The organism is Foliimonas ilicis, assembly GCF_039939195.1.
GTDB classification, from domain to species: Bacteria; Pseudomonadota; Alphaproteobacteria; order Rhizobiales; family Rhizobiaceae; genus Foliimonas; species Foliimonas ilicis.
Map to the genome: position 1 here is coordinate 650,001 of NZ_JBDUUH010000001.1, position 110,094 is coordinate 760,094.

Here is a 110,094-nt window from a genome sequence, read left to right on the forward strand (position 1 = left end):
GGGGAACTGAAACATCTAAGTACCCGTAGGAAAGGACATCAACCGAGACTCCGGAAGTAGTGGCGAGCGAACCCGGACCAGGCCAGCGGCTTTTGTGAGACAAGCGGAACCTTCTGGAAAGTAGGGCCATAGTGGGTGACAGCCCCGTACGCGCAATGCGAGCAAAAGTCCTTGAGTAAGGCGGGACACGTGAAATCCTGTCTGAACATGGGGAGACCACTCTCCAAGCCTAAGTACTCGTGCATGACCGATAGTGAACTAGTACCGTGAGGGAAAGGTGAAAAGCACCCCGACAAGGGGAGTGAAAGAGTACCTGAAACCGATTGCCTACAAACAGTAGAAGCCCAAGGTTTGTCCTGGGTGACTACGTACCTTTTGTATAATGGGTCAGCGACTTAGTGTGACGAGCAAGCTTAAACCGGTAGGTGTAGGCGCAGCGAAAGCGAGTCTGAATAGGGCGTTCAGTTCGTCGCATTAGACCCGAAACCGAGTGATCTAGCCATGAGCAGGATGAAGGTAAGGTAACACTTACTGGAGGTCCGAACCCATAACTGTTGCAATAGTTCGGGATGACTTGTGGCTAGGGGTGAAAGGCCAATCAAACTCGGAAATAGCTGGTTCTCCGCGAAATCTATTTAGGTAGAGCGTCGACCGAATACCTCGGGGGGTAGAGCACTGGATGGGCTAGGGGTCCTCACCGGATTACCAAACCTAACCAAACTCCGAATACCCGAGAGTAATAGTCGGCAGACACACGGCGGGTGCTAACGTCCGTCGTGAAAAGGGAAACAACCCTGACCAACAGCTAAGGTCCCCAAGTTATGGCTAAGTGGGAAAGGATGTGAGGATCCCAAAACAACCAGGATGTTGGCTTAGAAGCAGCCATCATTTAAAGAAAGCGTAACAGCTCACTGGTCTAAATAAGGGTCTTTGCGCCGAAAATGTACCGGGGCTAAAGCCATACACCGAAGCTTTGGGTTTGCATGTTTACATGCAAGCGGTAGCGGAGCGTTCTGTAAGCTGACGAAGCCATACCCGTGAGGGGTGGTGGAGGTATCAGAAGTGCGAATGCTGACATGAGTAACGTAAGGGGAGTGAGAGACTCCCCCGCCGAAAGTCCAAGGGTTCCTGCTTAAAGCTAATCTGAGCAGGGTTAGCCGGCCCCTAAGTCGAGGCAGAAATGCGTAGACGATGGGAACCACGTTAATATTCGTGGGCCTGTGGGTAGTGACGGATCACGTGTGTTGTCAGGTCTTATTGGATTGATCTGGCAGCGAAGTGGTTCCAGGAAATAGCTCCCACTAATAGACCGTACCCGAAACCGACACTGGTGGACTGGTAGAGTATACCAAGGCGCTTGAGAGAACTATGCTGAAGGAACTCGGCAAATTGCACGCGTAACTTCGGAAGAAGCGTGACCCATATGTACGCAAGTATATGTGGGTGGCACAGACCAGGGGGTAGCGACTGTTTATCAAAAACACAGGGCTCTGCGAAGTCGCAAGACGACGTATAGGGTCTGACGCCTGCCCGGTGCTGGAAGGTTAAGAGGAGGGGTGCAAGCTCTGAATCGAAGCCCCAGTAAACGGCGGCCGTAACTATAACGGTCCTAAGGTAGCGAAATTCCTTGTCGGGTAAGTTCCGACCTGCACGAATGGCGTAACGACTTCCCCGCTGTCTCCAGCATAGACTCAGTGAAATTGAATTCCCCGTGAAGATGCGGGGTTCCTGCGGTTAGACGGAAAGACCCCGTGCACCTTTACTATAGCTTTACATTGGCATTCGTAGTGGCATGTGTAGGATAGGTGGTAGGCTTTGAAGCCAGGGCGCCAGCCTTGGTGGAGCCACCCTTGAAATACCACCCTTATCTCTATGGATGTCTAACCGCGGCCCGTTATCCGGGTCCGGGACAATGTATGGTGGGTAGTTTGACTGGGGCGGTCGCCTCCTAAAGAGTAACGGAGGCGCGCGATGGTGGGCTCAGACCGGTCGGAAATCGGTCGTCGAGTGCAATGGCATAAGCCCGCCTGACTGCGAGACTGACAAGTCGAGCAGAGACGAAAGTCGGTCATAGTGATCCGGTGGTCCCGCGTGGAAGGGCCATCGCTCAACGGATAATAGGTACGCCGGGGATAACAGGCTGATGACCCCCAAGAGTCCATATCGACGGGGTTGTTTGGCACCTCGATGTCGACTCATCGCATCCTGGGGCTGGAGCAGGTCCCAAGGGTATGGCTGTTCGCCATTTAAAGCGGTACGTGAGTTGGGTTCAGAACGTCGTGAGACAGTTCGGTCCCTATCTGCCGTGGGTGTAGGAATATTGAAAGGATCTGTCCCTAGTACGAGAGGACCGGGATGGACGGATCTCTGGTGGACCTGTTGTGGCGCCAGCCGCATAGCAGGGTAGCTATATCCGGACGGGATAACCGCTGAAGGCATCTAAGCGGGAAACCCACCTTAAAACGAGTATTCCCTGAGAACCGTGGAAGACGACCACGTTGATAGGCCGGGTGTGGAAGTGCGGCAACGCATGAAGCTTACCGGTACTAATAGTTCGATCGGCTTGATCGTTCTCATTACTTATGTCCATCTAAAGCGCTCACGCATGAGCGGGCCTTCGGCCCTATGCTCCGCGAGGGCGCCGGACGACCGGCGACGCGCAGTCGCGCTTGCGGGCTTTGCCCGAAAGTAGCGATTAACGTCGTCAAGGCACAAACAAGACCAGCGAAAAGCTCATGAGCGGGCAGCAAACAGGATATCCCTATTCGCTACTCACTATTGGCTATTCGCTCAAAAAGCTTCTCGATAAAACATGCACTTTGCCGACCTGGTGGTTATGGCGGAGCGGCTGCACCCGATCCCATTCCGAACTCGGCCGTGAAACGCTCCAGCGCTGATGGTACTTCGTCTTAAGACGCGGGAGAGTAAGTCGCTGCCAGGTCTGCAAATTGCATGTGAAAATCTTCTCAACACAAAACAAAAGGCCCGCTCAATCGGGACCGCGGGCCGCGTAAGCGGCCCTTTGCTTTGGCAAAAACATCTGCTTTGGCAAAAAAAGGCGACACCGTCGCCCAATTCTAAAGCGGCATCGCCGCTTCTTGGTGACGCGGGGTGGAGCAGCCCGGTAGCTCGTCAGGCTCATAACCTGAAGGTCGTTGGTTCAAATCCAACCCCCGCAACCAAAACCTCTCAAAACACACCTTAATTAATACCAAAGCCCGCAACGCACGGGCTTTTTTGCGTTTGAAAGGAACGGGGATGCGATAGCGAACCTGCGCTTGCGCCGCACACGTAGCTACGTGACCGCGTGACAAAGAAAAACGTCGCGCTAATCAATTCGCGGAAGTATGAGCGTGGGCGTAGGCCTAGCACGCGCAATTGCTTCATGTACTTGGTCCTGACCATTCGATGGCTGGATCGAGGGTAATGCCAGAGCCCACAGCGCTGCGGAAAGCATCCAGAGTGCTGCTCCCAATGCAGACGCGCGGTTTCGATGCCCCAATTTATCGCCGAGCGAGAATTTCGCTCGGCATAATAGTGTTTCAGCTTTTGAAATAACGCATGACCTTGCCCGACTCCGACGGATGTAGTCGGCCTGCCGTCAGAGGCCAAGTTAGTCGCCAGCTCGTGCATATAGGTAGTGCCGTTTATCGACGGCGGGCAGCGACAGATAGCGATGAGCGGCGATTTGAAGGTACTTCCGCTTCGGTTGTGGCTGTGATCTGTTCGGAAGAGCTTTGACGTCTTCTTCGCCGGCTCACAGCCGGCTAACGTCCATCCTTGGCGTTAAAAGCCGCGATGCAGGGGAATTAATCGAGACGGATGGGGAATTGTTGGCTGCAACGCATAAAAGGGATCGTCAGGCGAGAGCGGTTCGCGGGCCGGGAGGGGGACAGGGACGTCTCCTCTTCTGAAAACGAGTCAGGCCTTTTCCGCTGGATCGGTCAATTGGCGATGAAATATCTGGTAGCGCTTCGAAAGAGCCCTCAGGCTCTTTCGATTATCTTGTATCTCGCGGGAGGGGCGGCCTCTGTAATTTCGGCACGCCTACACAGAATCTGACCTATGACGTATCTGCCGGTTCATACGAACCGGCAACGCCTTGGGATCAGACAACTAGTTCAGCGAATAACGGACGCCAAGCTTGAAATCGTGCGACGTCAGATTGTTGAAGCGGAAGCCGTCATTCGGGATGTCGAATGCAGGATCGTCATTTCTCATCGACTTGGTGCGGGCATCGCCGAGTGAGACAAAGCTGTAGCCGAGATCGACCGTCATACGGTCTGTGGCCTTGATGCCCAGACCTGCGTGAAGCGCCCAGGCGAGGTTCCATTTGGAATCATCGTCTGCATATGCGCCGCCGCCATTGATGATGTTGATATCGCGGAAGCCTGAAATCGTGTTGCGCGAGGCACCCAGACCTGCGCCGATATAGGGCGTGATACCGCTGTAGGTGCCAAGATCGGCATAAGCGTTCGCGAGGAACAGCAATTCCGATTTCTGTGCGCGGTAGTCGTTGGTCGTTGTGCCGCCGGCGGTCGTGACATAGTCGAGCGCGGTGAAGTCCGACTTGCCGCGATATTCGACCGTGATGTCGCCGCGCAGGTAATCGTTGAACTGGTAGCCGATACCGCCGCCGAAGACTGGGGCCGAGCCGAAGCCGCCCTTGTCGTGGAAGCCATATTCGATGATCGCCGGACTGTCGAAAAGATCCGTGTCGAGGTTCTTCAGGCGCTGGTTGCTCATGCCGATGTGGCCGCGCAGATACCATCCGCCATAACTCACCACTTCGACCGGAGGAGCCTCTTCCGGTGGATAATAAACATCGGCTGCAAATGCTGGCGCGGCTGCGCCTGCAAGAACCAGAGCCGCAAAGACCTTATAAGCCGTTCGCATGAATACACCCCTGCAAGTCTGACGCGCTGCGCCGTCAGGAACCAGTTAAATCCAATATGGATAATAAACTGCAAAGGTTAAAAGCCGCTTAACCCTGTTGCTTAACTATGATGGTGGGGTGAAACGGAAAAAAGCTCGCCTAGGGGCGAGCTTTTTAGCTTGTCATTTGTGTTGTTGGGCAGCCTCGAAGGGCGCACGGATCCGGCACCCGGATAATGAGTCGGACTACGCCGCGTTGCGGGCTTCCGAGATCACGCCGATGATGTCGTCTACCACCGTCTCGACCAGTTTCGGATCGTCGCCTTCGGCCATGACGCGGATGAGCGGTTCGGTGCCGGACGGGCGGATGACCAGCCGCCCGGTCTTTCCGAGCCTATTGGTGGCATCGTCGATCGCCGCCTTGACGTTTGCCGATTCGAGCGGCTTGCCGCCGTTGAAGCGCACATTCTTCAGAACCTGCGGCACCGGCTCGAACTTCTTGCAAATCTCGCTGACCGGCTTGTTCTGGCGCTTGATGCAGGCAAGAACCTGAAGTGCGGAAACAAGTCCGTCTCCGGTCGTGGAGAAGTCGGATAGCACGATATGGCCCGATTGCTCGCCGCCAATGTTGAAACCGTGGGCGCGCATGTGCTCGACGACGTAGCGGTCGCCGACTTTCGTGCGGTGAAGCGTCAGGCCTATATCGCCGAGAAAGCGTTCCAGACCGAGGTTGGACATGATGGTGGCAACAATGCCGCCGCCCGCCAACCGATCGTTCTGATGCCAGGATTCGGCAATCAGCGCCATGATCTGGTCGCCATCGACGACGGTGCCGTTTTCATCGACGATCAGCATGCGGTCGGCGTCGCCATCGAGCGCGATGCCGATGTCTGCGCGGACTTCATGGACCTTCTTGATCAGGCTGGCTGGATGGGTCGAGCCGCAATCCTGATTGATGTTGAAGCCGTTCGGCTCGACATTGATCGCAAAGACTTCCGCGCCCAGTTCCCACAAGGCGGCGGGGGCCACCTTGTAGCCGGCGCCATTGGCACAATCGATGACGATGCGCAGGCCTGATAAAGACATGGAGCGCGGCAGCGTGCGCTTGGCAAACTCGATATAGCGATCATGCACGCCATCGATGCGCTTGGCACGGCCAAGGCCATCGGAATCGGCCAGTGCCATGTCGATGTCCTGATCGAGCATGTTTTCGATGCGGGCTTCGATCTCGTCGGAAAGCTTGTAGCCGTCGGGGCCGAAAAGCTTGATGCCGTTATCGTAATACGGGTTGTGAGAGGCCGAGATCATCACGCCAATATCGGCGCGCAGCGAATGCGCGAGCATCGCAACGGCAGGCGTCGGGATGGGACCGAGCAGGAAGACGTCCATGCCTGCGGCGCAGAAGCCTGCGACCATGGCATTTTCGATCATATAGCCGGAAAGACGGGTGTCCTTGCCCAGCACGACGCGGTGACGATGGTTGCCCCGCTGGAAGGAGAGACCGGCAGCCATGCCGACCTTCATCGCAATGTCGGGGGTCATGGGGAATTTGTTGGCACGCCCACGGATGCCATCGGTTCCGAAATATCGCTTAGACATGATGCTCCAAACGTCTCCGAATTAAGTTTCGACAAACATGGCTATCTGCCACGGTTTTGCGTACTTCAGAGATCAAATTGTATGAGATTGCGTTACGAATTCCTAAAATCCGTCCTCTCGCGAGCTTTTTACAGCACTGAATTGCGTTTGTTAAGTTGTTCATTCGCATGAACATGAGGTGTAGGCGGATGGATTTTCTTGGGTTCACACGCACCAATTCAGCCCTTTGGACAATTGATTGCGCTGGTATTTGCTCACTGCTCTATTTGCGAAAACGCCGCGAGAAATCTCGCGGCGTTTGCTGTTTCGGCCTTTGATGAGGCGCGATGTCAGCCCTGCGGTTGCGGCTCCATGCCGCTTTCCGGCTCTTCGCCACCCTTCTTGGTCTTGCGCGCACCCGTTTTCGGCACGGCAGAACCGCGTGATGGAGGCGTGTCGTCGCCCATGTCGCGTGACGGCTTGCCGCCTGCGATCAACTGCTTGATCTCGTCGCCAGACAGGGTCTCGTATTCGAGCAGGCCTTCGGCTATCGCGATCCATTCCTTCTTTTTCTTGGTCAGGATCTGGCGGGCGCTGGTGTAGGCCTCGTCGATCAGGCGGCGCACTTCGGCGTCGATGATCTGCGAGGTCTCTTCCGAGATGTTCTGCGTGCGCGCGACCGAGTGACCGAGGAAGACTTCTTCCTGGTTGTCGCCATAAGCGACATGGCCGAGCTTGTCGGAGAAGCCCCAGCGCGTGACCATGGCACGTGCAAGCTTGGTTGCCTGCTCGATATCCGAGGATGCGCCAGAGGTGATGTTCTCCTTGCCGAACTTGAATTCCTCGGCAACGCGGCCACCCATCATGATCGCAAGACGCGAAATCATGTATTTGTAGCTCATCGAATAGCGGTCGCCTTCGGGAAGCTGCATGACCATGCCGAGTGCGCGGCCGCGCGGAATGATGGTCGCCTTGTGCAGCGGATCGGCGGCAGGCACGTTGAGCGCGAGAATGGCGTGACCGGCTTCGTGATAGGCGGTCAGTTCCTTCTCGGCCTGCGTCATTGCCGACGAGCGACGTTCAGCGCCCATCATGATCTTGTCCTTGGCGTCTTCGAATTCCGCCATGGTCACGAGACGCTTGTTGCGGCGTGCGGCCATAAGGGCAGATTCGTTGACGAGGTTGGCAAGATCGGCGCCGGAGAAGCCCGGTGTGCCGCGTGCGATGACCTTGAGGTCCACATTGGGCGCCAGCGGAACATTGCGGACGTGAACCTTGAGGATCTTCTCACGGCCGACGATGTCGGGGTTCGGCACGACGACCTGACGGTCGAAACGGCCTGGACGCAGCAATGCGGGATCGAGAACGTCGGGACGGTTGGTCGCGGCGATCAGGATGATGCTTTCATTTGCCTCGAAGCCGTCCATTTCGACCAGAAGCTGGTTCAGCGTCTGCTCGCGTTCGTCGTTGCCGCCGCCGAGACCGGCGCCGCGATGACGACCGACAGCGTCGATTTCGTCGATGAAGATGATGCAAGGCGAGTTCTTCTTCGCCTGTTCGAACATGTCGCGGACGCGGGATGCGCCGACACCGACGAACATTTCAACGAAATCCGAGCCGGAAATGGTGAAGAAAGGCACATTGGCTTCGCCAGCGACCGAACGCGCAAGAAGGGTCTTGCCGGTGCCGGGAGGGCCAACGAGGAGAACGCCGCGCGGTATTTTACCGCCGAGGCGCTGGAATTTTTGCGGATCGCGCAGGAATTCGACGATTTCCTCAAGGTCTTCCTTGGCTTCGTCTACACCTGCGACATCGCCAAAGGTGATGCGGCCATGCGCTTCCGTCAGCAACTTGGCTTTCGATTTTCCGAAACCCATCGCGCGGCCGGAGCCGGACTGCATCTGGCGCATGAAGAATATCCAGACGCCGAGGATGAGGATCATCGGCAGCCAGCCGAGGAGCATCGAGAAGATCGAACCCGAACCATCATTTTCAGGGCGCGCGTTGATCGTGACGTTCTTGTCTTCGAGGCGCTGTACGAGTGACGAGTCACCCGGCGAATAGGTCTGGAAGCCGGTGCTGTTGTCGACATAGGTGCCGGTGATCCGCTCGCCTGCAATCGTCACGGTCTTGATCCGCTCGGATGCGAGATCCTGAAGGAACTCGGAATAAGCGACTTCCCGGGCCGCACCGCGCTGTTGCGGAGACTGGAACAGGTTGAAAAGCGCGATCAGAAGTACGGCGATAATCGCCCAGAGCGCGAGGTTGCGATAATTCGGATTCATCGATTGTCCTGTTGGTGTCCGCAGGCAGACACATTTCACGATAAGAAGTCAGCCTAACATAGGGAGCGCGCCGGCCATTGCCAAGCAGAACTGCCAATGTCGGTTAAGCTTTCGATTCTTTGTGGCCAAGCAAAGGCGGAGTCAAAAACGCATCGGCATGCAGGATTTTGCCAAGGGCAGCAGCCGGTTCGAAATCGAAACCCGGAAGGAACTGCGCCCACGGTCCGAGAATCGGGGTGGCGAAAGCTTCCTTACCAAAGCTTTCATGCGCGCTTGTTATCGGCAAAAGCTTCAGAAACGCACCTTCACGCCAAAGGGCCGGCTCCGCTGAAAGTGCCCGCCACCCGGTGCTTCCGGGCGTTGCCGCCAATTTTCCAGCCAGTTTCCGGGCGGCAGTTTCGCCAGCCGGTGCGACGGACACGCCGGTCTCCTCATCTGCATGAAGGCGAAAACGCTCATCCCATAATTCGCCGTCTTTGAAGGTTCGAGCTGCAGGCAGGTCGCGGTTTTCGCGGAAGACATAGATGCCTGTGGCGCGGACCTCGACAACGCACCGCGACAATGTGGCGCAAAAACCTGAACGCCCCAATTCCGCTAAAACTGCGCGGCTTTTGGCTTCGTCGGGCAGATATGTCTTCCCGCCGACGACTGCGAGCAGGAGGCGGACAGCATAGAGCGCCGCGTCGGACCCGGTTTCTTCAAGAAAATCACTGTCGATGCGGAAAAGACCCGGCGTGATTTTGGCGATGTGACGGTCGATCAACGCCGCTGCCGCCTGTCCGAGCTTGTGACGTTCCTGAGCGGCGGAACTGGCGAGATGCAGCTTTTGCTGAAGATCGCTCTCGCTGGTGCGCAGAATTTGGCGCATGCGCGGGCGTTCGTAATCGTCGTTCTGATTGGTCGGGTCTTCGAACCAAGCGATATTCCGGTTGCGAAGATAGTCCCGGAGCGTTTCTCGGCGCGTCGCAAGGAGAGGCCGAAGAAGCCAGTGCCGGTTCTCCAGCAGCGTGGCCTGCGCCATTCCGGAAAGGCCGCGCCCGGCCTGACGGGCTTGCCGCATCATCACGGTTTCGGCCTGATCGTCCGCCGTATGACCTGTGAAAATCGCGCTCGCGCCGAAGGACGAAGCAGCTTCGGCCAGCAGGCCGTAGCGGGCCGCGCGGGCCGCAGCCGCAATCCCCGTCGCAGGCTTTGCGCCGCGCCAGATCATGGTTCGATGGGGGATGCCGTGGCTTTCGCAAAGCTGCGATACGGCTTGCGCTTCTGCGGCTGACCCTTCGCGGAGCGCATGATCGACCGTGACTGCGACGAGCTTCGCACGCGATTTCACGGCTTCGAGATAGTCTTTGAGAAGGAACAGAAGGGCGGTCGAGTCGCTTCCGCCCGAAACGGCAACCAAGGCAGTCGCGTCGTCGTTCAGTGCGGGCGAAAATTCATGAAAAAGGGATTGAGGATCGATCTGCGCGTGGGCAGTCGAGGCCGCGCTTGTCAGCACTTGGCGAGGGCCTGTTCCCGCTTGACGCGTTCTTTCAGGGCACCGGAAATATCGGGGTAACGCTTGCCGACTTCACCGAAGGTTGCGCAGGCAACGTCGCGCTGCTTGAGGCCGACGAGGGAGACACCGAGCTTCAACAGCATGTCAGGCGCTTTCTTGGCCTTCGGATAGTCCTTGTTCGCGGCAAGGAACACTTCCGCCGCATCGCGGTATTTCTGCTGTCCGAGCAACGATTCACCCAGCCAGAAATGCGCATCGGCGGCTTTGGCATCTTTCGGGAAACGGGCGATGTGGTCGCGGAAGCCGGCTTCGGCGGTTCCGTAGTCACCGGACAGGATGAACTGGTAGGAGTTGCGGTAGAGCTCTTCCGGGTCGTTCGTCGAGGGCAGGGCTGCAACCGTGGTGTCGTCAGAGCCATTTCCGGCTGATGGTGCATTGCCGCTCGGTGCGGAGCTGATCGCGTTGTCTTCAACGCTTCCGCTTAGGACATTGCCATCCTTGTCGACGCGGATCGTGCCGAATGTTCTTGGCGGCTCGCCAGTGCCGCGCGGCGCATCGGCGGTTGCAGCCGGACTGTCGCCGTCCGGCTGCGTTATGATGCTGTCGATGGAGCCCGGCGAAGCGGCGGAAGTGTTTCCGCCGCCACCATTGTTTGCAGAATCGTCACGCGGCGTGTCGTTGCGGGCAACCGAACGGTTGCCGCCGCCTGCATCGGATTTCTTCTGTTCGAGTTCCTGGAAGCGGAATTCGTTGTCTTCCTGAAGCTTGCGCATCTGTTCCTGCATTTGCAGGATCTGGAAGTTCAGTTCCTCGATGGTGCCGTTAAGCGACCGGATCTGTTCTTCCAGCGCGGTGATGCGCGGGTCTCCGGCTTGCGCCATCTGGACCGTGGCACCTTCTGACCGGGAACCGAAGACGCCGGGTAGACCGACGGCCGGCATAGCGGACACAAAGCCGCTGCCCGCCCGCGCAGGGTCATGGCTATCGGAATGGTCGCGGGCAAAAGCCCCGGCCCCCGAAAGCAGCAATGCGGCAAGCGTGCCGCTTAGGATTGATCGGAAATACATATGCCTCTCGCATTTTGAACAGGTTGATTTGCGCGCGATGCGCAATCACGGCTTTTATCAGGGCGATAGACTTCGGCCAAATTTTGTTTGCATGGATGGCCAAAGAAAAAAGGCGGCCCGAAAGCCGCCTTTGATCCTGACAGTGACAAATTCGATACGAATTTGACGTTCTTAGCTTCCGGCGCCGCTGAGGGCCGTCACAGCGCGACGGTTCTGCGACCAGCAGGAAATGTCGTCGCAGACAGCGACCGGACGTTCCTTGCCGTAGGAAATCGTCTTGATGCGGTTTGCGGCAACGCCACGCGACGCGAGGTAATCGCGGGCAGCGGCGGCGCGGCGTGCACCGAGCGCGATGTTGTATTCACGCGTTCCGCGTTCGTCGGCATGGCCTTCGACAACGATGGCGTAGTTGCCGTATTGGTTGAGCCACTGTGCCTGGCGCGACAGGATGCCCTGTGCGTCTGCACGAATCGACGACGAATCCGTGTCGAAGAAGATGCGGTCGCCGACATTGACGGTGAAGTCCTGTGCCGAGCCGGGCGTTGCCGAGCCGGCACCGCCGCCGAGGCCAAGATCGGCTGCGCTGTTCGGCGTCTTCTTGGAAGCGCAACCCGTCAGGGCAAGGCCCATGACAAGGGCGATGGCAATTGGGTTTGCTGCAAGTTTTGCGATACGGCGCATGCCGCCTCTCCTTCGCATTTCGAGTGATTCCGTTGATCCGACAGTAACCACGTTTGGGTTAATGCCCTTTCAAGGAACATGGTTAACATTCGGTTGCAGCCTCGCCGTCCGCGAGTCGGTTCCGAAGACACAAATTGAGATTGCTTGCGCACACTAGGCGAAAATGCGGCGTAAACGCGGCAATCTTGCGCGTGGCAATCAAATTCATGCCAAGCATCGTTTATCAGTGCAACAGAACAGTGATCTTTGGCGCTTTGCCCGGACAAATAAAAACGGCGCCGAAGCGCCGTTTTTATTGCTATTCCAGAAGAGGGGACCAGGCTGGATCCGATGCGAAGCTCGCGGTCGGTATCGCTTGCTCGTTTCGACCGGTGAGATCGATCGAGAAGAGCTTCGGCCCCGGCGAACCGGCAGCTTCACGGAAGAACATCAAGACGCGGCCATTCGGCGCCCAGGTCGGGCCTTCCTGCTGGAAGCCGGTCGAGAGAATGCGTTCGCCCGAACCATCCGTGCGCATCACGCCGATCTGGAACTGACCGCCGGACTGCTTGGTGAAGGCGATCAGATCGCCGCGCGGCGACCAGACAGGCGTCGAATAAGAGCCGCCACCAAAGGAAATACGCGTCTGGCCCGATCCGTCAGCGCCCATCACGTAGATTTGCGGCTGTCCGCCACGATCCGAGGTGAAGACGACCTTGCTGCCGTCCGGCGAATAAGAAGGCGAGGTGTCGATCGAGCTGGAATTGGTCAGGCGCGTGGTGGCGCGGCTGCGCAAATCCATCGCGAAGACGTTCGAATTGCCGTCATCGCGTAGCAGGCTCATGATGACTTTCTGGCCATCCGGCGAGAAGCGCGGCGCAAACGTCATGCCGGGGAAGTTGCCGACGAGTTCGCGCTGGCCCGTTTCGATCTGCAGCAGATAGACGCGTGGCTCGCCGCTTTCATAGGACATGTAGGTGATTTCCTGACGCGTCGGCGAGAAGCGCGGCGTCAGAACGATGGAGCGGCCATCCGAAAGGTGACGCAGATTTGCGCCGTCCTGATCCATGATCGCAAGACGCTTCTTGCGATCATTTTTCGGGCCGGATTCGTCGATGAACACGACGCGCGTATCGAAATAGCCCTTCTCACCGGTCAGGCGCTCATAGATCGCATCTGCGATGATATGGGCGACGCGGCGCGAATTGTTGCGATTCGAAAAGAACTGCTCGCCGATGAGCTGCTGTCCGGCAAACGTATCCCACAGGCGGAACTCGGCGCGCAGACGGCCATCGGCTTCCTGCGTCACGCGGCCAGTAACCAGCGCCTGCGCGTTGATGACTTTCCAGTCGTCGAAGCGGGGTGCCGCGTCAGGGTTCGAAATCTTCTCGATGAACGCGCCCTTGTCGATCGGTGCGAAGAGGCCCGAACGCTTCAGATCTGCCGCAACGATGTTTGCGATTTCGGCACCGATGCCGTCGCCCGAAAGGAAATCGGTGATGGCGATGGGCAAGGGCTCGATATTGCCCTTGTTGACATCGATCTCGACCACGGCGCGAGCAGGCAATGTCGCAACAGCGCTCATGCCCGCAACCAGCGTTCCCATGATCATGATCGTGCGGAAGAAAGTCTTCATGAAGTTCAGCCTCTCTTGTCCATGAATGCGGATGGTCAGAACATCTCGCTTGGATCGAAATTGACGATGACGTCCGCCCAGGCGTCGTATTTGTCGGCGGGGAGGTTGTAAGGCGCGCAGCGTGATACGGCGCGTCGTGCCGCTTCCGCCGCTGCCCGTTCCACGCCTGCCGAACCGCCGCCCGAAATGATTTCGGGGCTGCCTTCGAGCGCACCTGATGGGTCGAGTTTGAATTTCACCGAAACACGCAGATTCTGCGCATCAACGGCACCGGCCGGAATGTTCCAGCAACGCTGGACCTGACCGCGCAGCGCGTCCATTTCGCTCTGCGACAGCTTGGAGCCGCCGGTATTGCGTTCGCCGCCAAGCGATGCCTGTTCGGTCGAGCGCTTCGCGCCGCCGCCGGATGGCGTCTGCTTGTTGAGAAGGGCTGCGACCTCATCGGCGTCGAACTGTTTCTCATCCGACTTCGGACGGGCGGCTGCTTCCTGCGCAGGCTTTTCGGGCTGCTTGCGTTCTGACGTTTTCGCGGTCTGAGCCTTTGGCGGCTGCGGACGTGCCTGCGGTGCGGGAGCCGTCGTCGGCAACGGCGTTTCCGCCGCTTCTGCGGTTTCCTGGACGATCGCCTCGGCAACGGGATCGGGAGCCACGTCCTGCTTGGGCTGCGGCTCCGGTGTTACCTCGGTTGCTGGAACCGGCGTCGGCTCGGGTTCAGCCGGTTTCGGCGGCTCAGGCTTGTTCTCTGTGGGTTTGGGTGCTGGCGTCGGCTCAGGCGAGGGCGGCGGTGCTGCGGCTGCCTCGACTGGGCGCGGCGTCGGATCTGGCGTTGGCGCCTTGTCGGTATCGATCTTGTTGTCGCCGACATTCTGCGCGTCAGGTACGATCTCAGGACGGGTTGTTGGAACGGGGGCGGGCTTCTCGTTGACGGTCGCCTTCTTGTCGCCGATCTGAACCTGAGAGATTTCCTCGATCGGCACAATGTCGACCGGGAAGGATTCCGTTTCCGATACCTCGAAGGCGCGCGGAGCCGACAGCGTGAACATGCCGAAACCCAGCAGCGCCGCGTGCATAATTGCAGATGTTGTGAGGCCGGCCTTCATCTGGCGTTACTGGCCTTCCTGTTCCTGAAGCGTGACGAGACCAATATTACGGTAACCTGCGGCAGAAATGCGGGCCATGACCTGCATCACCGTTCCGTAATCGGCTGATTTGTCGCCACGCACGTAAATGCGTTCTTCGTAACCGGTCTGGGCAATCGCCTCGAGCTTCGGCACGACTTCGTTGATCGGGATTTCAGTTTCCTGCAAATAGACCTGACCTGCCTGATTGACCGAAATCGTGATCGGCTGCGTATCGGAATTCATGGCGTTCGCCCGCGTTTCAGGCAGGTCGATCGGCACACCCACGGTCAGCAGCGGCGCTGCCACCATGAAGATGATGAGCAGAACGAGCATGACGTCCACGAACGGCGTGACGTTGATTTCGGAGATCAGGCCGTGATGGCGCCCGCGCCTTCTATGGCCACGACCGCCTCGTCCTCCAGTTGCGCCGGCAGACATTCCCATAATCTTTTCCCTTACGCCTTCGTCACTACTTTTTCATCGATTTGGCGCGAGAGTATGGCGGAGAATTCGTCGGCGAATCCTTCCATGCGCATAGCGATCTTGCCGGCATCCGATGACAATTTGTTGTAGGCGATAACAGCCGGGATAGCGGCCAGAAGGCCGATAGCGGTTGCCAGAAGCGCTTCGGCGATACCCGGAGCGACGACGGCGAGATTGGTCGATTTCGATCCGGCGATGGCCTGGAACGAGGTCATGATGCCGACGACCGTGCCGAACAGTCCGATGAACGGACCGGCCGAGCCGATGGTCGCGAGGAAGCCGAGCTTGCCTTCAAGCCGCTCCATCTCACGCGTCAGCGCGAGGTCCATGGCCTTGTCGATACGGGTCTGGAGCGCCAGAGGCGATTTCGCGCCTTTTTCGAAACTCTTCTTCCATTCGCGCATGGCGGCAACGAAGATCGAGCCCATGCCGGTCGTCTTGCGGTCGGAAAGGGTGCGATACAGCTCTTCAAGAGACTGCCCGGACCAGAATACCTGTTCGAAGCGGTTAAGCGCTGCGCGCATGCGGTTGAAGCTCACGGCCTTGTCGACGATGATCGCCCAGGTCCATATCGATGCGCCGAGAAGGCCAAGCATGACGAGCTTGACCACCCAGCCAGCCTGCATGAAAAGCGCCCAGATCGACAAATTCGCTGCCGGTTCGGCAAGTGCGATGTTTTCCATTGTGAAACAGTCCTTAACAAGCCCCGGCCCCGCTTTGGCCGGTCGTCGCGTCATTCCAAGGTCGTCGGTTGGCCCCAAGCGCCTGCAACAGCTTGAAGATGCGCGGTTGAGGGCCTTGTCGTTGCCAAATTTGGTGAAAGGAAGGCGTGAAAAAACGCGATCCTCACCATGCTCTTAATGGACTGTTATGGTTAAGGATGGGTTGATGCGGCGAGAGAGCCGTTCGAATTCTTGCAATGCGAGCGCTATTTGCCTGTTTCAGGAATCCGCGGTTGAGCGTCCCAGCGTGTCTGCGACGAATGCGCCGCGTTCGCCTATGGGCTGCGGACTGCCGATGGTCGAATCCTTCACCGTCTGATGTTCGAGCTCGGCATTTATCTTTGCACCGACGATGACGATGATGACGGAAATCCACGTCCAGACCATGAAGCCGATAACTGCGCCGAGCGTGCCGTAGGTCGCGTTGTAATCAGCGAAATTCTCCAGATAGAAGGAGAAGCCGATGGAGGCGACAAGCCATACGATCGTTGCGATTGCCGCGCCCCAGGTCAGCCAGCGCCACTTGGCGTATTCGCGGCTGGGGCCGAAGCGGTAGAGCAGGCCAATGCCGGTAATCATGAAAACAAGAAGCACCGGCCAGCGGCTGACGCGCACCAGTAATTCGGCCCAGCTATCCAGTTGCAGAAAGGCGAGGGCCGCGGGCACGATGCCGACCGAGACAATCAGCACGATGCCGATTGCAAGCGCGCCCATCGTGAATGCGAAAGATGCGAGGTTGAGCCTGATGAAGCTGCGCTTCTCGTTTTCGCCATAGGCAACGTTCATCGCCTCAAACAAAGATTTGATACCGTTATTCGCGCTCCACAGCGCGATCAGCAGGCCGCTGATGAAACCGAGGCTGAGCGCATCTGTGCTTTGCGAGGCCAATGCCTGTAGCTGGCCGCGAATCAAATCCATGCCGCCGGAGGGCAGCATGCCGCCCAGAAAGGAGATGTGATCCGCCACGGTTCTTGGGTCGGCGACAAAGCCGTAGAGGGAAACGAAAGCCGCCAATGCGGGAAAGAGCGCCAGCAGGAGATAATAGGTCGCACCCGCTGCAATCAACATGATGCGGTCTTCGTTTATTTTCGAAACTACCCGCCAGATGACGTCGAACCAGCCGCGCGCCGGTATTTCTGCGGGTGTTTCCGCATCGCGTCCGCGTCCGTTTTCGGCTGCAAGCCGTTTCGTCTCGCCATCCGCAAATTGCAGGGCGTCCCTCTCTTCGTTCATTCCGTTTCCCTTCCTGCAAAGGTGGAAACGCCTGAAAGTAAAAGGAGTTCTGTTGCGGGTCGTAAAATTCTGATGGGATTTGTCCGTCAGGCGTTGTCTGATGGCATGAAGGCGGCAATCCATTCGCGGGGGAAACGGCGGGGCTTGCCATTCTCACCGATAATCGCGGCCTGAACTTTTGCGGAAATCAGCAATTCCTCGCCGCGTCTGATTTCCTGAGCCATGAAGATGCGCGCGCCCGAAATTTCTTCCGTTCGCGTCGTGATCGTCAAAATGTCGTCGATGCGGGCCGGTGCGCGGAAGTCGATTTCCATACGCTTGACCACCCAGACGATTTTCTCGCCATGCTTGCCGTCGGCAAGTTCGGTGTGGTGCACACCGGCAAGGCGAAGGAAATCGGAGCGGCCGCGCTCCAGAAATTCCAGATAGCGCGCATGATAGACGACGCCGGAGAAATCCGTGTCGGCATAATAGATGCGCGCGACGGTCCGGTGACCAGCCGAGGTCAGTTCACCGCTCAGCGGTGCAATAGGATTTTCGGGCGCTTCTTCCGTCATGGCACTTTCCTTTTCCGTCGCGACCTGACAGCTTTCAACCAGTCCGCGATAGCTCATTCTTCTCCGATTGCACTGTTGTTCATTATGATCAAGGTTTGGCTTTCCGTTTTCATGCTCGCATCCCTTGCCGTGCTGCCTGCGCATGCGGCGAGCTTTTCCATGAAACGAGGCCTCAATCTCGACATGTGGGTGACGTGGCCGGGCGAGCCGCAATGGAATGATCCCGGGGTGATCCTGCCCTATCCGGAATGGCGCAAATCGCTTGATGAGGACGGGTTGAAGGCATTGAAGGAAGACGGGTTCGATTTCCTGCGCATGCCGGTCGATCCAGCACCTTTTCTCTCGAACAATACGGATAATGTCCGCGAGAGGCTTTACGAAAGCGTGTTGGAATCGGCACGGCTGGTCAACAAGGCTGGCCTGAAAGTCATCGTCGATCTTCATCTGATCCATGGGGGCGGAGCGCGGGGTCCCGGCATGGCGGAGGTGATGGGCGACGAGGCGACATTCGAGCGTTATCTCGACATCGTTCGCCGCATGGGACGTACGCTTTCGCGCGAAGACCCGGCGATGCTTGCTTTTGAGCTGATGAACGAGCCGGTGGACGGTTGCGAGGCAAATGCCACGCAAAATCCCTGGCCGGAAAAACTGAAACGCCTTTATGCCGCCGCGCGCTCATCGGCCACGAAGCTGACGCTTGTGCTTTCGGGAAATTGCTATTCTTCTGCGGAAGGGCTGGCCGCGCTCGATCCGAAGGATATTCCTGACGACAATGTGATCTGGACGTTCCATTCCTACCAGCCCTTCCTGCTCACGCATCAGGGCGCGAACTGGGCGGGGGATTTCATCCGCTATGTGACCGGGCTGCCTTACCCGCCATATTCCGTTTCGCGTGCCGAACTCGATGTGGCGCTTGAAAAGATCAGGGGCAATATCCGTGCGAACGCGCCCTTTCTGCGCCGCGCCGGGATGCTCGCCTATCTCGATGAGCAGATTGCGACGATGGACACGGAAGAAAAGCTTCTGACCGTTATGGATGCGCCTTTCAAGCTGGCCGATGAATGGGCCAAAAAGAACGGAATTGCGCCCGAAAACATCTTTCTCGGTGAATTCGGCATGATCCGCCAGGAATATGGCAACCCGTTCGTTATCCCTGCGCAATCGCGCGCAGCCTACGTCAAGGATATGATCGCGCGGGCGGAAGCGCATGGATTTCCGTGGTCCATCTGGTCCTATGGCGGAGCGTTCGGCGTGGTCGATGAGTTCGACATGCGCAAGGCGGAGCCGGATGTTCTGGACGCGGTGCGCGGTTTGAGCAGATAGATCGGTTAAGAAATCGCGAGGCGCCCCCCTCTGTCCTGCCGGACATCTCCCCCACGAGTGGGGAGATTATCCCGTCATGAACGCGCGGCACCAATTGTAGACGTTGCAGAATGAAGGCGGAAAGTGGTGTCAGCCAATCTCCCCACCTGTGGGGGAGATGTCCGGCAGGACAGAGGGGGGCGCTGTCCCGCCAGCGTTTCTATCTAAAAAATGAAGGGCTCTAAACCTATTCTTCCTGAAACAGATTGGCCTGCTGTTGGGCGAGGTCGCTCGGCGCGTTGAGACCGAGGTGTTTCCAGGCATTTACGGTCAGCATACGGCCGCGGGGCGTGCGCTGAATAAAACCCTGCTGGATGAGGTAAGGCTCGATAATGTCCTCGATGGCATCGCGTGGTTCGGACAGGCCGGCAGCTATCGTTTCGATACCGACCGGCCCGCCGCCGAAATTCATCGCGATCATCGACAAATAGCGACGGTCGAGCTGGTCGAGGCCGAGCGCATCGACCTCCAGCCGCGTGAGGGCGGCGTCGGCAACGCTGCGATTGACGTTTTCAGCACCGGCAACGGTCGCGAAATCGCGCACGCGCCGCAAAAGCCTTCCGGCAATGCGGGGAGTGCCGCGTGCGCGGCGGGCAATCTCCAGCGCGCCATCGTCGCTCATCGGCAATTGCATAATGCGCGCGCCGCGCCGCACGATCAGTTCCAGTTCTGCGACCGTATAGAAGTTCAGCCGGACGGGAATGCCGAAGCGGTCGCGCAGCGGATTTGTGAGCAGTCCGAGCCGTGTTGTGGCGGCAACGAGCGTGAATTTTGACAGATCGATTTTTACCGAGCGCGCTGCCGGACCTTCACCGATGATCAGATCAAGCTGGAAATCCTCCATCGCCGGGTAAAGGATTTCCTCGACTGCCGGGCTCAAACGATGGATTTCGTCGATGAAAAGAACATCGCCTTCTTCCAGATTGGTCAAAAGTGCCGCGAGATCACCGGCTTTCGCGATGACCGGACCCGATGTCGAGCGGAAATTGACGCCGAGTTCGCGCGCCATGATCTGCGCCAGCGTCGTCTTGCCAAGGCCGGGCGGGCCGACGAACAGCACGTGGTCGAGCGCTTCACCGCGTCCTTTTGCAGCTTCGATGAAGATTTTCAGATTGGCGCGCGCGGCTGCCTGCCCGACGAATTCGTCCAGCGTCTGCGGGCGCAGCGTCGTATCCGTATCTTCGCCGCGCTTGTCCGGCGAAATGATGCGCGGGCTATTTACCAACAAGTCGTGCCTCAATCTGCCGAGCTTCCAGTTCTGACCAAGCCCATTGCCAATCTGGTTCGAAGTTCCCCCAATTGCTTTCGTAAATACTTTTCAATGTCGGACTAATTCGACGAATCTCCCGGTAGCACTCAATAAAGGCGCGGCGGGGATTATCGCAGTCTCCGAGCAGCAATTCCTTTTCATACGGGTATCGCCAATCCTCAAAATAGCGATCCATTTCGTCGGCATGGCAAGATAGAACAAATAGATTTACACCTACTTCATCAGGAAGCTTTCTAAATAACTCCGATATTTTATGCCCTCCTGAGGGCCGCCCTATGATTGAGAGAATCAGCTTTACTGCTATTTCGACAGATAGAGCGTAGCAAACAATGCGAGGAGCGCTGACGCTATGAAGTCCATAAGGGCCAAATTTCAAGTCAGGTGCACATCGCTCGCCAGTCAAAAAGAATGCCGTGGCAGTATCGAGCATACGCTGATGATCCAGCGCGCTCAACGCGCCAGTTCCTTCAAACCGAACCTTATCAGCTTGGCGGAATCGGCATCTTCGCCCGCTGTTTTCATCGCGGCGGAGACTGCGTTCGCAGCCGTGTCGCGCGAATAGCCGAGATTGACCAGTGCCGAGACGGCATCGGCAATTGGTGCAGGTGCGACGCCTTCGCCTAGCTCCTGCTTGAGGCCAATCGTGCCGCTCGCATCCCCCGCATAAGCAGGCGCCTTTGTCCGCAGTTCGGTGACGATGCGTTCGGCAACCTTCTTGCCGACGCCGGGCGCCCGGCTGACCATCGCGATGTCCTTTAGAGCGATGGCGTTGGCAAGCTCACTCGGTGCCAGCGTGGAGAGAATCGCCAGCGCCACCTTGGCACCGACGCCCTGCACATTGCTCTGCAAAAGCCTGAACCATTCGCGTTCCAGCGTGCTCTGGAAGCCATAAAGCCGGATCATGTCTTCGCGGACATAGGTTTCGATGAAAAGCGTCACCGCTTCGCCGCGACCGGGCAGGGCTGCAAGCGTGCGCGCCGAGCAGAACGCGACATAGCCGACGCCATGCACATCGACGATGCAATGGTCTTCGTCGATCTCGTCTATGGTGCCCTTGAGCTTGCCGATCATGATGCTTTCCGTTTCATGGATGCGTATCCAGCGCGATGATACTGATGTCCGGGAAGTAGCTGCGATAGCGTTTTGGGTCGCGGGTGAGAACGGCATGTTTCGAGATCGAAGCATGCGCCCCGATCAGAAAGTCCGGCAAGGTTTGTTCGCGCTTTCCGCCTCTTGCGCGATAATCGCGATGCGCCCAACCGGCGGCAAGTGCTGCGTCGAAGGGAATGTCCTCGAATTTCCAAATTGCGGAAACAAAAACGGAATTGTATCGGTCCGCCTGCAAGAACGCATGCGCAACTTCGGCCGCAATGACGACATTGAAGACCAGCTTGCCGCGGAGCAGTGACTCGCTGATCTTCTGCTTTGCCCAGGACGCCCACTGTGAATCCGGGTCGAGAATGTCGATGATTATATTGGAATCAATGATGGTTGCGCTCATCGCGGTCCCTTGTCATCGACATGATTGCATCGGATGAAAGTCCGCTGTCGCTTGAGCCTTCGACCTCATTGAACCATTCATTCAGGCTGCGGAGCAGGGCTTTTTCATGAAGCCCGTTCTCGCGGCTTTTCACCAGTTCTATTGCCCCATCCGTTCGCTCGACAAAATCCACCTCCGAGCCGGGCTCGATGCCCAGCCGGTCGCGGACTTCCTTGGGAATGGTGACCTGGCCTTTGGTGGTGACGCGCATGGTAATACCTCGTAGGTATTACTTACCCTTGCAATTGGAACAAGTCAAGAACATCGGCTTGCCAAAGCGGCAAGCCGGGACGTCACGCTCTGCCGGTGATGGGCATGGCAAATCGCGATTGCCAGCGCGTCGGCGGCGTCCGCTGTGTCGAAGACGGCTTTCGGCATCAGCACTTTCACCATCATCTGGATTTGTTTCTTGTCACCGTGACCGACGCCGATCACCGTCTTTTTCACGGCATTCGGCGTATATTCGGCAACCAGCAGTCCGGCGCGGGCAGGGACCAGCATGGCGATGCCGCGTGCTTGTCCGAGTTTCAGCGTTGCTCCGGCATCCTTGTTGACGAAGGTCGCTTCGACGGCTGCCTCATGCGGCATCTGGGCGTGCAGGACTTCGGCCAGCCCGTCATGCAACTGGCAGAGCCTTGTCGCCAATGGGGCTTTGTCGTCGGATCTAACCGTGCCTGACGCCACGAAACGCAGCGAATTGCCGAGCGTTTCGACAATACCCCAGCCCGTTTTCCGCAGGCCAGGATCGATGCCGATTATGCGAATCGCGTCTCTCATCCGGGCACTCTAACTCCAAGAGAGCTTCATGCCAGCGAATTGTGAACAAACCGGAAACGAAAGGGAGAATCAGCCGCGGGCGAAGGCGGTGTTCAGAAGCGAAATCTGGTCGGATACAGGGTTAACGTCGCGGCGGTTTTGCGCAGCACCCAGATCGCCTGTCTCGCCATAAATCTCGTCGTCCATGCGGCGGATCAGTGATTGAAGGCTGAGCGAGCGGTGAACCAGATCGAGGAAGGAGTCCGGCATTTCGCTCCAGCCGGCAGCTTCGTCATGCGCGGAGGCCGTATCGAGCCGAACCTTGGATTTTTCGGCGGCCACCTGATCGCGGGTCATTTCGCCAGAATTGGCTGCGCGCTGCAGGAGAAGCCAGGATGCGATCTGCATCAGGCGCGTCGTGAGGCGCATGGATTCGGCGGCATAGAGCGTTGCGGCAAGACGCGAAAGCTTCTTGGCATCGGCGCGGCCTGCGCCGTCGAGATATTCGGCGGCCTGTTCGACGAGGCTCATGCCTTCATTGTAGAGCGGCTTGAAGGACTGCGAGAAAATCCGGCGTTCGGCCAGCTTGACCGTTTTGGTACTCTCTGTCGAACGCTCGTTCATTCCATGCCCCTGCACGCGCTTGGCTTTATACTGTCCATCGATGGCCGATCTTCACCGCCCGCTGATCGGGTGGGGAAAATGCGCCTTGCCGTCATTGAACGCAAGTGCATGTTTAACAAAAGGTTAACGCGCCCCGGAGCGCCCGATACCTCTTGTGGATAAGGGGTAGATGGCAAAAAAAGAGCCGCGAACGCGGCTCTCGAAAGTTTAACAGGGAGGCGTCAAACGAAGTGGCTCCAACCACTCAGTAAGAATCCAGATAACTGGATATACACAGTAAACAGGCTTAGGCTTAATGAAGGGTTAACGGCGCGTAAGATTTTTTACCATATTGCGCCTAGAGGCACCCTATCCGGCGGCCAGATTCAACGTTTCTGCTTGCTTGCGGAGTGCGAATTTCTGGATCTTGCCTGTCGATGTCTTTGGGATTTCAGAAAAGATCACGGCTTTCGGACATTTGAACCGGGCGAGAAGCAATCGGCAGTGCTCGATGATTTCATCCTGCGTTGCTGTCTTGCCGGGCTTCAGCTCGACATAGGCGATCGGCACCTCGCCCCATCTCTCGTCGGGTCTGGCTACGACCGCGCAGGATGAGACGGAAGGGTGCTTGTAAAGCGCGTCTTCCACCTCGATCGATGAGATGTTCTCCCCACCCGAAATGATGATGTCCTTCGAGCGGTCCTTGAGCTGGATGTAGCCGTCAGGGTGCAGAACACCGAGATCGCCGGAGTGAAACCATCCGCCGGCCAGTGCCTCTTCGGTGGCCTTTTTGTTTTTCAGATAGCCTTTCATGACGATATTGCCGCGGAACATGACTTCCCCCAGCGTTTCGCCGTCTGCGGGCACCTTCTGCATTGTCTCCGGGTCGATCACTGCCAGATCTTCGAGTGCTGCATAGCGAACGCCCTGACGTGCCTTCTTGACCGCGCGACCGCTTCTGTCGAGTTGGTCCCAGTCCTCCTGCCATTCGTTCACGACTGCCGGTCCATATGTCTCGGTCAGGCCGTAGAGATGGTTCACGACGAAACCGGCATCCGCCATTCCCGACAGCACGGTTTCAGGGGGTGGGGCTGCCGCCGTGTTGAAGGTTACGGTTTGCGGGAAGTCGCGCTTTTCCTCGTCCTTCGCATTGACCAGCATCGACATGACGATGGGCGCCCCACAGAGATGGGTCACGCCATGGTCGGCAATCGCATCATACATCGCCTTGGCGCGCACCCAGCGCAGGCAGACATGCGTTCCGGCCTGAACGGCCAGCGTCCATGGAAAGCACCAGCCATTGCAGTGAAACATCGGCAGCGTCCAGAGATAGGACGGATGCTTGCCCATGCCCGCATGAATCGTGTTCGAGTACGCCATCAAAGCCGCACCCCGATGATGGTAGACGACGCCTTTCGGATTGCCTGTCGTGCCGGATGTGTAGTTCAGCGAAATCGCATCCCATTCATGGTCGGGCATGGACCATTGATAGTCCGGGTCGCCGGAGGCCACGAAGTCCTCATAGTCGAGCGTGCCGATCTTTTCGCCCTTGGGATAGGGTGCGTCGTCGCCGTAATCGGGATCGTCATAGTCGATCACCAGCGGCGTCACGCTCGCCTTCGCAAGCGCTTCCTTCATGACCGTCGAGAACTCACGGTCCACGATCAGCACTTTGGTTTCCGCGTGGTCAAGCTGGAAGGCGATCACGGCAGCGTCGAGACGGGTGTTGAGCGAGTGCAGGACGGCCTTGGTCATCGGCACGCCGAAATGCGCTTCGAGCATTGGCGGCGTGTTGGACAGCATGACTGTGACGGTGTCGCCCTTGCCGATGCCCTTTTTTGAAAGGGCGGATGCCAGCCGCAGCGAACGCTGCCAGAATTCCAGATAATCAATGCGGCTTTTGCCGTGGATTATCGCGGTTTGTTTGGGAAAGGTCTTTGCCGCGCGCTCCAGATAGGAAAGGGGCGTCAATGGCTGATAATTGGCCTGCGTACGATCCAGACCGTTTTCGTACATGCTCGTCACGAACTTCCCTCCGATATTGGAGGGAAGCTAGCGTTTCATCGCCCTATAGTCACGTGGCTAGTTGGTGCGAACGCGCGCCATGACAGGCATTGCGGGGGCCTGTGTCGGCTGCGTCGTTTTGGCGATGGCAGGCACCTGCGTTTTCTTGCCGCCCCAGCCGATGCGCGGAAGCCATTCGAGATAGTAGGCGAGCGCGAACTGCAGGGCGATGCCGGTCGAGATCAGCAGCGTATCGTCGAGGAAGCCGCCGGGGCTGACCACTTTGCCAACCTGCGCGACCATGGCAAGCAGCGTGCCTGCAATGAAGATCGGCAGCGAATGCTTGCCTAGAATTGCCAGCGGGTTATCGGCGCGGGTACGTGCCAGATTGGAAAGTGCCGGGATCGCCACGATCACATAGGCGATTGCCAGAACATGCAGCAGGCGCGGCGCCGAAAGGAAAGTCTTGTCGAAGCCGGTCAGCACCATAGGCAGGCCCATCGACGTATCGATGCCCCAGAAAGGCACGCGTACCCAAAGAAGCGACAGGAGCAGATAGCCGATAGCCACGCCGATCAGCAGCGGGTTCGTCGGAATCTTGCCGCCGCGGCGCACATGGACGACGCTTGCAATGCCAATCACGAAAATGAACTGCCATGAAAGCGGGTTGAGGAACCAGAAGCCATCGGTCGGATAGTTCATCGGCGCAATCTGGAATACGCCGGAAGCCAGCCACAACGCACCTGATCCAGCCACCATCAGCGACAGGCTATAGCTGCCGACAAGCAGGAACAGCGGCGTGAGGATTAACAGCACGGCATACATGGACAGAATGTTGTTGTAGCCGACCTGATGGCCAAGCGTCGCCAGACCCCAGAGGGCTTCCGGGGTATCTGCGATGATGCGCTCGATGTTGATTGCCTTCAGAAGCTCAGGACGGGCAAAATAAATCGCCGCACCGGAGAAGATCGCCAGCGTCGCCACCGTCGTCATGATGTGCGCTACGTAAAGCACGCCTGCGCGACGCCATGTCTTGAGAGCGATGAGCAGGCGATTGCCTGGCTGGAATTTCATGCCATAGGCCAAACCGACAGCCATACCGGAAATCAGCACAAAGGCTTCGGCGGAATCCGAAAAGCCAAGATTTTTGTGCGTGAGATACTCGTAAACTGTTCCAGGAACATGATTTACGAAGATCGTCAAAAGCGCGATCGCCCTGAACACGTCTATGCGCGTGTCGCGTTGGGATGCTGCATGAAAAGTCATAGGCGCAAACACTTTCCGGTACGAATGTCGATAACAATAAACAAGACGCATCCGCGAGTGCGTGCGGGTTGCAGGGTCTTAACGCCTATGTGGGAAATCAGTTCGTCCAAAACGGGGTCGAAGCGGATAACAAATTGATTCAGAACATAAATATTACAAAATTATTACAGTTTTAAAACATGTCCTGAATGCCGTCATAGAGAAGTTTCATGGCGACCAGACCCACCGTTATGTAGGTGAATGGATAAAAGATTTCAGGTCGCATGCGCCTTACCAGCCAAGCACCTGCAAGGGTTGCTAGCGGTGCTGCGGGCATCAACACGGCGGATGCTGCAAGGTTCGTCGCGTCGAACTGGCCGAGTGCGAAATAGGGAACGAGCTTCACCGCATTCGTTATCGCGAAAAATATCGCGCTGGTGCCTGTGAATACACGCGGGTCGAGCCGCAGCGGCATGGCATAGACCTGAAAAGGCGGTCCGCCGACATGGGCGACGAAGCTCGTAAAGCCGGAAATCGTGCCCCAGAACATGCCTGCCGTGCGGTTCGGCGTAGTTGCATGGCCGCGCCCGTGCCGGAACTGCTGGTAAAGCCAGCGCCCAACGAAAATGATGGCGACTGCACCGACGATGAAGCGAATCATCCCGACAGTCACGATCGCCGCCGTCAGCCAGCCGATGGCGATGCCGATCATCGCGCCGGGCAGCATGAAGGTCAGCGTCTGCTTGTGATAGACGCCGCGCCAGCTCCACAGGGACACGATATCCATCAGGACCATGATCGGCAAAAGAATCGCCGCTGCCTGCACCGGCGATATGACCAGCGCCATGAGCGGCACACCGACAAAGCCCACGCCGCCGCCGAAACCGCCTTTCGACAGGCCGACGAGAATGACGGCAGGCAGCGCTACCGCGTAAAAAGCCGGGTCCGTCAGAAGCGCATTCATGGTCTTCGTCTTTCGAGAATCAGCGACGCAATCGCGCTTGCTGCAAGACGCGGATACCAGCCAACCGCGCTTGTGGAAACACGGCTGGCTGTTCAACCGTGCCGCTTTGTTCTATGCCGCGTTTGCAGCCATGCCAAAATCCGACCAAAGTCGCGCGGCATGGGATCAAGCTCATGGATGATGAAATGACAGAAGCCGCAATTCCAAAGAGATGCCGGATCGTGCTGATCGCCCCGCAAGGCGTCGATCACAAGAATTTCGAAAAGGCTTTTCGCGAAGCCGTCGCAGGCGGCGATATCGCTTCCGTCATCCTGCCGTCTTACGATCAGGGCGATGATGCTTTTCAGGCGCTCGCCGAAAAGGTCGTGCCGATCGCACAGGAAGCGGGCATCGCGACCATCATCGCGGGCGACACCCGCATTGCAGGTCGCGTTCAGGCAGATGGCATTCATGTCGAGGCCAAGCCCGCAGAGCTGATCGAAGCGATCGAGAATTTTCAGCCGCGCATGGCAGTCGGTGCCGGTGGCGCGAAAACACGTGACGACGCGCTGGCGCTCGGTGAAGCCCGTCCCGACTATATTTTCTTCGGACGCTTCGGCTACGACAACAAGCCGGAGGCGCATTCGCGCAATCTGTCGCTTGGCACGTGGTGGGCGGAGATGATCCAGATTCCCTGCATCGTTCTTGCCGGTTCGGACCTTGCCTCGGTCGAGGCCGTTGCGGCGACGGGCGCGGAGTTCGTTGCACTTTCGAGCGCGGTTTTCGGCGAGGGTATCGATCCGCGTGAAGCGGTTGCGCGGGCAAACGCCATTCTTGACGAAACAGCGCCGAGGCTTGCGGATTGATGATGTCGGGCAGAAGCGGTGTTGGATTGCTGTTTGCGGCTGCATTGGTTTTTGCAGCGGCGACAATGGCTCATGCCGTAGAAAGCGAAGCGGAAGAGAGCGGCGGCAATTTGCCGTTTCCGGGCAGCGAGATCGATCCCGACCGTTTCGGTCCAGCACCCACAACGCCTGAAAATCTCGATCCCCAGCGGTTCGGCGGCAGGCCATCCGATGAAGCTTACGGCGCGTTCCAGCGCGGGCTTTACAAGACGGCCCTGAACCTTGCCATGCCGCGCGCCAATAATGGCGATCCGGCTGCGCAGACGCTTGTCGCGGAAATCCTTTCGCGCGGGCTGGGCACGCCGCGCAACGAGGCGGAAGCCGCGAAATGGTATGCGAAGGCCGCCGAGCAAGGCATTCCGGAAGCGCAATTCCAATATTCGCTGATGCTGCTCGATGGAAATTTCGTCAAAAGAGACGAAAACGAAGCCTATGCGCTGCTGCAGGCGTCTGCGGAGGCCGGAAATCGTCTCGCCCAGTTCAATTTCGCGCAGCTTCTCGTTCAGCGCGAGCCGGGCGAGGAGGGTTTCCGCAAGGCTGTTCCCTATTATGAACGCGCCGCCCAAACCGGCCTGGCAGACGCGCAATATGCGATGTCGCAGATCTACGCGAACGGCATTGGCGGCAAAACTCAGGATGATGCCGAGGCGCGGCGTTTCCTCGAACTCGCGGCCCGCCAGAATTACGATACCGCACAGCTCGATCTCGGCACATGGAATGTTGAAGGCCGTGGCGGCGACAAGGACGAGAAGGCCGGTTTCCGCTGGATGCGGATTGCGGCCGAAGGCGGCAATGTCGCCGCGCAGAACAGATTGGCGAAACTCTACCTGAACGGCATCGGCACCGATCCGAATTCGATCCTTGCCGCAGCCTGGTACATGGTCGCGCAACGCGCGGGTCTGCGTGACACGTCCATGGACAACTTCCTGCACGGGTTGACCGATGAGGAAGAGAAGCAGGCGGCTGACCGGGCAAATCTCATGCAGACACGCTAGGCGTCATCTGCTCGACATTTAGCCGCTCTCTTGCCTCTTTCCCCTTTTTGTGGTCTTGAAGCGCGAAATCGCCTTCGGGCCGACAACTCCATTCCGGAATCCATAATAATGGCCAAGATCAACGGCAATGAAATCCGTCCAGGCAATGTCATCGAACATGATGGCGGCCTCTGGGTGGCGGTGAAGACCAATGCGGTGAAGCCTGGCAAGGGCGGCGCCTACAATCAGGTCGAGCTCAAGAACCTCATCAACGGCACCAAGCTCAACGAGCGTTTCCGCGCTGCTGAGACCGTCGACAAGGTTCGTCTCGAGCAGAAGGATTTCTCCTTCCTGTACGAGCAGGGCGAAGCGCTGATCTTCATGGATACCGAAAGCTACGAGCAGCTCGAACTGCAGAAAGAATTCGTCGGCGACCGCGCTGCCTTTCTTCAGGACGGCATGATGGTGACCGTCGAGCTTTACGAAGAAAAGCCGATCGGCATTTCGCTGCCGGATCAGGTCACGCTGACGATCACCGAAGCCGATCCGGTCGTCAAAGGCCAGACTGCCGCGTCGTCCTACAAGCCGGCTGTTCTCGAAAACGGAATCCGCGTTCTGGTTCCGCCCTTCATCTCGTCGGGCGAGCGCATCATCGTGGACACCAACGAACTCACCTACGTCCGTCGCGCGGACTGATTTTTACCCGTTCGGAGTAATAGAGAATGGCGCGTTCGGCGATCCTCAATGTCATGGTTCAAGCCGCAATGAAGGCTGGCCGTTCGCTCGCCCGCGATTTCGGCGAAGTGCAGAATTTGCAGGTTTCGCTGAAAGGTCCGGGTGATTTCGTCACGCAGGCCGACCGCAAGGCCGAGGAAGTCCTGTTCACCGAATTGCAGCGCGGCCGTCCGGGCTACTCCTTCCTGATGGAAGAGCGCGGCGTGGTCGAAGGCGAAGACAGCCAGCATCGCTGGATCGTCGATCCACTCGACGGCACGACGAATTTCCTTCACGGCCTGCCTATTTTCTCGATCTCCATCGCGCTGGAGCGTCAGGGCCAGATCGTCGCCGGTGTCATCTACAATCCGGCGATGGACGAGCTTTACACCGCAGAACGTGGCGGCGGTGCCTTCATGAATGATCGCCGCTTGCGCGTTTCGGGCCGCACCAAGCTTTCCGATTGTGTCATCGGCACCGGTATTCCGCATCTTGGACGCGGACATCACGGCAATTACCTGGTCGAGCTGCGCAATGTCATGGCCGATACGGCGGGTGTGCGCCGTCTCGGTTCGGCAGCGCTTGATCTCGCCTATGTTGCCGCTGGCCGCATGGACGGTTTCTGGGAACAGCCCCTTTCGCCATGGGATATTGCGGCAGGCATGCTTCTGGTTCGCGAGGCTGGCGGTTTCGTTTCCGACAAGGATGGCGGGCAGAACATGTTCGATGATGGTTCCATCGTCGTCGGCAATGAAGCGATCCATCGGGCGCTTCTGAAAACGCTGAAAAGGCCGATCAGCCCGCGCAGCTAAACCTTTTCCGCACAGCCCTCGAACGCGCCTTTCAATTTCGTCATAAATCCGTTTAGGATTGGCGGCACGTTAAGTGCCGCTACGGAATCGGGACGCGCATGGCTTTGTTGAGATATTTTGGTGTCGGAAGAGCGTCGGACGTTATCGAATACGATCCGCACAAGCTTTCGAGCCCGCAGGTTTTCTTGCTGTCCATGCTGGTGTTTCTGGCCATTGTCGCGTTCATCGCGGCGATCCTGACGCGGCAGATCAGCTCGGCCTTCACCACAAATCCGGGGTTGAACGGCCTCATTCTTGGCGTGCTGGTCGTCGGCATCCTGCTTGCCTTTGCGCAGGTCATCCGTCTTTTCCGCGAAATTCGCTGGGTCAATTCCTTTCGAGCGGGCACCGATGCTGCCGATCCGATCCTGCTTGCACCGATGCGCGCGATGGTCAGCCGGTCGTCCAACGTCGCCTTCTCGACCAATTCGATGCGCTCGATCCTCGATTCCATCGCGACGCGCCTCGATGAAAGCCGCGATATTTCGCGCTATCTGATCGGCCTTCTGGTGTTTCTCGGCCTTTTGGGTACGTTTTGGGGCCTGTTGCAGACCATCGGTTCCATCGGCGAGACAATCCAGTCGCTGGACCCCGGCTCGGGCGACACGAATGCCGTTCTGGAATCGTTGAAGGCTGGCCTTGCCTCGCCGCTCGAAGGCATGGGCACGGCGTTTTCGTCCTCGCTGTTCGGCCTTGCAGGCTCTCTGGTGCTCGGCTTCCTCGACCTTCAGGCCGGTCGCGCGCAGACGCGCTTCTACACCGAGCTCGAAAACTGGCTCTCTTCCGTCACCGATCTGTCTTCCGACATTGCCATAGCTGCCCCGGCAGGCACGTCGGAATCCTCGGAAGAACTCAAGCTTCTGTCGGAGCGCATGCGCGCGCTTCAGGAGAACGGCTCGTCCAATCCGCGTGTTGCGGCGGCCATGTCGAGCTTGGCTGACGGCATTTCCGGGCTGGTGAAAAACATGCGCAATGAGCAGCAGATGATGCGCGACTGGGTCGAATCCCAGTCGGAAGAGCAGAAGAAAATGCGCGAAACGCTCGAAAAAATTGCCGATGCTCTGAAGAAGCAGGGCGCCAAATAACATGGCGCTTGGCCGTAGAAGAACAGATCGACGCATCGATTATTGGCCGGGTTTCGTCGATGCGCTTTCGACGCTTCTTCTGGCCATCATGTTTCTTCTGTCGGTCTTCGTGCTGGCGCAGTTTCTGCTCAGCCGTGAAATCAGCGGCAAGGATGAAGTGCTCAGCCGCCTGAACTCGCAGATCAACGAGCTGACGCAGTTGCTGGCGCTGGAGCGCTCGAACACGCAGGACACCGAGGATACGATTGCGAACCTTCGCGCTTCGCTTTCCGCCGTCGAGAGCGACAAGACCCGGCTGGAGCAATTGCTGTCGCAAGGGGCGGGTGCTGGCGCGCAGGCCGATGCGCGCATCGGCACGCTGAGCGGCGAACTCGACAATGAGCGTCAGGTCAGCCAGCGCGCGCTGTCGCAGGTCGAAATCCTCAACCAGCAGATCGCAGCGCTTCGCCGTCAGATCGGCGCGCTCGAAGAGGCGCTCGATGCCTCGGAATCGCGCGACCGCGAATCCAACACCAAGATCGCCGATCTCGGGCGTCGCCTGAATGTGGCGCTGGCGCAGCGCGTGCAGGAGCTGAACCGCTATCGTTCGGATTTCTTCGGACGTTTGCGTGAAATTCTCTCGGATCGCGAAAACATACGCATCGTCGGCGACCGCTTCGTGTTCCAGTCGGAAGTCCTGTTCCCGGTCGGCTCCGAGGTCATCAATGATGCGGGGCGGGTCGAGATGAAGAAGCTGGCCGATGCGATCATCGAGCTCCAGAAGGAGATTCCGCCGGAAATCAACTGGGTGCTGCGCGTCGATGGCCACACCGATGATACGCCGCTTTCCGGTTCGGGCCGCTACCGTGACAATTGGGAATTGTCGTCGGCGCGTTCGACATCGGTGGTCAAATATCTGATCGAAAACGGGGTTCCGGCAAACCGTCTGGTGGCGGCTGGCTTCGGCGAATATCAGCCGCTCGACCCGTCGAATACTCCTGAAGCGCGCAACAGAAACCGTCGTATCGAACTCAAGCTGACCGAGCGCTGATTACAGGCCTGCCAGCAAAGCGGCGAGTGCCAGCGCTGCGGGCAGCGCCTGAACGAACAGGATCTTGCGCCCGACAGTCACCGCGCCATAAAGCCCGGCAATGATCACGCAGATCAGAAAAAACATCTTGAAGTCGTTGGCGGCCTGCAACAGACCCCAGATGAGTCCGGCAGCCAGAAACCCGTTATAAAGCCCCTGATTGGCTGCCAGCGTTTTCGTCTGCGCGGCGAATTCCGGCGTCAGTTTGAACGTGCGCAGACCCGCTGGCTTGTCCCAAAGCACCATTTCCAGAACGACGATGTAGACATGAATGGCGGCGACAATGCCGATCAGTGTGTTGGAAATCACGGCGCGCCCCTCAAAGCATGTTCAGCTTTCAGAACGATCGACTGAGGCGGTTTATTTTTCAAGGACGATTTCAAATGCCTTTGAAAATTCAGCCTTATTTCGGGCGAAGCCACAGGATTTGGGCGAGATCGGCCCTGCAAAAATTATCTTTTCGTAATTTGTGAGGCGTGGCGGAGAGGCATAGTCTCACACTCACAGGCTGGGAATTGCCGGCGGTGCGGGATGCATCGCGACGCGACAAAACCGGACGGCCTGATGCCGGGAGCAGGACGCATTATGTCCGTTCCCATTCTCGGAGATGCAGGTCATGCACTCTTTCCTCGTCAAGACGGCTCTTGCCGCAGCACTCCTCTCGACCTCCCTCGGCGTGTCCTTCGCTGCCCCGCCCGACAACACCACATCGTTGCATCTCGGCGCGACTGTCGACCAGATACCGCCACCGGACAATTTGGCGACAAACTCGACCATGCCTCACCATATGAGCCAAGCGGGCACGATGCGACCGCGGCTTCAGCGGATCACCAATGAGATTGGTCGCGCCGATCATCGTATCGCCGTCGACCGTTCGCACGGTTATCTGAGCAGGGTTGAGGCGCAAAAGGTTCGACAAGAAGCAAGGATGATCGAACACAATGCGCGCGTTGCCGCAAACCATCACAGCGGACGTATTCCCAACACCAATTTCGTGAGATTGCAGGAGCGCGTTCAGGATCTGAACCACAATATTCACCGCTATGCGACCAACGCATGATCGGCTGACAACAGGACACAAATGAGAGATTTGCCGCTCCGCTTCTGCGGGGCGGCTTTTTGTATGGGCGGGTCTGGAATGCCCGGATGAGACGCGTGAAGCCATCAGCATCTCAACTTAAAGCTTGATCCTTCCGTGACTGGCGAACATTCTCGCAGCAAGTGCAGGGAGGGCATCTGATGGTGGAACAAGCAGACGCGATAGTCGTCGGCGGTGGTCTGGCTGGATTGGTCGCAGCGGCCGAGCTGGCGGATGCGGGAAAGCGCGTCATCATTCTCGATCAGGAGGGCGAGAATTCGCTGGGCGGTCAGGCCTTCTGGTCGCTTGGCGGGTTATTTTTTGTCGATAGCCCGGAGCAGCGGCGGCTGCGCATCCGCGACAGCCGCGACCTCGCCATGCAGGACTGGCTGGGCTCGGCCGCTTTCGACCGCCCGGAGGATTTCTGGCCGCGCAAGGTGGCCGAAGCATTCGTCGATTTCTCTGCGGGGGAAATGCGGCCCTGGCTTCACGCGCAGGGCATGCGCTGGTTTCCGGTCGTCGGCTGGGCCGAACGTGGCGGGTCACTGGCGACAGGTCACGGCAATTCCGTGCCGCGCTTTCACATCACATGGGGTACAGGACCCGGCGTGCTCGAACCCTTCATCCGCCGCGTGCGCGACCATGCCGGCGCGGGCAGGGTGACACTCAAATTCCGCCATCGCGTCAGCCAGATAGTGAAAACCAATGGGGCGGTCAGCGGCGTGTCCGGCGAGGTGCTTGAGCCGTCGACCGTTGAGCGGGGCGCGCAGTCCGGGCGCGAAATTGCCGGGGATTTCGCGTTCAATGCAGGTGCGGTGCTTGTCACATCGGGTGGCATCGGCGGCGATTTCGATCTGGTCCGCAAGAACTGGCCTGCCGACCGCCTCGGCCCCGCGCCGAAAACCATGGTTGCTGGGGTGCCGCATCATGTCGATGGACGCATGATCGACATTACAAAAGGTGCTGGCGGGCATGTCATCAATGCCGACCGTATGTGGCATTATACGGAAGGCCTGCGCAACTGGTCTCCGATCTGGCCGAACCATGGCATCCGCATTCTGCCGGGGCCTTCGTCGCTGTGGTTCGATGCGTTCGGCAAGCGGCTGGAAGCGCCGTGCCTGCCGGGGTTCGACACGCTCTCGACGCTGAAGCGCATCCTCTCCACTGGCCACGATTATTCGTGGTTCGTGCTGACCCAGAAGATCATCAAGAAGGAATTCGCGCTTTCAGGCTCCGAGCAGAACCCCGACTTCACTTCAAAGAGCTGGCTGGAGGTCCTGAAGAGCCGTCGCGCCAAAGGCGCGCCGCCGCCTGTCGAAGCATTTAAGGAAAAGGGCGAGGATTTCGTCGTTCGCGACAATCTGCGCGATCTTGTTGCCGGAATGAATGCGCTGACTGGCGAAAACCTCATCGATCATGATCGACTTTTCGCGGAAATCACGGCGCGGGATCGCGAAATCGACAATTCCTTTTCCAAGGATGCGCAGATCACCGCCATTCACGGCGCGCGAAACTATCTTGGCGACAGGTTGATCCGCACCGCCAAGCCGCACAAGATTCTCGACCCGGCCAACGGCCCTCTCATAGCGGTGCGGCTCAACATCCTGACCCGCAAGACGCTGGGAGGTTTGCACACCAATCTGGACGGGCAGGTGCTGGGGAGCGACGGCGAGCCCATCCCCGGCCTTTACGCAGCAGGCGAGGTCGCGGGCTTCGGCGGTGGCGGGTATCATGGCTACAACGCGCTGGAAGGCACGTTCCTCGGCGGCTGCATATTCTCAGGCCGCAATGCCGGGCGGCATGCCGCGAAGGGGTGAGCGTCAGCCTGCCTTGAACGGATTTGCGATGCGCAATTTGTCTTCGATTACCAACCCGTCATGCATGTCTTCAGACCAAAGTATTTCACAGTTTCCGCGAAGTCCGGCGGCCAGCATGAGGGAATCAAAATAGGACAGGCGATATTTTTCCGCGATAGATAACGCATCCATTTGCGTGTCTGCATCCAGCGGCAATATGGATGGGCATACGGTTCGTATCGCCGCAATTGCGGTTCGCACCTCTTCCCACGAAAAATTGAGCTTGCGGTGCGCCACATTGGCGAATTCGTTCAAGCCCTGGATGCTGACGACACAGCCGGACGCCAAGAGGCTTTCTGCGACTGCATTTCGCGGATCGGTGCTGAATGCGTAGATCAGGATATTTGTATCGAGAAGTGCAGCGCTCATCGCGCGTTGGCGTCGTCGCGGCTGAAGCTCCAACCGGCAGGCAAAGGCTTGCGCAATGCTCTCAGGCGTTCCAGTGCTTTTTCGCGGCTGCGGTCACGCTCGACGTCGAATGCGCGTTCGCCTGCAATGCGGACGTCTATCTCATCGCCCGCTTTAAGCTCCAGCGCCTCGACAATGGTTGAAGGCAACCGGATTGCGAGGCTGTTACCCCATTTCGCGACCTGCATAGCTCATCTCCGTAAATATACATTCTAAATGTATATCTTTCGGCCCGGAAAGCAAGAAGTGCTACTCTGCTGCCTGAAACGCGGTTGCGCCGTGCTCGAACTGGAGGCGGGCGAGGTTGGCGTAGATGCCGCCGCTGGCGACGAGGCTGCGATGCGTGCCTTCTTCGACGATGCGGCCTTCATCCATCACCAGAATGCGGTCAGCCTTGAGCACGGTCGCAAGACGGTGCGCGATGATAAGCGTGGTACGGCCTTCCATCAGCCCTTCGAGCGCGGTTTGCACCAGCGTCTCGCTTTCGGCGTCCAGCGCTGATGTCGCTTCGTCCAGCAAGAGGATAGGTGCATCGCGCAGGATTGCGCGGGCAATCGCCACGCGCTGGCGCTGACCGCCTGAGAGCGTCACGCCGCGTTCGCCGACGTCAGTCTCATAACCTTCCGGAAGCCGGGCAATGAACTCGTCCGCGTGGGCGGCTTCGGCTGCGGCCTTGATCTCGGCCTTGGTGGCCTCCGGCTTGCCGAAGGCTATGTTTTCGGCTGCGGTCGCGGCAAAGATCGTCACATCCTGCGGGACGATTGCGATGCGCTCGCGAACACGGTGGGGGTCGGCGTCGCGAATATCGACGCCGTCGATAAGCACCGAGCCCTGCAGAGGATCGTAATAACGCAAAAGCAGCGAAAAGACCGTGGTTTTGCCCGCACCCGATGGCCCGACGATGGCGATCGTCTCACCCGGTTTGATCGAGAAAGAGAGGTCGTTGAGCGACGGTCTGTCCGGTCTTGCTGGGTAGGAGAAGGAAACGTCGCGAAACTCTATCGCGCCCTTTGCGGTCGCGGGCAGCGGTTTCGGGTTGGCGGGCGCGGCAATCAGCGGAACTTCGGCGAGGATTTCGGTGATGCGCTCTGCGGCACCCGAAGCCTGGCTGAGTTCGCCCCAGACTTCCGACAGGGCGCCAAGCGCGCCTGCGGCAAACACCGAATAGAGCAGGAACTGGCCGAGCGTTCCCGGCGACATCGTTCCTTGCAGCACATCGCGCGAGCCGAACCAGAGCACGGCGACGACGGACGAGAAAATCGTGAATATCGCGAAAAAAGTCAGGATGGAGCGTGCGAAAACCGATGATTTTGCTGCGATAAACGCTGTTTCGACCGCATTCGCGAAGGTTTTCGTGACAAAATTCTCGTTCGTGAAGGCCTGCAGCGTGCGGATTGCGCCGATCTGCTCGCTGGCATAGGCGGTGGCATTTGCCAGCGTATCCTGTGCCTGTCGCGACTTGCGGCGCACCGAACGTCCGAATGCCACCAGCGGCAGGACGATAATCGGGATGGCGGCCAGAACCAGCGAGGAGAGCTTCGGGCTGGTCACGACCATCATGGTAACTGCGCCGAGGCCGAGAATGATGTTGCGAAGCGCGACCGAGGCTGTTGCGCCGACCGCGGATTTTATCTGTGTGGTATCTGCGGTCAGCCGCGAGATGATTTCGCCGGTCTGCGCCGTGTCGAAGAATTGCGCGGAAAGTCTTGTGACATGGGCGAAGAGGTCGCGGCGAATGTCGGAAACCACGCGTTCGCCAAGCGTGATGACGAAATAATAGCGTCCGGCGGAGGCCAGCGCGAGCAGGCCAGCGATGACGACCAACATGCCGAAATATTGCGCGATAAAGGTAGAATCGGCGCTCGAAAAGCCATGGTCGATCATCCGGCGCACGGCGATCGGCAGCGTCAGGGTCATCATTGCGGCGAGGATAAGCGACGCAATCGCGCCTGCGACCAGCCCGCGATAGCGGCCAAGATAAGGGGCCAAACGCCGCAGCGGTTTGAGCGAACGCCTGCGTTCGTCCTCCTCTCGCCTGCTTTTATCAGCCATTTTGCGCTTTTCCTTGCTTCGAGCGCCTTTGAACGGCGCGCGCGGCCTTGTGATTCAATTTCGGCTGATGTATAGGCTCGCCGACCGTTTTAGAAGCCGTGGCTTTTCAATAGCTGCGGCTTCGAGTTTTCAAAGGGGGCGCATCGACGCAGGGCCTATGGCCAGCGAGAAGCGCCACGAGAACCAGGAACACCGCCATGAAGACCGATATCCATCCAGATTACCACACGATCAAGGTCGTCATGACCGACGGCAGCGAATACACTACCCGTTCGACCTGGGGCAAGGAAGGCGATACGATGAACCTCGATATCGACCCGCGCACCCATCCGGCATGGACCGGCGGCCAGCAGACCCTGCTCGACCGCGGTGGCCGTCTGTCCAAGTTCAAGAAGCGCTACGAAGGCCTCGGCATCTAAGCCGATCTTTCATGGAATTCGAAAAACCCGCCCTTGTGGCGGGTTTTTTTATTCTGCTTCCAGCTCGCGCAGCGCCATGCGCGTGTAGGTCTCGACCAGCCGGTCGCCCTCGTCTCGCGGAACGGATACGGCAAGGCGCATCGTCGCTTCGCCTAGCTGCATGACCAGAAAGGCCTTGGCGCCGAGTACCGCGCTGTCGGCGGAAGGCCGCAGCCGCTGCAAGACACTCGCCAGCAATTCGCCGTTGATCCTGCTTTGCGCGAGTTCGACGGCGCGTAAATTCCTGTCGGCCTGCATGCCCGACCAGACATCGCGCATCACCGGTTCGCTCAAAAACATGCCGTAGTAGATTTTTATGAGTTCAGCGAAGGCTTCGTGGAAATCTTCCAGAGTCGTCACGTTTTCCAGCCCCTCCGCAATGCAGGTGCGGCTCTCGGCGTGAATGCGCTCGGCAAGTGCCGTGACGATCGCGCCCTTGTCCGGGAAATATTGATAGAGCGAGCCGATCGAAATGCCGGCCTTCTGTGCCACGTCGCTCATGCGCAGCGCGTCGCTGCCCTGCTCGCCGATCAGTTCCGTCGAAACCGCCAATATGCGCTCCACACGCTCGCGGCTGCGCTTCTGCGTCGGCTCGCGGCGCGCTGTGGTTGGAACTTCATAATCCGCGCTCTGTTCCATGCAGTTTCGAATCCTTTGGTCTCTTGACTCCTAAAATACGAGGGTTTATCACATTTGCAAACGTGAGGATTGCTCACATTATGGAGGAAGTGATGAAAACTCAGAATTTCAGCAGTCCTGTTCTGGTTATCGGCGGCACGGGTAAGGTTGGCCGGCGTATTGCAGAGCAATTGAAAGCGCGCGGTATCGCCGTCAAAATCGGCGCGCGGTCGGCCACGCCGTCCTTCGATTGGGAGAACCGAAATACGTGGAGCGCGGCACTCGACGGCGTGACCGCTGCCTATATCAGCTACTATCCCGATCTGGCCGTTCCCGGCGCCGCGGAGCAGATTGCGGCGTTTGCGGAATTGGCGGTGAAGAAGGGCGTGCGCCGCCTGGTTCTTCTTTCCGGGCGCGGCGAGGAGGGCGCCGAGCGCGCCGAGGAGGCACTCAAACATTCCGGTGCGGATTGGACGATCGTGAGGGCCGCTTGGTTTTTCCAGAATTTCTCCGAGAATTTTCTGATCGAGCCGGTTCTGGCAGGCGAGGTAGCCTTGCCGGTTGGGCAGATTCTGGAGCCTTTCATTGATGCGGATGACGTTGCAGCCGTCGCGGTTGCGGCGCTGACCGAGGACGGGCATGTCGGTCAGCTTTACGAGGTGACCGGACCGCGTCTGATGCGATTTGCCGATGCTATCGCGGAAATTTCAAGCGCGGCTGGCCGCGAGATCGCTTTTCACGAAATATCGATTGGCGATTTCGAGGCCGCGCTTCGCACTGACGGTCTTGATGACGGACTCATCGCGTTGCTGAAAGAGCTGTTCGAAGTGCTTCTCGATGGCCGAAACGCGCATCTGACGAATGGTGTGGAGCGCGCTCTTGGCCGTCCGCCGCGAGACTTCGCCGATTATGCACGAGAAACGGCCGCAAGCGGCGTATGGTACGCTGATCCGGCTTTGAGCAAGCAAGGATAGAAACCATGCCAGCCATGATCCTTACGTCCCTGGTCTTCGCCGCCGCGTTGGGCAGCGGCCTTCTGGCCGGGCTGTTCTTCATATTCTCGAATACGATCATGTCGGCCCTCGCCAGGCTCCCGGCAGCGCAAGGCATGGCCGCCATGCAATCGATCAATGTAACGATCCTGAACCCGCTTTTCCTCGCGGTATTCATGGGCACGTCGCTGCTGTGCCTCGTGCTGGTTGCGGCAGTGCTGCTGGGCTGGGCGGGGCCGAATTGGGGTTTTGTGGCGGCCGGTGGGTTGCTGCTGCTTGTCGGCATGTTCGGGGTCACGATGTTCTTCAACGTACCGATGAACGAGGCACTGGTCGCCGCGACGGCAGACAGCGCCGGTACGACGCTCTGGGCGGATTATCTGAGCAGATGGACAATGTGGAACCATGTGCGCACGATTGCGTCTCTGGGGGCGCTGGCTGCGTTTATGGCGGCGCTGATGCGGTGATGGGGGTGGGTTTGTGTGTCCTTCGAGGCTCGCTTTGCTCGCACCTCAGGATGAGGGAAATAGCGGATTTCAGAGACTAAACTTTTGAAGTTGTGCGTTCATCACCCCAACCTCCCTCATCCTGAGGTGCGAGCAAAGCGAGCCTCGAAGGACGCACCTGAATGTGCGTCAATCCTCGGAAGTCTTGCGATCCGAATGCCCAAGGTCACGACTTGGATCAATGACATCGCGCACGCGCTGTTTCAGGATTTTTGCCTCGGGGAAGCCGCCATCGCGTTTGCGTTCCCAGATCAGCACATCGTCGCAGCTTATCTCAAAGATGCCGCCAGTGCCGGGCACCAGCGCTACCTCGCCCAGTTCCGTCCCGAAGGTGGAAAGCAGTTCCTGCGCCATCCAGCCTGCCCGCAACAGCCACATGCATTGGGTGCAATAGGTTATCTTGATGCGGGGCAGGGCGGATTTCTGGCTCATGCGGCGGAAAGCTTGGCCAGCGTTTCGTCATCGACTTCGAAATTGGCGTAAACGTTCTGCACGTCGTCGTCGTCTTCGAGCGTGCCGACGAGTTTCATCAGCGACTGCGCGCGTTCTTCATCGACCGGCACGTTGTTCTGCGGCTTCCAGATCGTCTTGACCGATTCGGCTTCGCCAAGGGCTGCTTCCAGAGCCTTGGAAACGTCGCCGATATTCTCGAATGCGCAGATGATCGTGTGGCCGTCCTCGTCGGACTGCACATCGTCGGCACCTGCTTCGATGGCTGCTTCCATGATCGCTTCGGCGTCGCCCTTGGCTGCCGGATAGACGATCTCGCCGACGCGGTCGAACATGAAGGCGACCGAGCCGGTTTCGCCCATCGCGCCGCCAGCCTTGGTGAAGGCTGCGCGCACATTCGATGCCGAACGGTTGCGGTTGTCGGTCAGCGCTTCGACGATGACGGCAACGCCGCCGGGGCCGTAACCCTCGTAGCGCACTTCCTCGTAATTGTCGGCGTCGCCGCCAGACGCCTTGCTGATGGCGCGTTGGATGTTGTCCTTCGGCATCGACTCGGCCTTGGCGTTCTGGATTGCCAGACGCAGGCGCGCGTTCATCGACGGGTCGGGAAGACCGGATTTTGCGGCGACGGTGATTTCACGCGCCAGCTTGGAGAATATCTTGGACCGCACCGCATCCTGACGGCCCTTGCGGTGCATGATGTTCTTGAACTGTGAATGGCCTGCCATGGCACCCCTGTCTGTAATTTCGAGGGCGCGATGGCGAAAGCCAGGGACCGGGTCCGGTCGCGCCGCACTCTGTTGAATGACGCGGCTTATAAACCAAGTCGGGCGTGATCGTCCAGAAGCGGGCGCTATCGCCTGCTCGCGAAAATTTGACTCCGCCGCGGCTCCGTTGCGGCCATAGTGGCGGCGGGGAGCTTCCTGTCCTGCCGGAGACCGCGCATGCCCGCCTGCCGATTTGCCGCCATACTGCTTGCCTTGCTGTTTTTTGTGCCTGCTGCCAATGCACAGGCTGAAAACGATCCGGTGCCGAGCCGCTGCCTGGCGATGGCGCAGACATTGCCGAACGTCACTTATGCGAGCTTTGCCCTGCCCGAAGCGATACCGGTTCAGGCAACCGCTGAAGGCGACGTCACCATCACCTATGCTGGACATTCGACCTATGTCATCGAGACGCCGGGCGGCGTGCGTGTTGCCACGGATTTCAGCGGTTTCTACGGCGCGGACCCGCTGCCGCGCGTCGTCACCATGAACAAGGCGCATCGCACGCATTTTACGGATACGCCGGATACGCGCATCGAGCATGTGCTGCGCGGCTGGAACCCGGAGGGCGGACCGGCGCGCCATGCGGTGGTGGTCGATGATGTTTATATCCGCAATGTGCCGACCGACATTCGCCGCTTTGGCGAGTTGGAGGCGGATGGCAATTCGATCTTCATTTTTGAGGTTGCCGGATTGTGCATCGGCCATCTCGGACATCTGCATCATCGGTTGGAAGACGCGCATTATGGCGCAATCGGCAGGCTGGACGTCGTCATGGTGCCGATCGATGGCGGCATGACACAATCGCTCGCCTCGATGAGCGAAATCGCGACCCGGCTTTATTCCTCGGTGATCCTGCCGATGCATCGCCATGCGACGCCGATGAACGAATTCCTGCGCAATATGGGTGAGGGCTTTGCGGTGGACCGCCGCAATTCGCGGAGTTTGGAAATTTCGCTGCGATCACTGCCGCGCAGACCGACGATCGTCATTCTCGATGGAGTCTAAGTCTCCATATCCGATTTGAGTGCATCGATGATGCTGAGTGCGTGGGTGGCGTATTGACTGATCCAGCGGTCGTGAATCTGCTTGATCGGCATCGCGTTCAGATGGTTCCAGCGCTCGCGGCCTTCGCGGCGCACGACCAACAGATCGGCTTCTTCCAGAACCTTTAGATGCTGCATCACCGTGCAGCGGTCCATCTCCGGGAATATCTCGCAAAGCGCGCCGGTGGTTTTCGGCCCATCTTTCAACTGATCCAGCATCGAGCGTCGCCGCGGATGGGCGAGCGCCTTGAAAACATTGTCCTCTTTCGTCTGTGTTGACATGTTATATTTTTATAACATAATGGTGGAATACACAATGAGGAGCTGTGGATATGTCTATCGGATTTCAGGTTTCCGGGCGCATCGGCAAGCCGGTCGCGGAGGTTTTCGACGCTGTGGTCAACCCAACCAAGCTGAGCGGCTATTTCACCACGCTCGGCGGCGCCAGCGCACCGCTGGTGAAGGGTACGACGGTGACATGGTGGAAAACCGTACCGGTGGAGGTGGATGAGGTGGTGCCGGAAAAGCGGATCGTGCTTCGCTGGGATGCTCAGGAAGATGAGGGAAAACCCGGCTACAAGACACGGATCGAAATGAAGTTCGAGCCGCTGGAGGATGGCGGAACATTCGTCACCATCGCGGAGGCCGGCTGGAAAGAAGACGCAAACGGCCGCAAGCAATCTTACAATAATTGCGAAGGCTGGGCGATGATGCTTTCAGCCATGAAGGCCTATGTCGAATATGGCATCAATCTGCGCGAGGGGTTCTATCCGAGCGAGATGAAAGGTTCGCTGCCGACCAGCGCGGAACGCAAGTGATGGAGGCCTCTTCAAAACTAAAGGGCGGCATCAATATCGCCATGAAAGTGCCGCCACATCAATATCAGGCGACAATCGCCTTTTACCGCGATGTCGTCGGCCTGAAGCCTTTCGAGGAAAAAGCGCCCTTCATCGGCTTCGAACTGGGACCGAACCGGTTGTGGATCGACGAAGCACCGGGCATGAGCCAGGCTGAAGTCTGGCTGGAACTTTTCAGCGAGAATTTCGACGGCGCGGCAAGCCATCTTGCCGAAGCGGGCGTCGTGCGTTGCGACGCGATCGAAGCGCTGCCGGAGGGCTTCAAGGGTGGCTGGATCGTCAATCCAGCCAACATCGTTCACATGGTGCGGGAGCCGGACGCCTGGTGAGGCGTCTACGGTTTATCGGTCAGAGCTCGCCCGATTTTCGGTTTTTTTTCCGCGCCATCATGTTGAGGCCTTCGACCAGAGCCGAGAAGCCCATAGCGGCGTAGATGTAGCCCTTCGGCACATGGTAGCCCATGCCGTCGGCGATCAGGGTCATGCCGATCATCAGCAGGAAGCCCAGAGCCAGCATGACGATGGTCGGGTTGTCTGCGATGAATTTCGCCAGCGGATCGGCAGCCAGCAGCATCACGGTGACGGCCGCAATGACGGCGATGTACATGATGACGATCTCGTCGGTCATGCCGACTGCGGTGATGATCGAATCGACCGAGAACACCAGATCGAGCAGCAGAATCTGGAAGATCGCTGCGCCCATCGTAAGCTGCACCGTCTTGCTGATAGCGTCTTCCTTGCTATCGATCGGATCGACCGTGTGGTGGATTTCCTTGGTCGCCTTCCAGACGAGGAAGAGACCGCCGGCGATCAGGATAATGTCGCGCCACGAGAAACCATGGTCGAACAGCGTGAAAATGGGCGTGGTGAGCTGGACGATGAAGGAAATAGTCGCCAGCAGAACAAGCCGCATGATGAGCGCGGCACTGATGCCGAGCTTTCTGGCCTTGGACTGATATTCCTTGGGCAGCTTGTTCGTCAGAATGGAAATGAAGATCAGATTGTCGATGCCGAGCACGATTTCCATGACGACAAGGGTGATTAAGGCCACCCAGGCCGTCGGCTCGTATACGAATGCGAAGTAAGGCGCTAGAAATTCGACTATAGGCATTCGTTCAGGCTCGCTCACGGGTCTGATTGCTGTGTCGCGCACAAATGGGAACGCCCAAAGCCTTGTACAATGGGTGCGCTCTCAATTTGTGGCTTTTTTTTGGAAAAATATTATTTCCAGAAGGAAGGAACTGTTTCCTCAAGCCGCGGGCCGATGCGCAAAGGCGCGAATTTTTCGGCAAGACCCGTCCTGTCGGAAATGTCGATACCTACGCCGCAGATGGTCGCGGGGCCGTTGGCGGCCTCGAAACGACCCTTTGGTACTTTCGACAGGAAACGGTTGAGCGGCTCTTCCTTCTCCATGCCGAGCGAGGAATCATAGTCGCCGCACATGCCAGCATCCGAAATATAGGCGGTGCCGCCGTTCAGGATCTGATGGTCGGCGGTGGGCTGATGTGTGTGCGTGCCGACGACGAGGCTGGCGCGCCCGTCAACGAAATGCGCGAAACACATCTTCTCGCTGGTCGCCTCGGCATGAAAGTCGATGACAACGGCGTCCGCCTGTTCCCCCAGCGGGCAGGCGGCGAGTTCGCGCTCTCCGGCCTGAAACGGATCGTCGAGTTCGGGATGCATGAAGACGCGGCCCATGATGTTGGACACCAATATGCGCGCGCCATTCTTGGCGATGTAGACGCCCGATCCACGCCCCGGCGTGCCTTTCGGGAAGTTTGCAGGCCGCAGGAAGCGGTCTTCGCGGGCAGCGAAGACAAGCGCCTCGCGCTGGTCCCAGACGTGATTGCCGGTGGTGACGACATCAGCGCCCGCATTCAGCGTCTGGCGGAAAATATCTTCGGTGATGCCGAAGCCGCCAGCCGCGTTCTCGCCATTGACGATGACGAAATCGAGCCGGAAATCCGAGATTAAACCGGGCAATTTATCCCATACCGCCGTGCGGCCGGATTTGCCCACCATGTCGCCTAGAAAAAGAAGCCTCATAAAATGCTCTTACAGGGCCGTACCGAAGCTGCGCAAGCCGCTTTCGGTCAGGATTTCAGGGATAATGACGTCGTGCCATTCATCCGGCACCACCGGGATCTCCTGACAATCGAAGGCAATGCCGATCAATCGCGGTGGCGTGCCGTTATCGGTGAGCCGCGCAATCGCCCGGTCGTAATAGCCGCCGCCATAACCGATGCGGTGGCCGCGCCGGTCGAAAGCGGCGAGCGGAACGAGCATGACGGTCGGGTCGAGAATGGCGGCGTCTTCGCCGGGACCGATCGTGCCGAAACCCATATCGACGAGCGGTGCGCCGCGAACCAGTTCACGAAAGACGATGGTTTCCTTGTCGATGATCGCGGGCAGGCAAAGCCGTGCGCCATTTTCGCCAAGGGCAGCCATGAGCGGCCGCAAATCGACCTCCGAGCGCATCGGCCAGAAGCCGGAAACCGTGACGCCGGGCTCGATCGCGAGTGTCTCGGCGCGGTCGGCCATGCCGAGCGAGGCTTCCATGCGCCATTGCACCGGCAGTGCGTCTCGCCGCGCCAGCGCTTCCGCTCGGTACTGCTTTTTCAGGATTTTCGGTTCCATGAATTCCGTCTTATGCGCAACGCGCGCCAAATGCCATATTCCTGCGATGTGTCATGGCACAGGTCGCGGAAGTGTTTTCATAGTGGCAATGCGCGGTGAAGTGACGATCCACACAACCGGTGGAGAGAGCGATCCCGGGAACCTACAAAGTAGGTGGGCGCCGTGTAAGAAAACCCACGGGTCTTCCCAGTGACAGCTCCCTAAGGATCGTTAAGGCCCCGGGGAAAATGTTCTCCTGCCGAGAGGCACAGACCGTCACCCACAGATATAGAGTGCGCAGTGCCTTCGCGCCAGAGAGATACGGTGTTTGGTTGGGCGATGCTGAAGATTTCTTGGAGCGGAGCCTCGAAGGACGCACAACAGACGGCCCTTGCCCCCTTTAAGCCCCGCACCTACTGTCGCTGCCGATGAAACCGGAGTTTGCAATGCGCTTTGAAGGAACGGCGGCCTATGTCGCCGACAAGGATCTGATGACGGCGGTGAATGCGGCGATTGCCTTGGAGCGGCCGCTGCTGGTGAAGGGGGAGCCGGGTACCGGCAAGACCGAACTGGCGCGGCAGGTGGCATCTGCGCTTGGTCTCGATCTGATCGAATGGCATGTGAAATCGACGACGCGCGCGCAGCAGGGGCTTTACGAATATGACGCCGTTTCGCGCCTGCGTGACAGCCAGCTTGGCGATGCGCGGTTCAACGACATCTCGAATTACATCAAGCGTGGCAAATTGTGGGAGGCGTTTGCGGCCGGCCGCAAGGTGGTTCTCCTGATCGACGAGATCGACAAGGCGGATATCGAATTCCCGAACGATCTTTTGCAGGAACTCGATCGCAATGAGTTCTTCGTCTACGAAACCGGCCAGACGATCCGCGCGGAAATTCGCCCGATCGTCATCATCACCTCGAACAATGAGAAGGAACTGCCGGACGCATTTCTGCGCCGCTGCTTCTTCCACTATATCCGCTTCCCCGATGTCGAAACCCTGACCAGGATCGTCGAGGTTCACTATCCGGGCATCAAGCAGAACCTCGTACGCGCGGCGCTGACGCAGTTTTACGAAATCCGCGACGTTGCGGGGTTGAAGAAGAAGCCGTCTACATCGGAGGCGTTGGACTGGATCAGGCTGCTGGTGGCGGACGATATCGATCCTGCCGATCTGCGTGCCGATCCGAAAAACGCACTGCCGAAACTGCACGGTGCTTTGTTGAAAAACGAGCAGGACGTGCATCTTTTCGAGCGGCTGGCGTTCATGGCGAGGCGGCAGGGGTAGCAGTTCCCCCTCTCCGTCTCGGCTTCGCCGAGCCACCTCTCCCCCATTTCATGGGGGCGAGGAACCCAAGTTCTGTAGGGTTGCGGCCTCGATGGGTTCCAAGTTCCTCGCCCCGCGTGCGGGGAGAGGTGGCTCGGCGAAGCCGAGACGGAGAGGGGCTATTAAGCGCGGACAACGTTTTTCCAGCTCTGGACCGTTGGTGGCAGCTTCATACTCGGGCAGGCTCGCTCTGAACAATGAAGATCGAAAGCGATAACCATGACCGACCTGATCATCCGCCCCCTCGAACAGTCCGATCACGCCGAATGGCGCAGGCTCTGGACCGCCTATCTCACCTTCTACGAGGCGAGCGTGAGCGAGGAGGTTTATGCCACGACCTGGAAGCGGTTGTTCACCGAAGGTGAGTTCGAGCCGAAGGGTTTCATCGCGTTGCTCGACGGCAAGGCGGTCGGTCTCGTCCATTACCTGTATCACCGCTCCTGCTGGTCGCTGGTGAACAATTGCTATCTGCAGGATCTGTTTGCCGACCGTGAAATTCGCGGCAAGGGCGTGGGTGCGGCACTCATCGAAGCGGTGAGGCAAGAGGCGGGCAAGATCGGCGTGACGAATGTCTACTGGATGACGCACGAGACGAACGATGTTGCCCGCAAGCTCTATGACCGCGTTGCGCGGCGTACCGGCTTTATTGAGTACGACCTGCTGTAGCGACGACGGAGCTGCCGCGATACGTCTTGGCATCCAGCCAGCGGTGCCATTCGTTCTCGTTGCCGTGGAAGACGTTCAGGTCGATCTTGCCCGACACGCCATGTGACAGGCCTGTGCCGGAATATTGCCAGAACACCCATTCCCTGCCGGGATAAACCTTGGACGGGTGTTCGGCCACGGCGCGCAGCCAGAACGGATAGTCGAGGAACGCGCCCCGCAGATTGTCGCGGTAGAAGTCGGGTGCGGTGTAGATGACAGGACGCTGGCCGTAATGACGCTCCAGCTTGTCCATGAAGACCTGCATCTTTTCGCGTATCTTGGCGGGCGACAGGCGGCGCTGGCACTTCGACTCGCCATTATATTCGACGTCGATGACCGGCGGCAGGGCGCCTTCGACCCTGGGCACGTTGCGAATGAACCAGTCGGCCTGCTCTCCGGCGGTGCGGCACCAGTAGAAGAAGTGATAGGCGCCGCGTTTCAGACCGGCCTCGTGCGCGTCGCGCCAGTTCTTTCTGAACATCGGGTCGAGATGGTCGCCGCCATCGGTGGCCTTGATGTAGACGAAATTCGCGCCCTGCGCGCGCAGTTTGGTCCAGTCGATGTTGGCCTGCCAACGCGAGACATCCACGCCATGAACCGCATGATTGCGGGGCGACCTCGCCTTGCCGAAATTGATCGGCTTCGCATCGCGGAAATTATGGGCGTAAACCCTGCTGCGGGTACGTGCGGGGTTGGACGGCACGACCAGCGCGGCCTGCTGCAGTTCGGGCGCCGGCATGGCAAGCGTGCGGGATTCTTTTGCAAGTGCCATTGCTGCGGGCGGCTGCGGGGCAGGGGCTGCCAAGGCATGCGCGGGCAAGGATGCAGTCTGCGCGATAATGTCGCCGACGCTTGCAGGCGGAACGGGCCGCGCCACGGAACTCGTCATCTCTTGCGACGGAGACAGAACTTCGCTGACGCCGGTGCTGGACGTGCAGCCGGTCAAAGCCACGCAGGCAAGCAATATCGCTGAAAAACCCGACAAACGCATAGGCAACCCGCACACAAAAAACAAAAGTGCCGACCAGAAAAACACCGTCGGACCCCACCGCTTTTAATTGCTAACGATAAATTACCAAGAAAAGCTGAATCCTCCTGTTTACCTTACCGGTCGAAATTGCAGCCGCCCCGCGGGCTTGCCTGTCGGGCCGAGGCGAAGCAAAGTGTGCGCCATGTTCATTCCGTTTTTCCTCGAGCTCAAAGCCGCAAAAATTCCCGTCTCGTTGCGGGAATATCTTTCGTTGCTCGAAGGGCTGGAAGCGGGGCTGGTCGATTATGACGTTGAGGGTTTTTATTACCTCGCCCGCGCGGCTTTGGTGAAGGACGAGCGGCATATCGATCGCTTCGATCAGGTGTTTTCGCATGCCTTCAAGGGCGTGGAGGCGGTATCGGGCGAGGGCGGCATCGATGTCGCGAACCTGCCTGAAGAATGGCTGCGGCGGCTGGCCGAAAAGCATTTGAGCGACGAGGAGAAAAAGCTGGTCGAGGCGCTTGGCGGCTTCGAAAAGCTCATGGAGACGCTGAAACAGCGGATGGAAGAGCAGAAGGGGCGTCATCAGGGCGGCTCGAAATGGATCGGCACGGCAGGCACTTCGCCCTTCGGCGCCTATGGCTACAATCCCGAAGGCGTGCGGATCGGGCAGGAGACCAGTCGCCATCGCCGCGCGGTGAAAGTGTGGGACAAGCGGGAGTTCCGCAATTTCGACGATTCCGTCGAGCTTGGTACGCGCAACATCAAGGTCGCGCTAAAGCGCCTGCGCCGCTGGGTGCGCGAGGGCGCAGAAGACGAACTCGACCTGCCGGGTACCATTCACGCCACCGCCGAACATGGCTATCTCGACGTGAAGACGCGGCCGGAACGGCGCAATGCGGTGAAGCTTCTGATGTTCTTCGATGTCGGTGGCTCGATGGATGATCACATCAAGGTGGTCGAAGAATTGTTCTCGGCAGCGCGAACGGAGTTCCGGCAGCTTGAATATTTCTACTTCCACAATTGCCTTTACGAAGGCGTCTGGAAGGACAATCGCCGCCGCCACTCGGAGGTTATCCCGACGCTCGACGTGCTTCACAAATACGGGCAGGACTACAAGGTCATCTTCGTCGGCGACGCTTCGATGAGCCCCTACGAGATCATCCATGCGGGAGGGTCGGTCGAGCACTGGAACCCGGAGCCGGGGGCTTTGTGGTTGCAGCGTGCACTTGCGCAATGGCCGAATGCGGCATGGATCAATCCGGTGATCCAGAAGCACTGGGGCTACACGCATTCGATTGCGCTGATCGAAAAGATATTTGCGGAGCGCATGTTTCCATTGACGCTGGCGGGGCTTGAGGCGGCGACGAAGGAACTTTCGAGGAAGCATTGAGATGGTGCGTCCTTCGAGGCTCGTTTCACTCGCACCTCAGGATGAGGGAGGTAGTGATTTTCAGGAGTTAAACTTCTGAGATTTCGCTTCAAAACAACCCACTTCCCTCATCCTGAGGTGCGAGCGTAAGCGAGCCTCGAAGGACGCACCAAAGCGCTAACGCTTCTCATGCTGAGCTTGTCGAAGCACGCAGGACACATTTCACCATCGCCACGCCCGCTTTCGCGTCTGGCCATTGTCAAAGAACCGGGAAGCGGGGCGCTTGGCCGTGCCTTCCTAGTGTAAGTAATTATGTGGCGCGACGTCCGCACCCCGCCGGTGTCTGCTACCCAGTCGGTCGGGCACAATGTTTCCTGCATTCAATAGTGCAGGCAAACATCGCGGTTTCTCCGCACGCTTTGGGATGTTTCATCGGCAGGGTTTGTCACTTCCTGCCATGAACGCATCTTCGACGCGCCGACCTGTCGGATGCCCTCGGAACTCACGACTACCGCAGCCGCAAGTGGGAGGTCACCGCTGTCTGAACCGATACCCGGTGCGCACCGGCTTCCCGCTCAGACAGTGGGGGAATGATAGGAGCGTGGAAAAGGGGGTGAATAAAAAACATGAAATTGGTGGTTTTTATTCACGCGGCAAGCGGCATTGCCGTGCGTGCTTCAACAGGCTCAGCATGAGGGAGGTGGGCTCAGGATAAGGGAGGTTGGGGCATGACATTTATGATGGCGTCATCCAGGATAGCCATTTTCCGCTTCGCTCCAAACGGCTTCCGGGATGACGCGGTCTTAATGTCGTTGCAAAGGTGCGAACGCGGTGAGCCTCGAAGGACGCACTTGGTTGGAGTGGCTTTCGGCCTTACATTAGGATGAAACAAGATTTGGACTGGAGACGGCCTCATGGACACCCACACTTTTCCCGTTACCCGTACCGATGCCGAGTGGCGCGAGCGTCTGTCGGCGGAGCAATATGCGGTCATGCGCGGGCATGGCACGGAGCGTCCGGGTAGCTGTGCGCTGCTTTACGAAAAGCGCCCGGGCACGTTTACGTGTGCTGGCTGCGACCAGCCATTGTTCGAATCGACGCTGAAATTCGAAAGCGGCACCGGTTGGCCGAGCTTTAACGATCCGGTGGAAGGCTCAGTCGAAACGACCGTCGACCGTAGCTACGGAATGGTGCGCACGGAATGTCATTGCGCGACCTGCGGGAGCCATTTGGGACACGTCTTCGAAGACGGCCCGCCGCCGACGGGCCTGCGCTATTGCATCAATGGCGTGGCGTTGAATTTCGAGCCTGCTTGAGGAGAGCGGTTCAGTTTTATATAGAACCGCTGGCGGGACAGCGCCCCCTCTGTCCTGCCGGACATCTCCCCCACAAGTGGGGAGATTACCTTGCCATTTAAAGCGCGGCACCAATTGCTGACGTTGCAGAATGAAGAGACAGAGCGTTGTGTCAGCCAATCTCCCCACCTGTGGGGGTGAGGAATGGTCCGCGGAGCGGACGAAAAGCCAACGATTTGGCTTTTCGAATGACGAACGCCCGGAGCCATAGCGAAGGGCAGGGTCCAAAAGGACAGAGGGGCGCGCCTCGTGATTCCATCTAAGTAGGAACCGCCCTGGGCAGGGTCATCCCTGAATAATGTGACGCGAAGCGGAGCATAGCCCGCTTCGCTACGCTTCAGCAGGCTTCCGGAATGACGCTGATGTTCAATCGGCCTTGCGCTTGGGCTTTTTGGGCTTCGCACCATCCGGTTTTGCGAATTTCGGCTTGCCGGGCTTTTTTGCCCAAGGCTTGGAATCCGGCCGATCGGAGCCGCGGTGTTCAGCGGCTGCGGGCTTCTTTGCGAAATCTTCTCTAGGGGCGCGGCTTTCGAATTTCTTGGCCGGGTATGGAGCTTTCTGGCTGAGATCGGGCATGCCTTCCAGACGCGTTACGCGAATCTGGTTTTCGAGCATTTTCTTAGGGCCGATGGCAGCCATGAACTGATCGGCGGTGCCTGCAGCGATTTCAACGAATGTCGCTTCCTGCTGCATCTTGATCGCGCCGATTTCGCGCTTGGTGATCTGGCCGGCGCGGCAAAGCATAGGCAGCAGCCAACGCGGCTCGGCGTTCTGTTTGCGCCCGACCGAGAGAGAGAACCAGACGCTGTCGCCGAACTCGTCGCGCGGATGGTTCTTGCGCGGCTCAGGTGCCGAAGCTGCGACTTCGATGAGGTCTTCCGGCGCTGACCGACCGGCGCGTGCCTGGCGCACGAAGGCGGCGGCGATCTGTTCCGGGCCATGCTGCGACAGCAATTCCTGAACGAATGCGCGCTCATCGTCACTCAACGGTTCGGTCAACGATGTGTCGGCCAGAATGCGTTCGTCGTCGCGGCGCGTTACTTCGTCGGCGGAAGGCGGGCGCGCCCAGGTAGCATCGATTCGCGCGCTTTGCAGCAGGCGCTCCGTGCGCCGGCGTCCGCTGTGCGGGACGACCAGAACGCTGACGCCCTTGCGGCCCGCACGGCCCGTACGTCCGCTTCTGTGAAGCAGGGTTTCCGGGTTGGTCGGCAGATCGGCATGGATGACGAGTTCGAGATTGGGCAGATCGATGCCGCGTGCAGCGACGTCGGTGGCGATACAGACGCGGGCGCGCCCGTCGCGCATCGACTGAAGCGCGTGGCTGCGCTCGTTCTGGCTCAGCTCGCCGGAAAGGGCGACGACGGTGAAGCCGCGATTGTTGAAGCGCGCGGTCATGTGGTTGACGGCAGCACGCGTGTTGCAGAACACGATGGCGTTCTTGGCTTCATAGAAGCGAAGGACGTTGATGATGGCGTTTTCGCGATCGCTGCCGGCAACGGTCAAGGCGCGATATTCGATATCGACATGCTGCTTCTGTTCGGCAGAGGTGCTGATGCGCACGGCGTCGCGCTGGTAGTTTTTCGCGAGATTGGCGATGGTGCGCGGCACTGTCGCAGAAAACATCAGCGTGCGGCGCTCTGCCGGTGCTGCGTCCAGAATGAATTCGAGATCTTCGCGGAAGCCGAGGTCGAGCATTTCGTCGGCCTCGTCGAGCACGACGGCGCGCAGCGACGACATATCGAGCGCATGGCGGGTGATGTGGTCGCGAAGACGGCCGGGCGTGCCGACGACGATCTGCGCGCCGCGCTCGAGCGTGCGGCGCTCGCTGCGCATATCCATGCCGCCGACGCAGGATGCGATGATCGCGCCGGTCGGTTCAAAAAGCCATTCCAGCTCGCGCTTCACCTGCAAGGCCAGTTCGCGCGTGGGTGCTACGGCCAGCGCCAGCGGCGCACCGGCTTGCTTGAAGCGGGCTTCGGAGCCGAGCAAGGTGGGCGCCAATGCGATGCCGAAGGCAACTGTTTTGCCGGAGCCTGTCTGTGCAGACACCAGGAGGTCCGAATCCCGCGTTTCGGGATCGAGCATGGCCTTTTGGACCGGCGTCAGGTCTGAATAGCCGCGCTTGTTCAACGCCTCGCGCAGGGCCGGGTGGATGGCTTCTAACTCTGTCATCGTGATCTTTCGAAACTGTGTTCGTGCAGCCGTCCGGGCCGTACATCATGCAGGCGCATGTCGCGCCAAAGCGCCGACGGGCCATTCCATTTGGGCCTGTCGTACGTTGCTCCGACGCATTTGTATAGTGAGTGTATGCCGCAGCCTTAGCTTTAGCGCACCTGAAAACGCATAGATAGCGGCTTTTGGCGTCAAATAATCGACCGGCCCTGCCGTCTGGGTGCCGAGGGCCGGTCCTGATGTTCAGTGAGCGAATGCCTTGCGGCGCTGCCAATGCGTGAACAGCCAGTCGAGTGTGAGCATCACGATCAATGATACGCCGACCAGCGGAAACAGGATGCCGCCGACGATGAGAATGGCGATCAGGCCTCTGAATACGCGTTTGTCCGAGGGAAGCGGAGGCACGCCCAGCGAACCTGCAGGCCGTCTTTTCCACCACATCATGCCCGCCGATACCGCAAGGAGAACGATGGCCATGCACACGACAAGCAGGAATAGCTGATTTGCCAGCCCGAACTGCTGTCCGAGATGAACGTTGATGCCGAATTCCAGCCATTTGCCGAGCGGGCCATAATCCGCGTAGGACATATCGATCAGCGGCTTGCCGCTATATTGGTCGAGATGGACCACACGCTGCTGCGACAAATCATCTGGATAGACGGAGCCGGTGAATACGCCGTTCGGTGTGGCGGGGATGTTGACGGCATAGCCTCTGTGCAGGCCCATATTGTCGAATGTAGCGACCGCCGCATCGAGACCGATCGGCTCGCTTCCGGCATGGGCGTGGTGCGATTCTGGAACCTGCGCCTGCTCGAGCGACCAGCTTGTCGGGGCGATATGGTTCAGATGCTCATCCGACATCGGAACGGCGACACGCACGCCTGCCGGGTATCCGAAATTGTTGCCGTTTGCCCATTCATTGACCTTCCCGCCCCATATGTTGGACCAGGGCATACCGGTGATGGCGAGGAAAACGATGAAGAAGCCGACGAAGGCACCCGTCACGGCATGGGTGTCTCTCCAGAAGACGCGGCGTTTCGGAGTGCCGCGCACTGAAACGACACCGCCGGTCTGGCGGCGCGGCCACCAGAGATAAATGCCGGTTCCAACGAGTAGGATCGACCATCCGGCGGCTATCTCGATGAAGCTGCGCGCGACCGTTCCGAAATACTTCAGGCTGTGCAGATAGCGGACAGTCCACATCACCGTTCCGCGATCGCTCAGGGAACCGAGCACTTCGCCGGAATAAGGATCGAGATAGACGGCGAGGCGTTCGCCGGCTTCGGTTCTGACCGTAACTTCCGTGGACACATTGGGCGTGGCCGGGTCGGTGTATTTGACCGCCGTTCCTGGATATTGCGCAAGGGCGGCTGCGACCAGTGCGGAGGGCTGCTGTTTTCCTATTCCTTCCTGAACCTCGACCGTCTTCAAATCTGCGTGGATCAGCGCGTCGATCTCGTTGTGAAAGAGATAAAGCGCCCCGGTGACTGCGAGGATGATGAGGAATGGAAGCACCAGAAGACCGGCATAAAAATGCCATCGCCAGACGGCGCGGTAAATGTCGGACGAAGCTGTCTGCGTGCGTGACAGATCGCCCGGCTGTTCGTGGACGGTAGCTGACATTGTGGTTTCTCCGGCAGGTTTTTCGAACCTGCGAAATGCAATTGATTTTCGTGAACAGCGCCTGATGCGAATTGCAATGTGGCCGCGACTTGCGTGCGGACACGATGAGTTCAGCAGATAGCGGAAGGCGCGATAAGCGGAATGCCGGTCAGGCTGTCAGCGGCGGAGCCCGCGGATTGCCCGGCTTGTGTTCGACGGCCGGGAGATGATCGACGGGCTGACGGTTGGCGGCTGCTTCCGTGACAATGGGAGCATGGAACGTCTGCACCGTTTCATCGGGCGGCGTGCCGAGCGCCTGCGTGAACATGCTGCATCCGATGACGCAGCAATTCGGCATCTTCGCCTGATCGCCCGCATCAGTGCCGGATTGATCGACGCTGGTGATGCATAGCGGATTGCCGAATGCATCGAGCATTGCGCGTTCGGACTGAGCGCCGAGCGCGAGAGCACCTGTCACCGATTGAAGGACGAGCAGATAGGCTGCGGCAAGCGCCACCCAAAAGCTCAATCGCTTCTTTCGAAAATTCACGAATATAATTCCCCTCGGAAAATGCTCATTATCAGCTTCCGAGCCGAACGAAAATCAGGAAATCGAACCCTGCGACATTCCGGGTATGGCTGCGAGATGAATGAAATAAAGATATAACGATTTCCTTATGTGACTTGACTGCTCCGCATGCAAAGGGCATGTTGCTTGCATCGTGGTTCTCTGGAATTCGCATCCGGAGCTAAGAGGGAATACGGTTCGACGCCTTTTGGTGTTTATGCCGAAGCTGCCCCCGCAACTGTATGTGGTGAGTTTCTGTTCAATCAGGCCACTGGAACGCGAATGTTCCGGGAAGGCAGAACGGAGACGGTGACCCGCAAGCCAGGAGACCTGCCGCGATAGATAACGTCCACGGGCGGGGTGTCCCGGTGTGCCGCTTTCGCGAAACGGTGCCTTCCGTTCGTATCGCGATCGTGACCGCCAGTGCCTTGCCCATATCAATCGGGGTAAGGAAAATGACCATCACCACCGCAAATCTCGGATTTCCGCGCATAGGCGCGCGGCGTGAACTCAAATTCGCGCTCGAAAGCTATTGGGCCGGAAAATCCGATGAGGCTGCATTGCAGGCAGTTGCAAAGGCACTGCGCGCGAAAAACTGGAAAACACAGCAGGAGAAGGGAATAGAAGTCATCCCTTCCAATGATTTCTCTCTCTATGACCATGTGCTGGACACTGCGGTCATGGTTGGGGCCATTCCGTCCGCCTATGGCTGGAAAAATGGGCCGGTCGACCTGGACACCTATTTCGCGATGGCGCGCGGAAGCGAGGGTAGAGGTCATGCCGCTTGCGGTCATGCCGAACATGGTCGAGGCGCACCGGCTCTCGAAATGACCAAATGGTTCGATACGAATTATCATTACATGGTTCCGGAATTGCATGCCGGTCAGACCTTCGAGCTGACCGCCAATCGGCCGCTGGAGGCGTTTCTGGAGGCGAAAGCGTTGGGCATCGTCACCCGTCCGGTGATCCTTGGACCCGTGACGTTTCTCAAACTCGGCAAGGCGACGACGGAAGATTTCGAACCGCTGTCGCTGCTGGACCGGCTGCTGCCCGTCTATGCGCGAATCCTTGCCGAACTGCGTGCCGCCGGGGTCGAATGGGTGCAGATCGATGAACCCTGTCTCGTCCTCGATCTCGATGATGCAGAACGCAAAGCGCTGGTTCATGCCTATACGGCGCTGGGCGCTCTTGTCCCCGATCTGAAAATCATGCTCGCAACCTATTTCGGAGACATAGGCGACAATCTGGCGACCGCCTTGAAGCTTCCGGTTGCGGGTCTGCATGTCGATCTCGTGCGGGCACCGCAGCAGGTGGACGTACTTATAGAGCAAGCACCGGTAGACCTTGTCCTCTCGCTGGGCATTATTGATGGACGCAATATCTGGCGTTCCGATCTCGCCGGACTGTACAAATCTGTAAAGCGTGTCGTTGAGGCCTGCGGATCAGACAAGGTGCAGATCGCGCCGTCCTGCTCGCTGCTGCATGTGCCGATCGATCTTGAACTCGAAACGGCGCTGGACGAGGAACTCGTCACCTGGCTGGCTTTTGCGGTGCAGAAGCTCGACGAAATCGGTTCGATCGCCAAAGCGTTCGACGCGGGTGAGCCGGGTCGGCTTTTTTCCAAATCCGATGCGGCGGCAAATGCGCGCCTGACTTCCGTCAGGGTGCACGATCCTCTGGTGACGGGTCGTCTCGCGCAGATCGATGGCTCCGCCACACAACGGAAAACCGCATTTCATCGACGCAAGATCGTCCAGCATAACAAGCTCAGGCTGCCGGTTTTCCCCACTACGACAATAGGCTCGTTTCCGCAGACCCCAGAGGTTCGCAAGGCCCGGTCGCAGCACGCCAAGGGAGAACTGAGCTATCTCGATTACATCGCCTTTGTTGAAAGCGAGACTGAGAGAGCGATACGCTGGCAGGAGGAAATCGGGCTCGATGTGCTGGTGCACGGCGAATTCGAGCGCAACGACATGGTGCAGTATTTCGGCGAACAGCTTTCCGGCTTCGCCTTTACCCGGCACGCATGGGTGCAGAGCTACGGCTCGCGATGTGTTCGTCCGCCGATCATCTACGGCGATGTATCTCGCCCGAATCCGATGACGGTTTCCTGGTGGAAATATGCCCAGTCGCTAACCTCGAAAGTGGTCAAGGGCATGCTCACCGGGCCGGTGACGATCCTCAACTGGTCTTTTGTCCGCAACGATCTGCCGCCAGAGACGGTGTGCAGCCAGATCGCGCTTGCCATTCGAGACGAGGTTCACGACCTCGAAGAGGCGGGTGCTGCGATGATCCAGATCGATGAGGCGGCCCTGCGTGAAGGCTTGCCGCTGCGCAAAGCGGAATGGCAGGCCTATCTCGACTGGGCGGTGGGAAGCTTCCGGCTTTGCTCTTCGGGCGTGTCGGATGAAACCCAGATACACACCCATATGTGCTATTCGGAATTCAACGACATCATGCCTGCGATCGCCGCGATGGATGCCGATGTCATCTCGATCGAGACATCGCGTTCAAAGATGGAATTGTTGTCGGCCTTTGCGAGCACGGCATATCCCAACGAGATCGGACCGGGCGTCTACGACATCCATTCGCCGCGGGTGCCTGAAGTTGCCGAAATCGTCGATCTGCTCGAAAAGGCAACGGAAAGCCTGCAGCCCCAGCAGCTCTGGGTAAATCCCGATTGCGGTCTGAAGACACGCAAATGGGACGAGGTAAAACCGGCATTGGTCAATATGGTCGCCGCCGCAAGGCAACTTCGCGACCGCGCCGGAGCCGAGAGCAAGGTTCTCCAGAGCGCATGACAAAATCGGAAATCATTGAAGAAGCGCCGGGAGAAATCCCGGCGTTGAGCCGTTTGATCGACATTGTCTTGCCCAGTGACACGAACCATCACGGTACGCTGTTTGGCGGTGCCAGTTTTGCGCTGATGGACCGCATAGCCTTCATCGCGGCAACGCGTCACGGCAGGGTGCCATTCGTAACGGCGTCCTGCGACCGCGTCGATTTCCGCACGCCGGCACATGTCGGGGACCTTGTAGAACTGACCGCCCGCCCGACGCGGGTGGGGCGAAAATCGATGGTCATCGAAGTCGATATGGTCGCGGAAAATCTGGTCGGAGGCGAACGGCATCTTTGCACGCGCGGCTGCTTCACCATGGTCGCAGTGCCTGAAGACAAGACTGCCGGATGGCAGTTGCCGCCGATCCAAATGCCGGATGACTCCGTCGATGACGATACTTTGAGGATGACGGATATTGTCTTTGCCGATCAAGCCAACAGTTTTGGCAAAATGTTCGGCGGCGAAGCGCTTGCCCAAATGACCAAAGCTGCCTTCGTCGCGGCCAGCCGTTACAGCAGGCAGATGACGGTTCTGGCATCGTCCGAAAAGATCGATTTCAAATCACCGATCCCGGTCGGCGCGATTATCGATGTCTTCGCCAGGATCGTTTCCGTCGGGCGGACATCCATGCGGATAGAAACGGAACTATGGTCGGAAATCCTTAACACCGGGGAGCCCCGCCTGACGGCAGTGGGGATTTTTATCATGGTCGCTGTTGATAAAAATCACCGTCCCTTGCAATTGCCGGCATAAGACGAGTATAGCCCCATCATAGGCGTTGACGAGAATTTAACCTCGTCTACTATATCTAGTGTTCGAGGTTCTTTCGATTCGCAAGGATCGGAAGCTAAGACGGGAATACGGTGAGCGGTTGCCAATTGGCTGCCGCAATGCCGGAGCTGCCCCCGCAACTGTAAGCGGCGAGCGGTCATTCACGAAAGCCACTGAAGCGGCGTGCTTCGGGAAGGTGAGAATGATTGCTGCGACCCGCGAGCCAGGAGACCTGCCTCGATCGAGAACGTCCACGGGCGGGGTGCCCGGAAGGTCGCGATGCATTTTGCGGAAATGATCCCGCTTGTGCCGCTTCCCCCAAACTCCGCCATGAGCAACTTCGGGGTGAAGACTATGTCGAAATTTTTAAGCACGCGTAGACGCGAGTAACCGGGCAGATCATGCCCGGCTTAACGCACGTCTCTTTGAAAGAGACTGCGAGGGTCCGGGCGGCCTGCAAGGCGACAACAGAGCGCACAATCAGAATTTGAACCTTCGAACGGGCATCGGCGGATGCGCGATCGATTTCCTATGCCTTTTTGAAAACAACGAGGAAGCCATGAACATCACGGTCTACAGCAAGCCTGCCTGCGTCCAGTGCACCGCAACGACACGCGCGCTCGATCGCCAGGGCATCGAATATGACATCGTCGATGTCTCCGCAGATGCAGCAGCCTTCGATCTGGTGCAGGGACTTGGCTATCGTCAGGTGCCGGTGGTGATTGCCGGAGAGCAGCATTGGGCAGGCTTCCGGCCGGATATGATCAGCTCGCTCTCCTGATCGAAGAAACGGCGATGGGCGATATCGTTTATTTTTCCAGCCGGTCGGAAAACACCCATCGCTTTGTCGCAAAGCTGGGCATGTGTGCCGCGCGCATACCGATAAGCCCAGCCGACGAACTCAACGTCGATCGTCCCTTCGTTCTCGTCCTGCCGACCTATAGCGGGGCGGGCGGCAAGGGAGCCGTTCCAAAACAGGTGATCCGCTTTCTCAATGACGCGGAAAACAGATCGAATATTCGCGGCGTGATCGCCGCGGGAAACAGCAACTTCGGTGCGACCTACGGGCTCGCGGGCAAGATCGTCTCCACCAAGTGCCAGGTGCCTTACCTCTACAGGTTCGAGCTTCTGGGCACGGCGGAAGACGTCGCCAATGTCAGACATGGATTGGAACGATTTTGGAAACGGCAAGCACTCTCCTGACGCGCGATGCGGACGAAAAGCCGCTCAACGATTTCCCGCTTCCGAGCGGCGACCGGCCTGCAAAAAAGGCCGAGACGGCGCTCGATTATCATGCGCTGAACGCCATGCTGAACCTCTATGACGAGGAGGGGCGCATTCAGCTCGACAAGGACAGGCTGGCGGCGCGTCAATATTTCCTCCAGCACGTCAATCAGAACACGGTGTTCTTTCACAATCTGCGGGAGAAACTCGATTATCTGGTGACGGAGAGCTATTACGAGCGCGAGGTTCTCGACCAGTATTCCTTCAATTTCGTGCGCGATCTGTTCGATCACGCTTATGCGAAGAAATTCCGCTTCCCGACCTTTCTCGGTGCCTTCAAATATTACACCAGCTACACGCTGAAGACCTTCGACGGAAAGCGCTATCTGGAGCGCTATGAGGACCGTGTGTGCATGGTCGCGCTGGCGCTTGCGCGCGGCGACGAGCAGCTTGCCCGCGATATGGTCGACGAGATCATTTCCGGCCGTTTCCAGCCTGCGACGCCGACATTTCTCAATGCGGGCAAAAAGCAGCGCGGCGAGCTTGTCTCCTGCTTCCTGATGCGCGTCGAGGACAATATGGAGTCCATCGGGCGCTCCATCAATTCGGCTTTGCAGCTTTCGAAGCGCGGCGGCGGCGTGGCCCTTTCGCTCACCAATATTCGCGAGGCAGGCGCGCCGATCAAGCATATCGAGAACCAGTCGTCCGGCATCATTCCGGTGATGAAGCTGCTGGAAGACGCATTTTCCTATGCCAACCAGCTTGGCGCGCGGCAGGGCGCTGGCGCGGTTTATCTCAACGCGCACCATCCCGACATTATGCGCTTTCTCGACACCAAGCGCGAAAACGCCGACGAGAAAATCCGCATCAAGACATTGTCGCTCGGCGTGGTCGTGCCGGACATCACCTTTGAACTGGCGAAGAACAATGAGGATATGTACCTGTTCTCGCCATATGATGTGGAGCGCGTCTACGGCGTGCCCTTCACCGAGATTTCGGTGAGCGAAAAATATCGCGAGATGGCGGATGATTCCCGCATCTCCAAGAAGAAGATCAAGGCGCGCGATTTCTTTCAGGTGCTGGCCGAAATCCAGTTCGAGAGCGGCTACCCCTACATCATGTTCGAAGACACGGTGAACAAGGCGAACCCGATCGCCGGGCGCATCACCATGAGCAATCTCTGCTCGGAAATCCTCCAGGTGAGCGAGGCCAGCGAATATAATGACGACCTTTCCTACAGCCGTCTCGGCAAGGATATTTCCTGCAATCTCGGCTCGCTGAACATCGCCTCCGCAATGGATTCGCCCGACTTTGGAAAGACCATCGAGACCTCGATCCGCGCGCTGACGGCCGTCTCCGAAATGAGCCATATCTCGTCGGTGCCTTCGATCGAGAAGGGCAATGACGAAAGCCACGCAATCGGTCTCGGCCAGATGAATCTGCACGGCTATCTCGCCCGCGAACGCATATTCTACGGTTCCGAAGAAGGCGTCGATTTCACCAACATCTATTTCTACACCGTGACCTATCACGCCATTCGCGCGTCGAACCGGCTGGCAGTCGAACGAGGTACAAGCTTCAAGAATTTCGAGAATTCGAAATATGCGTCCGGCGAATATTTCGACAAATACACCGAGAATGAATGGCTGCCTGCGACCGACAGGGTAAAGGCGCTGTTCGAAACGTCCGGCATTCACATTCCGACGCAGGAAGACTGGCTGGCGTTGAAGGAGGCCGTGATGGCGTCCGGTCTCTACAATCAGAACCTGCAGGCGGTGCCGCCGACTGGATCGATCTCCTACATCAACCACTCGACCTCATCTATCCACCCGATCGTCTCGAAAATCGAAATCCGCAAGGAGGGCAAGATCGGCCGCGTCTACTATCCGGCTGCCTTCATGACGAATGACAATCTCGATTATTATCAGGACGCTTACGAGATCGGGCCGGAGAAGATCATCGACACCTATGCGGCGGCCACCCAGCATGTCGATCAGGGGCTCTCGCTGACACTGTTCTTCCGCGATACGGCCACGACGCGCGACATCAACCGCGCGCAGATCTACGCGTGGAAGAAGGGCATCAAGACCATCTACTACATCCGCCTGCGCCAGATGGCACTTGAAGGAACGCAGGTCGAAGGCTGCGTGTCCTGTGCGCTCTAAAAGATTGTCAAAGGACAAGCCCATGAACATGCAATTCAAGCCGGCCGCGCGCATTCGCGCCATCAACTGGAACCGCATCGAGGACGATAAGGATCTCGAGGTCTGGAACCGTTTGACGGGGAATTTCTGGCTTCCCGAAAAGGTGCCGCTGTCGAATGATATTCCTTCCTGGGCAGCGCTGAAGTCTGAGGAACAGCAACTGACGATCCGTGTTTTTACGGGCCTGACCCTGCTCGACACCATCCAGAACGGCGTGGGCTCCGTGCGGCTGATGGAGGATTCCGTGACGCAGCACGAGGAGGCGGTGCTATCCAACATCTCCTTCATGGAGGCCGTGCATGCGCGTTCCTATTCCTCGATCTTCTCGACGCTCTGCTCCACGCCGGATGTGGACGACGCCTATCGCTGGTCGGAGGAAAACGAATTCCTGCAGAAAAAGTCGGCGCTGATCATGAAGGAATATGACAGCGGCGATCCCTTGAAGAAGAAGGTCGCCTCGGTCTTTCTCGAAAGCTTCCTGTTCTATTCCGGCTTCTATCTGCCGATGTACTGGTCGAGCCGCGCCCGACTCACCAACACGGCCGACATGATCCGCCTCATCATCCGCGACGAGGCCGTTCACGGCTATTACATCGGCTATAAATTCCAGCGCGGACTGGAGCGGTTGAGCGCTGATCAAAAGCAGGAAATCAAGGATTTCGCCTTCGACCTGATGCTCGAACTTTACGACAATGAGGTGAGATATACCGAGGCGCTTTATGACGGTGTCGGGCTGACTGAAGACGTCAAGAAATTCCTCCACTACAACGCCAACAAGGCGCTGATGAACCTTGGCTATGAGGCGCTGTTTCCGGCTGAAGCCTGCAAGGTCAACCCGGCAATTCTGTCGGCGCTTTCACCGAATGCAGATGAAAACCACGACTTCTTTTCGGGGTCGGGCTCTTCCTATGTCATTGGGAAGGCCGTTGCGACGGAAGACGAGGACTGGGATTTTTAAACACAAGTTTGCTGAGGCAGGATCGATGATCCTGCCTCAGCAAACGCGGTGAAATATGGAAAGCTTACAACTCGAACAATCTATCGAGTTAAACGATCATTCCATGCCGAGGGCGGATTTGTAGAGGTCGAGCATCGCCTCTTCTTCCTGGCGCTCTGCCTGGTCCTTCTTGCGAAGGCGGATGATGGTGCGCACGGCTTTGGTATCGAAGCCCGTGCCCTTCATCTCGGCATAGACGTCCTTGATGTCGTCGGCGAGGCTTTGCTTTTCTTCTTCGAGACGCTCGATGCGTTCGATGAAGGCGCGCAATTGGCCGGCGGCAACGGTTTGGCTGGTTTCGGTGATTTCGTCGGCCATGGATGATCTCCGCAAGATTGGTGCCGCGACTCGGACGGCTCTGGGCTGGCGGGTTCGATGCCTCAGCGCGGCGGCAGGGTCAAGGGAGTTTCGCTTTAATGATCCTTCGGGCGTCGCGCCTCGAACTCGGCCAGCTTCTGGCCAGGCGCTTCTGTCTGGTGCTTTGCCTGCCATTCGGCATAGGGCATGCCGTAGACGATTTCGCGCGACTGATCCTTCGAAAGCTCGACGCCTTCGGCTTCGGCCGCCTCGCGATACCAGTTGGACAGGCAGTTGCGGCAAAAGCCCGCGAGGTTCATCAGATCGATGTTCTGAACATCGGTGCGCTGGCGCAGATGTTCGACCAGACGCCGGAAGGCGGCGGCCTCGAAGTCGCGTTGCTGTTCGTCCGTCAATCCTGACATGATAATCTCCGATTTCTAATCAGACAGGCCCTGTGCGCGAGCCGAACTGCTGTACCTTGGCTATATCGGGTCGCGTGTTGATCGCGTCAACGATGGGGGCCAGACGTTGTGCCCAGGAAATCGCGCCTTTTTCATCGCCGATCAAATCCTGCCGGATTTCGATCAACGCGTGGGCATAACCATTGACGATGCAGTGCTTGAACATGGTGTCGCCGCGCAGTGCGCCGTCATAAGGTTCGTTGTCGCCGACGGTCAGCGTCGGATCGGCAGCCAGCATTTCGATCAGCGGCCATGCGACGCGGTGGTCCATGTCCCACAAGACACCTGCCTCCCACGGACGGGCGCGGCCCTGCATGGTCGGCGTGAAGGAATGGACGGACAGAACGAAGGGCGCGCGGCCCGAAGCTTCCGCGACGGATGCAATCATCGCGCCGACCGCATCGTGATAAGGCCTGTAGAAGCGCTCCAGGCGTCGTTCGCGCTCTTCTTCCGTCATCGGAAAATTGCCGGAAATGACGGTGCCATCGTAAAGCTGGCGGATGAGGGTAGGGTCGTCCTCACCGCGGTTGGGATCGATTAAAAGGCGTGAGAAATTGGCGAGCAGGGCAGGAGCGCCGAGCATACTTGCCAGTTCGCGTGTCACGGTTTCGACGCCGATGTCATAGGCGATATGGCGGTCGAACTCGCTGGCATCGAGACCGAGAGTGCCGTATTCCTCCGGCAGGTCGCGCCTTGCGTGGTCTGCGAGAATCACGATGCCGCGCTTGCGGTCTCCCTGGACGATGTCGAAAGGCGTGAAGATTGCGGATCGCGTCATGAAACGGTCGTCCTGATTTTTTTGCCCGGAATTTTTGCCAAGTCGCCACAGTAGCGGTTGCGGGCACATGTGTTATGCCGTTGTTTAGACAATCTTTTGAAAGAAATCATGCAGGGCTTTCGAAAGAAATCATCCGGGGTACGTGGTCTCGCAGGGGAAATCGTCCGAGCCGGGCAACTAAATCGATTTGGATTGCGATTTACCGGCGTTGACATGCGCCGCGACTTTTCCGAAAAGGGGCGAGACAATGCCGTCACAAAGCAACAATAGGGGTTCTGGAATGGGTTTGGCCGCGCGGTCGCGTCTGTTTTCTGCGTCCGCTGCGATGTGTCTGGCTCTCGTCGTTCCGGTTCTCTATGCCTCGCCCGCACATGCCGATTTCCGGGTTTGCAACGCGACGCAGAATCTCGTCGGCGTCGGCATAGGCTATCGTTCGAAATCTGGTTGGATCACCGAGGGCTGGTGGCATGTTGCCGGATCGTCGTGCAAGACGCTGATCGAAGGCCCGTTGTCATCACGCTTTTACTATCTCTATGCAGAAGATGCAGAGCGTGGCGGCCGTTGGGACGGACCGATCAGCATGTGCGTGGCCGAAAAAGAATTCAAGATTGCAGGCGTAACAGACTGCCTGGCGCGGGGCTTCCAGCGCGCCGGATTTCAGGAATACGACACGGGCGAACAGGCAAGCTGGATGGTCCAGTTGACCGATGAGCCGGCAACCGACGGCAGCGCCGCCGTTACGGGAACAAACAACCAATGAGACGCAGCCGCAAGGTCAAGATACTCGCCACACTCGGACCCGCTTCGTCCGACGAAGCAATGATCCGTAAGCTTTTCGATGCGGGAGCCGATGTTTTCCGCATCAATATGAGCCACACGGATCATCCGCTGATGCAGACGCTCGTTGGCCGCATTCGCGCCGTCGAGCGGGATGTGGGGCGCCCTATCGGCATTCTTGCCGACCTTCAGGGGCCGAAGCTGCGTGTCGGGAAATTCGAAAACGGCAAGGAAGATTTGCAGGTCGGGCAGATTTTTACGCTTGATGGCGATTCCACGCCCGGCGATTCGAAGCGTGTTTTCCTGCCGCATCCTGAAATTCTGGCTTCGGTCGAAGTTGGGCATCGCCTTTTGATCGACGATGGCCGTCTGGAACTGCAGGCTGTCGCTTCGGATGGAAAATCGATCACTTGTAAGGTGATTTCCGGTAACAAGATTTCGGACCGCAAAGGCGTCAGCCTGCCGGATACTGATCTGCCGGTTGGTGCACTTACCGAGAAGGATCGTAGAGATCTGGATGCGGTGCTGGCGACGGGGGTCGATTGGGTGGCGCTTTCCTTCGTCCAGCGCCCCGAAGATCTGGCCGAGGCCCGCAAGATCGCGCGCGGACGCGCTGCAATCATGTCGAAGATCGAAAAGCCGCAGGCGGTTGCCCGTCTGGCCGAGATCATCGAGCTTTCGGATGCGCTGATGGTCGCCCGCGGCGATCTTGGCGTCGAAATGCCGCTTGAGTCAGTGCCGGGCATTCAAAAGCAGATCACGCGCGCCGCGCGGCGTGCCGGCAAGCCGGTGGTCGTTGCCACGCAGATGCTGGAATCGATGATCAGCGCGCCGGTGCCGACGCGTGCGGAAGTCTCGGATGTGGCAATCGCCGTGTTCGAAGGCGCGGATGCGATCATGCTTTCCGCAGAGTCGGCTGCGGGCGATTATCCCGTCGAGGCGGTGGCTACCATGAACCGCATCGCCGATAAGGTGGAGCAGGACCCGACCTATCCGGGCATCATCAATGCGCAGCGTTCCGAGCCGGAAGCGACCGGACCGGATGCGATTTCGCTTGCGGCGCGTGAAATAGCCGAAACGTTGAAGCTTGCAGCGATCGTCACCTACACGGCATCCGGCACGACCGGATTGCGTGCAGCGCGCGAGCGGCCGCAGGTGCCGATCATCGCGCTTTCGCCGATCGTGGAGACGGCACGCCGTCTCTCCCTCGTATGGGGCACGCATTGCGTGGTTACGCCCGACGCAAGCGATCTCGACGACATGGTCGATCGCGCATGCCGCATTGCCGCCGAAGAAGGCATCGGCAAGCCCGGCGACCGCATCATCGTGACGGCAGGCGTTCCGTTGCGCACGCCGGGCGCGACCAACATGCTGCGCATCGCATATATTGGCGATGACGGAACAGGCGGCGCGTAAGCATCGCTTTTTAAATTACGCAATTCCGGACGGAAAACCGCTACACGCTTTTCCTGGAATTGCTTCCAACCTATTGCGGCGCTAGCTCTCCGGTCGGCTCATCGAGCCGGCCGCATTCCGCGCCTTCGGCATCATTGGCAATACGTGCTTCCACATCGCCCGCGAGCCTTGCCAGATCGCGCGGCTTGCCGGACACTTTTTCAATCGCTGCGACCACCAGATCGGGGGCAACCCAATCCGATTTGTGGCCGAGATTGTGAACCCATACAAGTTCGGCGCCCGGAATGTCGCGTTCTAGCCCTATCGAGTGGATTCGTGCATAGATGATCGTGTCATGATCGCCGGAAATCACGACTGTCGGTGCCTTGATCTCATGATAGCGCGGTGAATTTGCGGTGGCGTAGTCGTACAGACCGTTCACGTCGATCGCGTTTGCGCGGAAGGCGCTCGGGCGCAGAACCAGTGGTATCTGCGTCTGCTGACTGTAGTTTTCAGGAACATGATTGGGTGCGAAAACACATTTCACTGCGGCATCCATGCGCAATGCGCCTGCGGGGTAGGCGAAGGCCTGCGTGAACAGCCAGCCTGTAATCGGCTTTGCGGCCATGCCGTAATACCAGGATGTCTCGCCGCCCGGCCAGGGGTGTGTCGCGGACGACAGGAACACCAGACCAGCGGTCTTATCTGCGTGGTCGAGTGCGAATGACGTTGCCATCGCACCGCCGAAGGAATGCGCAACGATGATCGCCTTCTCGATGCCGAGCTTGTCCATTAGTTTCGCCAGTGTGGCGGCCTGACCGGCGGGCGTATCGTTGCCGCGGCCTCTTTGCGACCAGCCATGGCCCGGACGATCGAAAAACAGCATGTCCGCGCGGCCTTCCAGACGTTCGCGAAACGCAACGAGCTGGTCGTTCAGATTGGCGCTTGCACCGTGCACGAAAACGATAGGAGGCAGATCGGGATTGGCGGGCGGTGCCACGCGTACATAGTGAATGCGCGCGCCGTCGATGTCGATGAACTCGCCGATAGCCGGAAAACGCCTCTCAATCGACCAGACGCCGATACGCGTGATGCCGAAAAGAATGAAAAGGAGGGCTAAAAGGAAGGCGCAGAGGGCGTAGATCAGGTTCATGAATGAATCTTACGTAGGACAAAAGCGGGCGGTTCACGCATCACGATAAAAATGCGCGCTGTCAGTCATACGTGGATGAAGAGCGATAAGTTTCCGCAGATCGGCGTTTTGCGCGGCTCGGCTCAGATGCGCTCCCCGGCCAGTTCTTCCGAGAGCGTCGAAACCTCGTTCTGAGCGTTGCGCATCATCGGATAGGCGGCAAGCACGCGCTCCCAGGCGTTCAGCGCCAGTTCCTTGTTGCCATTGTCCTTGAGGATGCGCGCCATGCCTGCCAGTGCACCGAAATGGCGCGGTTCTAGCTGAAGTGTGCGGTTTATGTCGGCCATCGCCATGCGTGAATTGTTCATGAAGTAATGGGCGGTCGCGCGCCTGTTCCAGCCTTCCGCATATTCGGGGCGAAGCGTCACGACCTGATCGAGAAAATCGAGCGCGACATCGAATTTGCGCGCATCCATGGCTTTCTTTGCCCACACCATCATCAGGTCGACCGAAGCGCTTCCAGAATGATTCCACGCGTCGGATATGCGCGAAGCGATGCGTTCGGCCGCTTTTTCGTTGCGCTCGCGCTTCAGGCTTTCGAAAAGTGTGTCGAGGCGATTTTCATCCGTCTTCATCTGGACGGGAGCGCCGCTGCTCCGGGCAGGGGCGGCATAGGAAGCGAGAGGTGCCGTCAGAGACAGCAATGTCGCGAGTGAAATAAGCAAAACGTTCCGCATGCGTGGGAATCTATCTCCACGCAGCGAAACGTCAAACTGAATTTGCCGTGATAATGCGCTGCCGGTCGATGCCCGCGTTGCGGGCGTCGAGCATCAGCCCTGGCGGGCTTTGTAGCGAGGCGCGGTCTTGTTGATGATGTAGACGCGGCCCTTGCGGCGAACCAACTGGTTGTCGCGATGGCGGCCCTTGAGTGCCTTGAGCGAGTTCTTGATCTTCATTGGTCTGGCCTGTCGAATGGGCCCGCGAGGGCCGAAATGAAAGACGCGCCTCGAAAGCGCGCCAGAATTGTGTGTGGCTCATAAACGAGGAGGCTTGTCGCTGTCAACCTCGTAACGGCCTGTTTCGTGGAATCAGAGCCGCTTTAGACGGGTAAAATGTCCCATCTTGCGACCGGGCCTCGCTTCGACCTTTCCATAGAGATGAAGGACAACGTCGTTCTCTGCGAGCAGTTCGGCGCTGCGGTCTACATCGTCGCCGATCAGGTTCTCCATCACGCAATCGGAATGCCGCGATCCGCCGTCGAGCGACAGGCCGGCAACGGCGCGAATGTGCTGTTCGAACTGTGAAACGGCGCAAGCCGCTTCCGTCCAGTGGCCGGAATTATGAACGCGAGGGGCGATCTCGTTCACCAGAAGGGTGCCGTCGTTCATCGCGAAGAACTCTACGCCGATCACGCCGACATAGTCGAGCGCGTCGAGGATGGAGAACGCCATGCCGCGTGCAGCGCCCGCCGTGCCGACACCTACGCTGGCCGGAATCGTCGATGAGTGCAGGATGCCATCGCGGTGGACGTTCTCGGCGGGATCGAACGCCGCGTGCGAACCGTCTATGCCGCGCGCGGCGATGATCGAAATTTCGCGCTCGAAGGAGACAAAGGCTTCGAAAATCAGCGGAACGCCGCCCATATCGGCGAAAATGCCGGAGGGATCTTCGGAGAATTCCCGAAATACGCGTTGGCCCTTGCCGTCATAGCCAAGCCTGCGTGTTTTCAGGATTCCGCTGCCGCCGAATTTCTTCAGCGCCTCCACGATATCCCCGTCATTATCCACAGGCAGGAACTCGGCTGTGGAAATCCCGATGCCGTTGAGGAACGACTTTTCGGTGACGCGATCCTGAGAGATTTCCAGCGCACGCGCAGGCGGATAAACGGCCACCTTCTGCGCCAGCGCAATTGCGGCCTCTACCGGCACATTTTCGAATTCATAGGTGACGACATCGCTGGCTTCAGCGAGTTCAGCCAAAGCTTTCTCGTCGTCATAAGCAGCGATGATCTGCCGATTCGTTACCTGCGCTGCCGGGCAATCCGCCTGCGGTTCCAGAACGATCGTGCGATAGCCGAGACGTGCTGCCGCAATGGCCAGCATGCGGCCAAGCTGGCCGCCGCCGATTATTCCGATTGTGGCGCCGGGCGCGAGCGGCGCGGTCACGATGCGTCCGTCGGCTGTTCGGCGACCTTGGCGCTCTGCGCTTCGCGCCAGGCGTCGAGACGCTTGGCCAATTCGTCGTCATAGAGCGCAAGCACGGCTGCTGCCAGAAGTGCTGCGTTTACCGCGCCTGCCTTGCCGATGGCCAAAGTTCCGACCGGGATGCCTGCCGGCATCTGAACGATAGAAAGAAGGGAATCCTGTCCCGACAGCGCCTTGGATTCCACCGGAACGCCGAAAACCGGCAGCGGGGTCATTGCGGCGGTCATGCCGGGAAGGTGGGCTGCACCGCCTGCGCCTGCGATAACGACTTTGTGACCGGCAGCTTTTGCGCCCTTGGCAAAATCATAGAGGCGATCCGGCGTGCGATGCGCGGAAACGATGCGGCTTTCGTGGGAAATGCCCAGCTCTGCAAGCGTGTCGGCGGCGTGGTGCATGGTTGCCCAGTCAGACTGGCTACCCATGATTATGGCGACATCGGCACGTTTTGCTTGCAAATCCTGCATCTCCCGTGAGCGGAACGGTTGGTGGCGGATTAGTCCAAATCAGCTATCCGCGCAAGAATGGGAATGTTTTACGATCAGGCGATGATGTCTGGAATGATGTTGTCTTCCAGAGCCGTGATCTTGTCCTTGAGCGCAAGTTTCTTCTTTTTCATGCGCTGAATTTGCAGCGGGTCACAGCCCATGGCTATCATGGCGTTGATCGCTGCATCGAAATCCGCGTGTTCCTGTTTGGAGCGCGCAAAGTCCAGCCGTGTTTCGGCCTGTTCCTGTTCCGACATTTTAACCGTCTGCAATGTGTCAGCGCTTCCCTGCGCCAATCTGGCGGGCCGGGTGCGGTCGCCCCCGGCGCGTCAGCCCATATCACATTTTGGCGCTTTGAGAAATGCTACCACCAATCGTTCGACATCGCCACAATTCACTGTCAGACTGTCATCGTACCGTCATGGTCCAGACCATCGGTGGACGGCCTCGACGGTGCAAACGTGGAAACCATGAAAGGGAGAGCCAATCATGTCGCTTGCCAACCATCTTGAAGAGCTGCAGAAAAGACACGGTGATATCGAACGCGCGATAAACGACGCCAGAAATCATCCGTCAGTCGATGCACTCACTATCGTCGATCTCAAGCGACGCAAGCTGGCACTCAAGGACGAAATCTCCAAATTGAAGGAATCCCACACTTCCCACTGACTTTGTGGAGGGACGCGCAGGTAAGCTGAATTTGCGCGTTGCCTGCAAGGCATGAGCCGGCAAGACCGGCAACTAATTATGCCGGCCCTGAATTTGAGGCCGGCATAAAAGCCTTGGCTTTTAAAATAATCACAGATTTTCCGAAATGCGCTGCCGGATCGTATCAGGCCGAAGCGCTACCGTTTTCCCAGAATTGATCCAGCCAGATATTGAGGCTCAGGAAGCCCGAATTGTTGACGGCGTAGAAGCGGCGCGTGCCGTCTGCCGTCGCATGGACCAGGCCTGCATCGAGCAGGACTTTAAGATGCTGGGAAACCGCAGGGCGCGAGACGGGCAGGCCGGAGGCCAGTTCGTTGACGGTTTTCGGTCCACGCCGCAACTCTTCAAGGAGATGCCGCCTGTTGGGATCCGCAATGGCCATGAACGCATCGGAAGGGACCATCGCCTTTTGTGGATCAAATCCGCAGCAATCTCAACTGTCTTGTCGAACGCCGCCCTCGTCCGAAGGCGTTCGCGGATCGAGCAGGCCTGCCTGCGGGGTGAGCGAACGTTCGGCGGGAAGCGTCTTGAACGCCTCACGATCCTCGACGGGGATGGGTGCGCGGCGCGTGATGCGCAGCAACGTGTAGCCTGCAAGCGCGAAATGCGCCAAGGCGGTCGCCAGAAACAGGCTCTCAGGCCGCATGCTGCTCATGAGCCATGCGCCGATCACCGGGCCGATCATCGTGCCGAAGCCGTAAAGCAGCAGCAGACCGCCTGAGACTTTGACGAATTCCTCAGGCCGGGCATGATCGTTGGCATGTGCAACGGCCAGCGAATAGAGCGTGTAGGCCAAAGCGCCGTAGCAGGCAGTCATGGCAATGACCGCAACGCCCGATCTCGGCATGGCAAAGAAGATCGCGACGGCGAATATCGCCGATCCAAGCCCGGCCGCGGCCAGAACATAGCGGCGGTCCATCTTGTCGGAGGCGCGCCCGATGGGCATTTGCATGGCAGCGCCCGCGACGACCACGATGCTCATCATGAGCGCAATTTCAGGCGTGGTGATGCCGATGCGTGCGCCATAGACCGCTCCCAGCGTACCCCATGCGCCGTTCGCCACACCGACCAGTATGCACCCGACGAAAGAGACGGGCGAAGTCGCATAAAGTCCTTTCAGGTCCAGGGAAACATCCTGAAGCGGCTGCGGCTGCGCGGCGGAAGATACGGCGGTGGGGATCAGCGACAGGCAGAACAATATGCCTGCGACCATGAACAGCGAGGATGTGCCTACATCGCTTGCCGCGACCATCATCTGGCCAGCCATGATCGAGGCATAGGTCACCATCATGTAGAGGCCGAAGACGGTTCCGCGGTTTTCGTTCGTCGCCTTTTCGTTCAGCCAGCTCTCGATGATCATGAAGCAGCCGGCCATCGCAAAGCCGGTGAAGGCGCGCAAGGCGATCCAGATGAATTCGTTGATCCACAGACCGGTCAAAAGCGCGATGATCGCGGCGGATGCCGCAAACGTTCCGAATGCGCGCACATGGCCCGCCCGCCGGACGAGGCGTGGCGCGAAATAGCAGCCAGCCACGAAACCCGCGGCCCAGGCACTGCCCATGAGGCCGAGCGAGGCGGTGGAAAAGCCCTCTTCCTGCCCGCGCAGCGGCAGGAGCAGGCCATGCAGACCAGAAGCTGCGAGAAGAAAGGCGGTGCCGCGCAAAAGAGAAAGGATGGGTCTGTAGCTTGCGAACATTATGCTTTCCGGGCGGGGGAATCGTTTGTGTCTGCTGTAGATCGGAAACAGCTTCTTTCAGGCTTTTAAACGGCGGTGACTCGGCTACTTCAGTCGAAACAGCGCGTCGGCGGCCTGTTTGGTCGCATCTTTTGATTCGCGTTCCGTTTCGAGCCTGCGGATCTCTGCCTGAAGCAGTTCGATCCGTTCGGTCAATTCGCTTACGGAAAGCAGCGAAAGATCCTGCCCGATTTCATGCGGGCGCACGATTTTTGCCGGGCCATCCTCGAAAATCGCCATTGTCCTCACTCCATCTGGTCGATCCGCTCAAGGCACTACATAGTGCGTCTTTCAATATGTAAATCCCGCCTGTTGATTTGGCGAAACGGGCGTCCTGGTGCAAAAAGCGTTCTCCGCTGATTTGCCCCGCCGGACAAAGGAACCGAAGATCATGACAAAAACGATAAAGCTTCCGCAGAAGATGACGGCGATCGCCATTTCGCAGCCGGGCGGTCCGCGCGTGCTGAAAGCGGAAAAGCGCGATCTTCCGGAAGTGGGGCCGGGCGAAATCCTCATTCGCGTGCGCGCAGCAGGTGTGAATCGCCCTGACGTGCAGCAGCGCAAGGGTGCCTATCCGCCGCCGCCCGGTGCGTCCGATCTGCCGGGTCTTGAAGTTTCCGGCGAAGTGGTCGCGCTCGGTGAGGGTGCCGAGCGCTGGCGGCTGGAAGATACGGTCTGCGCGCTGACACCCGGCGGCGGCTATGCGGAATATGTGAAGGTGCATGCGTCGAACGCGCTGCCGCTGCCGCAAGGTTTCACCTTTACCGAGGCGGCGGCGCTGCCGGAAACATTCTTCACCGTATGGCACAATGTGTTCCAGCGCGGCGGTTTGCAGGAAGGCGAAACGCTGCTTCTGCATGGCGGGTCTTCCGGCATCGGCACGACGGCGATCCAGCTTGCGACGGCACTCGGCTCGCATGTCATCGTGACGGCCGGTTCGCAGGAAAAATGCGATGCCTGCGTGAAGCTTGGTGCAAAGCACGCGATCAATTATCGCGACGAGGATTTTGTGGCCGTGGTCAAGGAGATCACCGACGGTCGCGGTTGCGAGGTCATTCTGGACATGGTCGGCGGCGATTATGTCGCGCGCAACTATTCGGCTGCGGCAATCGACGGCCGCATCGTGCAGATCGCCACGCAGGGCGGCGCTGTTGCCAGTGCCGACTATTCAAAGCTGATGGTGAAGCGCCTGACGCATACCGGCTCGACGCTTCGCCCGCGAACCGTCGAGTTCAAGGCGACGATTGCAGCGGCTCTCGAAGCCAATGCATGGCCGCTTCTCGCCACAAGGCGCATCGCGCCCGTCATGGATATGATCTTTCCGCTCACAGACGCCTGGCGCGCCCATGAGCGAATGGAAGAGGGCGAACATATCGGCAAAATCGTTCTCGACGTCTCCTGAGGCTGCCATATTCAGGTGAGGACGGTCTGCGAATGGCGGATTTCTGCGCTTCCGGTGCTCACGTACCAATGTACGCTGCGCGCCGGTTCTCGAACTCCGTCATTCTCGACACGTCCTGACCTGAATCTCGCAACCTCAAGGCGGTAGCAATGAGAAGTTCAGGCAGCTTTGCCGTCATAGGCGGCTTGAAGGGTTGCGATGTCCAGCTTTACCATCTTGAGCATCGCGTCCATCACGCGCTTGCCCTTTACCCTGTCCGGGTCGCCCATCAGCCGGGCAAGCATGGTCGGCACGATCTGCCAGGGCACATTGTATTTGTCCCGAACCCAGCCGCATTGCTCAGGTCGCCCGCCGCCGTCTATAAACGCATCCCAGAGGCGGTCAATCTCGGCCTGATCGGCACAATCGACGCTAAGCGACATTGCATAAGTATATTCGGAATGCGAACCGCCATTCAGGGCGAGGAATGTCTGGCCGGCGAGCGTGAAATCGATCACCAGCACCGTGCCCTCCTCACCGGCGGGGCTGCCGCTGAAATTTCTCTGGACATGATCGATGTGCGAATCGGGCAGCAGCGATACGTAGAAATTGACAGCTTCCTCTGCGTCGTCCTTGTACCACAGGCAGGGGGAAATCTTGGACAAGGCCATTCTATCAGCCCTCCGCCTTTTCGAACTCGGCGGACGCTGCTGCCATATCCATCCACATCACTTCCCAGATGTGACCGTCCGGGTCTTCGAAGCTGCGGCCATACATGAAGCCGTAATCCTGCGTCGGGGTCGGATCGAGCGCGCCGCCCGCAGCACCGGCCTTTCCGACCAGCTCATCGACGCCTTCGCGGGTGTCGGAAGAAATGCAGATCAGGACTTCGCTGGTGGTCTTGGCATCGGCGATCTTCTTCGTCGTGAACTGCGCGTATTTTTCATGGGTCAGAAGCATCGCATGAATGGTTTCCGAAAAGACGATGCAGGACGCAGTGTCGTCGGAAAACTGATCGTTCTTCGTGGCGCCCAGCGCCTGATAGAAGGCAGTGGAGCGGGGCAGGTCGGCAACCGGCAGGTTGATGAAGATCATTTTAGGCATGGGTTCGTTCCTCTCGTGTTGGTTCGACTTAAAGAACGTTCGAAGAATTGCCGATCCGACATCGCCTTGCAAAATTTTTTTCGGTGATGTGATCCGGGGATATGAAGCGCCGCGGTGCATTCCAGATCGAAGATTTGTTGCGGTTGGGCCAAAACGACGTTATATAGCTCGCGAATTCCCATTTTTCCGGTGGTACCAAACCACCGCCCGCGTTAGGGACGCGGGCGAACAGGAGGATTTTATTTATGGCCAATACGCTTCTGATGCCAAAGGCGACCGCCGTGTGGCTGGTGGACAGCACCGCTCTTTCCTTCGACCAGATCGCGCAGTTCTGCTCGCTGCATCCGCTCGAAGTTAAGGCGATTGCCGATGGCGAATCCGCACAGGGCATCAAGGGCATGGACCCGGTGATGACCGGCCAGCTTAGCCGCGAAGAAATCGCCAAGGGCGAGGCTGACAGCAACCATCGTCTCAAGCTGCTGGACCCCAAGGTCCGCATTCCGGAATCCAAGCGCAAAGGTCCGCGCTACACGCCGCTTTCCAAGCGTCAGGACCGCCCGAACGCCATTCTCTGGCTTGTTCGCAACCACCCTGAGCTGAAGGACGCGCAAATCTCGCGCCTCGTCGGCACTACCAAATCGACGATCGAGCAGATCCGTGAGCGCAAGCACTGGAACGCGGCCAATCTCGCGCCGATGGACCCGGTGACGCTCGGCCTTTGCTCGCAGATCGATCTCGACATCGAAGTGCAGCGCGCTTCCCACGGCAAGGCAGCTCCGGCACCAGCCGGCGATACGCTTCTGCCGGCCGCTCTCACCGAGCGGATCGTGCCGGAAAGCCAGACGCCGCGTCCGCGCGGTGAGGACGACGAACTCGACGCGGATGCGGTTTTCGCCAAGCTTTCGGCGCTGAAGTCGAAGCCGGAAGAAGAAGACGATCAGGAATAGATCGGCCCTGTTTCGGGGCGTCAGCCCTAACCCAATTGTGTAAACCAAGCATATTATAGCGCATTGTCCGCATGTGGCACGGGCAGCGCGGGTTGCTGAAATTATTTCCGTGAAGCATTTTATCTGCCTGACTATCGCAGGACGTCTGTTTGGCGATGTTGCAGATACCGGTCGCCGAACCGATTCAAAATTTGAGGTTTTTGCGACAGAGACGGCCTGTCGCCACGCCGTTGTCCAGGAAGGGAAGAGCTAGATAAGCGGTCGGATCGACGTTGAGAAGGAACTAAAAGGGGGATCGTCCGGCAAGGCCAAGCTATGGTTTGGATTTTTGGCCGGGATGCTGGCCAGCGCTGTGTTGCTGTTAATCGGAGCTCAACTCGCCTTTCTCGTTAAACTGCCGCAGCTATCGATGCTTCTCCGCGACCCGCACGCGATGTGGCTCGTATTCTCCACTTGGCCAGAGATGAGATTTGGGCTGTTCTGCTTTCTTGTCATTCCTACTTATCAAATCATCTCTGGTATGTCCCGAAAAGGACTCAAGCCATTGGGTGTGTTGCGCGCGATTCGCGGTATGAATCGACCGGTAATCGTTGCGGTAATTGGTATTTCGGTCTTCCTCCTGCCTTTGGTTCTAGCGATGCCGTTCGTCTTCCTGGAGTTGGTGGCGCTGCTTTTTTGCGCTGTCCTTGGTTGCCTCTTTTTCATCTGGGCATCCCAGGCCGGCATGCCTCTTCTGGCGCTCTGGATGATCGCTGCGCTAGCATTGGGGTTTTTCGGCAATCTGCTGATGTCGGATGCCGACCACCGCCCATTCACCTGCCGGTCCGGTGCGGTGCAACTACAGTCCGGCGAAAGTGTACCGTGCGGCAATCTGGTATGGCTATCGGGAAAGCCGCTATGGCTTATCGAAGGTCCGCAGCGACCCCGCCTGATTCTGCGAAGAGACATTGACGACGATCAGGTTGATCAAGCGTCAGTGTTATAGTCGCTCGCTTCGGCGGGCTTTTTATGCTGATTTTAGAGCGGCTGTTCCTTTGCAGGGCGCAAGGCCCGCTCCGCATCTGTTTCCATCGTGCGATAGAAATCCGCGAGTTGTTTTCCGCGCTCAGGGCGGAATGTGCGGCCCGGCTTGGTGATCGTTACGATGCGGTCTATGCGGAAGGCCCGGAAATCATTGCGGATTTCGCACCAGGCGGCGAGGGTCCAGACCTTGCCCCAGAACCACAGACCGAGCGGGCGGACATCGCGCAGGCTCGTGCGGCCGGCTTCGTCGCGATAATCGAGGGTCAGCACGTCGCGGGTTTCGACGCTGCGTTCCAGAAGGTCGATGCGCTCGCGGTCTGCGTCGGTCACGACCCACATGGGCGTGTGAATTTCGGTGCGTGAAATGCGATCGCGTTCCGCTTCGGGCAGAACAGCGCCGATCTTGACCAGCGCTTCTTCGGCAGCCCGCGCCATGGTCGCGCCGCCGAATGCGCGCACCATGCGTGCGCCTGCAACCAGAGCTACGATCTCGTCACGCGTGAACATGAGCGGCGGAAGGTCGAAACCTTCCCTCATAATGTAACCGACGCCTGCCTCCCCATCGATGGGAACACCGGTCGATTGAAGGTCGGCTATGTCGCGGTAGATCGTGCGTTCGGAAACCTCGAGCCATTGGCCGAGCTTGTGCGCCGTCACGAGACGCCCGCCGCGCATATGCTGCACGATCTGGAACAGCCTGTCGGCGCGCCTCATGTGAAAAGCCTTCCGGTCCAACTCCGCATAGCGCAGTCCTCGCTCCCTCATCGATCAGCTTTTTCATCGAGGGGTGCATATTACATTAGCCTCCTGACAGCCTGTTGTCAGGAGGCTTTGCCGGCGGGCGCGTATTCGCTCGCGAAGATGCGTTTCATCTCGCTGAGTTCGTCGCCCCGTTCGGGATAAAGCACTGACAGAAATGCGTGTGCGAATGTGCCCGGTGCGGAGCCCGGAGCGGAGACGATATTCCTGTCCGAAACGGCATTGGAAACATCGCGGTAAAGCTCAAAGCCTCTGTAATTCGGCTCTTTCCCGGCAATCCAGTCGCGTCCATTGCTGGTATGGGCAACGCCTTCGAATATGCCCGCCCGCGCCAGTGCCAGCGTTCCGGCGCAGATGCCGCCAATCACACCGCCTTTGCCTGCTATCGCCTGTAAAAGAGCGCTAACGTCCGGTGCCTTTTCCGTCGCCCATTGGTCCGAGCCGATCACAGCGACTGCATCCAGATCTGAGTTTTCTTGCACGCCGATACCGCGATGGGCCTGCAGAACAAAGCCAGCGGTCGAGCGGACGGAAGCGCCGTTTGGCGTCAGCGCGACGGCCTCGGCGCCGAACCATTCAACTGCCGAGGCTGCCAGAAGCCCGTATTCCCAATCCGCATAGCGGTTGATGAAAACGAACCCGATCTTTTTGGCGGAATCACTCATCAGGGTTTCTCTGTCAGGATGAGCCGATTGCCGCGGCGGGAAACCGTGTGAATGTCCGGCCAGCCGATGTCGCGGCGGATTTCTTCGGGCAGGGAGTTCAGGAATCGTTCGGTTCTTGCGTCATTGCGAAGCGTCTGAAGTTTCCCTGCGTAATGCCGCATCCTGCCGAAGAAGTTCGATCCAAATGTGGTCATGGCAATGTCTCCTCTGTTCAATGGAGACATCATCGCACAGGCGTACTGACAGCTATCCGTCAGGAGCCTTTTACAGGGACCGTATAGTTGAGCGGCAAGCGCCCGCCATCGGCGTAAATCGTCTGGCCGGTGACATAAGATGCGTCGTCGGAGGCCAGAAAGGATGCAATACCGGCAATTTCGGCCGGTTCACCGACGCGGCCAAGCGGGGTGCGGGAAAGCATGCGATGCCTTGCATCCTCATCTCCGTTAACGGCGGTCAGCATGTCGGTCATGATCGAGCCGGGGCCGATCGCGTTGACGCGTATGCCATACTCGGCAAGCGAAATCGCCATGACCCGCGTGAGCTGGGCGACGCCGCCCTTCGAGATCGAATATGGCACCTGATTGGGGATCGCCACGACAGCATTGATGGACGACATGTTGATGATGACGCCCGGCGCGCCGCCATTCTCGACCTTTTCGACCATGTAGCGGGCAACAGCCTGTCCGGCCAGAAATGAGCCTTTCAGATTGACGTTCATCACGCGGTCGAAATCTTCTTCGGCAAGGCTCAGGAAGCCTGCCTCGTGAACAATGCCTGCATTGTTGACCAGGATGTCGATGTCGCCGAATACGTCTATCGCTGAAGCGATGAGATTATGAACGTCCAGCTTCCTGCCGACATTGGTGCGGATGAAGTGAACCTTGCCAAGCTTTTCGAGGTCGCGTTCGGCCTTGTCGCCCTTTTCCTGATCGATGTCGGCAATGACCACGCGTGCGCCGTCCTGAAGGTAGCGCTGCGCAATGGCAAGACCGATGCCGCCCGCGCCGCCGGTCACGATTGCCGTCTTGCCTTCAAGTGCCATTGTCGTCTCCGGGTTGCGTTGGTCAGCTTATAGCGCAGACTTGCAGACGAATGCAGCGAGATTGTCGAGCGTCGATGAAAGCCCCTCGGCGTGGTCCTCGGCTCTTATGCCTGCAGGCACATTCTCGCAGATGAGGCTGACCTCGGTGCCGCCATCCACGGGCTTGACGCTCCAGGTCATTTTCATGTCGCCGGAAAACGCGGGGTCGTCGGATTCGAAGGTGACGATTTGCACGACACATTCATCCGGCACGAATTCGACGAAACGGCCTTCGATAATGTCTGTGTTTTCAGATGCCTTGCCATGTATCGAGGGGGCGGGGTCTTCATAGGTCAGCACCATGCGATAGCGCCCGCCCGCCTTCGCTTCGAAGGTTTCGATACGACCGCTCATGCCCTCGGGCGGCAGCCATTCAATGAGAGCCTTCGGATCGATGAATGCGCGGTAGATCGTAGCCGGTGCGGCGGTGATGATGCGCGATGCGGTGTCTGTTCTGCCTGTCATTTTACCCTGCATAGCCTCGCGCTTTGAGCGCCGTTTCGATTTCACCGAGGATGGCGGGATCGTCGATGGTAGCGGGCATTGCCCAATCCTCGCGGTCGGCGATTTTCTGCATCGTGCCACGCAGGATCTTGCCGGAGCGTGTTTTCGGCAGGCGTTTGATGGTGATCGCCAGACGGAAGGCGGCGACAGGACCGATGCGCTCGCGAACCAGCGCGACGATCTCCTTTTCAATCTCACCGGTGTCGCGCGACACGCCGGAATTCAGCACGACGAAACCGCAGGGAACCTGACCCTTCATGGCATCCGCGATGCCGATGACAGCGCATTCGGCGACGTCCGGGTGCTCGGCGATGACCTCTTCCATGCCGCCGGTGGAAAGGCGGTGGCCCGCGACATTGATGATGTCGTCCGTGCGGGCCATGATGAAGAGATAGCCTTCCTCATCGATATAACCTGCATCGGCCGTTTTGTAATAGCCGGGAAACTCGGCCAGATAGGCTTCGTGGAAGCGGTGGTCGGCATTCCACAGCGTCGGCAGGCAGCCGGGCGGCAGGGGCAGTTTGATGACGACATTGCCGAGTGTATCTCGCGGCAATTCGTGACCTGCATCGTCCAGGACGCGCACATCGTAGCCCGGCATCGGTACGCCGGGTGAACCATATTTTACCGGCAGTTGGCCAAGCCCGATCGGGTTCTGGCTGACGGGCGAACCGGTTTCCGTTTGCCACCAATGGTCGATGACAGGCACACCAAGCTGCTGCTCGGCCCATTTGATTGTTTCCGGGTCGGCGCGCTCGCCTGCCAGAAACAGGGTGCGGAATTTCGATAGATCGTATTTCGGGACGAATTCGCCTTTCGGGTCCTGCCCCTTGATGGCACGGAAGGCGGTCGGCGCGGTGAAGAGTGCGACGACGCCGTGGTCGGCGATGACCCGCCAGAATGTGCCTGCGTCGGGCGTGCCGACAGGTTTTCCTTCGAACAGGATCGTCGTGCAGCCATGCAGTAGGGGGGCGTAGACGATGTAGGAATGGCCGACGACCCAGCCAACATCGGAGGCCGCCCAGAACACCTCGCCGGGCTTTACGCCGAATTCGTTTTCCATCGACCATTTCAGCGCGACCATGTGGCCGCCATTGTCGCGGACGACGCCCTTGGGCTGGCCGGTGGTGCCGGATGTATAGAGCACATAGAGCGGATCGGTTGCCAAAACAGGCACGCAGGCTACGTCGCGGCCGGATGATTTTGCCTCGCTCACTGCCGTCGCATAGTTGATGTCGCGGCCTTCGACCAGATCGCAGGCGAGCTGTTCGCGCTGAAAAACGATGCAGGACGAAGGCTTGTGGCGGGCCAGCTCGATTGCGCCGTCGAGCAGAGGTTTGTAGGCGACGATTCGGCCCGGTTCGAGGCCGCAGGATGCCGAAATGATCAGCTTAGGCGTTGCCTCGTCGAGGCGGGTCGCCAGTTCCTTGGCGGCGAAACCGCCGAACACGACCGAATGGATCGCGCCGATGCGCGCGCAGGCCAGCATGGAAAAGACTGCTTCCGGCACCATCGGCATATAGATGATGACGCGGTCGCCTTTCCCGACGCCCTGATCCTGCAGCACGGCGGCCAGCGCCACGACTTCGGCCTTCAGCTCCGCGTAGGTGAATTTCCTGACTGTGCCGGTGATTGCGCTGTCATGGACCAGCGCCAATTGGTTTGCACGCTCACCATCTGCATGCCGGTCCACGGCGTTGAAGCAGGTGTTACAGGTGGCGCCGGTGAACCAGCGCCCGTAGACGCCTTGATCGGCATCGAAAATCTTGGTCCACGGAGAGTACCAGTCAACGCCTTGTGCTGCCTCAGCCCAGAAGGTTTCCGGATCGGATTTCCAGGCGGAATAAACGGCATTGTAGCGTGACGGCATAAGGTCTCCTCCCGATATGCAACATCATATAGGGCGGTTTTAGCCATGTCAGGCCGTCGCCGTCTATCTGACTAAGGGTGAAGAGCTTTGACAGGCGCGCGTGGCAATGCTCAAACGCATCATGTCAAAGGCATTGTCGCTCGTCATCATCGGAATGATGATCATTCAACTGATCAAGCCGCTCGGCCTGCCGGGTCTGCGGCAGCGCCGGGATTTCTGGAAGCTGGCGGTCGCGGCTCTGGCCGCGATCTCGCTGACGGTGCTTCTAAGCCATGCAGGCCTTACTTCTTGAGGACGTCGACGCCCGGAAGCGGCTTGCCTTCCATCCATTCGAGGAATGCGCCGCCGGCGGTCGAAACATAGGTGAAGTCGTCCGCCACGCCGGCATGATTGAGTGCCGCGACCGTATCACCACCACCGGCCACCGAAACCAGCGTGCCTTCGCGCGTGCGCGCCGCAGCGTGCTTTGCCGCCGAGACGGTCGCGTGGTCGAAGGGCTCGATCTCGAACGCGCCGAGCGGGCCGTTCCAGACCAGCGTTGAGGCGCGGTCGATCCAGGCATTTACGGCTTCGACCGTCTTAGGCCCGACATCGAGCACCATCGCATCCGATGGGATGTTTTCGATGGCAACGATCTCGTTGGCGGCACCCGCCTTGAATTCTTTTGCCGCAACGCCGTCCGAAGGCAGGATGATGGCGCAGCCGGATTGTGCGGCCTCAATCATGATCTGCTTGGCGGTTTCGGCCAGGTCATGCTCGCAAAGCGATTTGCCGACATCGGTGCCGCGCGCGGCCAGAAATGTGTTCGCCATGCCGCCGCCGATAACCAGCGCATCGACCTTTTTGACGAGGTTGAGCAAAAGGTCGATCTTGGTCGAAACCTTTGCGCCGCCGACGATCGCGACGACCGGCTTCTTCGGATTTCCAAGGCCCTTTTCAAGCGCGTCGAGTTCGGCCTGCATGGTTCGGCCGGCAAAAGCGGGCAGAATATGCGCCAGACCTTCGGTCGAAGCATGCGCGCGGTGAGCCGCGGAGAAGGCGTCGTTGACGAAAATATCGCCGTTTTTCGCGAGTTCTTCGGCGAATTCCTTGTCGTTTTTCTCTTCGCCCTTGTGAAAACGCGTGTTTTCAAGCAGCAAAACGCCGCCATTGCTAAGTGAATCGATGGCGGTTTTCGCCTTTTCGCCGATGCAATCATCCGCGAATTCGACTTTACGGCCAAGAATTTCGCCGGTCGCGGCGGCAATCGGCTTCAATGACTGGGTGGGATCGGGTGCGCCTTTCGGACGGCCGAAATGGGCGAGAAGAATGACCTTGGCGCCCTTGTCGGAGAGTTCCTTGATGGTGGGAGCAACGCGTTCGATGCGGGTGGCGTCGGTGACCTTGCCGTCGGCGACCGGCACGTTCAGATCGACGCGGACGAGAACGCGCTTTCCTTCAACCGATCCGATGTCATCGAGTGTCTTGAAACCAGCCATGATCTCTCTCCAGAATTATGTGCTTATGTCGTGAAAACGCCCGGACTGGCCGGGCGTTTCGAGTTCAGATTAGAGCGAGGATCAGCCAATGACCTTGCTGAAAGCAACGGCGGTGTCCGCCATGCGGTTCGAGAAACCCCATTCATTGTCGTACCACGAAAGCACCGACACGAAGTTGCCGTCCATGACCTTGGTCTGGTCGAGCGCCATCGTCGAGGAATGCGGATCGTGGTTGAAGTCGATCGAGACATTTGGATGGGCTGTCACGGCCAGAACGCCCTTCAGCTTGCCTTTCGAGGCAGCGATGACGGCGTTGTTGATCTCTTCGACTGTGGTCGAACGCTTGGCGATGAACTTGAAGTCCACCAGCGAGACATTCGGGGTCGGCACACGAACGGAGATGCCGTCGAGCTTGCCCTTGAGTTCAGGCAGGACGAGGCCGATGGCCTTGGCTGCACCGGTCGAGGTCGGGATCTGCGAAAGCGCTGCTGCGCGGCCGCGGTAGAGATCCTTGTGCATTGTGTCGAGGGTCGGCTGGTCACCGGTGTAGGAATGGATGGTGGTCATCATTCCCTTTTCGATGCCGACCGTCTCGTGCAGCACGGCTGCCAGCGGAGCCAGGCAGTTGGTGGTGCAAGATGCGTTCGAGATCACAAAGTGATCTTTGGTGAGCTGGTCGTGGTTGATGCCGTATACGACGGTCAAATCGGCACCGTCGGACGGAGCCGAGACGATGACGCGCTTTGCGCCTGCTTCGAGATGGGCGGCCGCCTTGTCGCGAGCGGTAAAGATGCCCGTGCATTCGAGCGCGATGTCGACGCCTTCAGCCTTCCACGGCAGCTCTGCCGGGTTGCGGACTGCGTGAACCTTCATCGGGCCACGGCCAACGTCGATCGTGTCGCCCTTGACGGTGACTTCGCCAGGGAAACGGCCATGGACGGAATCAAAGCGCACGAGATGCGCGTTGGTTTCGACAGGGCCGAGATCGTTGAGGGCAACGACCTCGATGTCCGTGCGGCCGGATTCGACGATGGCGCGCAACACGTTACGGCCGATACGGCCAAATCCGTTGATAGCAACTCTTACGGTCATGTATTTCTCCCGGAAAAATAGGGCTTCAAATCGGGGCGGATCAGGACTTCTTGTGCAGGCGGGCTTCGGCGGCCTCGGCAGCAGCTTCGGCGGTTATGCCGAAATGCTTGTAGAGGTCTGCGATCTCACCACTTGCGCCAAAACCCTTCATGCCGATGAACAGGCCGTCTGAGCCGATGAGATGGTCCCAACCCTGACGGATGCCTGCTTCGATGGCGAGCTTGACCGGCGCGTTGCCGATGACGGCTGCCTGATAGCTTTCGCTCTGGCGGTTGAACAGCTCGAAGGAAGGCACCGAGACGACGCGCGTCGGGTGGCCGTGGCCTTCGAGAAGCGTGCGGGCGTTGAGCGCGATCTCGACTTCCGAACCGGTCGCGAAGATCGTGACCTGTGCATCGCCATTCGCGGTCGCCAGTTCGTATGCGCCGTAGCTCGAGAGGTTTTCCTCGGTGAACTCGGTGCGCACGGTCGGCAGGTTCTGACGGGTCAGAGCCAGCGTCGACGGCGACTTTGTCGATTCAAGCGCAAGCTGCCAGCATTCGGCGGCTTCCACCGCGTCTGCCGGACGGAACACCAGATGGTTCGGGATGGCGCGCAAAGCGGCCAGATGCTCGACCGGCTGGTGGGTCGGGCCGTCTTCGCCCAGACCGATGGAATCATGGGTCATGACGAAGATGGAGCGGATGCCCATCAGGGATGCCAGACGCATTGCCGGGCGTGCGTAATCCGAGAAGCACAGGAAGGTGCCGGAGTATGGGATGACGCCGCCATGCAGCGCCATGCCGTTCAACGCGGCGGCCATGCCGAGTTCGCGGATGCCGTAATGAACGTAGCGGCCATCATAGTCGATCGGGGTGATCGGCTTGGTCTGGCTGGTCTTGGTGTTGTTCGAGCCGGAGAGATCGGCCGAACCGCCAATGGTTTCTGGAACGACGCCATTGATGACTTCAAGCGCCATTTCCGAGGATTTGCGGGTCGCGACCTTAGGCTTGTCTGCCGAAAGCTTCTTTTTGTATTCGACGATCGCTTCGTCGAAGCCGCCGGGCAATTCACCGCTGGCGCGGCGTTCGAATTCCGAACGGGTCTTTGCATCGGCAGCGGCCAGACGCTTTTCCCACTCAAGACGCTTCTTGGCCGAGCTCAGGCCAGCAAGACGCCATGCGTCGAGCACATCGGAGGGAACTTCGAATGCCGGGTATTCCCAGCCGAGCGCCTTGCGGGTCGCTTCGATTTCTTCCGCACCGAGCGGCGAGCCGTGGACCTTGTTGGTACCAGCCTTTTTCGGCGAACCGAAACCGATCGTCGTCTTGCAGGCGATCAGGGTCGGGCGGTCGGATTTCTGCGCAATCTCGATGGCTCCGGCAATCGCTTCCGGGTCATGGCCGTCGATTTCGGCAGTGCTCCAGCCGGATGCCTTGAAACGGGCAATCTGGTCGGTTGAGTCGGCCAGCGAAATCGCGCCGTCGATCGAGATGTTGTTGTCGTCCCAGAAGACGATGAGCTTGTTCAGCTTCAAATGGCCTGCCAGCGAAATCGCTTCCTGGCTGATGCCTTCCATGAGGCAGCCGTCGCCGACCAGAACATAGGTGTGGTGATCGACCAGATCGTCGCCGAAATGGGCATTGAGAATGCGTTCGGCAAGCGCCATGCCGACCGAATTGCCCAGACCCTGGCCAAGCGGGCCGGTCGTCGTTTCAATGCCTGCGGCGTGGCCATATTCAGGGTGGCCAGCGGTTTTCGAGCCGAGCTGGCGGAAATTCTTGATCTCATCGATGGTGATGTCTTCGTAGCCCGACAGATAGAGCGACGAGTAGAGCAGCATCGAGCCGTGGCCTGCGGAAAGCACGAAACGGTCGCGGTCCGGCCAATGCGGGTTCTTCGGGTCATGCTTCAAAAAGCGCGTGTAAAGAACGGTGGCAATGTCGGCTGCGCCCATCGGCAATCCGGGGTGACCCGAATTGGCCTTTTCGACGGCATCCATGGAAAGGAAACGAATGGCGTTGGCCATACGATCGTGTTTTTCGCGTGAGGGCATGTTTCCTCTCAAGGTCACGTAATATGGAGATCAAATTTCCGTTTCTGGAAAAGCACCGGACACATAGCAGGGACAGTAGGCGAGTCAACAAAAGGTTGGTTTTTGAATGTTGCAGACTCTGCAAACAGTCACTGTTTTAGAGATTGCAGGGGAAAGCCGAAGCGCTTTGTTGACGCAGCCTTAACCCGGCGCCTAATGTTCGACGGATAACGTGTTCTGAATGCGCGCGATTCGGTTGATGGGCGGGAGTTCGATACGGAAGCCATGACCGGGGAAATAACACTTAAAGAAGTCATCGGCCGTCTTGGGAAGGCGATCGACTCGCTGGAAAATGCGGTCGGCGCACGGATCGAGCACGAGCAGGATTACACCGAGGCCGAAGCCGAGGTACAGCGCATGAATGCCGACCGCGCGAAGCTCGCCCAGGAACTCGATAATTCGGAAGCTCGTGCGGAACGCCTCGAAGAGGCGAACAAGGAGGTTTCCCGCCGTCTCGTGACGGCAATGGAAACCATCCGAGCGGTGCTGGACAGGTAGAGTGGACGAGATGGCACAGGTTACAGTCACCATCGACGGCAAAGCCTATCGCATGGCCTGTGATGAGGGCCAGGAAGAGCATCTCATCGAACTCGCGCAGCGCTTCGACCGCTACGTCATGCATCTCAAGGATTCATTCGGAGAAATCGGCGATCAGCGCCTGACCGTCATGGCTGGCATCATGATCATGGATGAATTGGCCGAGATCGAAAAGCGCATCAAGGGCATGGAAAGCGAGATCGGCACGCTCCGCAAGACGCGCGACGACGCGCTTCTCAAGGCCGACAAGAACGATGCGGCGCTGACCGGCGCTCTGGGAACGCTGGCCCAGCGCATGGAAGACCTTGCGGGCAAACTTCTGGTGAAAAAAGCCTGAATCTTTATCTGTTTTGAGCGTAGCCGAAGCTTGCACCCAAAGCGAGGCCAACTGCGATTCCGGTCGCGGCGCTGTTAAGCAGATCACTTCAGTTTTTAAATGGAAACGCTTGTGGGGCAGCACCCCCCTCTGCCCTGCCGGGCATCTCCCCCTCAAGGGTGGAGATTGGCTGACGCCGGTACCGGCTTTCATTTTACAACGTCACCAATTGGTACCGAGCTTTCATGTTAGGGTAATCTCCCCACTTGAGGGGGAGATGCCCGGCAGGGCAGAGGGGGGTGCTGCCCCACAAGCGTTTCCATCAAAACAGGAACTGCTCTGATGTGACGCTGGGTATTTGGATGTGACTCTGGGTATTTGCCCAAAACGTCGCCGATCGCTTCATCTTCGAACATAAAAAACTCCTCCGGCACGGTGAGGAGCGCCGAAGGAGTGTTGGTAGGCATATACGTCGTACGGATCAGTAAGCGGGCACACCTTCGATGGTGCGGAGCGACTGCATCTGCTGCTTTGCGGCGGCCTTCACAGCATCCTGCACCTTTTCGAAAGCGCGAACCTCGATCTGACGTACGCGCTCGCGGCTGATGTCGAACTCGGTTGAAAGTTCTTCAAGCGTCAACGGATCTTCTGCGAGGCGACGGGCCTCGAAGATACGGCGTTCGCGATCATTGAGGACAGCCATTGCGCCCGAAAGCATGGAGCGTCTGTTTTCGAGCTCGTCCTGCTCGATCAGCATCTGCTCCTGGCTTTCGCTGTCATCTACCAGCCAATCCTGCCATTCGCCGGACTCGCCCTCTGTCGCACGGATCGGCGAATTGAGGGACGCATCGCCCGAAAGGCGGCGGTTCATCGAAACCACTTCAGCTTCGCTGACATTGAGGCGGGTTGCGATTTCCGCAATCTGATCCGGCTTCAGATCGCCATCGTCGAGCGCCTGAATCTTGCTCTTCACCTTGCGAAGGTTGAAGAACAGACGCTTCTGATTGGCGGTCGTGCCCATCTTCACAAGGCTCCACGAACGCAGGATGTATTCCTGGATCGAGGCCTTGATCCACCACATTGCATATGTGGCAAGGCGGAAACCACGCTCAGGTTCGAACTTCTTGACGGCCTGCATCAAGCCGACATTTCCTTCGGAAATGACTTCGCCGATCGGCAGGCCATAGCCGCGATAGCCCATCGCGATCTTGGCGACGAGACGCAGATGGCTTGTTACCAGCTTGTGCGCAGAACCGGTGTCGTCATGCTCCTGATAGCGCTTGGCGAGCATGTACTCTTCCTGCGGCTGGAGCATTGGAAAGCGACGGATTTCTTCGAGGTAGCGGCTGAGGCCGCCTTCGCCGGAGACGATACTTGGTAGTGACTGGGCCATGAAAGCGCCCTCCCTCTTTCTAGAGAATTGCCCCCTTTATCAAGGCAGGCATGTGGTGTGCCGCATCACGCTAACCGCACCATGCATATATATAGTGATAAATATGGGAAAAACATGGTCTGTTCCGCGCGAAACAGACTGTCACGTCAAAGTGAACAATGGCGGTCAGGTATTCACTGTTTCGAAACCTGCCACGAGAGCTGCCATGTCGGCAGGAAGCGGGGCTTCAAAGCTCATATGAATGTGGGTTGTGGGGTGCTCGAATGCAAGAAGTCGCGCATGCAGCGCCTGTCTCGGGAATGCTTCAACAAGTGTCTTCACATTTTCGGGAAGACGGTTCGCCTTGGTGCGGAACGCCTGGCCATATTCGCGGTCGCCGATCAGCGGGTGGCCAAGATGAGCCATGTGAACGCGGATCTGGTGGGTGCGGCCGGTTTCGAGACGGCATTCGACAAGCGTCGCCGTTGCAATGTCCGTGCGGCCTTCGCCATAGCGGTCAAGCACAGTGAAATGCGTGATCGCATGGCGGGCATCGTCGCGCTTCTCGTTGACGACGGCGCGGCGCACCCGGTCTGTGGCGCGGCCAAGCGCTGCATCGATCGTTCCGGTCATGCGCGAGGGAATGCCCCAGACGAGCGCCACATAGGCGCGTTCCAGATCGCCGGTCCGGCCATGATCGGCAAAGGCTTCGGAAAGCACGCGATGCGCAAGGTCGGTCTTGGCCACGACCATGACGCCGCTGGTTTCCTTGTCCAGGCGGTGCACGATGCCGGGACGCTTCACGCCGCCAATGCCGGATAGGCTGTCGCCGCAATGATGGATCAGCGCGTTGACGAGCGTTCCGGTCCAGTTTCCGGCACCCGGATGAACGACAAGACCGGATGGTTTGTCGAGGACGATCAACTGGTCGTCTTCATAGAGTATGTTGAGCGGAATGTTTTCGCCCTGCGGCTCGGCAGGCTCCGCTTCAGGCAACTCGATGGAAACGCGCTCACCGGCGGTGATGCGACGCTTGGTTTCGGCGGCGGGCTGATCGCCCACGAGAACCGCGCCCTGCTTGATGAGCTGCTGGATGCGGTTGCGCGAAAAATCGGGTGCAAGCTTTGCGGCAAGCCACTGGTCAAGCCTCAAACCATCGGCGTCCGGTGTCACTTCCAGCACTATCAATCCTGAATTCTGTTCGGTATCAGGATCATTCATTTTCTACACCTTGCCGTTCGAACCGGATTTGAGACCATGACATCGCCTAACCTCGACGACGAAAACGAAGAAAAGCCGCTCGACCCGGCCGTAGAGCGCGTGCGCCGAAAGCTGGTGCGATTTATCGTCATCAATCTTGGTCTGCTGTTCGTCGCCCTTATGGCGGTCGTTGGCGCGCTTGTCTACAAAACACGCGCTCCGTCTTCGGCACCAGCGGTCGAACGCAGCGAAATCCCAGCGCCGGATGGCCAGAACATCGTCGAAGGCGAAATTTCATTGCCTGCCGGATCACGGATCGTGTCGCAATCGCTTTCTGGAAAGCGGATCACGCTTGACGTGGAATTGCAGGATGGCAGCCGGACGATCTTTCTCTACGATTTTTCAGAGCGTCGCGTCATCGGGCAGGTTCGGGTCACCCGATAGTGAGCGCACAACGCATCGCGACGGTTTGCCTGGTCGTGCGCGACTATGATGAAGCGCGCGACTGGTATGTCGAAAAGCTCGGTTTCGTGCTGCATGCAGATGTCGATCTCGGCGAGGGCAAACGCTGGGTGGTGGTTGGACCTTCCGGTGATCACGGCGCTCGCCTGCTTCTGGCCGAAGCAAAAAATGACGCCGAGCTTTCGCGCGTCGGGAACCAGACCGGCGGACGGGTTTTCCTTTTTCTCGAAACCGACGATTTCGAGCGCGACCACCAGGCGATGGTGAATCGTGGCGTGACGTTCAAGGAAGAACCGCGCCGCGAGGCATATGGCACCGTTGCGGTGTTTGCCGATCTCTATGGCAATCTCTGGGATCTGATCGAACCGAAAGGTTGAACGTCCGGCCCGCGAAACACGGTTGCCTTTTAAGGAATGCTCGCCTATATCGCCTCTTGTCTTCCGCGCCCATCGTCTAGCGGTCAGGACACCGCCCTCTCACGGCGGGAACAGGGGTTCGATTCCCCTTGGGCGTACCAACAAAATCAAAAACTTAGCTATTAGCGACCAACGATGGTGTCCCAATTGAGCCGTTGATATGCCGGATCACTCGTGCACATTGATGCGCGGTTCGATTTTGAAATGTATCGCGGGATGATACATTTCCCTTGCAAAAAGGTCATGTATCATGCGATGATACATTCTGGCGAGGGGAGAATGATTGTAAGTTATGCTGACAAGCGAACTGAAGCGGTCGCGGGCGGAAAAGCGCCTAAGGGGTTTCCTTCCGATATTTTAAGGACAGCACAGCGAAAGCTTACGATACTCGAAAACGCAACCTGCCTGGATGATTTACGTTCTCCACCGGGGAACCGATTGGAGGCCCTTCATAATGACAGGAAAGGGCAACATTCCATCAGAATAAACGACCAGTGGCGCATCTGTTTCGTTTGGACTGAAGCGGGACCAGAAAGCGTTGAAGTGGTAGATTATCATTGAAGGATGGAACGGCTATGAAAAATTCGATTCTTCCGCCAATTCATCCTGGTGAAATTCTTCGCGAAGAATATCTCATTCCATTAGGTATGAGCGCTGGTGCGCTTGCCAGGGCAATAGAGGTTCCCCGTACTCGCATTGAACGTATAGCTAGCGAACAGACGTCCGTAACCACAGATACTGCGTTGCGTCTGGCCAAGTTTTTCGGGACCTCCCCTGAGTTCTGGATGAATTTGCAGAACAGCTACGACATCAAGGTCCACTCCAAGAGTATGGGGGACGCATTGATCTCAATCGAGCCTTATGACATGCACGAAAAGCGTTATGCTTGATCTGCATTAAATGCGGCGTATCTTGATCGCCAATACGTGGCTGCATCTGGACTTTTGTTCGTTTGCCATGCGCCGGTTGAAAGCTTGGGCATGCCAAATCTCGGCAAGCTTCAGTAAGTAACGGTGACGATGACCGTGTCATTGTAGACGCCCGGCGACGGGGTCTGTTGAGCTGGCACCCTGCCGTAAATGGGGATGTTTTGTGCCGATCCGGCTCCTGTTCCGGATGCGAGTGTGCCGCCGGAGTTTCCCCAGGGCTGCGATCGGTTGGCATCCTTGTAGAGACCGTAGATGACGGCCTCGCTCCCGAGGGTCATGCGGCGCTGTGTCGGTGCTGTTCCCGTCTGACCATTGTTGAGGCCGATGGAGTAACTCGTTCCGGCCGTGCATGAGAGACTCAGGCCGCCAGGAGCATCGACCGCAGTATCCAGGACGCCATGCGGTCCGAAGTTTATGTTCTGCGCCGTGACCTTGCAGTTGGCTTTCACATTCGCCTGCGTAATGAAAGTAGCCCGCGTCGTATTCTGCGTGACGGCGGAACACGGCGGCGGCGTGGCCAGAAGCCCGTAGTTGACATAGTTGAAGGAGACTCCAGTGCCGGCAAAACTCGATGTATGCAAACCGGGGCTGGCGGAAAGCTGGTTTGCGGGCACGCGGGCATAGATGGTTCGGTTTATCGTTGCCGGCAGCAACAATTGCAGGAAATCGAAAAAGACAGGCGTGCCGAGCGCAGTTTGCTCACGAGAGCCCCACAGTATGGAACGAGCTGCGTTCTGGTAGAAATTGTATTCCAGCACGTTGTTGGACGCGCCCAGCATTCTGCGCGTCGATCCGCTGGCGCCGCCTGAGCCCGCATTTATATTCAGACAAACGCGAAGATTGGTGAGAAGCCCGTTGCTGCATGTGGTGGAAACCACGCCCGTCGTATCGACATTCGTGCCGGAAAGTGTGTCCACATCTCCGAAATTGACCGTCGAAACGGTGAATGTGCAGGTCTGTGCGCTTGCCGAAAGGGTCGCAAAAAGGATCGGGATCGTGGCGAGCGCTATTTTTCGGATCATATCATGCCTCAATTCACGGTTCTGCAAACGGTGTCGGGAAGCTGCACCTGTTCGCCTTCCCTGGCTTCGAAGCTGAATTCTGCAGTGCAGGGGGCTTTGCCGGGCTGCTCGATCACGACACGGTTTCGAGTTTCGAGGCCGGGGATGTAGGCCTGCCCGTCATAGCCGACGATGAAGCTTTCCGACGCTCCGGCGATTTTGCCCGTCGAGCCTTCGCTCAGATATTCGCCTGCCTCGTCACGGAAGGAGATGAGTGCGGCCTGCGAATGGGTTTCGACCTGAAACTTGACTACGGCACCGCTGCGGTCTGCAGGGACTGCGGTTTCGTGCGTGCCGGAGATCGTCGCGTCGAGCGGCAGATTGTCGGGCGAGATCGTTATTCGGTTGGGCTCGTATGAGCGCAGATTGGGGATCAGCAATTTGCCGGATCGGTTTGTTCGTCCGGCTGGCCGGTTCTCGTATTGGACCTCGACATCGGGCGCGCCCGTATCAACGACAGCGAAAGCCTCGTCGATGCGATTGGAGAAAAAGACGCCTTCGCCAGCAATCGCCACGGCACCGTCGACCTGGCCGCTGACGCGGAAGTCTTTTTCGAATTGCTGAACACCGGCTTCGAGTTTTGCAATCGGCGTGCGGTAACTGCCGGAAGCGGCACGGTTGACATAGGCGCCCTCCGTATCGCGGATACGCCAGCCATAGTCGCCGATTTCACCGCCCATCGACCGTGCAATATCTGCCGTTACCGCCGTGCTATCTTTGTTGTGGGACACGTTTGTTGCGGCGTTGATGTGTTCACCGAAGGAAATGGAAAGGCCCGCAAAGGCACCGAACGAGTCCCTGTCCTCCAAATCCTTGAATGCGGTCGCATAGACGGATGCACGCTTTCCGATCTGGCGATTGAGCGACAGGCTCAGGGTCTGCGCACGTTCCTCGTCAGCCGTTTCGAGCCTCGTATAAGTAAAGGTCAATGTGGCAGGATCGATGTAAAGCGGCGTGGAAACCGAAATCTGGTCGAGCGCTTTTGGCGGGGCGGAGCTGAACCAGCGAAGTTCGGGCGCAATGTCGTCGCGCGTATATGCCGTGACGCCTGCAATATCATTGTACTGGCCGAAGGTTCGCTGTGTTCTCGCGAAAAAATTGACGTCGCCCAGCGACATTTCGAGGCTGCCGCCGACCTGAAACCCGGTCTCGCTTTCATATGTGCTGGCAGCGGCAGAGACAGTGCCAAGCCCGTATGGGCCGACGCCGAAAACCATGCCCGCGCCGCCATTCAGCAGCCCGCCGCCGCCTTCGGCGTGCGCTTCCAATGTTGTCCAGTCGCTTACGCCGACGCGTGCCGTGGCCGATCCGAATATGCGCTTGTCATAATCGTTGGACTCGGTGCCAAAGAACCGGCGGGCGAATCCGGCCTCGGCGGAAAAATCCCACAGTCCCGGCGCAAGCAGATCGGACGATGCGAAGAACGGGCTTTCCGAAACTGTCTCGCGGCCCAGCGCATCGCGCACGACGATGCGCGCAACACCGCTGCCGGTGACGACCGGCAGGTTGGTGATCTGGAAGGGGCCGGTCGGTACTTCGCGCGACAGCCTGCGTGCATCGTTTACATAGACATCGACCGTGGAGGGTACGGCGGCCGATCCCGAAATCTCGGGTAGGGGCATGGTCACGAGATCTGGGCGAAGACCGAAGTTTCTTTGGATCTGCAGGCCGCCGAGACGCACGGGCCGTGTCCAGGGCAGGCCGCCCGATATGACGTCGCCGGCGCGGTAGGTCAGCATCGTCGCCGGGTGAGAGTAGGACCAGGTCGTGTCGAGCCGGGTGGATTTGTAATATTCATTGGGTGAGCTGTTCACCACGAAGCTGCTGGAAACGACGCCGAGCGCGCTGAATGCACGCGTTTCAAAAAGGCCCGAAACCCCCTCGAAGGACCACATGTCATCCAGCCTGTCGCCATTCGTGCTAGCATAGATCGTGTAATTCACGAGCGCGCCGAGCGAATTCTGCACGGCGCTTTCGTCCTTTTCCTCCGACGCCTCATGTGCATCGATCACACGGGTCGAGAGGCTGTCGAAGTCGGCACTGAAGCGGATGCTCTGGCTTGTCTCGTCATATTCATAGGCAATGCCGGGGAGCTTCGTGACGTCTACTAGACCATCCGCGTCGATCGCCTCTTGCGGGGCTTCGATGCCGACATTGCGAAGCTGCTGCGGCTCTATGAAGAAGGAGCCATTCGCATCCTGCCGGAACTCGGCGATCAGTTCCGTGCTTTCGCCGTTCAGGAATACTTCCAGAAACAGCGCACGTTCTCCCGATGAAGGAGTATCTTCTGGAGGCGGCGAGGTGGCATCCGGAAACTGGGCAAGTGTTTTGTTAACCGACGAAAAGACGAAACCGGATGACAGTAGAATTAGAATGCTAGCCGCCGACAAGACGCGCATTTGCATCGAACCGTCCCGTTTCGCTATCAGCGCTTATCGTTACGTTACGACCTGAAACCCGCCCCGATCCCGGCACGAACCAGCTTGCGCTGGAATTGCCAAGCACATACCCCACCAGACCGTCCCGTTTTGCGACCGCACGACCGCCGCTGTTTATGGAAAGGTTGGAAACTTTCAGCCTCATCGATCCTGTGTTGCGCACGCTTACCAGCACGCCGCCGCGCTGGGCCTGAACGGTCCAGGAAGGTTCCGCCCCCGCCGCTTCGGGATTTGCGAAGAACAGAGGGATCGAATGTCTTACCACCAGAGTAACGGTGCCTGATTTCTTGCGAGAGGCCCCCGGCAATTCATCGACCACCAGCCTGTAGCTTTCCTCGCCCGTTACCGGACGTTTCGATGTCCGCACCACACGAACGATATTTTCACCGCCCGGACGGAGTGTCGTTATCGGCGGGCTGACGACGACGTCTTTTGTGGGAACATAAGTCTCCTGACCGTCTTTCTGAGCCCAGCGGAAAACGCGGACCTGAACGTTAACCGGCGTTTTGGCATCGTTCCAGACGCGCAGTGTCGAGCTTGCTGTAGGCGTGCGAAGGTCGAGCACCACGGGTGCCACGCGAAGCGAGGTCGCGTGGGTAATCGTTGCGAATAGAAACGAGGCAAGAATAGTGAAGGAAAAAACGAGCGAGCGCATGGTTTTCTCCTTTTTTAGTAGGTCAAAGTGACGGTGATGATATCGTTATACGTGCCGGGTGTAGGTGTGTCCTGCGTCGGTACCTGACCGTAGACCGTGTAAACCTGCTCGGTGCCCGTACCTGTGCCTGCGACGGTATCGACCGTGACCGTGTTGCCCCAAACGGTCGAGCGGGCAGGGTCTGTATAAAGGGAATAATCAACCGTTTCGGCGCCGGGACCGGTCATTTGGCGTGTTGCAACGGTGGCCGCAGCGCCCTGGCCTGCATCCAGGCCGAGATCGTAATCCGTGCCGTTGGTGCATTGGACTGCAATGTCGCTGGTCGCGTCCACGGCGGCGTCGATCACGCCTGTTGCCGGAAAGGTCAAATCCCCTGCTGAATTGATCAAGCATTCGGCGTTGATTGTGATCTGTACATTGAATTGTGTCGTCGCTGTCTGCGAATACGCTGTGCCCGAGAGTACAAACAATAACGGAAGCGCTGCGACATAAGTCAGGTTTGATGGTTTCATTACATCCTCCAGCTTACGGCTGGAAGTTGAGCGCGAATTGCCCAGATCACCAACCGGTAATCCCCAAAGCCCCCACACTAACCATAGCTGATTCTATTTCTAAGTCATTAATATTTGAAAATTCAATTTAGATGGAAATTCCAGAATATAAAACTATTGTTTTTTATCATCAATAATCATTATTAATGCAGTAGATTTTTTAGTTTTTTACCGGAGTGAATTGCCGAATTTTTGGATTGTAGAAAATTGTACAATTCATGATTGCAAATCATATTCAAAAAATGCTGCGGGAATTCAGGGTGTTCATGTCGATAGACGAACTATACCGTAGGTAGAGCTTGTATGTTTTCGAAAAAAATCAGGGGTTGCGAAGGCCGATCCATCTGTCAGGTCCGTTCGAACTTTCGCCACTTACTCCGTGCATAGCTGCGCCATGCATATGATCATGCCTGTGGCATTCTTTACCTACATCGCTGTTTTTGTTGCCGGTTGCGCCACGCCGCCGGGGGCGATTGCTGCCAAGCCGGTGACCGACAACCGGTTTGCGGAACTCGATTGTTCGCTGCTCATATCCGAGCGGGACAAGAAGGTGACAATACTTGCGCTGCTTTCCGACGCGCAGTCGGAGCGCTACCGTGCCGACGCAATCAGCGTCGCGTTCACGGGCATGACGCAGAGCATGATAAATTCACCGAAGGAGCGCGAGGGCAAAATCTCCGAGTTGAAAGGCGAGGTCGACGCGCTGAACATGCAGGTGTTGCAGAAGCAATGTTCCATCGGCCTCGGTCAATAGATTGCCGTGCGTCCCGAAAACTGGTGACTTTTTGTCCGATGCCTAGGCGTCTTCCTCGGTTTCGTCATCCTTGCCGGATGACCATGAATGCGGCTCGATCTTCTTTTGGGTGCTGCTGTCGGTAAAGGTCCACCAGCCGGCATCCGCCTCGTCCCATTCACTGCCAGCGGCCTTCAGCTTTTCAAGCGAGCGATAGCGTGCGATGGACTCGTTTTCCTGCCCGTCAAAATCGGTCCAGTAGACCTGAACGCGGGAACCGTCCTTGGGCGCAGTCGCAATAGGTTGTTTAGAAGCCATTTTTTTCCAAGCCCGTGTTTCGATCGACAATATCCGAAAATGTAAGCCACAGGACGGGTTTGGCAATGCGCCTGATGAAAGACTTCCGGTATGGCGTTCCGAAGTTACTGAGCCGACATGAAACTGTCATGAGACTGTAATAAACCGGCGATATGGGCTTACGCGTCGCTGAAAAAACGGCGTCGAGTTACCAAATCCGAACAGGAGCAGGCTCCCATGAACAAATTCCTCCTAACCGTGTCGGCTGCAGCGCTGACGCTCGCCGGCTCGGCGGGCTTTGCCGCCGCCCGCGACCAGATTCAGGTTGCCGGTTCTTCGACCGTGCTTCCTTATGCAAAGATCGTTGCCGAGAATTTCGGCGAGTCCTTCGGCAACTTCAAAACCCCGATCATCGAATCCGGCGGCTCTTCGGGCGGCCTCAAGGAATTCTGCTCGGGCGTTGGTGAAAACACCATCGACATTGCGAACTCCTCGCGTCCGATCAAGGAATCCGAAGTCAAGGCTTGCGCCGACAATGGCGTGACTGAAATCCAGGAAGTCCAGATCGGTTATGACGGCATCGTCTTCGCAACCGACATTGCCGGCCCGGATTGGAAACTGGTTCCCGAAGACCTCTACAAGGCGCTGGCCGCACAGGTCGTCGTTGACGGCAAGCTTGTGAACAACACCGTTACCAAGTGGAACGAAGTAAACCCGAACCTTCCCGATTGGGACATCGCCGCCTACATTCCGGGTGAAAAGCACGGCACACGTGAAGTTTTCGAAGAAAAGCTTCTTGCCGTCGGCTGCGAAGCTTCGGGCGCACTCGAAGCGATCAAGGCTTCCGGCGCTGACGACAAGGCTGCTCACGCTGCCTGCGTCGCAGTCCGCAAGGACGGCAAGGCTGTCGACATCGACGGCGACTACACGGAAACGCTTGCCCGCATCAATTCGAACAAGACCGGCGTCGGCGTCTTCGGCCTGGCCTTCTACGAAAACAACGCAGACAAGCTGAAGGTCGCAACCGTGAGCGACGTTGAGCCTTCGGTAGAGACGATCGCCGCAGGCGAATATCCTGTGTCGCGCCCGCTGTACTTCTACGTAAAGAAGGCACATGTCGGCGTCATCCCCGGCCTCAAGGAATATGTCGAGTTCTTCCTGTCCGACGAAATGGTCGGCCCTGAGAGCCCGCTTGCCGAATACGGCCTGGTTGCTGCTCCCGATGCCGAGCGTGACGCTCAGCGCGAGGCTTTCGAAGCCGGCAAAACCATGTAATTGAAAGTCGAGGGGCGCGGCCTGGCCGCGCCCCTCTTCTTCAAATCTGTTCCGCGGTGATATTTAGCCGCCTTCAGGGCAATCGATATTCATGAGCGTCTTCTCTGTCGTACTGATCATTCTGGCCATCGGTATCGTCGGCTTTCTTCTGGGGCGGCAGCGCGCCGTTTCGCAGCAATCCGCTGGTGGCGAGAAGCCGCATTCGAGGCCCGGCTACCACGGCGCATTCGTTCTGGTTCTCGCCGTTCTGCCCGCGCTCTTTCTTTTCGCGGCCTGGAAAATCGCCAGCCCGACGATCGTCGAAACTTCATTGAAGTCCGGATTGCCTGAGACCGTTCAATCCATGCCGGAAAGCAACCAGACGCTTGTCGTCGGGATGATCAAGAGCATCGGTGGCGGGCTTAGGCGTTTGAACAACACCGAACTGGCCGAGGCCGATCAGGGCTTTGAGCAGTTGCGCAGCGTTCTCGGCTCCAAGGGTGTCGCGATTGCCGCCAATGGCGAGGATTATATGATCCCCGCCGCCAAGGAATATAACGCGATGACCGATGGGTCGGCGCGGTATGCGGCGATCATTGCAATTCTGCTTTCTGCGGCTGGTGCCGTCTACGGCCTTTCCCGCATCGCTTTGCGGGCACGCGCGCGCAACAATGTCGAGCGTGTCATATTGTGGGCTTTGCTTGCGGCATCGACCATCGCGATCCTGACCACGGTTGGCATCGTGCTTTCGATGCTTTTCCAGACGATTTCTTTCTTCAATTCCGTATCGCCGATGACCTTCTTCTTCGGAACGGTGTGGGATCCGCGTTTTGCAGCAGCCGGTTCGGGCGGCGCGGCGGGACAGTTCGGCCTCATTCCGCTTCTCGCAGGCACGCTCTATATCGCGCTTGTGGCGATGCTGTTTGCCGTGCCGATCGGCCTTTTCGCAGCAATCTACATGGCCGAATACGCTTCGCGACGAGTACGCGGTATCGTCAAGCCGGTGCTTGAACTTCTGGCCGGTATCCCGACCATCGTCTACGGTTTCTTCGCGCTGGTTACGGTCGGTCCGTTCCTGCGTGATCTGAGCGCAGCACTTTATGGCGGGCAACCCTTCATCCTCGCGCAGAGCGTGCTGACGGCGGGCCTTGTCATGGGCATCATGCTGATCCCGTTCGTGTCTTCGCTGTCGGACGACATCATCACCGCGGTTCCGCGCGCCATGAATGACGGCTCGCTGGGTCTTGGTGCAACGCGCTCCGAAACGATGAAGCGGGTTATCCTTCCGGCAGCACTTCCGGGTATTGTCGGCGCACTCCTTCTGACCGGATCGCGCGCTATCGGTGAAACGATGATCGTGGTGCTTGCGGCGGGTGTCGCCGCCAATCTCAGCATCAATCCCGGCGACGCGATGACCACCATCACGGTCAAGATCGTCAACCAGTTGACGGGCGACCTCGAATTCACCTCGCCGCAGACGCTCGTCGCCTTCGCGCTCGGCATCACGCTTTTCGTCATCACACTCGCGATGAACATCTTCGCACTCTACATCGTCCGCAAATACCGGGAGCAGTACGAATGACCGACCTCACCACCCAAGACGTCGGCACCACGGCTGCCCGTCCGCGGCGGGATATCGGGATCAAGAAGCGCTACGCTGCAGAGCGCCGCTTCAAGATCTACGGCATCGTCGCAATCGCGCTCGGCATCTTTTTCCTGCTGGCGCTGCTCTATACCGTCGTGCGCGATGGTCACACGGCTTTCTGGCAGACGTCGATCAGCCTTCCGATCACCTTTAATGCGGAAACGATCGATCCGAAGAACGAACGTGCGACCGATCCGTCCGTGCTGCAGATGGCGAATTATTCAACTTTGGCCCGCGATGCGCTTGCGACCAAGCTTGGCGTCAATCTCGATGGCGCAAGCCGCGCGGAGTCGCGTCTGCTCGGCGGCATGATCTCGCAAGGGGTTCGCACGCAGCTTCGCGACATGGTGGTCGAAGACCCGTCCATCATAAGTACGACGCAGAATGTCTGGGTGCTGGCCAATGCCGACGTCGATTCCGCCCATAAGGGGCAGATCGATCTGCGCGTCGACGAAGCGCGCCGCAAGGTCAAGGACCAGCAGGTGACCTGGATGAACCAGCTTACCTCTGACGGTTCGATGGTAGAGAAGTTCAATACGGGTATCTTCACCTTCGGCGCATCGAGCCGCCCGGAAACGTCCGGCATGGGTGTTGCGATCATCGGTTCGCTCTACATGATGGCTATCGTGCTGGTGCTGGCGCTGCCGATCGGCGTTGCCGCTTCCATCTATCTGGAAGAATTCGCGCCGAAGAACCGCTTCACCGATCTGATCGAAGTGAACATCAACAATCTCGCGGCCGTGCCTTCCATCGTCTTCGGTCTTTTGGGATTGGCGGTCTTCATAAATTTTGCCGGGCTACCGCGATCCGCGTCCATCGTCGGCGGTCTGGTGCTGACGCTTATGACGCTGCCGACGATTATCATCGCGACGCGCTCCGCTCTCAAGGCCGTGCCGCCGTCGATCCGTGCTGCCGCACTTGGCGTCGGTGCATCGAAAATGCAGATGGTGTTTCATCACGTTCTGCCTTTGGCCGCACCTGGTATCCTGACCGGCACGATCATCGGCCTTGCACAGGCGCTCGGCGAAACCGCGCCGCTGCTGTTGATCGGCATGGTGGCCTTCGTTGCCAACTTCCCATCAACGCCATTCGATCCGGCGACAGCGCTTCCGGTGCAGATATTCATGTGGGCCAATGAGGCCGAGCGCGCCTTCGTGGAGCGCACCTCGGGAGCCATCATCATCCTGCTGCTTTTCCTCGCGGCAATGAACATCACTGCAATCATACTTCGCCGCCGTTTCGAACGGCGCTGGTAGGAGCACGGATTATGAACATAATGACCGAACAAGCAGTAGAAGAAGCAGTTCTGGGTAAGCGAATGACAGAGACGAACGAACAACTGAAAATGAAGGGCGAAAAGGTTCGCGTCTTCTATGGTCAAAAACAGGCTCTGTTCGATGTCGATCTGAACGTGCGCGAAAAGCAGGTTACGGCGCTTATCGGCCCGTCCGGCTGCGGCAAGTCCACCTTCCTGCGCTGCCTCAACCGCATGAACGACACGATCGAAAGCTGCCGCGTCGAAGGCAAGATCACGCTGGACGGCGAGGACATCTACACGCAGAAGATCGACGTCGTCGAACTGCGCGCCCGTGTCGGCATGGTGTTCCAGAAGCCTAATCCGTTTCCTAAGTCGATCTATGAGAATGTCGCTTACGGACCGCGCATTCACGGTCTGGCCAAGAACAAAACCGAGATGGACAAGATCGTTGAAAGCAGCCTGCAGAAGGCCGGTCTGTTCAACGAGGTGAAGGATCGGCTTCAGGAACCAGGTACTGGGCTTTCGGGCGGCCAGCAGCAGCGCCTTTGCATTGCGCGCGCAATTGCCGTTTCACCGGAAGTGATCCTGATGGACGAGCCGTGCTCGGCGCTCGACCCGATTGCGACTGCGCGCGTCGAGGAGTTGATCGACGAACTTCGCCAGAACTACACGATCGTCATCGTCACGCACTCCATGCAGCAGGCAGCCCGCGTTTCGCAGCGCACGGCGATGTTCCATCTCGGCTATCTGGTCGAGGAGGGTGCGACCGAAAAGATGTTCACCAACCCGGACGACAAGCGCACGCAGGATTACATCACCGGCCGCTTCGGCTGACGGTTGGGATACGAGGACAGATCATGGGCGAACATACCGTCACCTCCTTTGACGAAGAACTTGAGCAGATCGACCGCCTTATTCGTGAAATGGGCGACAATGCCGGTTCGATGGTCGCGGACGCCATTCGTGCGCTGCTTTCATCGGATTCCGCACTCGGCCAGCGCGTCGTTTCCGAAGATGCGATCATGGATGCGAAACAGCGCGAACTCGATGACCGTGCGATAACGCTTATCGCCAAGCGCCAGCCAATGGCGCAGGATCTTCGCGCTGTCGTCGGCGCGATCCGCATGGCCGGCGATCTGGAGCGCATCGGCGATCTCGCGAAGAACATCGCAAAGCGCGTCAGCGCGGTCGGCCAGACGGCGGCGCCGAAGAGCCTGTCGCACAGCATCGATTCCATGGCCGCGCTGGTTCTGGATCAGGTGAAGCTGGTCATCGACAAATATGTCGCGCGCGAACCGGATGCATTGCGCACGCTTCGCGCCGAAGACGAGAAGATTGACGTCAAATACACGGCGATCTTCCGCGAATTGCTGACCTATATGATGGAAGATCCGCGCAACATAACGGCGTGCACGCATCTTCTGTTCTGCGCGAAGAACCTCGAGCGCATCGGCGACCATGTGACCAACATTGCCGAAAATGCTTATTTCGTGATGACGGGCGAGCAATTGCCACCGAACAGACCTAAACTCGATGAAACCACGATGACGGTTCTTGCCGAGTAGAATGACGGGTGAAATGCGATGATCGCACCAAAAGTCATGGTGGTTGAAGACGAAGAACCCCTTGGCGTTCTTCTTCGCTACAATCTCGAATCCGAAGGCTATCAGGTCGAGGTCGTCGCGCGCGGCGACGAGGCCGAGATCAGGCTGCAGGAAAACGTTCCCGATCTGCTGGTGCTCGACTGGATGATCCCGGCGATTTCGGGCATCGAGCTTTGCCGCAGGCTGCGCATGCGTCCTGAAACGCAAAGGTTGCCGATCATTATGCTGACGGCGCGCGGCGAAGAAAGCGACCGGGTGAGGGGGCTTGCGACGGGCGCCGACGATTATCTCGTCAAGCCGTTCTCGACGCCTGAATTCATGGCACGCGTGAAGGCGCTTCTGCGCCGGGCAAAGCCGGAAGTGCTTTCGAGCATTCTCAAGGTCGGCGACATCATGCTCGACCGCGAAGCGCATCGCGTCTATCGCAAGAAAAGCGAGATCAAGCTCGGGCCGACGGAATTCCGGCTGCTGGAATTCATGATGCGGCATCCGGGCCGCGTGTTCTCGCGCAGCCAGTTGCTCGACAATGTCTGGGGCGAAACGATTTACATCGACGAAAGAACGGTCGATGTGCATGTCGGTCGTCTGCGCAAGGCGGTGAACACAGGCCGTATGCCGGACGTTATCCGCACGATACGCGGCGCGGGTTACGCGATCCAGGAAGACCAGCTTTAAGAGCCCTTTTGCAAATTCTACCCTGCCGGACATCTAGCGCAGTTTTCTGCGCTTCCGGTGCTCACGTACCAAATGTACGCTCCGCTCCGGTTCTCGAAAACCACACTATATGCCTCGGCAGGGCGAATTATCAAAAGGGCTCTAGGTCTTCGTACCGTTGCCCGGCGCGAAGATCGCGCTGTCGATATGGGTCAGCGCATGCATGGCGCTGCCCTCGCGGATGAGCGAGAACTCGTCCGGGATCGCGGCGAAGCTGATTGCCTTGTTGTGCTGTCCGCCTGCGGTGTTGGCTATCGCGTCGCGTAGTGATGGTTCGATCAGATCGAAAGCCGCGGCCCCTATGCCGACAACGGCGACCGGGGCAGGGTCAATCAGCGCGAACATGCTTCCCAAACCATAGCCAATTGCCTCGCCTGCGGTATGAAACGCGTCGCGCACGCGGCCGGGATGATTCCGGGCGCTTTCTGCAAGTTCCAGCATGTCGGCGTCGTCTATGTCGACCAGTGGGGCTACATCTTCGGCCAAACCGTGGGCATTGCGCCAGATCGCATAATTTCCGGCATAGGCCTCGACGCAGCCGCGCCGTCCGCACCGGCAAAGCGCGCCATGCGGCAGATGGTTCATATGGCCGAATTCGGCGCCGGATGAATGCGTGCCGGTGAACAATTCACCTTTGAGCATCAGTCCCATGCCGATGCCGTGCGACAGCAGGATGGCGATGAAATCGTTCTTGTAGCGATCCGGATCGCGCCAACGCAGCGCCACTGTGATCATGTTGCAGTCGTTTTCGACGGTCGAGGGAATTCCGAACCGTTTTTCGAGCAGATCGGCCAGTTCCAGATCTGTGTGGCTGGTGATCGGCGACCAGAGCATCTTGCGCGAATGCGAATCAGTGATGCCCTGCACGGCGATCATCAGGCGCAGGATCTTACGTTGCGTATTGTTCTTTTTGACTAGACGCTCGACCATCGCGATACATGCCTCAATCAGCTCTTCCTGAGAGAGTTCGAGCGTCGGCAGCTTGCAGCTTTCTTCGGCGACCATGACCCCGGAATAGTCGATCAGAGCACCTACCAGATGATTGAGGGACAGGACGATCGTGACCGTGGCGGCGGCCTTCGGATTAAGACCCAATCCCACCTGAGGCCTTCCGCGCCTTGATTTTGCTGTTTCTGCCGAGGCCGTCTCCACAAGAATTCCCTCACCCATAAGGTCGGACGAGATGGCGGATATGGTGGAATGGCTGAGGCCCGTGGCGTTCGCTATGGAGGTTCGAGATGGCTGTCCCGAGCGGCGCACTTCAGCGATGACCATCGCCCTGTTCCGGCGTCGCAAATCATCATGTCTTATTCCAGCCGGCATGTGGCTTAACTCCTCCCGCACCCGTCGCGGGCCTCTTGTTCGTGAGGGCCCGTTTACGGCGTACAGGCGGATATTGACAGAAGTCACGGCTTGCGCCACTATTTATTTCGGAGCTCGAAAAAAAGCTGCTCTGACGCTTTATAATCGTAGTCGCGCTTTCCGGCGCTTGGGAGGAAATCATGAATAAGTTTACCACCGCCATTCTGGCGGGCGTTGCCATGTCGCTATCGCTTTCGGTCGCGGCACAGGCGAAAGACAAGATCATCGGCGTCTCCTGGTCCAATTTCCAGGAAGAGCGCTGGAAGACCGATGAAGCCGCCATCAAGGCAGCTCTCGAAGCTGCGGGCGACAAGTATATTTCGGCCGATGCGCAGTCGTCTGCCGCAAAGCAGCTCACCGATGTTGAAAGCCTGATCAGCCAGGGCGCAAACGCGCTCATCATCCTTGCGCAGGATTCCAGCGCAATCGGACCGGCTGTCGAAAAAGCCGTCGCCGAAGGCATTCCGGTCGTCGGCTATGACCGCCTGATCGAAAACAAGGACGCTTTCTACCTGACGTTCGACAACAAGGAAGTCGGCCGCATGCAGGCGCAGGGCGTGTTCGACGTGAAGCCGGAAGGCAATTATGTCTTCATCAAAGGCTCGGGTGCCGATCCGAACGCAGACTTCCTGTTTGCGGGCGCGATGGAAGTGCTGAAAGAAGCGATCGATTCCGGCAAGATCAAGAATGTCGGCGAAGCCTACACCGATGGCTGGCTGCCGGCTAACGCGCAGAAGAACATGGAGCAGTTCCTGACCGCAAACGACAACAAGGTCGATGCAGTCGTTGCGGCCAATGACGGTACCGCAGGCGGTGCAATTGCTGCACTCGACGCACAGGGCCTTGCCGGTTCCGTTCCGGTTTCCGGGCAGGATGCCGACCATGCTGCGCTGAACCGCATCGCGCTTGGCACGCAGACCGTGTCGATCTGGAAAGACTCGCGTGAGCTTGGAAAGACGGCTGCCGAAATCGCTTCGCAGCTTGCTGACGGAACTGAGATGGACAAGATTCCGAACGCAGTGAAGTTCGATGGCGGTCCGAACAAGGTCGAGATGACCTCGGTGTTCCTGAAGCCTGTTCCGATCACGAAGGACAATCTTGACGTCATCATCGACGCAGGCTGGGTCTCGAAGGACGTTGTCTGTCAGGGCGTTGCTGCCGGTTCGGTTCCGGCCTGCAAATAATTTGACCATTTAGCGAAACGCCGCGGCCAAGAAGCCGCGGCGTTTTTCTTGGGGTCTAGATCGGGCTGGTACGAAGCCTGATCATGGTTCAAACTATCGTATGACCTGTCCCGAAGTAGCCAAACATGGCGTTCGGTTCCGGTCCATGTTCACAGTAACGGAACAAGCCGTACTGTCGGGAGGACTTCATGAGTGAAGTGGCATCGAGCGGAATGCCGGACGGAGCAAGATCGTCCGAGCTTGGACCGGTCGCAAGGTTTCTGAAGGCGACGGAAATCGACACCCGCATGCTCGGCATGGTCGGCGCGCTGCTGGTCATCTGGATCAGCTTTCATTTTCTGTCGAACGGCCTGTTTCTCACGCCGCGAAACCTCTGGAATCTTTCCGTTCAGTCATCATCCATCACTGTCATGGCGACCGGCATGGTGTTGGTGATCGTTACGCGCAATATCGATCTTTCAGTCGGTTCGCTGCTTGGCTTTGCTGGTATGGTCATGGGTGTTACGCAAGCTGTCTGGCTCCCCAGAATGATGGGTTTCCCGCTGGGCGACCCTACAATCTGGATGATCGCGCTTGCCGCAGGTATCATCGTGGGCGTCACGATCGGAGCGTTTCAGGGCTTTCTGATTGCCTATCTCAGCATCCCTGCCTTCATTGTTACGCTTGGCGGACTTCTTGTCTGGCGCGGTGCGGCCTGGTGGGTCACAAGTGGCCAGACCGTCGCCCCGATGGATGCCACTTTCCGCCTGATGGGCGGCGGGCCGGATGGCTCTATAGGTGCGACCGCAAGTTGGATCGTCGGCCTTGTTGCATGTGCCGCAGTGGTTTTCATGCTGCTGTCAGGTCGCAAGCAGCGCAAGCGCTTCAAGTTTCCGCTTCGCCCCGTATGGGCTGAAACGTTCCTTGGCGTATTGACCTGCGGCGTCATTCTCGGTGCCGTGTGGGTCGCCAATTCCTATCCTTGGCCAGCAGGCACAGTCCGGCGTTATGCCGAAGCCAACAATATCACCATTCCCGAAGGCGGATTGTTCATCGCGCATGGCATCGCCATACCGGTTCTGATAGCGATCGCTGCGGGCATCATCATGACCTTCATCACGACCAGAACCCGCTTCGGACGCTATGTGTTCGCCATCGGCGGCAACCCGGAGGCGGCAGCGCTCGCTGGCATCAACACCCGCTGGGTAACGATGAAAATCTTCATGCTGATGGGCTTTCTCGCGGCAATCGGTGCGGCAATCTCGACATCGCGCCTCAATGCGGCAACCAACGCGCAAGGCACGCTGGACGAGCTTCTGGTCATCGCGGCAGCGGTT

116 protein-coding genes, 2 tRNA genes, 2 rRNA genes, 1 other RNA gene and 2 riboswitches (2 of these 123 running past the window's edge) are annotated in these 110,094 nt (G+C 58.4%); of the genes, 52 read left to right on the forward strand and 69 right to left on the reverse strand.

Annotation, left to right across the window (positions count from 1 at the left end):
- From ABFT80_RS03160 to ABFT80_RS03170, 3 genes are all read left to right on the forward strand, one after another.
- Positions 1-2,571 (forward strand): 23S ribosomal RNA (locus ABFT80_RS03160); it begins 234 nt to the left of the window's first position.
- 255 nt (positions 2,572-2,826) lie between these two features.
- A 5S ribosomal RNA gene (rrf, locus tag ABFT80_RS03165) occupies positions 2,827-2,941 on the forward strand.
- A gap of 164 nt (positions 2,942-3,105) precedes the next feature.
- Positions 3,106-3,182 (forward strand) — tRNA-Met (locus tag ABFT80_RS03170).
- A 934-nt stretch (positions 3,183-4,116) separates the two neighbouring features.
- Here the strand turns inward: ABFT80_RS03170 and ABFT80_RS03175 are convergent.
- From ABFT80_RS03175 to ybgC, 12 genes are all read right to left on the reverse strand, one after another.
- Entirely contained in the window at positions 4,117-4,896 is a 780-nt protein-coding gene (locus tag ABFT80_RS03175) for an outer membrane protein (RefSeq protein WP_347970397.1), read from the reverse strand.
- A gap of 225 nt (positions 4,897-5,121) precedes the next feature.
- The gene (gene glmM / locus ABFT80_RS03180) at positions 5,122-6,474 is read right to left on the reverse strand and encodes a phosphoglucosamine mutase (RefSeq protein ID WP_347970398.1); all 1,353 of its coding nucleotides are present in this window, start codon (positions 6,472-6,474) and stop codon (positions 5,122-5,124) included.
- Positions 6,475-6,803: 329 nt separating this feature from the next.
- Positions 6,804-8,738 (reverse strand): ATP-dependent zinc metalloprotease FtsH, encoded by a 1,935-nt coding sequence (gene ftsH, locus ABFT80_RS03185; protein WP_347970399.1) that lies wholly within the window; start codon positions 8,736-8,738, stop codon positions 6,804-6,806.
- Between the two features lie 103 nt (positions 8,739-8,841).
- A complete protein-coding gene (gene tilS, locus ABFT80_RS03190; RefSeq protein ID WP_347970400.1) occupies positions 8,842-10,233 on the reverse strand; it encodes a tRNA lysidine(34) synthetase TilS in 1,392 nt (463 codons plus the stop codon).
- Positions 10,227-11,300: a tol-pal system protein YbgF gene (ybgF, locus tag ABFT80_RS03195; RefSeq protein ID WP_347970401.1), complete on the reverse strand. Its 1,074-nt coding sequence runs from the start codon at positions 11,298-11,300 to the stop codon at positions 10,227-10,229. Before ybgF ends, tilS begins: the two co-directional genes overlap by 7 nt.
- 171 nt (positions 11,301-11,471) lie before the next feature.
- Positions 11,472-11,981: a peptidoglycan-associated lipoprotein Pal gene (gene pal / locus ABFT80_RS03200; protein ID WP_347970402.1), complete on the reverse strand. Its 510-nt coding sequence runs from the start codon at positions 11,979-11,981 to the stop codon at positions 11,472-11,474.
- A 298-nt stretch (positions 11,982-12,279) separates the two neighbouring features.
- On the reverse strand, positions 12,280-13,596 hold the full coding sequence (tolB, locus tag ABFT80_RS03205) for a Tol-Pal system beta propeller repeat protein TolB (protein ID WP_455189862.1): 1,317 nt from the start codon (positions 13,594-13,596) through the stop codon (positions 12,280-12,282).
- Positions 13,597-13,631: 35 nt separating this feature from the next.
- The gene (locus tag ABFT80_RS03210) at positions 13,632-14,696 is read right to left on the reverse strand and encodes a hypothetical protein (RefSeq protein ID WP_347970403.1); all 1,065 of its coding nucleotides are present in this window, start codon (positions 14,694-14,696) and stop codon (positions 13,632-13,634) included.
- A gap of 6 nt (positions 14,697-14,702) precedes the next feature.
- Positions 14,703-15,161 carry a protein TolR gene (tolR, locus tag ABFT80_RS03215; RefSeq protein ID WP_347970404.1) on the reverse strand — a complete coding sequence of 153 codons (459 nt, stop codon included), beginning with the start codon at positions 15,159-15,161 and terminating at the stop codon, positions 14,703-14,705.
- An 11-nt stretch (positions 15,162-15,172) separates the two neighbouring features.
- Complete coding sequence (gene tolQ, locus ABFT80_RS03220) at positions 15,173-15,883, reverse strand: protein TolQ (RefSeq protein ID WP_347970405.1); 711 nt, start codon at positions 15,881-15,883, stop codon at positions 15,173-15,175.
- Between the two features lie 258 nt (positions 15,884-16,141).
- Positions 16,142-17,155: a YihY/virulence factor BrkB family protein gene (locus tag ABFT80_RS03225; RefSeq protein WP_347970406.1), complete on the reverse strand. Its 1,014-nt coding sequence runs from the start codon at positions 17,153-17,155 to the stop codon at positions 16,142-16,144.
- Positions 17,156-17,241: 86 nt separating this feature from the next.
- Entirely contained in the window at positions 17,242-17,712 is a 471-nt protein-coding gene (gene ybgC, locus ABFT80_RS03230; protein ID WP_347970826.1) for a tol-pal system-associated acyl-CoA thioesterase, read from the reverse strand.
- Between the two features lie 84 nt (positions 17,713-17,796).
- Between ybgC and ABFT80_RS03235 the strand changes: the two genes are divergently transcribed.
- Positions 17,797-19,035, forward strand: coding sequence for a glycoside hydrolase family 5 protein (locus tag ABFT80_RS03235; protein WP_347970407.1), 1,239 nt, complete (start codon positions 17,797-17,799; stop codon positions 19,033-19,035).
- A 226-nt stretch (positions 19,036-19,261) separates the two neighbouring features.
- Here ABFT80_RS03235 and ruvB read toward each other — a convergent pair whose 3' ends face one another.
- The 10 genes from ruvB to ABFT80_RS03285 all read right to left on the reverse strand — a co-directional run bounded on the left by ruvB (position 19,262) and on the right by ABFT80_RS03285 (position 27,456).
- Positions 19,262-20,299, reverse strand: a complete 1,038-nt coding sequence (gene ruvB / locus ABFT80_RS03240; RefSeq protein WP_347970827.1) for a Holliday junction branch migration DNA helicase RuvB — start codon at positions 20,297-20,299, stop codon at positions 19,262-19,264.
- Entirely contained in the window at positions 20,289-20,798 is a 510-nt protein-coding gene (locus tag ABFT80_RS03245; RefSeq protein WP_347970408.1) for a hypothetical protein, read from the reverse strand. Before ABFT80_RS03245 ends, ruvB begins: the two co-directional genes overlap by 11 nt.
- Complete coding sequence (ruvA, locus tag ABFT80_RS03250; protein ID WP_347970409.1) at positions 20,795-21,415, reverse strand: Holliday junction branch migration protein RuvA; 621 nt, start codon at positions 21,413-21,415, stop codon at positions 20,795-20,797. Before ruvA ends, ABFT80_RS03245 begins: the two co-directional genes overlap by 4 nt.
- A gap of 13 nt (positions 21,416-21,428) precedes the next feature.
- Entirely contained in the window at positions 21,429-21,845 is a 417-nt protein-coding gene (locus ABFT80_RS03255) for a type II toxin-antitoxin system VapC family toxin (RefSeq protein ID WP_347970410.1), read from the reverse strand.
- Positions 21,826-22,095, reverse strand: coding sequence for an AbrB/MazE/SpoVT family DNA-binding domain-containing protein (locus ABFT80_RS03260; RefSeq protein ID WP_347970411.1), 270 nt, complete (start codon positions 22,093-22,095; stop codon positions 21,826-21,828). The genes ABFT80_RS03255 and ABFT80_RS03260 overlap by 20 nt, the downstream gene beginning before the upstream one ends.
- A 44-nt stretch (positions 22,096-22,139) precedes the next feature.
- A complete protein-coding gene (gene ruvC, locus ABFT80_RS03265) occupies positions 22,140-22,661 on the reverse strand; it encodes a crossover junction endodeoxyribonuclease RuvC (protein WP_347970412.1) in 522 nt (173 codons plus the stop codon).
- A 69-nt stretch (positions 22,662-22,730) separates the two neighbouring features.
- Positions 22,731-23,264: a protease adaptor protein RcdA gene (gene rcdA, locus ABFT80_RS03270; RefSeq protein ID WP_347970413.1), complete on the reverse strand. Its 534-nt coding sequence runs from the start codon at positions 23,262-23,264 to the stop codon at positions 22,731-22,733.
- 348 nt (positions 23,265-23,612) lie between these two features.
- Positions 23,613-25,259, reverse strand: coding sequence for an acyl-CoA synthetase (locus ABFT80_RS03275; RefSeq protein ID WP_455189875.1), 1,647 nt, complete (start codon positions 25,257-25,259; stop codon positions 23,613-23,615).
- A gap of 66 nt (positions 25,260-25,325) precedes the next feature.
- Entirely contained in the window at positions 25,326-26,513 is a 1,188-nt protein-coding gene (locus ABFT80_RS03280; protein WP_347970415.1) for an OpgC family protein, read from the reverse strand.
- Between the two features lie 172 nt (positions 26,514-26,685).
- Positions 26,686-27,456: a sulfite exporter TauE/SafE family protein gene (locus ABFT80_RS03285; protein ID WP_347970416.1), complete on the reverse strand. Its 771-nt coding sequence runs from the start codon at positions 27,454-27,456 to the stop codon at positions 26,686-26,688.
- On the opposite strand from ABFT80_RS03285, the gene ABFT80_RS03290 reads away from it, so the two are divergent.
- The 7 genes from ABFT80_RS03290 to ABFT80_RS03320 all read left to right on the forward strand — a co-directional run bounded on the left by ABFT80_RS03290 (position 27,455) and on the right by ABFT80_RS03320 (position 32,994).
- Complete coding sequence (locus tag ABFT80_RS03290) at positions 27,455-27,637, forward strand: hypothetical protein (RefSeq protein ID WP_347970417.1); 183 nt, start codon at positions 27,455-27,457, stop codon at positions 27,635-27,637. The genes ABFT80_RS03285 and ABFT80_RS03290 overlap by 2 nt on opposite strands.
- Positions 27,638-27,641: 4 nt before the next feature.
- On the forward strand, positions 27,642-28,301 hold the full coding sequence (locus tag ABFT80_RS03295; protein ID WP_347970418.1) for a thiamine phosphate synthase: 660 nt from the start codon (positions 27,642-27,644) through the stop codon (positions 28,299-28,301).
- Positions 28,302-28,366: 65 nt separating this feature from the next.
- The gene (locus ABFT80_RS03300) at positions 28,367-29,335 is read left to right on the forward strand and encodes a tetratricopeptide repeat protein (protein ID WP_347970419.1); all 969 of its coding nucleotides are present in this window, start codon (positions 28,367-28,369) and stop codon (positions 29,333-29,335) included.
- A 108-nt stretch (positions 29,336-29,443) separates the two neighbouring features.
- Complete coding sequence (efp, locus tag ABFT80_RS03305; RefSeq protein ID WP_347970420.1) at positions 29,444-30,010, forward strand: elongation factor P; 567 nt, start codon at positions 29,444-29,446, stop codon at positions 30,008-30,010.
- Between the two features lie 26 nt (positions 30,011-30,036).
- Positions 30,037-30,840, forward strand: coding sequence for an inositol monophosphatase family protein (locus ABFT80_RS03310; RefSeq protein WP_347970421.1), 804 nt, complete (start codon positions 30,037-30,039; stop codon positions 30,838-30,840).
- A 98-nt stretch (positions 30,841-30,938) separates the two neighbouring features.
- On the forward strand, positions 30,939-31,964 hold the full coding sequence (locus tag ABFT80_RS03315; RefSeq protein WP_347970422.1) for a MotA/TolQ/ExbB proton channel family protein: 1,026 nt from the start codon (positions 30,939-30,941) through the stop codon (positions 31,962-31,964).
- A 1-nt stretch (position 31,965) separates the two neighbouring features.
- Entirely contained in the window at positions 31,966-32,994 is a 1,029-nt protein-coding gene (locus ABFT80_RS03320; protein WP_347970423.1) for a peptidoglycan -binding protein, read from the forward strand.
- Here the strand turns inward: ABFT80_RS03320 and ABFT80_RS03325 are convergent, their stop codons facing one another.
- A complete protein-coding gene (locus ABFT80_RS03325; protein WP_347970424.1) occupies positions 32,995-33,342 on the reverse strand; it encodes a DUF1304 domain-containing protein in 348 nt (115 codons plus the stop codon).
- A 307-nt stretch (positions 33,343-33,649) separates the two neighbouring features.
- On the opposite strand from ABFT80_RS03325, the gene ABFT80_RS03330 reads away from it, so the two are divergent.
- On the forward strand, positions 33,650-34,093 hold the full coding sequence (locus ABFT80_RS03330; protein WP_347970425.1) for a hypothetical protein: 444 nt from the start codon (positions 33,650-33,652) through the stop codon (positions 34,091-34,093).
- Between the two features lie 179 nt (positions 34,094-34,272).
- Positions 34,273-35,928 (forward strand): FAD-binding dehydrogenase, encoded by a 1,656-nt coding sequence (locus ABFT80_RS03335; RefSeq protein WP_347970426.1) that lies wholly within the window; start codon positions 34,273-34,275, stop codon positions 35,926-35,928.
- 3 nt (positions 35,929-35,931) lie between these two features.
- Here ABFT80_RS03335 and ABFT80_RS03340 read toward each other — a convergent pair whose 3' ends face one another.
- From ABFT80_RS03340 to ABFT80_RS03350, 3 genes are all read right to left on the reverse strand, one after another.
- A complete protein-coding gene (locus ABFT80_RS03340; protein WP_347970427.1) occupies positions 35,932-36,336 on the reverse strand; it encodes a PIN domain-containing protein in 405 nt (134 codons plus the stop codon).
- Entirely contained in the window at positions 36,333-36,563 is a 231-nt protein-coding gene (locus ABFT80_RS03345; RefSeq protein ID WP_347970428.1) for an AbrB/MazE/SpoVT family DNA-binding domain-containing protein, read from the reverse strand. Before ABFT80_RS03345 ends, ABFT80_RS03340 begins: the two co-directional genes overlap by 4 nt.
- Positions 36,564-36,624: 61 nt before the next feature.
- Positions 36,625-38,427: an ABC transporter transmembrane domain-containing protein gene (locus ABFT80_RS03350; protein WP_347970429.1), complete on the reverse strand. Its 1,803-nt coding sequence runs from the start codon at positions 38,425-38,427 to the stop codon at positions 36,625-36,627.
- A 197-nt stretch (positions 38,428-38,624) separates the two neighbouring features.
- Here ABFT80_RS03350 and rpmE point away from each other — a divergent pair, with 197 nt between their 5' ends.
- Entirely contained in the window at positions 38,625-38,846 is a 222-nt protein-coding gene (gene rpmE, locus ABFT80_RS03355) for a 50S ribosomal protein L31 (RefSeq protein WP_347970430.1), read from the forward strand.
- A gap of 48 nt (positions 38,847-38,894) precedes the next feature.
- Here rpmE and ABFT80_RS03360 read toward each other — a convergent pair whose 3' ends face one another.
- Positions 38,895-39,524, reverse strand: coding sequence for a TetR/AcrR family transcriptional regulator (locus ABFT80_RS03360; RefSeq protein WP_347970431.1), 630 nt, complete (start codon positions 39,522-39,524; stop codon positions 38,895-38,897).
- A gap of 92 nt (positions 39,525-39,616) precedes the next feature.
- Between ABFT80_RS03360 and ABFT80_RS03365 the strand changes: the two genes are divergently transcribed.
- Complete coding sequence (locus tag ABFT80_RS03365; protein WP_347970432.1) at positions 39,617-40,477, forward strand: NAD(P)H-binding protein; 861 nt, start codon at positions 39,617-39,619, stop codon at positions 40,475-40,477.
- 5 nt (positions 40,478-40,482) lie between these two features.
- On the forward strand, positions 40,483-40,962 hold the full coding sequence (locus ABFT80_RS03370) for an anthrone oxygenase family protein (RefSeq protein ID WP_347970433.1): 480 nt from the start codon (positions 40,483-40,485) through the stop codon (positions 40,960-40,962).
- 168 nt (positions 40,963-41,130) lie between these two features.
- Here ABFT80_RS03370 and ABFT80_RS03375 read toward each other — a convergent pair whose 3' ends face one another.
- On the reverse strand, positions 41,131-41,433 hold the full coding sequence (locus ABFT80_RS03375; protein WP_347970434.1) for a SelT/SelW/SelH family protein: 303 nt from the start codon (positions 41,431-41,433) through the stop codon (positions 41,131-41,133).
- Entirely contained in the window at positions 41,430-42,179 is a 750-nt protein-coding gene (locus ABFT80_RS03380; protein ID WP_347970435.1) for a YebC/PmpR family DNA-binding transcriptional regulator, read from the reverse strand. Before ABFT80_RS03380 ends, ABFT80_RS03375 begins: the two co-directional genes overlap by 4 nt.
- A gap of 216 nt (positions 42,180-42,395) precedes the next feature.
- On the opposite strand from ABFT80_RS03380, the gene ABFT80_RS03385 reads away from it, so the two are divergent.
- Positions 42,396-43,223, forward strand: coding sequence for an MBL fold metallo-hydrolase (locus ABFT80_RS03385; protein ID WP_347970436.1), 828 nt, complete (start codon positions 42,396-42,398; stop codon positions 43,221-43,223).
- Here the strand turns inward: ABFT80_RS03385 and ABFT80_RS03390 are convergent.
- Entirely contained in the window at positions 43,220-43,543 is a 324-nt protein-coding gene (locus ABFT80_RS03390) for an ArsR/SmtB family transcription factor (RefSeq protein WP_347970437.1), read from the reverse strand. The genes ABFT80_RS03385 and ABFT80_RS03390 overlap by 4 nt on opposite strands.
- 50 nt (positions 43,544-43,593) lie before the next feature.
- Between ABFT80_RS03390 and ABFT80_RS03395 the strand changes: the two genes are divergently transcribed.
- Together ABFT80_RS03395 and ABFT80_RS03400 are read left to right on the forward strand one after the other, a co-directional pair.
- Positions 43,594-44,079, forward strand: a complete 486-nt coding sequence (locus ABFT80_RS03395) for an SRPBCC domain-containing protein (protein ID WP_347970438.1) — start codon at positions 43,594-43,596, stop codon at positions 44,077-44,079.
- Positions 44,079-44,447, forward strand: coding sequence for a VOC family protein (locus ABFT80_RS03400; RefSeq protein WP_347970439.1), 369 nt, complete (start codon positions 44,079-44,081; stop codon positions 44,445-44,447). Before ABFT80_RS03395 ends, ABFT80_RS03400 begins: the two co-directional genes overlap by 1 nt.
- A 19-nt stretch (positions 44,448-44,466) precedes the next feature.
- Here ABFT80_RS03400 and ABFT80_RS03405 read toward each other — a convergent pair whose 3' ends face one another.
- The 4 genes from ABFT80_RS03405 to ssrS all read right to left on the reverse strand — a co-directional run bounded on the left by ABFT80_RS03405 (position 44,467) and on the right by ssrS (position 47,011).
- On the reverse strand, positions 44,467-45,228 hold the full coding sequence (locus tag ABFT80_RS03405; RefSeq protein ID WP_347970440.1) for a TerC family protein: 762 nt from the start codon (positions 45,226-45,228) through the stop codon (positions 44,467-44,469).
- 110 nt (positions 45,229-45,338) lie between these two features.
- Complete coding sequence (locus ABFT80_RS03410; protein ID WP_347970441.1) at positions 45,339-46,163, reverse strand: TIGR00282 family metallophosphoesterase; 825 nt, start codon at positions 46,161-46,163, stop codon at positions 45,339-45,341.
- Between the two features lie 9 nt (positions 46,164-46,172).
- Positions 46,173-46,754, reverse strand: coding sequence for a 5-formyltetrahydrofolate cyclo-ligase (locus ABFT80_RS03415; RefSeq protein ID WP_347970442.1), 582 nt, complete (start codon positions 46,752-46,754; stop codon positions 46,173-46,175).
- A gap of 101 nt (positions 46,755-46,855) precedes the next feature.
- Positions 46,856-47,011, reverse strand: a non-coding RNA gene (gene ssrS, locus ABFT80_RS03420) — 6S RNA.
- A 168-nt stretch (positions 47,012-47,179) separates the two neighbouring features.
- Here ssrS and ABFT80_RS03425 point away from each other — a divergent pair.
- Positions 47,180-48,019, forward strand: coding sequence for an AAA family ATPase (locus tag ABFT80_RS03425; RefSeq protein ID WP_347970443.1), 840 nt, complete (start codon positions 47,180-47,182; stop codon positions 48,017-48,019).
- A 258-nt stretch (positions 48,020-48,277) separates the two neighbouring features.
- The gene (locus tag ABFT80_RS03430) at positions 48,278-48,724 is read left to right on the forward strand and encodes a GNAT family N-acetyltransferase (protein ID WP_347970444.1); all 447 of its coding nucleotides are present in this window, start codon (positions 48,278-48,280) and stop codon (positions 48,722-48,724) included.
- Here the strand turns inward: ABFT80_RS03430 and ABFT80_RS03435 are convergent.
- A complete protein-coding gene (locus ABFT80_RS03435) occupies positions 48,702-49,754 on the reverse strand; it encodes a glycoside hydrolase family 25 protein (RefSeq protein ID WP_347970445.1) in 1,053 nt (350 codons plus the stop codon). The two genes, ABFT80_RS03430 and ABFT80_RS03435, sit on opposite strands and share 23 nt — an antisense overlap.
- 181 nt (positions 49,755-49,935) lie before the next feature.
- Between ABFT80_RS03435 and ABFT80_RS03440 the strand changes: the two genes are divergently transcribed.
- Together ABFT80_RS03440 and msrB are read left to right on the forward strand one after the other, a co-directional pair.
- Positions 49,936-51,126 carry a vWA domain-containing protein gene (locus ABFT80_RS03440; RefSeq protein ID WP_347970446.1) on the forward strand — a complete coding sequence of 397 codons (1,191 nt, stop codon included), beginning with the start codon at positions 49,936-49,938 and terminating at the stop codon, positions 51,124-51,126.
- Positions 51,127-52,019: 893 nt separating this feature from the next.
- Entirely contained in the window at positions 52,020-52,421 is a 402-nt protein-coding gene (msrB, locus tag ABFT80_RS03445) for a peptide-methionine (R)-S-oxide reductase MsrB (protein ID WP_347970447.1), read from the forward strand.
- A 405-nt stretch (positions 52,422-52,826) separates the two neighbouring features.
- On the opposite strand, the gene ABFT80_RS03450 is transcribed toward msrB, so the two are convergent.
- The 3 genes from ABFT80_RS03450 to ABFT80_RS03460 form a co-directional block, all read right to left on the reverse strand.
- A complete protein-coding gene (locus tag ABFT80_RS03450; RefSeq protein WP_347970448.1) occupies positions 52,827-54,632 on the reverse strand; it encodes a DEAD/DEAH box helicase in 1,806 nt (601 codons plus the stop codon).
- Positions 54,633-54,875: 243 nt separating this feature from the next.
- Positions 54,876-56,255 carry a PepSY-associated TM helix domain-containing protein gene (locus tag ABFT80_RS03455; RefSeq protein ID WP_347970449.1) on the reverse strand — a complete coding sequence of 460 codons (1,380 nt, stop codon included), beginning with the start codon at positions 56,253-56,255 and terminating at the stop codon, positions 54,876-54,878.
- A gap of 148 nt (positions 56,256-56,403) precedes the next feature.
- Positions 56,404-56,784, reverse strand: coding sequence for a hypothetical protein (locus tag ABFT80_RS03460; protein WP_347970450.1), 381 nt, complete (start codon positions 56,782-56,784; stop codon positions 56,404-56,406).
- Between the two features lie 156 nt (positions 56,785-56,940).
- Positions 56,941-57,154: riboswitch (cobalamin riboswitch) on the forward strand.
- Between the two features lie 103 nt (positions 57,155-57,257).
- Here ABFT80_RS03460 and metE point away from each other — a divergent pair.
- From metE to nrdF, 6 genes are all read left to right on the forward strand, one after another.
- Complete coding sequence (gene metE, locus ABFT80_RS03465) at positions 57,258-59,603, forward strand: 5-methyltetrahydropteroyltriglutamate--homocysteine S-methyltransferase (protein WP_347970451.1); 2,346 nt, start codon at positions 57,258-57,260, stop codon at positions 59,601-59,603.
- Positions 59,600-60,394: an acyl-CoA thioesterase gene (locus ABFT80_RS03470; RefSeq protein WP_347970452.1), complete on the forward strand. Its 795-nt coding sequence runs from the start codon at positions 59,600-59,602 to the stop codon at positions 60,392-60,394. The genes metE and ABFT80_RS03470 overlap by 4 nt, the downstream gene beginning before the upstream one ends.
- A gap of 48 nt (positions 60,395-60,442) precedes the next feature.
- Positions 60,443-60,666, forward strand: a riboswitch (cobalamin riboswitch).
- Positions 60,667-60,971: 305 nt separating this feature from the next.
- Complete coding sequence (gene nrdH / locus ABFT80_RS03475; protein WP_347970453.1) at positions 60,972-61,193, forward strand: glutaredoxin-like protein NrdH; 222 nt, start codon at positions 60,972-60,974, stop codon at positions 61,191-61,193.
- A gap of 14 nt (positions 61,194-61,207) precedes the next feature.
- A complete protein-coding gene (gene nrdI, locus ABFT80_RS03480; RefSeq protein WP_347970828.1) occupies positions 61,208-61,615 on the forward strand; it encodes a class Ib ribonucleoside-diphosphate reductase assembly flavoprotein NrdI in 408 nt (135 codons plus the stop codon).
- Positions 61,591-63,801: a class 1b ribonucleoside-diphosphate reductase subunit alpha gene (gene nrdE / locus ABFT80_RS03485; RefSeq protein ID WP_455189863.1), complete on the forward strand. Its 2,211-nt coding sequence runs from the start codon at positions 61,591-61,593 to the stop codon at positions 63,799-63,801. The genes nrdI and nrdE overlap by 25 nt, the downstream gene beginning before the upstream one ends.
- A 22-nt stretch (positions 63,802-63,823) precedes the next feature.
- A complete protein-coding gene (nrdF, locus tag ABFT80_RS03490) occupies positions 63,824-64,798 on the forward strand; it encodes a class 1b ribonucleoside-diphosphate reductase subunit beta (protein WP_347970454.1) in 975 nt (324 codons plus the stop codon).
- Positions 64,799-64,894: 96 nt separating this feature from the next.
- On the opposite strand, the gene ABFT80_RS03495 is transcribed toward nrdF, so the two are convergent.
- From ABFT80_RS03495 to ABFT80_RS03505, 3 genes are all read right to left on the reverse strand, one after another.
- Entirely contained in the window at positions 64,895-65,155 is a 261-nt protein-coding gene (locus ABFT80_RS03495) for a DUF2312 domain-containing protein (RefSeq protein WP_347970455.1), read from the reverse strand.
- 95 nt (positions 65,156-65,250) lie between these two features.
- Complete coding sequence (locus tag ABFT80_RS03500) at positions 65,251-65,559, reverse strand: DUF1244 domain-containing protein (RefSeq protein WP_347970456.1); 309 nt, start codon at positions 65,557-65,559, stop codon at positions 65,251-65,253.
- 19 nt (positions 65,560-65,578) lie between these two features.
- Positions 65,579-66,376 carry an N-formylglutamate amidohydrolase gene (locus ABFT80_RS03505; protein ID WP_347970457.1) on the reverse strand — a complete coding sequence of 266 codons (798 nt, stop codon included), beginning with the start codon at positions 66,374-66,376 and terminating at the stop codon, positions 65,579-65,581.
- Between the two features lie 325 nt (positions 66,377-66,701).
- Here ABFT80_RS03505 and ABFT80_RS03510 point away from each other — a divergent pair, with 325 nt between their 5' ends.
- Entirely contained in the window at positions 66,702-67,136 is a 435-nt protein-coding gene (locus tag ABFT80_RS03510; protein ID WP_347970830.1) for a DUF1036 domain-containing protein, read from the forward strand.
- Positions 67,133-68,569, forward strand: coding sequence for a pyruvate kinase (gene pyk / locus ABFT80_RS03515; RefSeq protein ID WP_347970458.1), 1,437 nt, complete (start codon positions 67,133-67,135; stop codon positions 68,567-68,569). The genes ABFT80_RS03510 and pyk overlap by 4 nt, the downstream gene beginning before the upstream one ends.
- Before the next feature lie 70 nt (positions 68,570-68,639).
- Here the strand turns inward: pyk and ABFT80_RS03520 are convergent, their stop codons facing one another.
- From ABFT80_RS03520 to ABFT80_RS03545, 6 genes are all read right to left on the reverse strand, one after another.
- On the reverse strand, positions 68,640-69,701 hold the full coding sequence (locus tag ABFT80_RS03520) for an alpha/beta fold hydrolase (RefSeq protein WP_347970459.1): 1,062 nt from the start codon (positions 69,699-69,701) through the stop codon (positions 68,640-68,642).
- Between the two features lie 122 nt (positions 69,702-69,823).
- Positions 69,824-70,417 carry a tetratricopeptide repeat protein gene (locus ABFT80_RS03525; RefSeq protein ID WP_455189864.1) on the reverse strand — a complete coding sequence of 198 codons (594 nt, stop codon included), beginning with the start codon at positions 70,415-70,417 and terminating at the stop codon, positions 69,824-69,826.
- Positions 70,418-70,510: 93 nt separating this feature from the next.
- Positions 70,511-70,636: a type B 50S ribosomal protein L36 gene (gene ykgO, locus ABFT80_RS03530; protein ID WP_047568381.1), complete on the reverse strand. Its 126-nt coding sequence runs from the start codon at positions 70,634-70,636 to the stop codon at positions 70,511-70,513.
- Positions 70,637-70,768: 132 nt separating this feature from the next.
- Complete coding sequence (locus ABFT80_RS03535) at positions 70,769-71,845, reverse strand: 5-(carboxyamino)imidazole ribonucleotide synthase (protein ID WP_347970460.1); 1,077 nt, start codon at positions 71,843-71,845, stop codon at positions 70,769-70,771.
- On the reverse strand, positions 71,842-72,339 hold the full coding sequence (gene purE / locus ABFT80_RS03540) for a 5-(carboxyamino)imidazole ribonucleotide mutase (RefSeq protein ID WP_347970461.1): 498 nt from the start codon (positions 72,337-72,339) through the stop codon (positions 71,842-71,844). The genes ABFT80_RS03535 and purE overlap by 4 nt, the downstream gene beginning before the upstream one ends.
- 83 nt (positions 72,340-72,422) lie before the next feature.
- On the reverse strand, positions 72,423-72,626 hold the full coding sequence (locus ABFT80_RS03545; RefSeq protein WP_347970462.1) for a YdcH family protein: 204 nt from the start codon (positions 72,624-72,626) through the stop codon (positions 72,423-72,425).
- A gap of 232 nt (positions 72,627-72,858) precedes the next feature.
- On the opposite strand from ABFT80_RS03545, the gene ABFT80_RS03550 reads away from it, so the two are divergent.
- The gene (locus ABFT80_RS03550; protein WP_347970463.1) at positions 72,859-73,038 is read left to right on the forward strand and encodes a YdcH family protein; all 180 of its coding nucleotides are present in this window, start codon (positions 72,859-72,861) and stop codon (positions 73,036-73,038) included.
- Between the two features lie 163 nt (positions 73,039-73,201).
- Here the strand turns inward: ABFT80_RS03550 and ABFT80_RS03555 are convergent, their stop codons facing one another.
- From ABFT80_RS03555 to ABFT80_RS03565, 3 genes are all read right to left on the reverse strand, one after another.
- Positions 73,202-73,480 carry an ArsR/SmtB family transcription factor gene (locus ABFT80_RS03555; RefSeq protein WP_347970464.1) on the reverse strand — a complete coding sequence of 93 codons (279 nt, stop codon included), beginning with the start codon at positions 73,478-73,480 and terminating at the stop codon, positions 73,202-73,204.
- 30 nt (positions 73,481-73,510) lie between these two features.
- A complete protein-coding gene (locus ABFT80_RS03560) occupies positions 73,511-74,773 on the reverse strand; it encodes an MFS transporter (RefSeq protein ID WP_347970465.1) in 1,263 nt (420 codons plus the stop codon).
- Between the two features lie 84 nt (positions 74,774-74,857).
- Positions 74,858-75,052, reverse strand: coding sequence for a DUF1192 domain-containing protein (locus ABFT80_RS03565; RefSeq protein ID WP_347970466.1), 195 nt, complete (start codon positions 75,050-75,052; stop codon positions 74,858-74,860).
- A 151-nt stretch (positions 75,053-75,203) separates the two neighbouring features.
- Here ABFT80_RS03565 and ABFT80_RS03570 point away from each other — a divergent pair, with 151 nt between their 5' ends.
- Complete coding sequence (locus tag ABFT80_RS03570) at positions 75,204-76,214, forward strand: NAD(P)H-quinone oxidoreductase (protein WP_455189865.1); 1,011 nt, start codon at positions 75,204-75,206, stop codon at positions 76,212-76,214.
- Positions 76,215-76,372: 158 nt separating this feature from the next.
- Here ABFT80_RS03570 and ABFT80_RS03575 read toward each other — a convergent pair whose 3' ends face one another.
- Both ABFT80_RS03575 and ABFT80_RS03580 read right to left on the reverse strand, forming a co-directional pair.
- Positions 76,373-76,858: a VOC family protein gene (locus tag ABFT80_RS03575; protein ID WP_347970833.1), complete on the reverse strand. Its 486-nt coding sequence runs from the start codon at positions 76,856-76,858 to the stop codon at positions 76,373-76,375.
- Positions 76,859-76,868: 10 nt separating this feature from the next.
- A complete protein-coding gene (locus tag ABFT80_RS03580; RefSeq protein WP_347970467.1) occupies positions 76,869-77,297 on the reverse strand; it encodes a VOC family protein in 429 nt (142 codons plus the stop codon).
- A gap of 245 nt (positions 77,298-77,542) precedes the next feature.
- Here ABFT80_RS03580 and ABFT80_RS03585 point away from each other — a divergent pair, with 245 nt between their 5' ends.
- Complete coding sequence (locus ABFT80_RS03585; RefSeq protein ID WP_347970468.1) at positions 77,543-78,244, forward strand: DUF1013 domain-containing protein; 702 nt, start codon at positions 77,543-77,545, stop codon at positions 78,242-78,244.
- Positions 78,245-78,581: 337 nt separating this feature from the next.
- Positions 78,582-79,229, forward strand: coding sequence for a hypothetical protein (locus ABFT80_RS03590; RefSeq protein WP_347970469.1), 648 nt, complete (start codon positions 78,582-78,584; stop codon positions 79,227-79,229).
- A gap of 32 nt (positions 79,230-79,261) precedes the next feature.
- On the opposite strand, the gene ABFT80_RS03595 is transcribed toward ABFT80_RS03590, so the two are convergent.
- The 6 genes from ABFT80_RS03595 to ABFT80_RS03620 form a co-directional block, all read right to left on the reverse strand.
- Positions 79,262-79,981 (reverse strand): helix-turn-helix transcriptional regulator, encoded by a 720-nt coding sequence (locus ABFT80_RS03595; RefSeq protein ID WP_347970470.1) that lies wholly within the window; start codon positions 79,979-79,981, stop codon positions 79,262-79,264.
- 107 nt (positions 79,982-80,088) lie between these two features.
- Positions 80,089-80,691 (reverse strand): DJ-1/PfpI family protein, encoded by a 603-nt coding sequence (locus ABFT80_RS03600; protein WP_347970471.1) that lies wholly within the window; start codon positions 80,689-80,691, stop codon positions 80,089-80,091.
- Positions 80,691-80,885: a hypothetical protein gene (locus tag ABFT80_RS03605; protein ID WP_347970472.1), complete on the reverse strand. Its 195-nt coding sequence runs from the start codon at positions 80,883-80,885 to the stop codon at positions 80,691-80,693. The genes ABFT80_RS03600 and ABFT80_RS03605 overlap by 1 nt, the downstream gene beginning before the upstream one ends.
- 59 nt (positions 80,886-80,944) lie before the next feature.
- Positions 80,945-81,733: an SDR family NAD(P)-dependent oxidoreductase gene (locus ABFT80_RS03610; protein ID WP_347970473.1), complete on the reverse strand. Its 789-nt coding sequence runs from the start codon at positions 81,731-81,733 to the stop codon at positions 80,945-80,947.
- Between the two features lie 27 nt (positions 81,734-81,760).
- Positions 81,761-82,237: an SRPBCC family protein gene (locus ABFT80_RS03615; protein ID WP_347970474.1), complete on the reverse strand. Its 477-nt coding sequence runs from the start codon at positions 82,235-82,237 to the stop codon at positions 81,761-81,763.
- 1 nt (position 82,238) lies between these two features.
- Positions 82,239-84,146: a propionyl-CoA synthetase gene (locus ABFT80_RS03620; RefSeq protein WP_347970475.1), complete on the reverse strand. Its 1,908-nt coding sequence runs from the start codon at positions 84,144-84,146 to the stop codon at positions 82,239-82,241.
- Between the two features lie 106 nt (positions 84,147-84,252).
- Between ABFT80_RS03620 and ABFT80_RS03625 the strand changes: the two genes are divergently transcribed.
- Positions 84,253-84,438 carry a hypothetical protein gene (locus tag ABFT80_RS03625; protein ID WP_347970856.1) on the forward strand — a complete coding sequence of 62 codons (186 nt, stop codon included), beginning with the start codon at positions 84,253-84,255 and terminating at the stop codon, positions 84,436-84,438.
- Here ABFT80_RS03625 and ABFT80_RS03630 read toward each other — a convergent pair.
- The 3 genes from ABFT80_RS03630 to tkt all read right to left on the reverse strand — a co-directional run bounded on the left by ABFT80_RS03630 (position 84,428) and on the right by tkt (position 88,751).
- Complete coding sequence (locus ABFT80_RS03630; protein WP_347970476.1) at positions 84,428-85,624, reverse strand: phosphoglycerate kinase; 1,197 nt, start codon at positions 85,622-85,624, stop codon at positions 84,428-84,430. The two genes, ABFT80_RS03625 and ABFT80_RS03630, sit on opposite strands and share 11 nt — an antisense overlap.
- An 81-nt stretch (positions 85,625-85,705) precedes the next feature.
- Entirely contained in the window at positions 85,706-86,716 is a 1,011-nt protein-coding gene (gene gap / locus ABFT80_RS03635; RefSeq protein WP_347970477.1) for a type I glyceraldehyde-3-phosphate dehydrogenase, read from the reverse strand.
- Positions 86,717-86,756: 40 nt separating this feature from the next.
- Positions 86,757-88,751: a transketolase gene (gene tkt, locus ABFT80_RS03640; RefSeq protein WP_347970478.1), complete on the reverse strand. Its 1,995-nt coding sequence runs from the start codon at positions 88,749-88,751 to the stop codon at positions 86,757-86,759.
- 264 nt (positions 88,752-89,015) lie between these two features.
- On the opposite strand from tkt, the gene ABFT80_RS03645 reads away from it, so the two are divergent.
- Positions 89,016-89,288: a DUF4164 domain-containing protein gene (locus ABFT80_RS03645; RefSeq protein WP_347970479.1), complete on the forward strand. Its 273-nt coding sequence runs from the start codon at positions 89,016-89,018 to the stop codon at positions 89,286-89,288.
- A gap of 10 nt (positions 89,289-89,298) precedes the next feature.
- Positions 89,299-89,664, forward strand: a complete 366-nt coding sequence (locus ABFT80_RS03650; protein ID WP_347970480.1) for a cell division protein ZapA — start codon at positions 89,299-89,301, stop codon at positions 89,662-89,664.
- A gap of 460 nt (positions 89,665-90,124) precedes the next feature.
- On the opposite strand, the gene rpoH is transcribed toward ABFT80_RS03650, so the two are convergent.
- Together rpoH and ABFT80_RS03660 are read right to left on the reverse strand one after the other, a co-directional pair.
- Complete coding sequence (rpoH, locus tag ABFT80_RS03655) at positions 90,125-91,036, reverse strand: RNA polymerase sigma factor RpoH (RefSeq protein WP_347970481.1); 912 nt, start codon at positions 91,034-91,036, stop codon at positions 90,125-90,127.
- A 165-nt stretch (positions 91,037-91,201) separates the two neighbouring features.
- Complete coding sequence (locus ABFT80_RS03660; protein WP_347970482.1) at positions 91,202-92,236, reverse strand: RluA family pseudouridine synthase; 1,035 nt, start codon at positions 92,234-92,236, stop codon at positions 91,202-91,204.
- A gap of 36 nt (positions 92,237-92,272) precedes the next feature.
- Between ABFT80_RS03660 and ABFT80_RS03665 the strand changes: the two genes are divergently transcribed.
- The 5 genes from ABFT80_RS03665 to ABFT80_RS03685 all read left to right on the forward strand — a co-directional run bounded on the left by ABFT80_RS03665 (position 92,273) and on the right by ABFT80_RS03685 (position 93,983).
- The gene (locus tag ABFT80_RS03665; protein WP_347970483.1) at positions 92,273-92,659 is read left to right on the forward strand and encodes a fimbrial protein; all 387 of its coding nucleotides are present in this window, start codon (positions 92,273-92,275) and stop codon (positions 92,657-92,659) included.
- Positions 92,659-93,054 (forward strand): VOC family protein, encoded by a 396-nt coding sequence (locus ABFT80_RS03670; RefSeq protein ID WP_347970484.1) that lies wholly within the window; start codon positions 92,659-92,661, stop codon positions 93,052-93,054. Before ABFT80_RS03665 ends, ABFT80_RS03670 begins: the two co-directional genes overlap by 1 nt.
- Before the next feature lie 65 nt (positions 93,055-93,119).
- A tRNA-Glu gene (locus tag ABFT80_RS03675) sits at positions 93,120-93,194 on the forward strand.
- 178 nt (positions 93,195-93,372) lie between these two features.
- Entirely contained in the window at positions 93,373-93,654 is a 282-nt protein-coding gene (locus tag ABFT80_RS03680) for a type II toxin-antitoxin system RelE/ParE family toxin (RefSeq protein WP_347970834.1), read from the forward strand.
- Positions 93,655-93,668: 14 nt separating this feature from the next.
- Positions 93,669-93,983, forward strand: coding sequence for a HigA family addiction module antitoxin (locus ABFT80_RS03685; RefSeq protein ID WP_347970485.1), 315 nt, complete (start codon positions 93,669-93,671; stop codon positions 93,981-93,983).
- A 110-nt stretch (positions 93,984-94,093) separates the two neighbouring features.
- Here the strand turns inward: ABFT80_RS03685 and ABFT80_RS03690 are convergent, their stop codons facing one another.
- The 4 genes from ABFT80_RS03690 to ABFT80_RS03705 are packed head-to-tail and all read right to left on the reverse strand — an operon-like array spanning position 94,094 to position 98,688.
- Entirely contained in the window at positions 94,094-95,044 is a 951-nt protein-coding gene (locus ABFT80_RS03690; RefSeq protein ID WP_347970486.1) for a Csu type fimbrial protein, read from the reverse strand.
- 8 nt (positions 95,045-95,052) lie between these two features.
- Positions 95,053-97,488 carry a fimbria/pilus outer membrane usher protein gene (locus tag ABFT80_RS03695; RefSeq protein ID WP_347970487.1) on the reverse strand — a complete coding sequence of 812 codons (2,436 nt, stop codon included), beginning with the start codon at positions 97,486-97,488 and terminating at the stop codon, positions 95,053-95,055.
- On the reverse strand, positions 97,460-98,176 hold the full coding sequence (locus tag ABFT80_RS03700) for a fimbrial biogenesis chaperone (RefSeq protein WP_347970488.1): 717 nt from the start codon (positions 98,174-98,176) through the stop codon (positions 97,460-97,462). The genes ABFT80_RS03695 and ABFT80_RS03700 overlap by 29 nt, the downstream gene beginning before the upstream one ends.
- 14 nt (positions 98,177-98,190) lie before the next feature.
- On the reverse strand, positions 98,191-98,688 hold the full coding sequence (locus ABFT80_RS03705; protein ID WP_347970489.1) for a Csu type fimbrial protein: 498 nt from the start codon (positions 98,686-98,688) through the stop codon (positions 98,191-98,193).
- A 445-nt stretch (positions 98,689-99,133) separates the two neighbouring features.
- Here ABFT80_RS03705 and ABFT80_RS03710 point away from each other — a divergent pair, with 445 nt between their 5' ends.
- Positions 99,134-99,481 (forward strand): hypothetical protein, encoded by a 348-nt coding sequence (locus ABFT80_RS03710; RefSeq protein ID WP_347970490.1) that lies wholly within the window; start codon positions 99,134-99,136, stop codon positions 99,479-99,481.
- Positions 99,482-99,523: 42 nt separating this feature from the next.
- On the opposite strand, the gene ABFT80_RS03715 is transcribed toward ABFT80_RS03710, so the two are convergent.
- Positions 99,524-99,778, reverse strand: coding sequence for a hypothetical protein (locus tag ABFT80_RS03715; RefSeq protein WP_347970491.1), 255 nt, complete (start codon positions 99,776-99,778; stop codon positions 99,524-99,526).
- Between the two features lie 216 nt (positions 99,779-99,994).
- On the opposite strand from ABFT80_RS03715, the gene ABFT80_RS03720 reads away from it, so the two are divergent.
- From ABFT80_RS03720 to phoB, 6 genes are all read left to right on the forward strand, one after another.
- Positions 99,995-101,032, forward strand: coding sequence for a PstS family phosphate ABC transporter substrate-binding protein (locus ABFT80_RS03720; protein WP_347970492.1), 1,038 nt, complete (start codon positions 99,995-99,997; stop codon positions 101,030-101,032).
- A gap of 91 nt (positions 101,033-101,123) precedes the next feature.
- Positions 101,124-102,593, forward strand: a complete 1,470-nt coding sequence (pstC, locus tag ABFT80_RS03725) for a phosphate ABC transporter permease subunit PstC (protein WP_347970493.1) — start codon at positions 101,124-101,126, stop codon at positions 102,591-102,593.
- Positions 102,590-103,912 (forward strand): phosphate ABC transporter permease PstA, encoded by a 1,323-nt coding sequence (pstA, locus tag ABFT80_RS03730; RefSeq protein WP_347970494.1) that lies wholly within the window; start codon positions 102,590-102,592, stop codon positions 103,910-103,912. The genes pstC and pstA overlap by 4 nt, the downstream gene beginning before the upstream one ends.
- 11 nt (positions 103,913-103,923) lie before the next feature.
- A complete protein-coding gene (gene pstB, locus ABFT80_RS03735) occupies positions 103,924-104,748 on the forward strand; it encodes a phosphate ABC transporter ATP-binding protein PstB (RefSeq protein ID WP_347970495.1) in 825 nt (274 codons plus the stop codon).
- A gap of 23 nt (positions 104,749-104,771) precedes the next feature.
- Positions 104,772-105,479, forward strand: coding sequence for a phosphate signaling complex protein PhoU (phoU, locus tag ABFT80_RS03740; protein WP_347970496.1), 708 nt, complete (start codon positions 104,772-104,774; stop codon positions 105,477-105,479).
- An 18-nt stretch (positions 105,480-105,497) separates the two neighbouring features.
- Positions 105,498-106,193 (forward strand): phosphate regulon transcriptional regulator PhoB, encoded by a 696-nt coding sequence (phoB, locus tag ABFT80_RS03745; RefSeq protein WP_347970497.1) that lies wholly within the window; start codon positions 105,498-105,500, stop codon positions 106,191-106,193.
- 141 nt (positions 106,194-106,334) lie between these two features.
- On the opposite strand, the gene ABFT80_RS03750 is transcribed toward phoB, so the two are convergent.
- Positions 106,335-107,555 carry an ROK family protein gene (locus tag ABFT80_RS03750; protein WP_347970498.1) on the reverse strand — a complete coding sequence of 407 codons (1,221 nt, stop codon included), beginning with the start codon at positions 107,553-107,555 and terminating at the stop codon, positions 106,335-106,337.
- A gap of 179 nt (positions 107,556-107,734) precedes the next feature.
- Here ABFT80_RS03750 and xylF point away from each other — a divergent pair, with 179 nt between their 5' ends.
- Positions 107,735-108,778, forward strand: coding sequence for a D-xylose ABC transporter substrate-binding protein (gene xylF, locus ABFT80_RS03755; protein WP_347970499.1), 1,044 nt, complete (start codon positions 107,735-107,737; stop codon positions 108,776-108,778).
- Between the two features lie 188 nt (positions 108,779-108,966).
- Positions 108,967-110,094, forward strand: partial view of a sugar ABC transporter permease gene (locus ABFT80_RS03760; protein ID WP_347970500.1) — the 5' portion only. The gene runs 192 nt beyond the window's last position; 1,128 of the gene's 1,320 nt are visible here — the first part of the coding sequence; its start codon is at positions 108,967-108,969; its stop codon lies off the right edge, out of view.

Excerpts from the sequence above, each read along its gene's own strand:
- ABFT80_RS03705 (WP_347970489.1), bottom strand. The coding sequence starts at position 98,688 with ATGAAACCATCAAACCTGACTTATGTCGCAGCGCTTCCGTTATTGTTT.
- ABFT80_RS03660 (WP_347970482.1), bottom strand. The coding sequence starts at position 92,236 with ATGAATGATCCTGATACCGAACAGAATTCAGGATTGATAGTGCTGGAA.
- ABFT80_RS03510 (WP_347970830.1), top strand. The coding sequence starts at position 66,702 with ATGTGTCTGGCTCTCGTCGTTCCGGTTCTCTATGCCTCGCCCGCACAT.
- ABFT80_RS03350 (WP_347970429.1), bottom strand. The coding sequence starts at position 38,427 with ATGGCTGATAAAAGCAGGCGAGAGGAGGACGAACGCAGGCGTTCGCTC.
- ABFT80_RS03365 (WP_347970432.1), top strand. The coding sequence starts at position 39,617 with ATGAAAACTCAGAATTTCAGCAGTCCTGTTCTGGTTATCGGCGGCACG.
- ABFT80_RS03715 (WP_347970491.1), bottom strand. The coding sequence starts at position 99,778 with ATGGCTTCTAAACAACCTATTGCGACTGCGCCCAAGGACGGTTCCCGC.
- ABFT80_RS03710 (WP_347970490.1), top strand. The coding sequence starts at position 99,134 with ATGCCTGTGGCATTCTTTACCTACATCGCTGTTTTTGTTGCCGGTTGC.
- xylF (WP_347970499.1), top strand. The coding sequence starts at position 107,735 with ATGAATAAGTTTACCACCGCCATTCTGGCGGGCGTTGCCATGTCGCTA.
- ABFT80_RS03425 (WP_347970443.1), top strand. The coding sequence starts at position 47,180 with ATGCGCTTTGAAGGAACGGCGGCCTATGTCGCCGACAAGGATCTGATG.
- ABFT80_RS03340 (WP_347970427.1), bottom strand. The coding sequence starts at position 36,336 with ATGAGCGCTGCACTTCTCGATACAAATATCCTGATCTACGCATTCAGC.
- ABFT80_RS03435 (WP_347970445.1), bottom strand. The coding sequence starts at position 49,754 with ATGCGTTTGTCGGGTTTTTCAGCGATATTGCTTGCCTGCGTGGCTTTG.
- ABFT80_RS03260 (WP_347970411.1), bottom strand. The coding sequence starts at position 22,095 with ATGCGCGTCACCACCAAAGGCCAGGTCACCATTCCCAAGGAAGTCCGC.
- ABFT80_RS03385 (WP_347970436.1), top strand. The coding sequence starts at position 42,396 with ATGCCCGCCTGCCGATTTGCCGCCATACTGCTTGCCTTGCTGTTTTTT.
- ABFT80_RS03580 (WP_347970467.1), bottom strand. The coding sequence starts at position 77,297 with ATGCCTAAAATGATCTTCATCAACCTGCCGGTTGCCGACCTGCCCCGC.
- ABFT80_RS03695 (WP_347970487.1), bottom strand. The coding sequence starts at position 97,488 with ATGCAAATGCGCGTCTTGTCGGCGGCTAGCATTCTAATTCTACTGTCA.
- ABFT80_RS03630 (WP_347970476.1), bottom strand. The coding sequence starts at position 85,624 with ATGGCTGGTTTCAAGACACTCGATGACATCGGATCGGTTGAAGGAAAG.
- phoB (WP_347970497.1), top strand. The coding sequence starts at position 105,498 with ATGATCGCACCAAAAGTCATGGTGGTTGAAGACGAAGAACCCCTTGGC.
- efp (WP_347970420.1), top strand. The coding sequence starts at position 29,444 with ATGGCCAAGATCAACGGCAATGAAATCCGTCCAGGCAATGTCATCGAA.
- ABFT80_RS03615 (WP_347970474.1), bottom strand. The coding sequence starts at position 82,237 with ATGACAGGCAGAACAGACACCGCATCGCGCATCATCACCGCCGCACCG.
- glmM (WP_347970398.1), bottom strand. The coding sequence starts at position 6,474 with ATGTCTAAGCGATATTTCGGAACCGATGGCATCCGTGGGCGTGCCAAC.
- ABFT80_RS03520 (WP_347970459.1), bottom strand. The coding sequence starts at position 69,701 with ATGAACCTGATCTACGCCCTCTGCGCCTTCCTTTTAGCCCTCCTTTTC.
- ABFT80_RS03645 (WP_347970479.1), top strand. The coding sequence starts at position 89,016 with ATGACCGGGGAAATAACACTTAAAGAAGTCATCGGCCGTCTTGGGAAG.
- ABFT80_RS03590 (WP_347970469.1), top strand. The coding sequence starts at position 78,582 with ATGCTGGCCAGCGCTGTGTTGCTGTTAATCGGAGCTCAACTCGCCTTT.
- ABFT80_RS03380 (WP_347970435.1), bottom strand. The coding sequence starts at position 42,179 with ATGGCAGGCCATTCACAGTTCAAGAACATCATGCACCGCAAGGGCCGT.
- rpmE (WP_347970430.1), top strand. The coding sequence starts at position 38,625 with ATGAAGACCGATATCCATCCAGATTACCACACGATCAAGGTCGTCATG.
- phoU (WP_347970496.1), top strand. The coding sequence starts at position 104,772 with ATGGGCGAACATACCGTCACCTCCTTTGACGAAGAACTTGAGCAGATC.
- ABFT80_RS03700 (WP_347970488.1), bottom strand. The coding sequence starts at position 98,176 with ATGCGCTCGCTCGTTTTTTCCTTCACTATTCTTGCCTCGTTTCTATTC.
- pyk (WP_347970458.1), top strand. The coding sequence starts at position 67,133 with ATGAGACGCAGCCGCAAGGTCAAGATACTCGCCACACTCGGACCCGCT.
- gap (WP_347970477.1), bottom strand. The coding sequence starts at position 86,716 with ATGACCGTAAGAGTTGCTATCAACGGATTTGGCCGTATCGGCCGTAAC.
- ABFT80_RS03290 (WP_347970417.1), top strand. The coding sequence starts at position 27,455 with ATGGTCTTCGTCTTTCGAGAATCAGCGACGCAATCGCGCTTGCTGCAA.
- ABFT80_RS03175 (WP_347970397.1), bottom strand. The coding sequence starts at position 4,896 with ATGCGAACGGCTTATAAGGTCTTTGCGGCTCTGGTTCTTGCAGGCGCA.
- ABFT80_RS03285 (WP_347970416.1), bottom strand. The coding sequence starts at position 27,456 with ATGAATGCGCTTCTGACGGACCCGGCTTTTTACGCGGTAGCGCTGCCT.
- ABFT80_RS03225 (WP_347970406.1), bottom strand. The coding sequence starts at position 17,155 with ATGAACGAAGAGAGGGACGCCCTGCAATTTGCGGATGGCGAGACGAAA.
- ABFT80_RS03390 (WP_347970437.1), bottom strand. The coding sequence starts at position 43,543 with ATGTCAACACAGACGAAAGAGGACAATGTTTTCAAGGCGCTCGCCCAT.
- ABFT80_RS03680 (WP_347970834.1), top strand. The coding sequence starts at position 93,373 with ATGATTGTAAGTTATGCTGACAAGCGAACTGAAGCGGTCGCGGGCGGA.
- ABFT80_RS03395 (WP_347970438.1), top strand. The coding sequence starts at position 43,594 with ATGTCTATCGGATTTCAGGTTTCCGGGCGCATCGGCAAGCCGGTCGCG.
- ABFT80_RS03625 (WP_347970856.1), top strand. The coding sequence starts at position 84,253 with ATGCTCAAACGCATCATGTCAAAGGCATTGTCGCTCGTCATCATCGGA.
- ABFT80_RS03500 (WP_347970456.1), bottom strand. The coding sequence starts at position 65,559 with ATGTCAGGATTGACGGACGAACAGCAACGCGACTTCGAGGCCGCCGCC.
- ABFT80_RS03685 (WP_347970485.1), top strand. The coding sequence starts at position 93,669 with ATGAAAAATTCGATTCTTCCGCCAATTCATCCTGGTGAAATTCTTCGC.
- ABFT80_RS03210 (WP_347970403.1), bottom strand. The coding sequence starts at position 14,696 with ATGAAGGCCGGCCTCACAACATCTGCAATTATGCACGCGGCGCTGCTG.
- ABFT80_RS03300 (WP_347970419.1), top strand. The coding sequence starts at position 28,367 with ATGGCTCATGCCGTAGAAAGCGAAGCGGAAGAGAGCGGCGGCAATTTG.
- ftsH (WP_347970399.1), bottom strand. The coding sequence starts at position 8,738 with ATGAATCCGAATTATCGCAACCTCGCGCTCTGGGCGATTATCGCCGTA.
- ABFT80_RS03650 (WP_347970480.1), top strand. The coding sequence starts at position 89,299 with ATGGCACAGGTTACAGTCACCATCGACGGCAAAGCCTATCGCATGGCC.
- pstC (WP_347970493.1), top strand. The coding sequence starts at position 101,124 with ATGAGCGTCTTCTCTGTCGTACTGATCATTCTGGCCATCGGTATCGTC.
- msrB (WP_347970447.1), top strand. The coding sequence starts at position 52,020 with ATGGACACCCACACTTTTCCCGTTACCCGTACCGATGCCGAGTGGCGC.
- ABFT80_RS03560 (WP_347970465.1), bottom strand. The coding sequence starts at position 74,773 with ATGTTCGCAAGCTACAGACCCATCCTTTCTCTTTTGCGCGGCACCGCC.
- ABFT80_RS03375 (WP_347970434.1), bottom strand. The coding sequence starts at position 41,433 with ATGAGCCAGAAATCCGCCCTGCCCCGCATCAAGATAACCTATTGCACC.
- ABFT80_RS03235 (WP_347970407.1), top strand. The coding sequence starts at position 17,797 with ATGATCAAGGTTTGGCTTTCCGTTTTCATGCTCGCATCCCTTGCCGTG.
- ABFT80_RS03555 (WP_347970464.1), bottom strand. The coding sequence starts at position 73,480 with ATGGTCCCTTCCGATGCGTTCATGGCCATTGCGGATCCCAACAGGCGG.
- ABFT80_RS03415 (WP_347970442.1), bottom strand. The coding sequence starts at position 46,754 with ATGGAACCGAAAATCCTGAAAAAGCAGTACCGAGCGGAAGCGCTGGCG.
- ABFT80_RS03370 (WP_347970433.1), top strand. The coding sequence starts at position 40,483 with ATGCCAGCCATGATCCTTACGTCCCTGGTCTTCGCCGCCGCGTTGGGC.
- ABFT80_RS03595 (WP_347970470.1), bottom strand. The coding sequence starts at position 79,981 with ATGAGGCGCGCCGACAGGCTGTTCCAGATCGTGCAGCATATGCGCGGC.
- ABFT80_RS03295 (WP_347970418.1), top strand. The coding sequence starts at position 27,642 with ATGACAGAAGCCGCAATTCCAAAGAGATGCCGGATCGTGCTGATCGCC.
- ABFT80_RS03565 (WP_347970466.1), bottom strand. The coding sequence starts at position 75,052 with ATGGCGATTTTCGAGGATGGCCCGGCAAAAATCGTGCGCCCGCATGAA.
- ABFT80_RS03430 (WP_347970444.1), top strand. The coding sequence starts at position 48,278 with ATGACCGACCTGATCATCCGCCCCCTCGAACAGTCCGATCACGCCGAA.
- ABFT80_RS03545 (WP_347970462.1), bottom strand. The coding sequence starts at position 72,626 with ATGTCGGAACAGGAACAGGCCGAAACACGGCTGGACTTTGCGCGCTCC.
- ABFT80_RS03310 (WP_347970421.1), top strand. The coding sequence starts at position 30,037 with ATGGCGCGTTCGGCGATCCTCAATGTCATGGTTCAAGCCGCAATGAAG.
- ABFT80_RS03470 (WP_347970452.1), top strand. The coding sequence starts at position 59,600 with ATGACAAAATCGGAAATCATTGAAGAAGCGCCGGGAGAAATCCCGGCG.
- ABFT80_RS03440 (WP_347970446.1), top strand. The coding sequence starts at position 49,936 with ATGTTCATTCCGTTTTTCCTCGAGCTCAAAGCCGCAAAAATTCCCGTC.
- ruvC (WP_347970412.1), bottom strand. The coding sequence starts at position 22,661 with ATGAGAGACGCGATTCGCATAATCGGCATCGATCCTGGCCTGCGGAAA.
- tolB (WP_455189862.1), bottom strand. The coding sequence starts at position 13,596 with ATGAAGACTTTCTTCCGCACGATCATGATCATGGGAACGCTGGTTGCG.
- ABFT80_RS03455 (WP_347970449.1), bottom strand. The coding sequence starts at position 56,255 with ATGTCAGCTACCGTCCACGAACAGCCGGGCGATCTGTCACGCACGCAG.
- nrdH (WP_347970453.1), top strand. The coding sequence starts at position 60,972 with ATGAACATCACGGTCTACAGCAAGCCTGCCTGCGTCCAGTGCACCGCA.
- tkt (WP_347970478.1), bottom strand. The coding sequence starts at position 88,751 with ATGCCCTCACGCGAAAAACACGATCGTATGGCCAACGCCATTCGTTTC.
- ABFT80_RS03585 (WP_347970468.1), top strand. The coding sequence starts at position 77,543 with ATGGCCAATACGCTTCTGATGCCAAAGGCGACCGCCGTGTGGCTGGTG.
- ABFT80_RS03605 (WP_347970472.1), bottom strand. The coding sequence starts at position 80,885 with ATGACCACATTTGGATCGAACTTCTTCGGCAGGATGCGGCATTACGCA.
- ABFT80_RS03720 (WP_347970492.1), top strand. The coding sequence starts at position 99,995 with ATGAACAAATTCCTCCTAACCGTGTCGGCTGCAGCGCTGACGCTCGCC.
- pstA (WP_347970494.1), top strand. The coding sequence starts at position 102,590 with ATGACCGACCTCACCACCCAAGACGTCGGCACCACGGCTGCCCGTCCG.
- ABFT80_RS03610 (WP_347970473.1), bottom strand. The coding sequence starts at position 81,733 with ATGGCACTTGAAGGCAAGACGGCAATCGTGACCGGCGGCGCGGGCGGC.
- ruvA (WP_347970409.1), bottom strand. The coding sequence starts at position 21,415 with ATGATCGGCAAGCTCAAGGGCACCATAGACGAGATCGACGAAGACCAT.
- ABFT80_RS03410 (WP_347970441.1), bottom strand. The coding sequence starts at position 46,163 with ATGAGGCTTCTTTTTCTAGGCGACATGGTGGGCAAATCCGGCCGCACG.
- ABFT80_RS03570 (WP_455189865.1), top strand. The coding sequence starts at position 75,204 with ATGACAAAAACGATAAAGCTTCCGCAGAAGATGACGGCGATCGCCATT.
- ABFT80_RS03335 (WP_347970426.1), top strand. The coding sequence starts at position 34,273 with ATGGTGGAACAAGCAGACGCGATAGTCGTCGGCGGTGGTCTGGCTGGA.
- ABFT80_RS03255 (WP_347970410.1), bottom strand. The coding sequence starts at position 21,845 with ATGAGCGCAACCATCATTGATTCCAATATAATCATCGACATTCTCGAC.
- ybgF (WP_347970401.1), bottom strand. The coding sequence starts at position 11,300 with ATGTATTTCCGATCAATCCTAAGCGGCACGCTTGCCGCATTGCTGCTT.
- ABFT80_RS03600 (WP_347970471.1), bottom strand. The coding sequence starts at position 80,691 with ATGAGTGATTCCGCCAAAAAGATCGGGTTCGTTTTCATCAACCGCTAT.
- ABFT80_RS03400 (WP_347970439.1), top strand. The coding sequence starts at position 44,079 with ATGGAGGCCTCTTCAAAACTAAAGGGCGGCATCAATATCGCCATGAAA.
- nrdF (WP_347970454.1), top strand. The coding sequence starts at position 63,824 with ATGAACATGCAATTCAAGCCGGCCGCGCGCATTCGCGCCATCAACTGG.
- rpoH (WP_347970481.1), bottom strand. The coding sequence starts at position 91,036 with ATGGCCCAGTCACTACCAAGTATCGTCTCCGGCGAAGGCGGCCTCAGC.
- ABFT80_RS03665 (WP_347970483.1), top strand. The coding sequence starts at position 92,273 with ATGACATCGCCTAACCTCGACGACGAAAACGAAGAAAAGCCGCTCGAC.
- pstB (WP_347970495.1), top strand. The coding sequence starts at position 103,924 with ATGAACATAATGACCGAACAAGCAGTAGAAGAAGCAGTTCTGGGTAAG.
- ABFT80_RS03495 (WP_347970455.1), bottom strand. The coding sequence starts at position 65,155 with ATGGCCGACGAAATCACCGAAACCAGCCAAACCGTTGCCGCCGGCCAA.
- ABFT80_RS03750 (WP_347970498.1), bottom strand. The coding sequence starts at position 107,555 with ATGCCGGCTGGAATAAGACATGATGATTTGCGACGCCGGAACAGGGCG.
- ABFT80_RS03360 (WP_347970431.1), bottom strand. The coding sequence starts at position 39,524 with ATGGAACAGAGCGCGGATTATGAAGTTCCAACCACAGCGCGCCGCGAG.
- ABFT80_RS03690 (WP_347970486.1), bottom strand. The coding sequence starts at position 95,044 with ATGATCCGAAAAATAGCGCTCGCCACGATCCCGATCCTTTTTGCGACC.
- ABFT80_RS03315 (WP_347970422.1), top strand. The coding sequence starts at position 30,939 with ATGGCTTTGTTGAGATATTTTGGTGTCGGAAGAGCGTCGGACGTTATC.
- ABFT80_RS03330 (WP_347970425.1), top strand. The coding sequence starts at position 33,650 with ATGCACTCTTTCCTCGTCAAGACGGCTCTTGCCGCAGCACTCCTCTCG.
- ABFT80_RS03620 (WP_347970475.1), bottom strand. The coding sequence starts at position 84,146 with ATGCCGTCACGCTACAATGCCGTTTATTCCGCCTGGAAATCCGATCCG.
- nrdI (WP_347970828.1), top strand. The coding sequence starts at position 61,208 with ATGGGCGATATCGTTTATTTTTCCAGCCGGTCGGAAAACACCCATCGC.
- ABFT80_RS03550 (WP_347970463.1), top strand. The coding sequence starts at position 72,859 with ATGTCGCTTGCCAACCATCTTGAAGAGCTGCAGAAAAGACACGGTGAT.
- tolR (WP_347970404.1), bottom strand. The coding sequence starts at position 15,161 with ATGGGAATGTCTGCCGGCGCAACTGGAGGACGAGGCGGTCGTGGCCAT.
- ABFT80_RS03345 (WP_347970428.1), bottom strand. The coding sequence starts at position 36,563 with ATGCAGGTCGCGAAATGGGGTAACAGCCTCGCAATCCGGTTGCCTTCA.
- ABFT80_RS03280 (WP_347970415.1), bottom strand. The coding sequence starts at position 26,513 with ATGACTTTTCATGCAGCATCCCAACGCGACACGCGCATAGACGTGTTC.
- ybgC (WP_347970826.1), bottom strand. The coding sequence starts at position 17,712 with ATGACGGAAGAAGCGCCCGAAAATCCTATTGCACCGCTGAGCGGTGAA.
- ABFT80_RS03450 (WP_347970448.1), bottom strand. The coding sequence starts at position 54,632 with ATGACAGAGTTAGAAGCCATCCACCCGGCCCTGCGCGAGGCGTTGAAC.
- pal (WP_347970402.1), bottom strand. The coding sequence starts at position 11,981 with ATGCGCCGTATCGCAAAACTTGCAGCAAACCCAATTGCCATCGCCCTT.
- rcdA (WP_347970413.1), bottom strand. The coding sequence starts at position 23,264 with ATGAACGAGCGTTCGACAGAGAGTACCAAAACGGTCAAGCTGGCCGAA.
- ABFT80_RS03275 (WP_455189875.1), bottom strand. The coding sequence starts at position 25,259 with ATGTACGAAAACGGTCTGGATCGTACGCAGGCCAATTATCAGCCATTG.
- ABFT80_RS03405 (WP_347970440.1), bottom strand. The coding sequence starts at position 45,228 with ATGCCTATAGTCGAATTTCTAGCGCCTTACTTCGCATTCGTATACGAG.
- ykgO (WP_047568381.1), bottom strand. The coding sequence starts at position 70,636 with ATGAAGATCAAGAACTCGCTCAAGGCACTCAAGGGCCGCCATCGCGAC.
- ABFT80_RS03320 (WP_347970423.1), top strand. The coding sequence starts at position 31,966 with ATGGCGCTTGGCCGTAGAAGAACAGATCGACGCATCGATTATTGGCCG.
- ABFT80_RS03525 (WP_455189864.1), bottom strand. The coding sequence starts at position 70,417 with ATGCGGAACGTTTTGCTTATTTCACTCGCGACATTGCTGTCTCTGACG.
- metE (WP_347970451.1), top strand. The coding sequence starts at position 57,258 with ATGACCATCACCACCGCAAATCTCGGATTTCCGCGCATAGGCGCGCGG.
- ABFT80_RS03505 (WP_347970457.1), bottom strand. The coding sequence starts at position 66,376 with ATGACGCGATCCGCAATCTTCACGCCTTTCGACATCGTCCAGGGAGAC.
- tolQ (WP_347970405.1), bottom strand. The coding sequence starts at position 15,883 with ATGGAAAACATCGCACTTGCCGAACCGGCAGCGAATTTGTCGATCTGG.